112 protein-coding genes and 2 pseudogenes are annotated in these 115,343 nt (G+C 42.3%); 112 read left to right on the forward strand and 2 right to left on the reverse strand.

Annotated features, from left to right (window positions below; translation table 11 throughout):
• The first annotated feature begins 543 nt into the window (after nt 1–543).
• On the forward strand, nt 544–777 hold the full coding sequence (acpP, locus tag N8M93_RS13915) for an acyl carrier protein (protein ID WP_221564206.1): 234 nt from the start codon (nt 544–546) through the stop codon (nt 775–777).
• 82 nt (nt 778–859) lie between these two features.
• Nucleotides 860–1,630 (forward strand): ribonuclease III, encoded by a 771-nt coding sequence (gene rnc / locus N8M93_RS13920; protein WP_396125587.1) that lies wholly within the window; start codon nt 860–862, stop codon nt 1,628–1,630.
• Between the two features lie 151 nt (nt 1,631–1,781).
• Here the strand turns inward: rnc and N8M93_RS13925 are convergent, their stop codons facing one another.
• Nucleotides 1,782–2,006 carry a DUF1128 domain-containing protein gene (locus N8M93_RS13925; RefSeq protein ID WP_261132781.1) on the reverse strand — a complete coding sequence of 75 codons (225 nt, stop codon included), beginning with the start codon at nt 2,004–2,006 and terminating at the stop codon, nt 1,782–1,784.
• A 189-nt stretch (nt 2,007–2,195) separates the two neighbouring features.
• Here N8M93_RS13925 and smc point away from each other — a divergent pair, with 189 nt between their 5' ends.
• The 81 genes from smc (at nt 2,196) to pnp (ending at nt 81,948) form a co-directional block, all read left to right on the forward strand.
• The gene (gene smc / locus N8M93_RS13930) at nt 2,196–5,762 is read left to right on the forward strand and encodes a chromosome segregation protein SMC (protein WP_261132783.1); all 3,567 of its coding nucleotides are present in this window, start codon (nt 2,196–2,198) and stop codon (nt 5,760–5,762) included.
• A gap of 16 nt (nt 5,763–5,778) precedes the next feature.
• Nucleotides 5,779–6,786 carry a signal recognition particle-docking protein FtsY gene (gene ftsY / locus N8M93_RS13935; RefSeq protein ID WP_261132785.1) on the forward strand — a complete coding sequence of 336 codons (1,008 nt, stop codon included), beginning with the start codon at nt 5,779–5,781 and terminating at the stop codon, nt 6,784–6,786.
• A gap of 209 nt (nt 6,787–6,995) precedes the next feature.
• Nucleotides 6,996–7,235: a hypothetical protein gene (locus N8M93_RS13940; protein ID WP_261132786.1), complete on the forward strand. Its 240-nt coding sequence runs from the start codon at nt 6,996–6,998 to the stop codon at nt 7,233–7,235.
• A gap of 80 nt (nt 7,236–7,315) precedes the next feature.
• Entirely contained in the window at nt 7,316–7,645 is a 330-nt protein-coding gene (locus tag N8M93_RS13945; RefSeq protein ID WP_261132787.1) for a putative DNA-binding protein, read from the forward strand.
• A gap of 13 nt (nt 7,646–7,658) precedes the next feature.
• On the forward strand, nt 7,659–9,011 hold the full coding sequence (ffh, locus tag N8M93_RS13950; protein WP_261132788.1) for a signal recognition particle protein: 1,353 nt from the start codon (nt 7,659–7,661) through the stop codon (nt 9,009–9,011).
• A 69-nt stretch (nt 9,012–9,080) separates the two neighbouring features.
• Nucleotides 9,081–9,353 carry a 30S ribosomal protein S16 gene (rpsP, locus tag N8M93_RS13955; protein WP_221564225.1) on the forward strand — a complete coding sequence of 91 codons (273 nt, stop codon included), beginning with the start codon at nt 9,081–9,083 and terminating at the stop codon, nt 9,351–9,353.
• A gap of 16 nt (nt 9,354–9,369) precedes the next feature.
• A complete protein-coding gene (locus N8M93_RS13960) occupies nt 9,370–9,597 on the forward strand; it encodes a KH domain-containing protein (protein ID WP_261132789.1) in 228 nt (75 codons plus the stop codon).
• A gap of 403 nt (nt 9,598–10,000) precedes the next feature.
• Entirely contained in the window at nt 10,001–10,522 is a 522-nt protein-coding gene (gene rimM / locus N8M93_RS13965) for a ribosome maturation factor RimM (RefSeq protein ID WP_261132791.1), read from the forward strand.
• Nucleotides 10,519–11,259 carry a tRNA (guanosine(37)-N1)-methyltransferase TrmD gene (gene trmD, locus N8M93_RS13970; RefSeq protein WP_261132793.1) on the forward strand — a complete coding sequence of 247 codons (741 nt, stop codon included), beginning with the start codon at nt 10,519–10,521 and terminating at the stop codon, nt 11,257–11,259. The genes rimM and trmD overlap by 4 nt, the downstream gene beginning before the upstream one ends.
• A 140-nt stretch (nt 11,260–11,399) precedes the next feature.
• Nucleotides 11,400–11,747, forward strand: coding sequence for a 50S ribosomal protein L19 (gene rplS, locus N8M93_RS13975; RefSeq protein WP_261132794.1), 348 nt, complete (start codon nt 11,400–11,402; stop codon nt 11,745–11,747).
• 211 nt (nt 11,748–11,958) lie between these two features.
• Nucleotides 11,959–12,510, forward strand: a complete 552-nt coding sequence (lepB, locus tag N8M93_RS13980) for a signal peptidase I (RefSeq protein ID WP_261132797.1) — start codon at nt 11,959–11,961, stop codon at nt 12,508–12,510.
• 9 nt (nt 12,511–12,519) lie between these two features.
• A complete protein-coding gene (ylqF, locus tag N8M93_RS13985) occupies nt 12,520–13,374 on the forward strand; it encodes a ribosome biogenesis GTPase YlqF (RefSeq protein WP_261132799.1) in 855 nt (284 codons plus the stop codon).
• A 144-nt stretch (nt 13,375–13,518) separates the two neighbouring features.
• A complete protein-coding gene (locus tag N8M93_RS13990; RefSeq protein WP_261132800.1) occupies nt 13,519–14,301 on the forward strand; it encodes a ribonuclease HII in 783 nt (260 codons plus the stop codon).
• Nucleotides 14,302–14,351: 50 nt separating this feature from the next.
• Complete coding sequence (locus tag N8M93_RS13995) at nt 14,352–15,878, forward strand: hypothetical protein (RefSeq protein ID WP_261132802.1); 1,527 nt, start codon at nt 14,352–14,354, stop codon at nt 15,876–15,878.
• Complete coding sequence (locus N8M93_RS14000) at nt 15,875–16,153, forward strand: EscU/YscU/HrcU family type III secretion system export apparatus switch protein (RefSeq protein WP_261132803.1); 279 nt, start codon at nt 15,875–15,877, stop codon at nt 16,151–16,153. The genes N8M93_RS13995 and N8M93_RS14000 overlap by 4 nt, the downstream gene beginning before the upstream one ends.
• Before the next feature lie 63 nt (nt 16,154–16,216).
• Nucleotides 16,217–16,375 carry an alpha/beta-type small acid-soluble spore protein gene (locus tag N8M93_RS14005; RefSeq protein ID WP_261132805.1) on the forward strand — a complete coding sequence of 53 codons (159 nt, stop codon included), beginning with the start codon at nt 16,217–16,219 and terminating at the stop codon, nt 16,373–16,375.
• A gap of 217 nt (nt 16,376–16,592) precedes the next feature.
• Nucleotides 16,593–17,753, forward strand: coding sequence for an ADP-forming succinate--CoA ligase subunit beta (gene sucC / locus N8M93_RS14010; RefSeq protein ID WP_261132807.1), 1,161 nt, complete (start codon nt 16,593–16,595; stop codon nt 17,751–17,753).
• 18 nt (nt 17,754–17,771) lie between these two features.
• Nucleotides 17,772–18,680: a succinate--CoA ligase subunit alpha gene (gene sucD / locus N8M93_RS14015; RefSeq protein WP_261132809.1), complete on the forward strand. Its 909-nt coding sequence runs from the start codon at nt 17,772–17,774 to the stop codon at nt 18,678–18,680.
• Nucleotides 18,681–19,332: 652 nt separating this feature from the next.
• Nucleotides 19,333–20,145 (forward strand): DNA-processing protein DprA, encoded by an 813-nt coding sequence (dprA, locus tag N8M93_RS14020; protein ID WP_261133060.1) that lies wholly within the window; start codon nt 19,333–19,335, stop codon nt 20,143–20,145.
• Between the two features lie 76 nt (nt 20,146–20,221).
• Complete coding sequence (topA, locus tag N8M93_RS14025) at nt 20,222–22,291, forward strand: type I DNA topoisomerase (RefSeq protein WP_261132810.1); 2,070 nt, start codon at nt 20,222–20,224, stop codon at nt 22,289–22,291.
• Nucleotides 22,292–22,302: 11 nt separating this feature from the next.
• On the forward strand, nt 22,303–23,610 hold the full coding sequence (trmFO, locus tag N8M93_RS14030) for an FADH(2)-oxidizing methylenetetrahydrofolate--tRNA-(uracil(54)-C(5))-methyltransferase TrmFO (RefSeq protein WP_261132811.1): 1,308 nt from the start codon (nt 22,303–22,305) through the stop codon (nt 23,608–23,610).
• A 96-nt stretch (nt 23,611–23,706) separates the two neighbouring features.
• Nucleotides 23,707–24,594, forward strand: coding sequence for a tyrosine recombinase XerC (xerC, locus tag N8M93_RS14035; RefSeq protein WP_261132812.1), 888 nt, complete (start codon nt 23,707–23,709; stop codon nt 24,592–24,594).
• A 40-nt stretch (nt 24,595–24,634) separates the two neighbouring features.
• The gene (gene hslV, locus N8M93_RS14040; protein WP_221564271.1) at nt 24,635–25,177 is read left to right on the forward strand and encodes an ATP-dependent protease subunit HslV; all 543 of its coding nucleotides are present in this window, start codon (nt 24,635–24,637) and stop codon (nt 25,175–25,177) included.
• Nucleotides 25,178–25,196: 19 nt separating this feature from the next.
• Nucleotides 25,197–26,594: an HslU--HslV peptidase ATPase subunit gene (gene hslU / locus N8M93_RS14045; RefSeq protein ID WP_261132815.1), complete on the forward strand. Its 1,398-nt coding sequence runs from the start codon at nt 25,197–25,199 to the stop codon at nt 26,592–26,594.
• 19 nt (nt 26,595–26,613) lie between these two features.
• Complete coding sequence (codY, locus tag N8M93_RS14050) at nt 26,614–27,393, forward strand: GTP-sensing pleiotropic transcriptional regulator CodY (RefSeq protein ID WP_261132816.1); 780 nt, start codon at nt 26,614–26,616, stop codon at nt 27,391–27,393.
• Between the two features lie 661 nt (nt 27,394–28,054).
• The gene (flgB, locus tag N8M93_RS14055) at nt 28,055–28,441 is read left to right on the forward strand and encodes a flagellar basal body rod protein FlgB (RefSeq protein ID WP_261132817.1); all 387 of its coding nucleotides are present in this window, start codon (nt 28,055–28,057) and stop codon (nt 28,439–28,441) included.
• Between the two features lie 4 nt (nt 28,442–28,445).
• Complete coding sequence (flgC, locus tag N8M93_RS14060; protein WP_261132819.1) at nt 28,446–28,892, forward strand: flagellar basal body rod protein FlgC; 447 nt, start codon at nt 28,446–28,448, stop codon at nt 28,890–28,892.
• Between the two features lie 22 nt (nt 28,893–28,914).
• Nucleotides 28,915–29,202: a flagellar hook-basal body complex protein FliE gene (gene fliE / locus N8M93_RS14065; protein WP_261132821.1), complete on the forward strand. Its 288-nt coding sequence runs from the start codon at nt 28,915–28,917 to the stop codon at nt 29,200–29,202.
• A 105-nt stretch (nt 29,203–29,307) separates the two neighbouring features.
• Nucleotides 29,308–30,888, forward strand: a complete 1,581-nt coding sequence (gene fliF, locus N8M93_RS14070) for a flagellar basal-body MS-ring/collar protein FliF (protein WP_261132823.1) — start codon at nt 29,308–29,310, stop codon at nt 30,886–30,888.
• Between the two features lie 11 nt (nt 30,889–30,899).
• A complete protein-coding gene (gene fliG / locus N8M93_RS14075) occupies nt 30,900–31,913 on the forward strand; it encodes a flagellar motor switch protein FliG (RefSeq protein ID WP_221564291.1) in 1,014 nt (337 codons plus the stop codon).
• On the forward strand, nt 31,906–32,688 hold the full coding sequence (fliH, locus tag N8M93_RS14080) for a flagellar assembly protein FliH (protein ID WP_261132825.1): 783 nt from the start codon (nt 31,906–31,908) through the stop codon (nt 32,686–32,688). The genes fliG and fliH overlap by 8 nt, the downstream gene beginning before the upstream one ends.
• The gene (gene fliI / locus N8M93_RS14085) at nt 32,678–33,994 is read left to right on the forward strand and encodes a flagellar protein export ATPase FliI (RefSeq protein ID WP_261132827.1); all 1,317 of its coding nucleotides are present in this window, start codon (nt 32,678–32,680) and stop codon (nt 33,992–33,994) included. The genes fliH and fliI overlap by 11 nt, the downstream gene beginning before the upstream one ends.
• Before the next feature lie 3 nt (nt 33,995–33,997).
• The gene (gene fliJ, locus N8M93_RS14090) at nt 33,998–34,444 is read left to right on the forward strand and encodes a flagellar export protein FliJ (RefSeq protein WP_261132830.1); all 447 of its coding nucleotides are present in this window, start codon (nt 33,998–34,000) and stop codon (nt 34,442–34,444) included.
• Nucleotides 34,445–34,451: 7 nt separating this feature from the next.
• Complete coding sequence (locus tag N8M93_RS14095; RefSeq protein WP_261132831.1) at nt 34,452–35,009, forward strand: MotE family protein; 558 nt, start codon at nt 34,452–34,454, stop codon at nt 35,007–35,009.
• 28 nt (nt 35,010–35,037) lie between these two features.
• On the forward strand, nt 35,038–36,279 hold the full coding sequence (locus N8M93_RS14100) for a flagellar hook-length control protein FliK (protein ID WP_261132832.1): 1,242 nt from the start codon (nt 35,038–35,040) through the stop codon (nt 36,277–36,279).
• 5 nt (nt 36,280–36,284) lie between these two features.
• Entirely contained in the window at nt 36,285–36,725 is a 441-nt protein-coding gene (gene flgD / locus N8M93_RS14105; RefSeq protein ID WP_261132833.1) for a flagellar hook assembly protein FlgD, read from the forward strand.
• 21 nt (nt 36,726–36,746) lie between these two features.
• Nucleotides 36,747–37,121 (forward strand): TIGR02530 family flagellar biosynthesis protein, encoded by a 375-nt coding sequence (locus N8M93_RS14110; protein ID WP_261132835.1) that lies wholly within the window; start codon nt 36,747–36,749, stop codon nt 37,119–37,121.
• 118 nt (nt 37,122–37,239) lie between these two features.
• Complete coding sequence (flgG, locus tag N8M93_RS14115) at nt 37,240–38,043, forward strand: flagellar basal body rod protein FlgG (RefSeq protein ID WP_261132837.1); 804 nt, start codon at nt 37,240–37,242, stop codon at nt 38,041–38,043.
• A gap of 41 nt (nt 38,044–38,084) precedes the next feature.
• On the forward strand, nt 38,085–38,303 hold the full coding sequence (locus tag N8M93_RS14120; protein ID WP_261132839.1) for a flagellar FlbD family protein: 219 nt from the start codon (nt 38,085–38,087) through the stop codon (nt 38,301–38,303).
• Nucleotides 38,300–38,734 carry a flagellar basal body-associated FliL family protein gene (locus N8M93_RS14125; protein ID WP_261132841.1) on the forward strand — a complete coding sequence of 145 codons (435 nt, stop codon included), beginning with the start codon at nt 38,300–38,302 and terminating at the stop codon, nt 38,732–38,734. Before N8M93_RS14120 ends, N8M93_RS14125 begins: the two co-directional genes overlap by 4 nt.
• Nucleotides 38,735–38,770: 36 nt before the next feature.
• Nucleotides 38,771–39,766, forward strand: coding sequence for a flagellar motor switch protein FliM (gene fliM / locus N8M93_RS14130; protein WP_261132843.1), 996 nt, complete (start codon nt 38,771–38,773; stop codon nt 39,764–39,766).
• On the forward strand, nt 39,756–40,907 hold the full coding sequence (fliY, locus tag N8M93_RS14135; RefSeq protein ID WP_261132844.1) for a flagellar motor switch phosphatase FliY: 1,152 nt from the start codon (nt 39,756–39,758) through the stop codon (nt 40,905–40,907). Before fliM ends, fliY begins: the two co-directional genes overlap by 11 nt.
• 23 nt (nt 40,908–40,930) lie before the next feature.
• The gene (locus N8M93_RS14140) at nt 40,931–41,296 is read left to right on the forward strand and encodes a response regulator (protein WP_221564325.1); all 366 of its coding nucleotides are present in this window, start codon (nt 40,931–40,933) and stop codon (nt 41,294–41,296) included.
• Nucleotides 41,297–41,309: 13 nt separating this feature from the next.
• Nucleotides 41,310–41,972 carry a flagellar biosynthetic protein FliO gene (locus N8M93_RS14145; RefSeq protein WP_261132846.1) on the forward strand — a complete coding sequence of 221 codons (663 nt, stop codon included), beginning with the start codon at nt 41,310–41,312 and terminating at the stop codon, nt 41,970–41,972.
• A complete protein-coding gene (gene fliP, locus N8M93_RS14150) occupies nt 41,965–42,639 on the forward strand; it encodes a flagellar type III secretion system pore protein FliP (RefSeq protein WP_261132848.1) in 675 nt (224 codons plus the stop codon). Before N8M93_RS14145 ends, fliP begins: the two co-directional genes overlap by 8 nt.
• A 22-nt stretch (nt 42,640–42,661) precedes the next feature.
• Nucleotides 42,662–42,934: a flagellar biosynthesis protein FliQ gene (gene fliQ / locus N8M93_RS14155; RefSeq protein WP_221564333.1), complete on the forward strand. Its 273-nt coding sequence runs from the start codon at nt 42,662–42,664 to the stop codon at nt 42,932–42,934.
• Nucleotides 42,935–42,937: 3 nt separating this feature from the next.
• On the forward strand, nt 42,938–43,714 hold the full coding sequence (gene fliR, locus N8M93_RS14160) for a flagellar biosynthetic protein FliR (protein WP_261132851.1): 777 nt from the start codon (nt 42,938–42,940) through the stop codon (nt 43,712–43,714).
• Nucleotides 43,714–44,796: a flagellar biosynthesis protein FlhB gene (flhB, locus tag N8M93_RS14165; protein ID WP_261132852.1), complete on the forward strand. Its 1,083-nt coding sequence runs from the start codon at nt 43,714–43,716 to the stop codon at nt 44,794–44,796. The genes fliR and flhB overlap by 1 nt, the downstream gene beginning before the upstream one ends.
• A gap of 435 nt (nt 44,797–45,231) precedes the next feature.
• The gene (gene flhA / locus N8M93_RS14170; protein WP_261132854.1) at nt 45,232–47,268 is read left to right on the forward strand and encodes a flagellar biosynthesis protein FlhA; all 2,037 of its coding nucleotides are present in this window, start codon (nt 45,232–45,234) and stop codon (nt 47,266–47,268) included.
• A complete protein-coding gene (gene flhF / locus N8M93_RS14175; protein WP_261132857.1) occupies nt 47,265–48,401 on the forward strand; it encodes a flagellar biosynthesis protein FlhF in 1,137 nt (378 codons plus the stop codon). Before flhA ends, flhF begins: the two co-directional genes overlap by 4 nt.
• Nucleotides 48,394–49,257: a MinD/ParA family protein gene (locus N8M93_RS14180; protein ID WP_261132859.1), complete on the forward strand. Its 864-nt coding sequence runs from the start codon at nt 48,394–48,396 to the stop codon at nt 49,255–49,257. The genes flhF and N8M93_RS14180 overlap by 8 nt, the downstream gene beginning before the upstream one ends.
• The gene (locus N8M93_RS14185) at nt 49,254–50,306 is read left to right on the forward strand and encodes a chemotaxis response regulator protein-glutamate methylesterase (RefSeq protein ID WP_261132861.1); all 1,053 of its coding nucleotides are present in this window, start codon (nt 49,254–49,256) and stop codon (nt 50,304–50,306) included. The genes N8M93_RS14180 and N8M93_RS14185 overlap by 4 nt, the downstream gene beginning before the upstream one ends.
• Before the next feature lie 15 nt (nt 50,307–50,321).
• On the forward strand, nt 50,322–52,322 hold the full coding sequence (locus N8M93_RS14190) for a chemotaxis protein CheA (RefSeq protein WP_261132863.1): 2,001 nt from the start codon (nt 50,322–50,324) through the stop codon (nt 52,320–52,322).
• A gap of 16 nt (nt 52,323–52,338) precedes the next feature.
• On the forward strand, nt 52,339–52,824 hold the full coding sequence (locus N8M93_RS14195; RefSeq protein ID WP_261132865.1) for a chemotaxis protein CheW: 486 nt from the start codon (nt 52,339–52,341) through the stop codon (nt 52,822–52,824).
• Nucleotides 52,821–53,459, forward strand: coding sequence for a chemotaxis protein CheC (locus N8M93_RS14200; RefSeq protein ID WP_261132866.1), 639 nt, complete (start codon nt 52,821–52,823; stop codon nt 53,457–53,459). Before N8M93_RS14195 ends, N8M93_RS14200 begins: the two co-directional genes overlap by 4 nt.
• On the forward strand, nt 53,452–53,952 hold the full coding sequence (locus tag N8M93_RS14205; RefSeq protein ID WP_261132867.1) for a chemotaxis protein CheD: 501 nt from the start codon (nt 53,452–53,454) through the stop codon (nt 53,950–53,952). Before N8M93_RS14200 ends, N8M93_RS14205 begins: the two co-directional genes overlap by 8 nt.
• A 36-nt stretch (nt 53,953–53,988) precedes the next feature.
• Nucleotides 53,989–54,750 carry a FliA/WhiG family RNA polymerase sigma factor gene (locus N8M93_RS14210; protein WP_261132869.1) on the forward strand — a complete coding sequence of 254 codons (762 nt, stop codon included), beginning with the start codon at nt 53,989–53,991 and terminating at the stop codon, nt 54,748–54,750.
• A gap of 16 nt (nt 54,751–54,766) precedes the next feature.
• On the forward strand, nt 54,767–56,143 hold the full coding sequence (locus N8M93_RS14215) for a DUF342 domain-containing protein (RefSeq protein WP_261132870.1): 1,377 nt from the start codon (nt 54,767–54,769) through the stop codon (nt 56,141–56,143).
• Between the two features lie 12 nt (nt 56,144–56,155).
• The gene (locus tag N8M93_RS14220; protein ID WP_261132872.1) at nt 56,156–56,458 is read left to right on the forward strand and encodes a hypothetical protein; all 303 of its coding nucleotides are present in this window, start codon (nt 56,156–56,158) and stop codon (nt 56,456–56,458) included.
• Between the two features lie 9 nt (nt 56,459–56,467).
• Entirely contained in the window at nt 56,468–56,959 is a 492-nt protein-coding gene (locus N8M93_RS14225) for a DUF6115 domain-containing protein (RefSeq protein ID WP_261132874.1), read from the forward strand.
• 179 nt (nt 56,960–57,138) lie between these two features.
• On the forward strand, nt 57,139–57,873 hold the full coding sequence (gene rpsB / locus N8M93_RS14230) for a 30S ribosomal protein S2 (protein WP_221564369.1): 735 nt from the start codon (nt 57,139–57,141) through the stop codon (nt 57,871–57,873).
• Nucleotides 57,874–58,011: 138 nt separating this feature from the next.
• Nucleotides 58,012–58,896, forward strand: coding sequence for a translation elongation factor Ts (gene tsf / locus N8M93_RS14235; protein WP_261132877.1), 885 nt, complete (start codon nt 58,012–58,014; stop codon nt 58,894–58,896).
• Between the two features lie 123 nt (nt 58,897–59,019).
• The gene (pyrH, locus tag N8M93_RS14240) at nt 59,020–59,742 is read left to right on the forward strand and encodes a UMP kinase (protein WP_261132878.1); all 723 of its coding nucleotides are present in this window, start codon (nt 59,020–59,022) and stop codon (nt 59,740–59,742) included.
• 1 nt (nt 59,743) lies between these two features.
• Nucleotides 59,744–60,301, forward strand: a complete 558-nt coding sequence (frr, locus tag N8M93_RS14245; RefSeq protein WP_261132879.1) for a ribosome recycling factor — start codon at nt 59,744–59,746, stop codon at nt 60,299–60,301.
• Between the two features lie 370 nt (nt 60,302–60,671).
• Nucleotides 60,672–61,439, forward strand: a complete 768-nt coding sequence (locus N8M93_RS14250) for an isoprenyl transferase (protein ID WP_261132881.1) — start codon at nt 60,672–60,674, stop codon at nt 61,437–61,439.
• 15 nt (nt 61,440–61,454) lie between these two features.
• Nucleotides 61,455–62,252: a phosphatidate cytidylyltransferase gene (locus N8M93_RS14255; protein WP_261132883.1), complete on the forward strand. Its 798-nt coding sequence runs from the start codon at nt 61,455–61,457 to the stop codon at nt 62,250–62,252.
• Nucleotides 62,253–62,509: 257 nt separating this feature from the next.
• On the forward strand, nt 62,510–63,658 hold the full coding sequence (locus N8M93_RS14260) for a 1-deoxy-D-xylulose-5-phosphate reductoisomerase (RefSeq protein WP_261132885.1): 1,149 nt from the start codon (nt 62,510–62,512) through the stop codon (nt 63,656–63,658).
• 14 nt (nt 63,659–63,672) lie between these two features.
• Nucleotides 63,673–64,935 (forward strand): RIP metalloprotease RseP, encoded by a 1,263-nt coding sequence (gene rseP, locus N8M93_RS14265; protein WP_261132887.1) that lies wholly within the window; start codon nt 63,673–63,675, stop codon nt 64,933–64,935.
• Between the two features lie 425 nt (nt 64,936–65,360).
• Nucleotides 65,361–67,055, forward strand: a complete 1,695-nt coding sequence (locus tag N8M93_RS14270) for a proline--tRNA ligase (RefSeq protein ID WP_261132888.1) — start codon at nt 65,361–65,363, stop codon at nt 67,053–67,055.
• 265 nt (nt 67,056–67,320) lie between these two features.
• Nucleotides 67,321–71,616, forward strand: a complete 4,296-nt coding sequence (locus N8M93_RS14275; protein ID WP_261132889.1) for a PolC-type DNA polymerase III — start codon at nt 67,321–67,323, stop codon at nt 71,614–71,616.
• Between the two features lie 215 nt (nt 71,617–71,831).
• Nucleotides 71,832–72,302: a ribosome maturation factor RimP gene (gene rimP / locus N8M93_RS14280; RefSeq protein ID WP_261132891.1), complete on the forward strand. Its 471-nt coding sequence runs from the start codon at nt 71,832–71,834 to the stop codon at nt 72,300–72,302.
• Between the two features lie 19 nt (nt 72,303–72,321).
• A complete protein-coding gene (nusA, locus tag N8M93_RS14285; RefSeq protein WP_261132892.1) occupies nt 72,322–73,431 on the forward strand; it encodes a transcription termination factor NusA in 1,110 nt (369 codons plus the stop codon).
• A 15-nt stretch (nt 73,432–73,446) separates the two neighbouring features.
• Nucleotides 73,447–73,719 carry an RNase P modulator RnpM gene (rnpM, locus tag N8M93_RS14290; protein WP_261132894.1) on the forward strand — a complete coding sequence of 91 codons (273 nt, stop codon included), beginning with the start codon at nt 73,447–73,449 and terminating at the stop codon, nt 73,717–73,719.
• On the forward strand, nt 73,720–74,022 hold the full coding sequence (locus tag N8M93_RS14295) for a YlxQ family RNA-binding protein (protein ID WP_261132895.1): 303 nt from the start codon (nt 73,720–73,722) through the stop codon (nt 74,020–74,022). It abuts the gene before it with no gap.
• Nucleotides 74,023–74,038: 16 nt separating this feature from the next.
• Nucleotides 74,039–76,312 carry a translation initiation factor IF-2 gene (gene infB, locus N8M93_RS14300; protein ID WP_261132896.1) on the forward strand — a complete coding sequence of 758 codons (2,274 nt, stop codon included), beginning with the start codon at nt 74,039–74,041 and terminating at the stop codon, nt 76,310–76,312.
• A complete protein-coding gene (locus N8M93_RS14305) occupies nt 76,309–76,587 on the forward strand; it encodes a DUF503 domain-containing protein (RefSeq protein ID WP_261132897.1) in 279 nt (92 codons plus the stop codon). The genes infB and N8M93_RS14305 overlap by 4 nt, the downstream gene beginning before the upstream one ends.
• Nucleotides 76,588–76,625: 38 nt before the next feature.
• Nucleotides 76,626–76,976 (forward strand): 30S ribosome-binding factor RbfA, encoded by a 351-nt coding sequence (gene rbfA / locus N8M93_RS14310; protein ID WP_221564429.1) that lies wholly within the window; start codon nt 76,626–76,628, stop codon nt 76,974–76,976.
• Between the two features lie 365 nt (nt 76,977–77,341).
• Nucleotides 77,342–78,271 carry a tRNA pseudouridine(55) synthase TruB gene (gene truB / locus N8M93_RS14315; protein WP_261132900.1) on the forward strand — a complete coding sequence of 310 codons (930 nt, stop codon included), beginning with the start codon at nt 77,342–77,344 and terminating at the stop codon, nt 78,269–78,271.
• 8 nt (nt 78,272–78,279) lie between these two features.
• On the forward strand, nt 78,280–79,224 hold the full coding sequence (ribF, locus tag N8M93_RS14320; protein ID WP_261132902.1) for a bifunctional riboflavin kinase/FAD synthetase: 945 nt from the start codon (nt 78,280–78,282) through the stop codon (nt 79,222–79,224).
• Nucleotides 79,225–79,360: 136 nt separating this feature from the next.
• Nucleotides 79,361–79,630 (forward strand): 30S ribosomal protein S15, encoded by a 270-nt coding sequence (gene rpsO, locus N8M93_RS14325; protein WP_221564435.1) that lies wholly within the window; start codon nt 79,361–79,363, stop codon nt 79,628–79,630.
• A gap of 212 nt (nt 79,631–79,842) precedes the next feature.
• Nucleotides 79,843–81,948, forward strand: a complete 2,106-nt coding sequence (pnp, locus tag N8M93_RS14330) for a polyribonucleotide nucleotidyltransferase (protein ID WP_261132904.1) — start codon at nt 79,843–79,845, stop codon at nt 81,946–81,948.
• A gap of 90 nt (nt 81,949–82,038) precedes the next feature.
• Here pnp and N8M93_RS14335 read toward each other — a convergent pair whose 3' ends face one another.
• Nucleotides 82,039–82,278: a hypothetical protein gene (locus N8M93_RS14335; RefSeq protein ID WP_261132906.1), complete on the reverse strand. Its 240-nt coding sequence runs from the start codon at nt 82,276–82,278 to the stop codon at nt 82,039–82,041.
• 374 nt (nt 82,279–82,652) lie between these two features.
• Between N8M93_RS14335 and N8M93_RS14340 the strand changes: the two genes are divergently transcribed.
• The 29 genes and pseudogenes from N8M93_RS14340 (at nt 82,653) to spoVS (ending at nt 115,058) form a co-directional block, all read left to right on the forward strand.
• Nucleotides 82,653–83,648: a polysaccharide deacetylase family protein gene (locus N8M93_RS14340; RefSeq protein WP_261132908.1), complete on the forward strand. Its 996-nt coding sequence runs from the start codon at nt 82,653–82,655 to the stop codon at nt 83,646–83,648.
• 101 nt (nt 83,649–83,749) lie between these two features.
• Entirely contained in the window at nt 83,750–84,991 is a 1,242-nt protein-coding gene (locus N8M93_RS14345) for a pitrilysin family protein (RefSeq protein WP_261132910.1), read from the forward strand.
• Between the two features lie 396 nt (nt 84,992–85,387).
• On the forward strand, nt 85,388–85,648 hold the full coding sequence (locus N8M93_RS14350; RefSeq protein ID WP_261132912.1) for a YlmC/YmxH family sporulation protein: 261 nt from the start codon (nt 85,388–85,390) through the stop codon (nt 85,646–85,648).
• Nucleotides 85,649–85,746: 98 nt separating this feature from the next.
• Complete coding sequence (gene dpaA / locus N8M93_RS14355; protein WP_261132931.1) at nt 85,747–86,628, forward strand: dipicolinic acid synthetase subunit A; 882 nt, start codon at nt 85,747–85,749, stop codon at nt 86,626–86,628.
• Between the two features lie 18 nt (nt 86,629–86,646).
• Nucleotides 86,647–87,231, forward strand: a complete 585-nt coding sequence (dpaB, locus tag N8M93_RS14360; RefSeq protein WP_261132933.1) for a dipicolinate synthase subunit B — start codon at nt 86,647–86,649, stop codon at nt 87,229–87,231.
• 320 nt (nt 87,232–87,551) lie between these two features.
• Nucleotides 87,552–88,601: an aspartate-semialdehyde dehydrogenase gene (gene asd / locus N8M93_RS14365; protein WP_261132935.1), complete on the forward strand. Its 1,050-nt coding sequence runs from the start codon at nt 87,552–87,554 to the stop codon at nt 88,599–88,601.
• A 17-nt stretch (nt 88,602–88,618) separates the two neighbouring features.
• Entirely contained in the window at nt 88,619–89,845 is a 1,227-nt protein-coding gene (gene dapG / locus N8M93_RS14370) for an aspartate kinase (protein WP_261132937.1), read from the forward strand.
• Nucleotides 89,846–89,872: 27 nt separating this feature from the next.
• Nucleotides 89,873–90,751: a 4-hydroxy-tetrahydrodipicolinate synthase gene (dapA, locus tag N8M93_RS14375; RefSeq protein ID WP_261132941.1), complete on the forward strand. Its 879-nt coding sequence runs from the start codon at nt 89,873–89,875 to the stop codon at nt 90,749–90,751.
• Nucleotides 90,752–90,981: 230 nt separating this feature from the next.
• A complete protein-coding gene (locus tag N8M93_RS14380; RefSeq protein WP_261132943.1) occupies nt 90,982–91,761 on the forward strand; it encodes a ClpP family protease in 780 nt (259 codons plus the stop codon).
• Complete coding sequence (locus N8M93_RS14385; RefSeq protein WP_261132944.1) at nt 91,758–92,018, forward strand: YlzJ-like family protein; 261 nt, start codon at nt 91,758–91,760, stop codon at nt 92,016–92,018. The genes N8M93_RS14380 and N8M93_RS14385 overlap by 4 nt, the downstream gene beginning before the upstream one ends.
• Nucleotides 92,019–92,196: 178 nt before the next feature.
• The gene (locus N8M93_RS14390) at nt 92,197–94,560 is read left to right on the forward strand and encodes a DNA translocase FtsK (RefSeq protein WP_261132945.1); all 2,364 of its coding nucleotides are present in this window, start codon (nt 92,197–92,199) and stop codon (nt 94,558–94,560) included.
• A gap of 761 nt (nt 94,561–95,321) precedes the next feature.
• Complete coding sequence (locus N8M93_RS14395; RefSeq protein ID WP_261132947.1) at nt 95,322–96,050, forward strand: GntR family transcriptional regulator; 729 nt, start codon at nt 95,322–95,324, stop codon at nt 96,048–96,050.
• Nucleotides 96,051–96,292: 242 nt separating this feature from the next.
• Nucleotides 96,293–97,384, forward strand: coding sequence for a BMP family protein (locus N8M93_RS14400; RefSeq protein ID WP_261132948.1), 1,092 nt, complete (start codon nt 96,293–96,295; stop codon nt 97,382–97,384).
• A gap of 245 nt (nt 97,385–97,629) precedes the next feature.
• A complete protein-coding gene (locus tag N8M93_RS14405) occupies nt 97,630–99,156 on the forward strand; it encodes an ABC transporter ATP-binding protein (RefSeq protein ID WP_261132950.1) in 1,527 nt (508 codons plus the stop codon).
• A 6-nt stretch (nt 99,157–99,162) separates the two neighbouring features.
• The gene (locus N8M93_RS14410; protein WP_261133061.1) at nt 99,163–100,212 is read left to right on the forward strand and encodes an ABC transporter permease; all 1,050 of its coding nucleotides are present in this window, start codon (nt 99,163–99,165) and stop codon (nt 100,210–100,212) included.
• The gene (locus N8M93_RS14415; RefSeq protein ID WP_261132952.1) at nt 100,213–101,175 is read left to right on the forward strand and encodes an ABC transporter permease; all 963 of its coding nucleotides are present in this window, start codon (nt 100,213–100,215) and stop codon (nt 101,173–101,175) included.
• Between the two features lie 618 nt (nt 101,176–101,793).
• The gene (yfmF, locus tag N8M93_RS14420; protein WP_261132953.1) at nt 101,794–103,074 is read left to right on the forward strand and encodes an EF-P 5-aminopentanol modification-associated protein YfmF; all 1,281 of its coding nucleotides are present in this window, start codon (nt 101,794–101,796) and stop codon (nt 103,072–103,074) included.
• Between the two features lie 2 nt (nt 103,075–103,076).
• Nucleotides 103,077–104,366, forward strand: a complete 1,290-nt coding sequence (gene yfmH / locus N8M93_RS14425) for an EF-P 5-aminopentanol modification-associated protein YfmH (RefSeq protein ID WP_261132954.1) — start codon at nt 103,077–103,079, stop codon at nt 104,364–104,366.
• Between the two features lie 101 nt (nt 104,367–104,467).
• A complete protein-coding gene (ymfI, locus tag N8M93_RS14430; protein WP_261132955.1) occupies nt 104,468–105,190 on the forward strand; it encodes an elongation factor P 5-aminopentanone reductase in 723 nt (240 codons plus the stop codon).
• A 168-nt stretch (nt 105,191–105,358) separates the two neighbouring features.
• Nucleotides 105,359–105,610: a DUF3243 domain-containing protein gene (locus tag N8M93_RS14435; RefSeq protein WP_261132956.1), complete on the forward strand. Its 252-nt coding sequence runs from the start codon at nt 105,359–105,361 to the stop codon at nt 105,608–105,610.
• Nucleotides 105,611–105,924: 314 nt separating this feature from the next.
• The gene (locus tag N8M93_RS14440; protein ID WP_261132957.1) at nt 105,925–106,707 is read left to right on the forward strand and encodes a DUF3388 domain-containing protein; all 783 of its coding nucleotides are present in this window, start codon (nt 105,925–105,927) and stop codon (nt 106,705–106,707) included.
• An 18-nt stretch (nt 106,708–106,725) separates the two neighbouring features.
• Entirely contained in the window at nt 106,726–107,649 is a 924-nt protein-coding gene (locus N8M93_RS14445; RefSeq protein ID WP_261132959.1) for a helix-turn-helix domain-containing protein, read from the forward strand.
• A 238-nt stretch (nt 107,650–107,887) separates the two neighbouring features.
• Entirely contained in the window at nt 107,888–108,466 is a 579-nt protein-coding gene (gene pgsA / locus N8M93_RS14450; protein ID WP_261132961.1) for a CDP-diacylglycerol--glycerol-3-phosphate 3-phosphatidyltransferase, read from the forward strand.
• Between the two features lie 106 nt (nt 108,467–108,572).
• Nucleotides 108,573–109,823 carry a competence/damage-inducible protein A gene (locus N8M93_RS14455; RefSeq protein ID WP_261132963.1) on the forward strand — a complete coding sequence of 417 codons (1,251 nt, stop codon included), beginning with the start codon at nt 108,573–108,575 and terminating at the stop codon, nt 109,821–109,823.
• Between the two features lie 85 nt (nt 109,824–109,908).
• Nucleotides 109,909–110,517, forward strand: a pseudogene (gene recA, locus N8M93_RS14460) (recombinase RecA); the annotation flags it as partial.
• Nucleotides 110,518–110,850: 333 nt separating this feature from the next.
• A pseudogene (locus N8M93_RS14465) lies at nt 110,851–111,285 on the forward strand (DNA recombination/repair protein RecA); the annotation flags it as partial.
• Nucleotides 111,286–112,006: 721 nt separating this feature from the next.
• Entirely contained in the window at nt 112,007–113,575 is a 1,569-nt protein-coding gene (gene rny, locus N8M93_RS14470; protein ID WP_221564477.1) for a ribonuclease Y, read from the forward strand.
• Nucleotides 113,576–113,911: 336 nt separating this feature from the next.
• Nucleotides 113,912–114,706, forward strand: coding sequence for a TIGR00282 family metallophosphoesterase (locus N8M93_RS14475; protein WP_261132966.1), 795 nt, complete (start codon nt 113,912–113,914; stop codon nt 114,704–114,706).
• Nucleotides 114,707–114,797: 91 nt separating this feature from the next.
• On the forward strand, nt 114,798–115,058 hold the full coding sequence (gene spoVS, locus N8M93_RS14480; protein ID WP_066446403.1) for a stage V sporulation protein SpoVS: 261 nt from the start codon (nt 114,798–114,800) through the stop codon (nt 115,056–115,058).
• Nucleotides 115,059–115,343 lie beyond the last annotated feature (285 nt).

Raw genomic sequence — 115,343 nt, forward strand, 5'->3', positions numbered from 1 at the left:
TGAACTTCTCGTTTCTAATTCGTCTGCATTTTAAGCTTATATAAAAGGTTCAGAATTCCGGGAAACAGCTCTACGATGACTTTCATTAAGTGAAGGTCGCGACATTCTTACGGAACCTGCGTGCCAGGTGAACCCAAAGGGAGCTATGTTTTCAGTTAACGGACACCAGAGCCGCTATTTGTGACAAAATCGGTGTTTCTGGCTTGTTAACGGACACCAGAGCCGTTATTTGTAAAAAAAAGCAGCTGATCTGCTATGATATTTGCGAAATAACGTCCCTGGTGTCCGTTAGGAATCTAAAACTCTGTTGTTTTGGTGAAATAAGGTCTCCTGTGTCCGCTAACGGGTAAGTGCAGCTTGATTTAAACGAGGAACGAGCGAGGAGGCTTGCATTTCACAAACGATCACCAGCGAAAAGGGCGGGATCTTTGCAGTGATCATTAGTGGAAAAGAACCAGGCTAAGGTTTTTATATCATCTTGTATATCTGAGATTTACTAGATGATATACATCTCGTATAATACTTGAGAGGAGGTGAACGGACATGGCAGACATTCAAGATCGTATTACGAAAATCATCGTTGACCGTTTAGGGGTTGATGAGGAAGAAGTGAAACTTGAATCTTCATTTAAAGAGGACCTGGGAGCGGATTCTTTAGACGTTGTTGAACTTGTTATGGAACTTGAAGATGAGTTCGACATGGAGATTTCTGACGAAGATGCTGAAAAAATTGCTACTGTTGGCGATGTAGTTGATTACATAAACAGCCATCAATAGTATTTTTGTAAGTCCCGCGTCAACACTTGATTGCGGGGCTTTGTTTTATTAAACTTAATTGTGTATAAGCAAGATTAGGATTATGGAGGTCACAATGTCCAACCGTACATCATCAAAGAAATATTCACGATCAAAGCGCAGACCTTTCACTAAGGAAGAGCTTTCTTTACGTTTTAAGCCTTTCCAGGAAAAAATCGATATCCATTTCGAAAATGAAAGATTACTCTTCCAAGCATTCACTCATTCATCGTATGTGAATGAGCATCGTAAACGTCCAAGTGATGATAACGAACGCCTTGAATTTTTAGGAGATGCGGTATTAGAACTGACGATTTCTCAGTATTTGTACAAGAAGTATCACAATATGTCCGAAGGTGAATTGACGAAATTACGTGCAGCAATCGTATGTGAACCATCCTTGGTGACATTTGCACTTCAATTGAATTTCGGAGATCTTGTATTACTAGGTAAAGGTGAAGAAAATACAGGAGGAAGAACACGTCCTGCCTTGTTAGCGGACGTATTCGAAGCTTTCATTGGAGCTCTTTATCTTGATCAAGGATTGGAAGTTGTCGAACAGTTCTTAATCAAATTCGTCTATCCAAAAATTAATGAAGGTGCTTTTTCCCATGTGATGGATTTCAAAAGTCAGCTCCAAGAATTCATCCAAAGAGAAAACCGAGGAACGCTCTTATACAGGATTGTTCAGGAGACTGGACCTGCACATAACAGGGAGTTCACCTCTGAAGTTTATTTAAGCAGTGAACGACTGGGAATCGGACATGGGCGTTCCAAAAAGGAAGCCGAACAGCATGCTGCCAGAGAAGCTCTTCAATATTTGAACAAAAAATAAGAAAAGGGGCTGTCCCATAAGTGTTTGACACTTTTCAGCGGGGACAGCCTCTTTGTGCATTTAAAGAAAGTAAAGCGTAACAATAGGTCAGCCTGCCCCTAAGGCTTGGCTTTACTAAGTTTTCTTTAACACGTTTTCTTTAACGACCTGTTCACTTTTTACGGAGCTCGCTAAGTTCTTGGATGATTCCTTCAGTTTCATTGACACTGAAATGGTTTTTCTTCATTACATAATCATAGAGGTCCTTCAATTCATCGTATTGTTCTACATCAAAGTCTTCCGGGCGCATGACTCCTGTATTCACGACTTGCATTTGTTTTTGCATCTGCTCGATCATATACGCTAGATTTTCTTCGTTTCTGTTATTGAGATTCACCAAATCATCCTTTCCTTCAACCATTCTTCATTGTCATTGTAGCATGAATCCACATTAAATGCGGAATTTTACCGCAGTTCTTCTGCCATAACCATCTTTATGATAAAATAAATAAGTATGTATTCAAGTGTAAAAGTTGAAATTTTTGAGAATGATGAATGAGATGAATTTAGTGAAGGGGGAATCACAATGTTCCTCAAAAGATTAGATGTCGTCGGATTCAAGTCCTTTGCTGAACGGATCGGTATTGAGTTTGTACCCGGTGTTACAGCAGTGGTTGGTCCGAATGGAAGTGGAAAAAGCAACATTTCAGATGCGGTGCGTTGGGTTTTAGGTGAACAGTCTGCCAAATCCTTACGAGGAGCAAAGATGGAGGATATCATTTTTGCAGGTAGTGATACACGTAAACCGTTGAATATGGCTGAAGTGACATTGACATTAGATAACGAAGATCAGCATATACCGATTGAATATAATGAAATCAGCATTACAAGGAGAGTCTACCGTTCTGGTGACAGTGAATATCTGATAAATAGACAGCAATGTCGTTTGAAGGATATCATCGACTTGTTCATGGACTCCGGTCTTGGCAGAGAGGCCTACTCAATCATCGGACAAGGTAAGGTTGAAGAAATCTTAAGCAGTAAACCGGAGGATCGTCGGAGAATCTTTGAAGAAGCGGCCGGTGTCCTGAAATATAAGACGCGAAAAATAAAAGCGGAACAGAAACTACGTGAAACTGAAGAGAATCTGAATCGTGTAGAAGACATCCTCCATGAATTGGAGGGGCAGGTCGAACCTTTGAAAATCCAGGCTTCGATTGCACGTGATTACTTGGACAAGAAAAGCGAGCTTGAAGTGATTGAATCTGCCTTATTGGTTCACGAAATAGAAGACTTACATACAAAGTGGGAAACGAAATCCAAAGAAATCGAACAATTCAGAGTTGAAGAGGTTAAACTGCATGGACAGGTTCAGAATAAAGAACTAGAGATCAGCACAATCAGGGATGAATTGACGGCTTTGGATGAATCGATCGATGAACTTCAAGACGTCCTCTTGAATGTGAGTGAAGAGCTCGAAAAACACGAAGGTAAGCGTGAAGTGATGCGTGAACGAAAGAAAAATTACCATCAGAACAAAGAGCAGCTAACGCAGAAAATCACCCAACAAAAGGAAAAGAAAAAATCTCTTGAAGAAACGTTGCAAATTGAACGAGACCAATTACATGAACACCAAAGCAAACTGAAGAACCTTCAAAACGAGCTTAAAGTACAAGAAGAACAACTTGAGCTAGTTGATAAAAACATCGAAGAAGAACTCGAGCAACTGAAAAGTGAATATTTCGATTGCCTCAATGAGCAGACATCGATTAAAAATGAAATCCGATACTTGAGCGAGCAGCTGGATCAGCAGACTTCTAAATCTTCTAGACTCGATGACCGCCATAAACAATACATTGAAGAGCGTGATCGGATAACGCAACGGAAATCAGAATTGAGTGGAAAACTGGAAAATATCCAGACTGAACTCGAAACGCAAATGGACGCGTTCATGAAGCTGAAAACAACAATCGAAAAGGATGAAAAGACGCTGAATGAGAAAGAATCGAAATTGTATAAAGCGTATCAATTCATCCAACAATTCCGCTCGAAAAAAGAAATGCTTGAGGAAATGCAAGAGGATTATAGCGGATTTTTCCATGGTGTCCGTGAAATATTGAAAGAACGAGGTAAGAAACTTCCAGGTATTGAAGGTGCTGTCGCCGAACTGATCACTGTTTCTAAAAATGAAGAAATGGCTATTGAAACAGCACTCGGAGCTGCTACACAGAATGTTGTCGTCCATACAGAGGAAGATGCTCGTAAAGCGATTGGGTTCTTGAAGCAAAAACGACTTGGACGAGCTACATTTTTACCATTGTCTGTCATGAGGAGCCGGAAGCTGTCGGGACAGGAAGAGGGGAAAGTTTCCAATCATTCTGCTTATATCGGGATTGCTTCCAATCTTGTCAGTTATGAGGAAAAGTATCGTAAAGTCATTGAAAACCTCTTAGGCAATGTTGTGATTGCCAAAAACTTGGAGGGTGCCAATGCATTAGCGAAACTCCTCAATCACCGTTACAGGATCGTGACATTAGAAGGGGACATCGTCAATCCAGGAGGATCGATGTCAGGTGGTAGTCTGAAACAAAAGAATACGTCCTTATTATCCAGGCAGCGCGAATTGGAATCTATTTCAGAAAAGCTTGCCACTATGGAAACGCAGACCGAACAGCTTGAAAAAGATGTTAAGCAAGAGAAGAAAAACTTGCTCAGTCAGAAAGAAAACCTTGAAAACTTGCGTGAAACTGGAGAAAACAAACGCCTGGAAGAACAACAGTTGAAGGGCGAACTTAGAGAAATTGAACTTGAAGCGAAAAACATCAATGAACATTTATCGTTATACGACCGTGAAAAAGGAACGTATGACTCTGAAAAGGACACGATGGAAAAAAGGGTAGCCAGTTTGCAAGAGTCCTTGAAAGCGTCTGTGACAAAGGCATCTGATCTCGAACAAGACGTGGAAAAATTATCGAATCAAAAGAAAAACCAACAAACAACGAAGGATGATTTGAAGGAAGAGATTACTTCATTGAAAGTGAAGCTTGCACAATCAGAAGAACAATTTTCAAACTCGAACAGTACCGTCCAACGATTACAAAATGAATTTGATGAAACATTGAAGATCATGAGTGAGGCAGAAGAAGAATTTTGGTTGCTTGAAGAAGCAGTCAATACGAGTACTTCAGATGAAGAGGCATTGGATGAGAAGATCATCCAGCATCGAAAGGATAAAGATTCGACAGTCCAACTAATCGGCGATCGGCGGAAAGAGCGCAGTCAACGTCAAGAAAAAGTAGAAGAGCAGGAACTGCAGCTTAAAGAATTCAAGCGGCTTCATCAGCAGATTTCCGATGGGATCCATCAAGAAGAACTGCGTCTAAACCGATTAGATGTAGAGCTGGAGAACCGTTTGAACCATCTGAGTGAAGAGTATCAACTTTCCTATGAACGAGCTAAGGAAAAATACAGCCTGGAAATGACGCCAGACGAAGCCCGTACGAAAGTAAAGCTTATCAAACGTGCCATCGATGAACTCGGTACAGTCAACCTGGGAGCGATCGATGAGTACGAGCGGGTGTCAGAACGTTATAATTTCTTGGTCGAGCAGCGTGATGACTTGAATGAAGCAAAATCTACCCTTTATGGAATCATTACAGAAATGGATGAAGAAATGACGAAGAGGTTCAAAGAATCCTTCTTCGGTATCCGTGAACATTTCCGTGAAATTTTTCGAGAGTTGTTCGGCGGTGGAAGAGCTGACCTTGAATTGACAGACCCGGATGATCTATTGAATACAGGGGTCAATATTCTTGCTCAGCCTCCAGGTAAAAAGCTTCAACATCTTGCCCTGTTATCTGGCGGCGAACGAGCATTGACAGCCATTGCTTTATTATTCGGAATTCTGAAAGTAAGGCCGGTTCCATTTTGTATCCTCGATGAGGTTGAAGCCGCACTCGACGAAGCTAATGTAAGCCGTTTTGCAAAATTTTTACGTGCATTCAGTGAACAGACGCAATTCATCGTCGTAACCCACCGGAAGGGTACGATGGAAGAAGCAGACGTCCTTTATGGAGTAACCATGCAGGAATCTGGCGTATCGAACCTTGTATCAGTCAAATTGGAAGAAACAAAAGAACTTGTGACGACATAGTAATGAGGTGGAACATATGAGTTTTTTTAAACGTTTGAAAGATAAGCTGACTACACAAAGTGATACGGTTACTGAAAAGTTCAAGGATGGTTTGGAGAAAACGAGAACGTCCTTTTCAACCCGTGTCAACGATCTTGTGAAGAATTATCGTAAAGTAGATGAAGAGTTTTTTGAAGAACTGGAAGAGATCCTTATTGAAGCGGATGTCGGTGTAGCGACTGTCATGGATCTGATCGACGATTTGAAAGATGTCGCCCGGACTCGGAACATCAAAGAGACTGAAGAACTTCAAGTCGTCATCTCAGAAAAATTGGCTGAACTGCTCGATAAAGGAGAAGAGAGTACGAAGCTTAACATCCAGGATGGTGAATTGACCGTCATCTTATTCGTCGGGGTCAATGGTGTAGGGAAGACGACTTCGATCGGAAAACTTGCACATAAACTTAAACAAGAAGGTAAATCTGTACTGATGGCAGCTGGAGACACGTTCCGTGCAGGAGCAATCGATCAGCTCCAAGTATGGGGTGACCGTGTCGGAGTCGATGTCATCAAACACAGTGAAGGTGCTGATCCTGCGGCAGTTGTCTTTGATGCGGTGAAATCCGCGAAATCACGTGGTGTGGATGTTCTTTTGTGTGACACCGCTGGTCGACTTCAGAATAAGGTCAATCTGATGAACGAACTTGAAAAGATCAAGCGCGTCATCGGAAGAGAGCTACCTGGCGCCCCGCACGAGGTTTTACTCGTCGTCGATGCTACAACTGGCCAGAACGCAATGAATCAGGCAAAGACCTTCAGTCAAGCAACAGATGTCACCGGAATCGTGTTGACGAAGCTTGATGGAACTGCGAAGGGCGGTATCGTACTCGCCATCCGCCATGAACTTGAAATCCCGGTCAAGTTTGTTGGACTTGGAGAAAAAGTGGAAGACCTATATGAATTTGACGCTGATCAATTTGTCTACGGACTGTTTTCCAACATACTGCCAGATGTGACCCAAGACGAATCAGCAGATCGATTTTGACTTTATAAAATAGGTTTTCGAGATCTTGCGGACACCAGTATTTCATTGAAAGCAAGGTCAATCACATTATTTTGTCACATATACCGGCACAGATGCCTGGACAACTTCATACTGGCCCCAACAAACGCTTCTGCCGAAGCGTTTGTTTCATGTAAATCTCCGTGAGCCACCCGTGCTAGCCACGTGCCAGGCACCAAACGAGAAACCTTTTGCCGCAACAGGTCGAAAAAGGTGCCAGGCACCAAACAAGAAGCCTTGTGCCGCAACGGATTGAAAAAGGTACCAGGCACCAAACGAAAAGCCTTGTGCCGCAACGGATTGAAAAAGGTGCCAGGCACCAAACGAGAAGCCTTGTGCCGCAACAGGTCGAAAAAGGTGCCAGGCACCAAACCAAAACCTATGTCCCCCAACGGTTTCAAAATGGTGCCTGGTACAGTAACCCATGTTAAGAAAAAAACTTGACAAAGGTTTCTATGGGGTGTAGTATGATTAATCGTAAAGGCATTTCGCTTAACAAGGAGTGGATTGAGTGCTTGATAAAACGATGCGAGTCAATTTACTGTTTGATTTTTACCATGCTCTTTTAACTCCGAAACAGCGGAATTATATGGCCCTTTATTATCTCGATGATCTTTCCCTTGGAGAGATTGCAGAGCAATATGAAGTGAGCCGCCAAGCAGTTTATGACAATATCAAACGAACAGAATCAATGCTCGAAGAATACGAAGAAAAGCTTGAACTTCTCGGAAAGTATCAGACCAGACAGCAGCTTTTGAGTGAATTACGTCAACAAGTTGCTGAGCAAAAAGATGAAAAAGAGTTGCTCGATACGATCGATCGTGTCGAGAAATTGGATTAGGAGGCGGCATTCTATGGCATTTGAAGGTTTAGCCGACCGACTTCAACAAACACTTCAGAAGGTTCGCGGAAAAGGTAAAGTCACCGAAGCGGACGTTAAAGTCATGATGCGAGAGGTTCGACTGGCGTTATTAGAGGCTGACGTAAACTTCAAGGTTGTTAAGCAATTCGTTGCAAAGGTCAAAGAAAGAGCGATCGGACAAGAAGTCCTTGAAAGTCTTACACCTGGTCAACAAGTCGTCAAAGTAGTCAATGAAGAATTGACAGCGTTGATGGGTGGAGAGCAAAGCAAGCTTGCGGTTGCCAGCAAACCACCGACAGTCGTGATGATGGTGGGACTTCAAGGTGCAGGTAAGACGACGACAACCGGTAAACTGGCTAATCATCTCAGGAAGAAGAATAACCGGAAACCGTTACTTGTCGCGGCCGACGTTTACAGACCGGCGGCAATCAATCAATTGCAGACGCTAGGGAAACAACTCAGTATGCCTGTATTCGATCTTGGTACAGATACAAGCCCCGTGGAAATCGCGAAGCAAGGGATTGCGAAAGCGAAAGAAGAGCATCACGATTATGTGATCATCGATACAGCGGGTCGACTGCATATAGATGAAGATCTGATGGATGAGCTGACTCAAATCAAAGAGCTTGCAAATCCAGATGAAATCCTGTTGGTTGTAGATGCGATGACTGGTCAAGATGCAGTCAATGTCGCTGATAGCTTCAACGACCAGCTCGGTCTCACGGGTGTTGTCCTTACGAAACTAGATGGTGATACACGTGGTGGGGCAGCCTTATCAATCAGATCTGTAACCGAGACACCGATCAAGTTCGTCGGTATGGGTGAAAAGCTGGATGCGCTGGAGCCTTTCCATCCCGAACGTATGGCTTCAAGGATTTTAGGTATGGGAGATGTTCTTTCTCTCATTGAAAAAGCCCAAACGAATGTGGATGAAAAGAAAGCGAAAGAGCTTGAAGAAAAAATGCGGACGATGAGCTTTACATTCGACGATTTTCTTGAACAGCTTACCCAGGTACGAAGTATGGGCCCACTTGATGAACTACTTGGCATGTTACCGGGTTCCGGACAGATGAAGCAGTTGAAGAACGTCAAGGTTGACGAAAAACAGCTCAATCATGTTGAAGCAATCATCCAATCGATGACGAAGGGTGAAAAGCAACAGCCTGAAACAATCAACGCAAGTCGAAAGAAACGTATCGCAAAAGGAAGCGGTCGTTCCGTTCAAGAGGTGAACAGGCTCTTGAAACAGTTCGAGGACATGAAGAAGATGATGAAACAAATGTCCAATATGCAAAAAGGTAAGAAAAAAGGTGGAATGGGCGGTATGAAATTCCCATTCATGTAAAAAGATTTCACCGGTACTCGATACCGTGAAAATAAACATTCATAAAAAATTTTAGGAGGAATTATAGATATGGCAGTAAAAATTCGTTTAAAGCGTATGGGAGCAAAAAAATCTCCATTTTATCGTTTGGTAGTAGCAGATTCTCGTTCACCTCGTGATGGACGTTTCATTGAAGAAATCGGATACTACAACCCAATTGCACAACCAGTTGATGTGAAAATCGACGAAGAGAAAGCTCTTGACTGGATGTTGAAAGGTGCAAAGCCTTCTGACACAGTACGTAACCTTTTCTCTGATGCTGGTCTCATGGAAAAGCTACACAATGCTAAAAACCAAAAATAAGTAGGGTGGGATTGATATGGAAGAGTTAATCGAAACGATTGTTAAGGCTCTTGTCGATCACCCAGAAGATGTGCGCATAGAAGAGGTTGAAACGAGCAGTACAGTCACTTATCAACTCACTGTTCATAGTGAGGACATGGGTAAAGTGATTGGAAAGCAAGGTCGGATTGCCAAGGCGATTCGAACCGTGATCAATGCTGCTGGTACCAATGAGCGTAAAAAGATAAATTTAGAGATTGTTTGATTCAAGTGAGAGGTGGGGGCAGCCCCGCCTCTTCTTTTACACTGTAAAAAAGATGTTAAAATAGAGGACAACTATTCCGTTATCTTTGACATAATGGCTTGTTTTCAAAAAATAGAGGACAACTGTTCCGCTATTTCGGTTAAACACTTTGATTTTTTCGCGTTTCAGGCAGATAAGGTTACTGGTGTCCTCTAATTTTCTAAAGATGGTGAATTTGGAACGTATAAGGTCTCTGGTGTCTACTAATTTGGTCAGTGAAAAATCTTCTTACCCCGGAAGGTGCATAGCCAATGCCATAGGTTTGGCTTTGCCAGGTTGGCTGGAAATTTCACGACCAAGGGGCGAATATATGTTTTTTGATTGAATCATGATAGTAGGAAATAAGTTATTCGGGGGAAAAATGATGAGCGAATGGTTTAATGTAGGGAAAATCGTCAACACACATGGAATCAGGGGTGAGGTGAGAGTCATTACCCGTTCAGATTTTGCAGATGAGCGATATGAGGAGGGTTCGAAGCTCTATCTATTTCAACATGGGAAAACAGAGCCTGTTCCCTTGGTAGTCCGCTCCCATCGTAAGCATAAACAATTCGACCTTGTCTCATTTGAAGGCTATCCATCCATTAATGAAGTCCAACCTTTGCGAGATGGTATATTGAAGGTCCATAAAGAACAACTGGAAGATCTGCCTGAAGGTGAATTCTATTATTATGAAATCATCGGATGCGAGGTTAAGACAAAAACTGGGGATCACATCGGTAAAGTGAAAGACATTCTATCTCCAGGTGCGAACGATGTCTGGGTCGTCTATTCAGATGAAACGAAGAAAGAAGTTTTGATTCCATATATAGATCAAGTTGTAAAAGAAGTGGATGTTGTCGAAAAACAAATTTTGATTGAACCGATGGAAGGGCTATTAGAATGAAAATAGATATTTTAACCCTTTTTCCCGAAATGTTTGATGGAGTCTTGAATAGTTCCATTTTGAAAAAAGCTCAAGAAAAAGAAGCAGTGACCTATTCAGTCATCGATTTCAGGGAGTACACGACGAACAAACACCGAAAAGTCGACGATTACCCGTATGGCGGTGGTGCAGGGATGGTATTGACTCCGCAGCCCTTGTTCGATGCAGTTGACGAGCTTAAAAGTGGAGAGGAAACTGCCCCCAGGGTCATTCTGATGTGTCCACAGGGAGAACGTTTGACGCAGCAAAAGGCGGAAGAACTATCACAAGAAGATCATTTGATTTTCATCTGCGGTCATTATGAAGGATATGATGAGCGTATACGGGAGCATCTAGTCACTGATGAAATTTCGATTGGGGATTATGTTCTTACCGGGGGAGAACTCGCTGCAATGGTAGTGATCGATAGTGTTTCAAGACTTTTACCCGAAGTGCTTGGCAATGAAGAATCTTCTAAGTTGGATTCATACTCTTCCGGACTTCTTGAACATCCCCATTACACTCGGCCTGCAGACTTCCGGGGAATGAAAGTACCTGAAGTTCTTCTTTCTGGAGACCATGCGAAAATCCAAAAGTGGCGGGACCAGGAATCGTTGAAAAGGACGTTCTTAAGGCGTCCTGATTTGATCGATATGATGGATTTGAGTGATGAAGACAGAATCTTATTGGAAAAGATAAAAAAAGAAACAGATTCATAAACAATGTCTCTTCAATATATTGCGTCATCACTACGTTTATGCTAAGATATTCTTTGTGGCTTATGCCGCTTGATTACGATGTTCCGCTGTTATGATGGAAAAGCATAGACAAGAACATTTGTAAGGAAGGAGGAAATACCATGCAACAACTACTTAATGATATTACAAAAGAGCAGTTGAAAACAGATTTGCCAGAATTCCGTGCAGGAGATACTGTCCGTATCGACGTTAAAGTTGTCGAAGGAACACGTGAACGTATCCAGGTATTCGAAGGTGTTGTAATTAAACGCCGTGGATCTGGAATCAGCGAAACATTCACTGTTCGTAAAATTTCTTATGGCGTTGGAGTTGAGCGTGCTTTCCCAGTACACTCACCAAAAATCGCTAAGATTCAAGTTGTACGTCACGGTAAAGTACGTCGTGCTAAGCTTTATTATCTACGTGCACTACGTGGAAAAGCAGCACGTATCAAAGAAATTCGCAGATAATGACGCACACCCGTGCGAAAAGGAGCTTGGAAACAAGCTCCTTTTTACATTCCTTAATATGTTAGGATGAATCACGGTGCGGAAAGCGAGAATATTTCCACGCTATAACAATAGAAACGAATGAATCTTTCACACTGACAGATGATTGTTTTAACCATTTCGAATATAATGAAGTATAGATAAATGGTAAATAGAAAACTGGGGTGGAGAAATGGCAAAGCGCAAAAGTGAATCTTGGGAATGGCTGAAAGCACTTGTTATTGCATTAGTGATTGCAGCAGGTATCCGTTACTTCTTATTTGCACCAATTGTTGTAGATGGAGAGTCAATGATGCCGACACTTCATAATGGAGATCGAATGATCGTCAATAAATTCAGTTATGAGGTAGGGAACCCTCACCGGTTCGATATCGTTGTGTTCCATGCTCCTGAAGGAAAAGACTATATAAAAAGGATAATCGGTCTTCCAGGGGATAAAATCGAGTATAAAGATGACACACTATACGTGAATGGCAAAGAAGTTCCTGAGCCATACTTGAATGAATATAAACAAGGTCTTTCAGGAGGCAATCTGACCTATAATTTCGATTTAAGTGATGAAATCGGAACCCAGACTGTTCCGAAAGGACATGTATTCGTACTGGGAGATAACAGACAACATAGTAAAGACAGCCGGAACATCGGCGCAATTCCAATGGATGAGATCATTGGTAAAGCGAATGTGATTTTTTGGCCGGTTGCACATTTTGAAGTGCTAAAGTAGGTGAAATAAATGCAAATCCAATGGTTCCCTGGTCATATGGCCAAAGCAAGACGCGAAATTACAGAAAAGCTGAAGATGATCGATGTCGTATTCGAACTTGTTGATGCACGAATCCCATTGTCTTCGCGGAATCCTATGATTGATGAGATTGTTGAACATAAACCCAGGCTGGTCCTGCTGAATAAGACCGATATGGCGGATCGTGCTATCACCAAAGAATGGGAAAATTATTTTGCCGAACGTAATTTGAAGACTGTCACTGTGAACTCCAAAACAGGCCAGGGATTGGAAAAGATTCCGGGAATTGCTAGAGAGCTGGTAAAGGACAAGCTGGAGAAGATGATTGAAAAGGGCGTGAAGCCTCGGGCAGTCCGAGCCTTAATACTTGGAATACCGAATGTCGGCAAATCGACCCTCATCAACCGACTCGCAAACAAGAAAATTGCGAAAACAGGTGATCGACCTGGAATAACACAAAGACAGCAATGGATCAAAGTTGGAAAAGAACTTGAATTGCTTGATACACCAGGAATATTATGGCCGAAATTCGAAGATCAGACTACGGGTTATCGATTAGCAGTAACTGGGGCTATCAAGGATGACATTCTCGATTTTGGAGACATTGCGTTTTTCGCAGTTCAATATTTGAAGGATTCCTATCCTGAAAAACTGATTGAGCGTTACAAGTTGACCGATACCTCGGCTCCTCCACTTGAAGTCTTTGAAGAGATTGGAAAGAAGAGGGGTTGCCTCCTCAAAGGTGGAGAAGTAGATTTTGAAAAGGCTGCTGAAATCATCTTAAGAGACATCCGTTCTGAGAAGCTTGGACCGATTTCTTTTGAAAGTCCAGCAGACTACGAATAAGACCTGAAACTAGGGGTTGGCTTGATAGGTGCGAAACTATCATGCCACCCCTATCTTTTCATTTAAAGAAAGTTTGAAATACTTCCTTCATATAAGTGCAGCTAATAATATCTACATAAATAATCTTCAAATAAGGAGAAAACGATGGAAAAGAAATCAATTAAGGAGCTTCGGACGTACATCGAACGACATGAGGGAGACCTTGATGAAGTGTTTATTCAACAATTGAAGAATGATTCAAGAAAAGGTGTCCAACAGCTTTATATGAAATTGTGCAAGCGCATGGAACAAGAAAAGGCTCGAATTGATACATATAATCGTATGTCGATGATTGAAAACCATTGTTATTCAAATGGATATCGTTTGATAGCTGGGATTGATGAGGTCGGCCGTGGACCACTTGCTGGGCCAGTCGTCGCGAGTGCGGTCATTTTAGATCCAAAAACACGAATCATTGGACTGAACGACTCGAAAAAACTTTCAGAGCCTGTCCGCGAAGAGTTATATGAAAAAATCATCAGGAATGCTGTGGCAATTGGTGTAGGGGTTGTATCCGCACATGAAATCGACCGGTTGAATATTTATCAAGCTAGTAAAATGGCGATGATGGAGGCGATCGAGGATTTGCCAATTGAACCTGATTACCTATTGATTGATGCAATGGAGCTCCCAATGGATCTTCCACAAGAGAACATCATCAAAGGGGATGCGAAAAGCAACTCAATTGCAGCTGCCTCAATCGTCGCAAAAGTGACGAGGGATAGGTTGATGAAGGAAATGGATCTTAAGTATCCGCAATACTACTTCAAATCGAATGTCGGTTATGGAACGGCGCAACATTTAGAAGCATTAAAAGCATATGGGATCACACCTGAACATCGTAAATCTTTCGCCCCTGTTTCCGAGTTGGAACCAAACAAAAGTTAATGTAATGCCGATATAAAAAAGGAACAGCATACGACGGAGGGTGTTACGTTATGAAGGCAATGCCGATCGAATCTATCATTCGAAATATAGGTCGTTTGAACCCAGTGATAGAATTGAAACCTGGGCAGATTTATTCCGGAAAAGTATTGGCCATGTACCCGAACGATTTAGCCAAGGTACAACTGGCAGGTCAAAAAATGAACGCTCAGCTGTTGACGGGCTTGAGCCGAAACGAAAACTATTGGCTCCAGGTCAAGTCGAGTACAAGTGGCGGATTACCGGTTTTGGAAGTAATAGAGCAAAGCAAGGCGAATCAGTTTCCGGCACAGATTGTCGGTAACCGTAAAATTCAGCCAGCCTTACAAAGGATGATCATCAATCTTTCTGATGAACAACTTCCGATCACGAAGGAATTGATCACTCGTGCTGAAAAATGGTTATCGCAGGTGCCTTCCATAGATAAAGGGATACAAGCTGTTAAAACGATGTTGATCAAAAACTTACCTGTAACAGAAGCTATTTTTAAAGCACTGTACCATGTGCAAGATAGCGGGTCGCTGACCTCGGAACTCCAATCATTACAGCAAAACATAAAAGGGGCAGGGGCATACAGTGGAGTAAGCGCAGTTGAAAAGGCGATTTCCCGTGTTTTGGATGCTACATCACGGAATCCAGCTATAGAGACTTTCAAACAGCTTATACAGTTATACTCTCTGCCGACAACTGCTTCAAGTTCGAAGTTTCAAATTGAAAACATATTCCGGACAATGGATATGAAAATCCCATCAATGATACGAGAATTACATACACAATCAGTTGAAACAAAGATTTCAGATGAAGCATTTTTGAAAGAGTTGAAGATGAATATGTCTGTTCCGAAAAGCGAACTTTATTTACAACAAAAATTAAGTACGATCCCTACGGAACAGTTGAATTGGATACATGAGCAGGTAAATATGAATAAGACACAGAAGCCGTATCTTAATTTAATTGAAATCATCCGTGGACTTGGTTTGACGTTCGAGCATGATTTGATCAATACACAACTTGGACAACTGAAAAATCAGCAACAATTGAAATCTGCACTTCTAGAGTTGTTATCTCAGGATTTACCTGGCAGTATCAAGGATAGGGCTGAAGTGTTGTTACATAGACTTACTGGCCAGCAGCTGCTGTATTCGAGTGAGAACCAATCCATCACCTCTTTATTTTATCAATTTCCTGTTCACTTCAAAGAATGGGAGAGTGATGTAATGATGCGCTGGGATTTGAAAAAAGAATCTTCAGGTGAGGTTGATGAAGATTTCAGCCGTATCCTTTTTTATCTGGATTTAGAATTTCTCAAAGAGACGATCGTTGATATGAATGTACAGAACCGAATCATTTCCGTTAAAATCATCAATGAAAGTGAATTCCTTGAATCTCATATCTCAGAATTGAAACCACAACTGAAAAATGCCATAGAGAAGATTGATTACAAGCTGTCCACAGTGAAAGTCGAGAACCTTTCTGAAGGATCCACGCGATCTTTCCGTTTACAAGATGTGTCCACGCGAGGAGTTGATCTTTTCATATGACGAACCAAGAACGCAAATCAGCTGTAGCCTTGAAATATGATCAATCAGCAAACAATTCACCTAAAGTGGTAGCGAAAGGCAAGGGGGCTACAGCTGAAGAGATTATAGAAACTGCACGGCAGAACCACGTCCCGATTCAAGAAGATATATCCTTAGTCCAATTGCTTTCAAAGCTCGAAATCAACCAGGAAATTCCACCCAACCTCTATCAGGCGGTAGCCGAAGTTTTCGCTTTCGTATATCGGCTGGACCAAGCATCGAAACCTAAAGATTGAACAGGGACTCATAATGAAAGTCAAAACACCACATACTATAGAAAAATAGAGAGGTGGTTGTTTATGAGGAAAAACAAGCTTGAAGTACCAGGATGTGATCAAGCCGTCCAACAATTCCGTGAAGAATTCGCTGAAGAATTCGGAGTTTTTCGACCGGCAGCCGAGCGTGAAAGCATTACGAAGAAAATCGTTGATGAACGGAATAAGAACGAAAACTGTTGAATGAAGCGAATGGCACTTATGTGGATCAGAAATTCACAAAGTGCCTTTTTGTTATTTCTCCTGTGCAAGATCAGTGCTTTTAGCCTTAATTTCGACGTTTCCACCCCAAATTCTTGAAATTCATGAGAAATCAGTCGCAACGGTGGACATGAGAGCGGTTTATTTATACAATAAAAACGGTGTTGCATAGATTAGACACATGATAGGAGGATGGAGAATGAATATCCACGAGTATCAAGGAAAAGAACTCTTGAGAAAGTATGGGGTATCAGTTCCTAATGGAAAGGTTGCATATACGATTAAAGAAGCAGTAGATGCAGCAAAAGAACTCGGTACTGAAATCAATGTAGTTAAAGCTCAGATTCACGCTGGTGGACGTGGGAAAGCCGGCGGTGTTAAAGTTGCTAAAAATCTTGATGAAGTGCGTACATATGCTGAAGAGATTTTAGGCAAAACACTCGTCACCCATCAAACAGGCCCAGAGGGAAAAGAAGTTAAGCGTCTTTTGATTGAAGAGGGCTGTGACATCAAGAAAGAATACTATGTCGGACTTGTATTGGACCGTGCTACTTCCCGTGTCGTCATGATGGCATCTGAAGAAGGCGGTACTGAAATCGAAGAGGTAGCAGAAGAGACACCTGAAAAAATCTTTAAAGAAGTGATCGATCCGGTAGTTGGACTAAGTCCTTACCAGGCTCGCCGCTTAGCTTTCAACATCAATATTCCGAAAGAACTTGTGAATAAAGCAGTCAAGTTCATGATGGGCTTATATACTGTGTTTGTTGAGAAGGATTGCTCAATTGCAGAAATCAATCCTCTCGTTACGACTGGAGATGGAAATGTAATGGCGCTTGATGCGAAATTGAACTTTGATTCAAACGCATTATTCCGTCATAAAGATATTCTTGAATTGCGTGACTTGGATGAAGAAGATCCTAAGGAAATCGAAGCTTCCAAGTATGACCTCAGCTATATCTCCCTGGACGGAAATATCGGTTGCATGGTTAACGGAGCAGGTCTTGCGATGTCAACGATGGATATCATCAAATATTATGGCGGGGACCCTGCGAACTTCCTTGATGTCGGGGGCGGTGCAACAGCAGATAAGGTAACTGAAGCCTTCAAAATCATCTTGTCTGATCAAAATGTAAAAGGAATTTTCGTAAACATTTTCGGTGGAATCATGAAATGTGATGTCATTGCTGAAGGTGTAATCGAAGCTACAAAACAAGTTGGTCTTGAACTTCCTCTAGTCGTACGTCTTGAAGGAACGAACGTAGACCTTGGTAAAAAATTGTTGAATGAATCCGGATTGAATATCACTGCAGCTGAGTCAATGGCTGACGGTGCAGAAAAAATCGTTTCACTAGTGAAGTAGGAAGGTGGGGAAAACTCGATGAGCGTTTATGTTAATAAAGATACGAAAGTAATCGTACAAGGGATCACAGGTTCAACAGCCCTTTTCCATACGAAACAAATGCTTGAATACGGTACCAAAATCGTTGGAGGAGTGACGCCTGGTAAAGGTGGAACAGAAGTTGAAGGAGTTCCTGTATTCAACACAGTTGAAGATGCAGTTAAAGAAACTGGAGCAAATGCTTCTGTCATTTATGTGCCTGCACCATTCGCTGCAGACGCAATCCTTGAAGCGGTAGATGCAGAGCTTGACCTGGCCATCTGTATCACGGAGCACATTCCGGTATTGGACATGGTGAAAGTCAAGCGTTATATGGAAGGGAAGAAGACACGCTTGGTCGGTCCGAACTGTCCTGGTGTCATCACTCCAGATGAGTGTAAAATCGGAATCATGCCTGGCTATATCCACAAAAAAGGCCATGTCGGGGTTGTTTCCCGTTCTGGAACATTGACTTATGAAGCAGTACATCAGCTGTCTCAAGCTGGGGTCGGCCAATCTACAGCAGTAGGTATCGGTGGAGACCCAGTCAATGGTACAGACTTCATCGACGTTCTCAAAGCATTCAATGAGGATGAAGATACTTATGCAGTCATCATGATCGGTGAAATCGGTGGTACTGCTGAAGAAGAAGCTGCAGAGTGGGTTAAAGCGAACATGACGAAGCCTGTTGTTGGATTCATCGGAGGACAAACCGCACCTCCAGGAAAGCGCATGGGACATGCAGGTGCGATCATTTCAGGTGGTAAAGGTACTGCTGAAGAAAAGATCAAGACCATGAATGCATGTGGAATCAAGGTAGCTGAAACACCATCTGTAATGGGAGAAACGTTGATATCTGTATTGAAAGAACAGAATCTATTAGAAGCTTGCACCACACATAGCGAATAATACAACGATGGGGCCGGCCCGAGGAATGGCTTCAGGGATCTTTTGTTAAGAGATGTCTGGGGCTAACGGGACCGGCTCCTGTTTCTTTTTTAACGGGCAAAGAATTCGTCCGCAGTTTTAGATACATAAATGTTGATCCGTTATGATTTACATAAGCGACAGAGTTTGCAAAAACAGCCTTAAAGAAAAACTCGCAACAACCCTGGGGAAAGATAGTCAATCGCAATCAAGATAAGCAGCCCTTTTTTAATTAGCGGACTCCACAGCCGTTATTTGTGAAGTAAGCAGCTGTTTTACTATGATATTTGCGAAATAAGGAGCTTGGTGTCCGTTAGGTTGATAGAAACCAATTGTTCTGTTCAAATAAGGTCTCCTGTGTCCGTTACAGGTAAGTACAACTTGTTTCAGTGAAGAAATTTTCGTAGTTGCAACAACTATGAAATTAACAAAGCAAAAAAATAAAGGTGAATTGCCTATACATATCGAACCAATCGTGAAGAAGATTTTTCCTCAAGTGGATACATTACACAAAAATATAATGATACAAGCCAGTTTATAAAAAGAGGAGATCGTTTCATTGTTAAGTAGAAAGAAAGAACGCCTTTTATTTTTATCTGAGTGCAATGGTTTGGGGAATAAAACATTGTCTAGAATGATTAGGGAAGACAGGACGCTTGAAAAAGTATTTCAAATGAGTAATCATCAATTAAAGACACAGTATCTACTTTCAGAATCGACTGTAATCCAGATAAGAGACAAAACGAAGCAAGAAAAATCTTTGAAGAACTTCCAGAAATACAAGGATGGACACATCGAAGTCATTACCATATTCGATGTGGAGTATCCTTCCTTATTGAAGGAAATTTTCGATCCTCCGCTTGTTCTATATGTGAAAGGGGATACGAGTCTTTTGTATGGAGAAAAAATATTGAGCGTCGTCGGTACAAGAGATGCCTCAATAAACGGTCAGCGCAGCCTCGAGAAAATCATCACTCCCATGATTGAACAAGGCTGGACCATTGTCAGTGGACTGGCGTACGGTATTGATATTTCAGCACATCGTATCACAATGAGATCAAATGGGCGTACGATTGCTGTTCTTGGCAGCGGGTTCAATCATATTTATCCTCGGGACCACACGGATGACGCGCAAAGAATCGCTTCGGAACATCTTTTGATTTCCGAATTCCCACCTGATCGGAAACCGGCAAAGTGGCAGTTTCCGATGAGAAACAGGATTATAAGCGGTCTTTCAAGGGGAACACTGATTGTAGAGGCTCGTGAAAAGAGTGGTTCCTTGATAACAGGTGATCAAGCGCTTCAACAAGGAAGAGAAGTTTTTGCGGTGCCTGGTTCGATATTAGAACCACGCACAATGGGTACACATCACTTGATACAGCAAGGCGCAAAGCTTGCAGCAAGTGCTGAAGATATTATTGAAGAGTTGTCTGACTTTAAATCTTAAGTTTGACAAACCAACATACTATATACAATAATAGGGAAGATTTTAAAATTAGAAAAAGGGGGAGACAGATAGAATTATGGCTGATTACTTAGTAATAGTAGAATCTCCCGCCAAAGCAAAAACGATTGAAAAATATTTAGGAAAAAAATATATCGTAAAAGCTTCAATGGGACATGTACGTGATTTACCGAAAAGCCAAATGGGTGTTGATGTAAATAACGATTTTGAACCTAGATACATTACGATCAGAGGGAAAGGTCCTGTACTGAAAGACCTGAAGTCTGCTGCAAAGAAAGTAAAAAAGATTTTTCTCGCAGCTGACCCCGATCGTGAAGGTGAAGCGATTGCTTGGCATTTGGCCCATAGCCTTGAAATGGACGATACGTCTGATTGTCGGGTTGTGTTCAATGAAATTACGAAACAAGCTATCAAAGACTCATTCAAGAGACCTCGTAAGATCAACATGGATCTTGTGGATGCCCAACAAGCGAGGCGGATTCTAGATCGACTGGTTGGTTATAACATCAGTCCTTTACTATGGAAGAAAGTGAAAAAAGGATTGAGTGCCGGTCGTGTCCAAACTGTTGCATTACGCTTGATCGTCGAACGAGAAAAAGAAATACAGAATTTCAAACCAGAAGAATACTGGAAAATCAAAGCGATATTCGATAAAAATGGTGAACAATTCGAAGCGTCCTTCTTTGAATTGAATGGTGAAAAGGTTGAACTTTCGAATGAAGAAAAAGTGAAGGAAGTCTTGAAACACATCAAAGGGGAATCATTTGATGTCACTTCAGTTCAGAAGAAAGAGCGTAAACGAAATCCAGCCGCTCCATTTACAACTTCTTCATTGCAACAGGAAGCAGCAAGAAAGTTGAATTTCCGTGCAAAAAAAACGATGATGATGGCGCAACAATTATACGAAGGAATCGATATTGGGAAAGAAGGGACAGTAGGTCTCATCACCTATATGAGAACCGATTCCACTCGTGTATCTGATGTAGCCAAAAATGAAGCACGCGATTATATTACAGAACAATATGGATCGAACTTCACGAGTAGCCGATCGACAGGGAAAAAGTCCAATAATGCGCAGGATGCCCACGAAGCTGTACGCCCTACGTCAACTCTACGGGATCCTAAAGCAGTCAAACCGTATTTGAGCCGGGATCAGTATCGTTTATACAAATTGATTTGGGAACGTTTCGTTGCAAGTCAGATGGCACCCGCAATCATGGATACGATGGCGGTCAATCTGGACAATAACGGAGTACGTTTCCGTGCAAACGGTTCAAAAGTGAAATTCCCAGGTTTCATGAAGGTATATGTAGAAGGTAACGATGATAACAAGAAAGATGAAGATAAGATCCTTCCAGACCTTAAAGAGGGTGACTCCGTCAAAACAGAAGAGATTGAACCGAGTCAGCACTTTACACAGCCTCCGCCGAGATATTCAGAGGCAAGATTGGTCAAAACGATGGAGGAACTTGGAATCGGAAGACCATCCACCTACGCACCGACACTCGATACGATTCAACGTCGTGGATATGTGGCTTTAGACGCGAGGAAGTTCGTACCGACTGAACTTGGGGAAATTGTACTGGAGCTGATCCTTGAATTTTTCCCTGAAGTCATTGAGGTCGAGTTCACCGCTGAAATGGAAACGAGTCTCGACCATATCGAGGAAGGTACAGAAGAGTGGAAGAAGATCATTGCCGCCTTTTATAAAGAATTCGAGAAAAAATTGAAGGTTGCAGAGGAAGAAATGAAAGAAGTAGAGATCCAGGACGAACCTGCCGGTGAAAATTGTGAAAAATGCGGCAGCGAGATGGTCTATAAAATGGGTCGATACGGGAAGTTCATGGCTTGCTCGAATTTTCCTGACTGCAGAAACACGAAACCGATCGTCAAAGATATCGGTGTAAAGTGCCCAAAATGTAATGAAGGAAATATCGTTGAGCGAAAGAGTAAAAAGAGGCGTATCTTCTATGGTTGCGATCGATATCCTAAATGTGATTTCGTTTCATGGGATAAGCCGATCAGCAGACCTTGTCCGAAGTGCGAAAGTTTACTTGTCGAAAAGAAAACGAAGAAAAGCAACACGATACAGTGTACGAATTGCGACTACAAAGAGAAACAAAATTAGGGTGATGGAAATTGAAGTTACAAGCAGTTAATGTCGTAGGTGCAGGGCTAGCTGGGAGTGAAGCTGCTTGGCAGTTGGCGAAACGCAGAATTAAAGTCAATCTATATGAAATGAGACCGAAAAGGCAGACACCTGCACATCATACGGATAAATTTGCAGAATTGGTTTGCAGCAACTCACTTCGTTCGAATGCCCTGACTAATGCAGTAGGGGTACTGAAAGAAGAGATGAGACATTTGGATTCTGTCATCATACAAAGTGCAGATGACTGTTCTGTTCCTGCCGGTGGTGCGCTGGCAGTAGATCGCCATGAATTTGCAGCGAAAGTGACAGAACGCGTAAAAGGTCATCCGAATGTGACGGTCTATGAAGAAGAAATCCGCGGAATCCCTGAAGGACCTACGATCATTGCAACAGGTCCATTGACTTCTGAGGATTTATCAAAAGCCTTATTATCACTGACAGGTGAAGAGTATCTTTATTTCTATGATGCTGCAGCACCAATTATTGAAGTGGATAGCATCGATCGTGATAAAGTTTATTTGAAATCCCGATATGACAAAGGGGAAGCCGCATACTTGAATTGTCCGATGACAGAAGAGGAATTCGATCGTTTTTATGAAGCGCTGATTTCAGCCGAAACGGTACCTTTGAAAGAATTTGAAAAGGAAATTTTCTTTGAAGGATGCATGCCAGTTGAGGTGATGGCGAAGCGGGGAAAGAAGACCTTGTTATTCGGGCCAATGAAACCAGTAGGATTAGAAGATCCAAAAACCGGGAAACAACCCTATGCAGTTGTTCAATTACGCCAGGACAACAAGACTGGAACGCTCTATAACATCGTAGGTTTCCAAACCCATATGAAATGGGGTCCGCAGAAGGAAGTCTTAAGACTGATTCCTGGTTTGGAGAATGCGGAAATTGTTCGATATGGTGTCATGCATCGGAATACGTTCATCAATTCGCCAAATTTACTTAAACCGACATACCAGTACAAGGACCGTGATGATTTGTTCTTCGCAGGTCAAATGACAGGTGTGGAAGGTTATGTAGAAAGTGCAGCCTCCGGTTTGATCGCAGGTATCAACGCAGCTCGTTTCGTTCAAGACCAAGAACCAGTTGTTTTCCCACTGGAAACGGCATTGGGCGGGATGGCAGAATATATTACAACTGCCAACCCTGACAACTTCCAGCCGATCAATGCAAATTTCGGATTATTCCCACCGCTTGATAAGAGAATCAAGAATAAGAAGGAACGATACGAAAAGATTGCTGAGAGAGCACTGGGAACAATTCAGAATTTTTTAACAAAAGTGTGAATATATATTGTCAAGGCCTCTAAGTTGTGATACGATTTAGGGGTCTTTATGCTAATTGTTCCACTATTCAGAAAATAATAGGAAGTTGATCGTGTTATGCAAGAAGACATCCGTCTTTTTATCGAATATTTACAAATTGAAAAAAATTGTTCGCAGCATACCGTCACCAATTATCAAGTTGACATCGACGATTTTGTGGAATTCATGAGGCAGCAAGGCTTGGACCAATTTGCTGCTGTTTCTTATGTGCATGTCCGCCACTATCTGACAATATTGCATGAAAAGAAATATGCCAGAAAATCTGTAGCGAGAAAAGTCTCAACATTACGAAGTTTATATCGATTTTTAATCAGAGAAGAACGCTTAGAACAGAATCCTTTTAAAACTGCTAGTCTACCGAGACAAAATAAGCGACTCCCCAAATTCTTTTTCGCAGAAGAACTTGAGGAGTTGTTTAAAGTTTCAGACTTGAACACCCCCTTGGGACAGAGGAATCAAACATTGCTCGAACTTCTTTACGGAACGGGAATTCGAGTCAGTGAATGCTGCGGTCTTACTCTGAAAGACATCGATCTTTCGATTGAAACGATTCTTGTAAGGGGAAAAGGGCGCAAGGAAAGATATGTCCCGATAGGCAGTTATGCAATCGAATCGTTGGACCTTTATTTGAATTCTGGAAGGAAGACATTAATGAAAACGAAAGAGCATGATAAACTCTTCGTGAATTATAAAGGGGATCCTCTGACTGATCGTGGTGTCAGGAAAGTTCTGAAAAAGATGATCGAATCGACATCTTTGACGATGAACATTACACCACACATGCTGCGTCATACGTTTGCGACCCACTTGTTGAATGAAGGTGCTGATTTGAGAGCAGTGCAAGAACTATTGGGCCATTCCCAATTGTCTACCACTCAAATTTATACACATGTTACAAAAGATAGATTGCAGCAGATGTATCGCAATTTTCATCCAAGAGCTTAGCTTAAGCTGGGTTAGGATTCAATATGGGAGGAGGTCTGTTATGAGTACATTCCATGCTACCACCATTTTTGCTGTCCATCATAAAGGTGGCTGTGCAATGGCAGGAGATGGGCAAGTGACGTTTGGAAATGCAGTGGTGATGAAACATACTGCGAAGAAGGTCCGGAAGTTATATGATGGTAAAGTTCTAGCCGGATTTGCAGGTTCAGTCGCTGATGCCTTCACTTTATTCGAAAAATTCGAAGCAAAGCTTGAGGAATTCAACGGTAATTTGCAACGATCTGCAGTAGAACTTGCAAAAGAATGGCGGGGTGACAAGATGCTTCGAAAACTGGAAGCGATGTTGATCGTCATGAACAAAGAAACTCTTTTGCTTGTCTCCGGGACTGGTGAAGTCATCGAACCGGATGATGGAATACTAGCCATCGGATCTGGTGGTAACTATGCTTTGTCGGCAGGAAGGGCGCTGAAAAGGCATGGTGAACATTTATCTGCAACTGATATCGCGAAAAGCGCATTAGAAATCGCTGCCGAGATTTGCGTTTATACGAATGACCAGATAATTGTTGAACAATTAACTTGAAACGGGGGAGTTTGACACGATGAAAATGGATTATACACCAAGACAGATTGTTGAACGACTTGATCAGTTCATTGTTGGTCAGAAAAGTGCGAAGAAAGCGGTAGCTATTGCACTGCGAAACCGGTATCGCAGAAGTTTGATCGACGAATCTATAAGGGATGAAGTCGTACCAAAGAATATATTGATGATCGGTCCAACTGGTGTAGGGAAGACTGAGATCGCTAGAAGATTGGCTAAGATTGTGGGCGCACCTTTTGTAAAAGTGGAAGCGACAAAGTTCACCGAAGTCGGTTATGTCGGCCGTGATGTCGAATCCATGGTCCGTGACCTGGTTGAGACATCAATCCGCATTGTAAAAGAAGAGAAGATGGCCTCGGTTAAAGAACCTGCTGAGCAGAATGCGAATAAACGGTTAGTGGAATTATTGGTACCATCCAAGAAAGCCGAACAGTCTACTTACAAGAACCCTTTGGAAATGTTGTTCGGAAATCAACAACAACAAGATTCGAACGACAATTCCGACACTGAAAAAGATCAAATCGCTTCAAAAAGGAAGCAGATCGCCCATCAACTCGCGCTTGGTGAATTGGAAGATCATTATGTCACCGTAGAGGTTGAGGAACAGAACCAGAATATGATGGATTTGTTCCAGGGCTCAGGAATGGAACAAATGGGGATGAATATGCAGGATATGCTTGGTAATCTGATGCCGAAAAAAAAGAAAAAACGTAAGCTTACCGTAAACGAAGCAAGAAAGGTCCTGACCCATGAAGAAGCACAAAAATTGATCGATATGGACGAAGTTGGTCAAGAAGCTGTTACAAGAGCCGAACAAACGGGTATGATTTTTATAGATGAGATAGATAAGATTGCAGGTAAAGGCAATCAATCAGCAGATGTCTCACGTGAAGGGGTGCAAAGAGATATATTGCCGATCGTAGAAGGATCGACAGTTGTTACGAAGTATGGACCTGTCAAGACGGATCATGTGTTATTCGTAGCAGCAGGCGCATTCCATATTGCAAAGCCCTCTGATCTCATACCTGAGCTTCAAGGAAGGTTTCCTATCCGGGTAGAATTGTCCAGTCTCAACATTGATGATTTCGTATCGATCCTGGTAGACCCTGACAATGCGTTGACAAAACAATATAAAGCACTTTTGCAAACTGAAGGTATAAACATAGAATTTTCTGACGATGCTATTCGTAGAATTGCGACAATCGCAACAGAAGTGAATCAAAATACTGACAATATTGGAGCTAGGAGGCTTCATACGATTTTAGAAAGGTTATTGGAAGATTTATCTTTTGAAGCCCCGGATATTAATCTTGAGACTATTACAATTACTCCTGATTATGTCGATGAAAAACTAGGAGCCATTGCAAAAGATCGAGACTTGAGTCAGTATATCTTATAACAATTAGGAGGAGTTACAAATGAATTTATTAGGAAAAACAAGAAAGATCAATGCGTTATTACAAGAGTCTGGTGGTAAGCCAGTTAACTTTAAAGAAATGGCTGGTACTCTATGTGATGTGATCGAAGCGAATATTTTCGTAGTCAGTCGACGCGGGAAATTACTTGGGTTCTCTCTTGTACAGGAAATTGAGAATGAGAGAATGAAGAAGATGCTCGTTGACAGACAATTCCCGACAGAATATACGAAGAACCTTTTCAACATTACAGAAACCTCTTCAAACCTGGACATCAACAGTGATTATACCGCTTTCCCTGTTGAAAACAAAGATTTATTCGGTAAAGGTCTTACGACAATCGTACCGATCGTTGGTGCAGGGGAACGCCTAGGGACCTTGATTCTTTCACGTTTGAATGAATCGTTCCAGGATGACGATCTGATCCTGGCTGAATATGGTGCGACAGTAGTAGGCACTGAGATTCTTCGTGAAAAATCTGAAGAAATCGAAGAAGAAGCTCGTAATAAAGCAGTGGTCCAAATGGCGATCAGTTCGTTATCTTACAGTGAATTAGAAGCCATCGAGCATATTTTTGAAGAATTAGATGGAAACGAAGGACTATTAGTCGCAAGTAAAATTGCTGACAGAGTCGGGATAACACGTTCAGTGATTGTAAACGCACTTCGTAAGCTAGAAAGTGCAGGCGTAATCGAATCTCGCTCACTAGGAATGAAAGGTACCTATATCAAGGTCTTGAATGATAAATTCTTACATGAGCTTTCTAAATTGAAAGCGATCTAACGAGGACTGGGACAAAAGAATATAATCCAAAGGAAACCCGAACAATGTGTAGACATTCGTTCGGGTTTCCTTTTTTCAGTTATTGCAGCTTCGTCAATTCCCTTCGTTTTCCGCGAGCACGGCCTAAGCCTCCTCCGAAACGCTTTCGACTGGGGTCCGAATAAAAGCATTCATACAAGGACAAACAATGCCATTTTGGCGCCTCAATGGTCGTATGAAGCATTCATACGGACAAACAATCCATTTGGGTGTCTCAATGGACGTATGAACAATAGGTCAACCAATTAAACTCTTTATTAGAACACGTCCTATTTACACGCGGAAAGAGAGTTTAATACACCCACATTTTGATAACGAAAACTTAAAATTGGAAGGACAAATGGAAAAAATAACAGGATTCGGTAACTAATCTCGAATTATGTCGAATATTTATGATTAAAAAGAAGGGTTTTTCTTGTAGTATACGGAAATAAGGTAGTAATTGGGTCGAAATGTGATGATATAAGTCAAAAGACCCATTTAAATATTAGTCCTTTATATCGAAAATAATCGAAATATCGGAAAATACATAGACAGTAGATGGGATTAACTATAAAATACACCTGAAAGCAATTTAGAAATTGTTGGATATTGAGGAAATTTTACTATAAGGAGGTTAGATATGCTAAATTCAAGTACAATCCGCAATCTGGAACAGGCATTGAATTATCGTACAGCAAATCATGATGCGATTGCGAATAATATTTCAAATGTTGATACTCCGAATTATAAAGCTAAATCAGTGGAATTCAGGGAGACTTTGAACCGATCCTTAAAAGCCTATCGGACGGACCAGAAGCATATTCCTTTCTCTACAGAAGCTTCAGCTAACCCATCCTTCTTCACTAAAACCAATACAGACACATCGTATTCCCATAATGGAAACAATGTAGATGTTGATAAAGAAATGACAAAACTAGCAGAAAACCAATTGTATTATCAAGCGCTGATTCAGCGAATGAATGGTAAATTCAGTTCAATGAACACGGTGATCAAAGGGGGAAGATAGATAAATGGGATTATTCAACTCATTGAATATTTCGGGTTCCGCATTAACCGCTCAACGTCTAAGAATGGATGTGGCATCATCGAATATGGCTAATGCAGAAACGACTCGTTCAGAGATGGTGGATGGAGAGTGGCAGCCTTACCGAAGGAAAATGGTCGTACTTGAGCCGGGAGGGACAGATTTCAATTCGATTTTATCGAAAGTACAATCGGGTGATCAGTTGAGGGGTGTCAAGGCAAGTTCGATTGTAGAAGATGAACAACCATTTAAATTGGCATACCAACCAGACCATCCAGATGCAGATGATCAAGGATATGTACGTATGCCGAATGTCGATCCGCTTAAAGAGATAGTGGATTTGATGAGTGCTACCCGATCCTATGAAGCGAATGTGACTGTAATGAATGCAGCAAAAGGGATGTATATGAAAGCGCTGGAAATCGGAAGATAAAGGGATAAAGGGAGTGTCGTGATTGCAACCAGTACAATTGAATGTAACTACATTACCAGCTGTCGAAAAATCCACACCTGGTCAAGCGCGTGATCAGCTGGCTGTATCATTTAAGGATTTACTACATAAAGTCAATGAAGCTCAAATCAAGTCTGATATCGAGACAGAAAAGCTCATTTCAGGCAAGACTGATAACTTACATAATGTGATGATCACAGCTGAGAAGGCAAGTGTCACTTTGAATACAGCTGTGGAAGTACGGAATAAAGCTATTGAAGCTTATCAGGAAATCATGAGAATGCAAGTTTGATAACATTCTTTAGCAATTACATTTACGCACATAGTTTTCGAGGGGCTGGAAAATTTTCTGACCATTGAAAATAAATTTTTTTGCGAATGACGACCGGGGGATAAAATGAACGAAAAGATCTCGTCATATAAAAATCAAATGCAGCAATATTGGCAAGAACGTACAAAGAAACAGAAAACGTTGATCATAGGTTCTTTTATCGGTTTGTTAACCTTTATCATACTGTTGACCATCATCGTTTCTCATAAGAATTATGTTCCGTTATATTCAGGACTCTCCCCAGAGGAGACTGGACAGATAAAAAGCAGCCTTGATGCAAAAGGAATCAGTTATGAAATTGTGAATAGCGGAACAGCGATCAATGTACCAGAAGATAAAGTCGATGCACTTAAGGTAGATCTTGCTTCAGAAGGCTTACCGGAAAGCGGGACCATTGATTATAAATATTTTGTGGAAAACAACGGATTCGGCATGACGGATAAGGAATTCGGTGTTGTTGAACGAGCTGCGATGCAAACGGAACTGCAAAATCTTATTGGTAGTATTGATGGGGTGCAAAATTCGAAAGTGATGATCAATCTGCCTAAAGAGAATGTTTGGGTGACTGATATGGAACAGACGGCTTCGGCATCTGTCGTTTTGGATTTAGAGCCTGGATACACACTGAAACAGCAGCAAATCAATTCTTTATACAACCTTGTTTCAAAAAGTGTACCGTCCTTACCTATAGATAATATCGTCATCATGGACCAATTCTTTAATTATTTTGATTTAAACGACGCAGAGAAGGAATCTACTGCACTATCAGCTTATGAGCAGCAAAAAGCGATCAAGGATGACGTTGAAAAAGATTTGCAGCGAAACCTACAACGTATGTTAGGCACGATGATGGGGCCGGATAAAGTGGTCGTTTCAGTCACTACTGACATCGATTTCACAAAAGAAAAACGGAAAGAAGAACTTGTGGAACCTGTCGATCAGGAGAAAATGGAAGGCATTCAGATGAGTGTCGAAAGGATCCGTGAAACATATACAGGCAATGGAACTCCACCAGGTGGCGTAGCAGGGACCGGAGACACAGACGTCCCTTCTTATCAAGGGGAAGATGGACAGTCGGGTGATTATCAACGTGTAGAAGAAAGAATCAACAATGAAGTGAACCGAATACATAAAGAGGTTGAAGAAGCACCATTTTCAATCCGGGATATCGGAATCCAGGTAATGGTAGAACCGCCGGATCCGGACAATCCCGATTCATTACCGGCAGATCGGATAGATGATATCGAACAAGTGTTGAGCAGTGTAGTGCGAACGACCATTTCAAAAGATCAGACAAATGAAATTACAGAAGAACAAATCGGTCAGAAAATCATCGTATCTGCTCAGCCGCTAAAAGGTAAGGTTGATATGCCGACTGTGGAAAATAAGCTTCCTCTGTGGATTTATATTGTCGGCGGATTGTTACTGATCTTCATCATCATTCTACTCGTCTTATTGTTGAGAAATAGAAAAGAAGAAGTAGAGGAAGACGGATATAGCGGGGTCGACTATCAGGTTGAGGAGGTTCCTGAGTTGAAACCTCAGCAAACAGAAGAAACAACTCGTAAACAACAACTAGAACGATTGGCAAAAGACAAGCCGGATGAATTCGCAAAATTGCTTCGTTCTTGGTTGTCGGATGAATAGGGGTGGTACCAGTGGCTAGAGGACTACAAAAACTTTCCGGCAGAGAAAAGGCAGCTGTTCTATTGATTTCACTGGGGCCGGATGTTTCAGCACAAGTTTATAAGCATCTAAGTGAAGAAGAGATTGAACGCTTGACATTGGAAATCTCGAATGTAAGAAAAGTTGAATCATCGATCAAAGAGGACATCATAGATGAATTCCATCAAATTGCCCTAGCACAGGAATATATCACACAGGGTGGTATAGGGTATGCAAAAACAGTACTCGAAAAAGCTTTAGGGGCAAGTGAAGCATCGAACATCATCAACCGCTTGACATCTACATTGCAAGTCAGACCATTTGATTTTGCAAGGAAAGCGGATCCGGGGCAGATCTTGAATTTCATCCAGAATGAACACCCGCAAACGATTGCATTGATTCTTTCTTATCTGGAATCGGCACAATCAGCCCAAATTTTATCTGAACTGCCCCAAGAAGTGCAGGCAGACGTTGCTAAACGGATCGCTTTGATGGATCGTACATCCCCAGAAGTCATAACCGAAGTCGAGCAGATTCTTGAACAGAAGCTTTCTACAACGGTTACACAAGACTTTACGCAGGCCGGTGGAATCGAGGCTGTCGTGGAAGTGTTGAATGGGGTTGACAGAAGTACAGAACGAACGATCCTTGATGCGTTAGAGGTACAGGATCCTGAACTAGCAGAGGAAATCAAAAAGAGAATGTTTGTGTTTGAAGATATCGTAACGTTGGATAACCGCTCGATTCAAAGAGTCATCCGTGAAATACCGAATGAGGATCTCTTACTTTCATTGAAAGCAGCAAGTGAAGAAGTCAAAGAGATCGTTTATCAGAATATGTCCAAACGGATGGTGGATAATTTTAAAGAAGAAATGGAATATATGGGACCGGTTCGGCTTCGTGATGTAGAAGAAGCACAATCACGTATTGTATCGATCATTCGTAGACTTGAAGAAGCTGGAGAAGTTGTGATCGCTCGTGGTGGAGGAGACGATATCATTGTCTAGAGTCATAAAGTTTTCACCTCTTTCAGATAAGACCGCTAGTGAACCGATCGAAATCAAACGATTGAACACATTTCGGCCTTTAGAGCCTTTACAGGACACCGAAGATTTTACAGAAACAGCACGCTTGAAATCAGAGGAAAAAGCACAGTCGATCATCGAAAGAGCTGAACAGCAAGCAGCAGAGCTCTTGAGGCACGCTGAAACAGAATCTGCGGCCAAGGAAAAAGAGTTAGTAGAAAAAGAGGCAACAATCGATAGACAAATAAAGGAGTCACGAGATCAAGCCTCTTCAGAAGGTTTTGAAGAAGGATATCAAAAAGGGCTTGCACAAGCAGAAGAAGATTATAAATCGAAGTTGGATGAAGCGAACAAGATCCTATCTTCGGCACAATCCGATTACCGGAAAAAAATCATCGAATCAGAGCCTGAAATACTGAGATTGAGTGTAGAAATAGCCGGTAAAATTCTTGCTGCCAAACTTGAATCTGATGAAAACTGGACAAGATTTATCCAAGAAACATTGAAACAGGTGAAAGGTGAAGAGGATATAAAACTATTTATATCTCCAAAGTATTATGAGCTGACGTCCACTTTTACCAAAGAACTTTCGGTTCAATTGAATTCGGAGATTGTCGTTTATCCTGAAGGGTCCATCAAAGACCACACCTGTCTGATTGAGACGAAATACGGCCGTATTGATGCTTCTATCGACAGCCAGTTGGAAGAGATCAAGACAAAACTTATGGAATTCGTGGGTGAGGAACATGGACATTGAACCGATGTTGACTGCAGTTCAAAAGATCGATCCTTTCAAACGCTTTGGTAAAGTGAATCGGGTTATCGGAATCATGATCGAATCAAAAGGCCCGAAAACCTCGATCGGTGATGTGTGCTACATCCACACAGGTGATTCGATCAACAAAAGGATTCCAGCTGAAGTGGTCGGTTTCCGAGAAGAACATGTCCTTCTCATGCCATTTACATCAATACAGGAAATTTCCCCTGGAAGTTTAGTAGAAGCGACAGGTAAACCACTCCAGATCAAAGCTGGGAAAGCCTTGATCGGCAAAGTGTTGGATGGATTGGGTAGAGCGCTGGATGGCGAGGAACTACCCAATGGCCTATCGGCTTGTTTAACGGATGCCACACCACCTAATCCTATGAAGAGGCCCAGGATTACTGAAAATATTAGTTGCGGCGTAAGAGCAATAGATAGTTTCTTGACGGTTGGCAATGGCCAAAGGATTGGAATATTCGCTGGAAGCGGAGTAGGAAAAAGTACATTGATGGGGATGGTAGCGCGACAATCAAGTGCGGATATAAACATCATCGCCCTAATTGGTGAACGTGGCCGTGAAGTTCGAGAATTCGTAGAACACGAACTTGGTGAAGAAGGACTGCGTAAAACGATCGTTGTAGCAGCGACTTCAGACCAGCCTGCACTATTAAGAATAAAGGGAGCACTCACTGCGACTACATTAGCTGAATACTTTCGGGATCAGGGAAAGAGCGTCATGCTGATGATGGATTCTGTGACACGTGTTGCGATGGCACAACGCGAGGTAGGCCTGGCAGTTGGTGAACCTCCCGCCACAAAAGGATATACACCTTCAGTTTTTGCCTTGTTGCCAAAGCTTTTGGAAAGGTCAGGAACCTGTATGGAGGGCAGTATCACAGCATTCTATACCGTATTGGTCGATGGGGATGATATGAATGAACCCATTGCTGATGCTGTCAGAGGGATACTGGACGGGCATATTGTCCTGGATCGTGACCTTGCAAACAAGGGGCACTTCCCTTCTATAAACGTTTTGAAAAGTGTAAGCCGGATCATGAACAATATAGCTGATCCTGAACATATCAAGGCAGCAGCGAAAGCAAGGGAACTTCTTGCATCTTATGCAGAGTCGGAGGATCTGATTTCGATCGGCGCTTATAAAAAAGGGAGTTCGAAAAAAGTGGATGATGCCATTCACTACTTTCCTAAAATCATGGAGTTCCTACGCCAGAAAACCAATGATGATGTAAATGCTTCCCAATCAATTGAAGAGCTTTTAAGACTTTTCCAGGAAGAGAGGTAGACGATGGGGTATCAATTCAGGATGGAACAAGTCCTTGATTATAAGCAACAAGTAAAGGACAAGACCCAAAAGGAATACATAGAAACACAAGAGCGATTCGAGGAGATCGGCTACGAGTTATATGAAGTCTTAAAAAAGAAGGAAACACTCCAGTATCAGCAGTCCCAGCGGATGATCGATGGAGATAAGATCGTAACTTTGCAACATTACAATCAGTATATTGACCAACTGGACTACCAGGTGCAATCGTTACAGCAAAGGTTGCAGCATGCCAGGGAGAATATGCAGATGGCGCACGACAGACTCATGTCTGAGACGATTGATGTGAAAAAATATGAAAAGTTGAAAGAAAGACAATTTAGTCGATATCAATACAATAGTAAGATCGATGAAATGAAAGCAACAGATGAACTGGCTGTATTGAGACATACTTCAGACGAAATCGGGTGAGGCGCTTTTGGAGAAGAAATCGAATAAAGTTTTATGGTTCTTGCTTGTGGTGGTCATCCCATTACTTTTCGCAGCTTCATTATCAGTCATCATTTTTTCATTGATGGGTGTGAACTTGATCGAGAAAGGAAAGAACTACGCAGCAAATGTGCCAGTCGTTTCGAATTGGGTTGAAGTTGAAGAGAATGCAGAAAAGTCTAACGGAGATTTGATCATATCGATGGAAAGTCAGATCAAAACGCTGCAGAAACAAGTGGAAGAGGCAGAAAAAGCAGTGCTGCAAAAGGACGAAGACATCAAAGAGCATCAATCCGATATTGCTCTATTGAAAAATCAATTACAAAAGAAAGAAGAAGACCAATCGCAAGAAAATGAAGCGTTGGCAAAGATATCAGATGTGTATACAACGATGGCGCCTGGGAACGCTGCTAAAATCTTTGAAAGTATGGAGCAGAGTGAAGCGGCGAGAATCATCGCAAGCCTTGATTCGGATACTCAAGCGAACGTGTTAGCTGAAATGAATCCAGAAAAAGCTGCGGAATTGACTAAGCTTTTAACAAATTGATGTTCATCTACTGAAAGGAGGTGAAAAGATGACAGTCGTAGCCAACATGTTGATGAACACACAAATGTTCCCTGGCCCTAAAACAGCACAAACAAACCCGAAAAAGGGAGAAGGAGCATTCGGTAAAGTTGTTGCTGAAGCGCTCGGATTGAATGTACCACAGGAACAGGATGAAATGACGAGTGAACAATTGCTGAATCTGCTAGCACAATTCCAAGATGAGCTGAATGATCAGAATGGAACAGATTTAAGTCTTGAAGAAGTGATCGGGCAATTGCACACTGAGCTATCACATTTTCAACAAATCCCTCAGCCTTTACTGAAAAACCTGGTGAAGACAATGCCTATTCTCGAACCATTGGATGGAAATGGTGAGGAAATCATCAAAGATCTGAAACAAAGCGGAATGGGCAGGCCCATGATTGAAGTTATGCAGCAGATCGACCCTCAACTATTTGAAAGAAACATGAAACCTGAAGGACGTCTGCAAGAGTTCATAAAATTCTTGATGAAAAACGATGCTCTACACGCAATACCTCAACAACACAATTTGAAACAGATGCTGATGGATCTGCAGGGGAAAGCAGCACCACAAAGCACCGGAAATACAACTGCACCAACGAATGATCTGAAGATGACGAGCAAGAATTTCAATCAGTCGATGTTTTTTCATATGAAAAATCAGCCGGCAGCACCAGCTGGGAAAACAGGAAGTCAGGAGATCGGGGTTCAACTTCCGAAGTCTGAAGGGGTAACAGCATCAGGGCTTTTTAGTGTGACAAGCCCTACGAACATGAGCAAAGTTGAACAATTCATATTGCATGCACCACAAGAGCATACACCCTCTAGCCAGTTCGGGAATGACCTTGCCAAGATATTGAATCGCGGTAGGATCATGACACTTCCGAATGGCAGTACTCAGCTCAGCATTAAACTTTTCCCTGAGAATCTAGGATCACTCGATATCCAGATTGTCCAAAGGAATGGAGAGATCGCAGCAAAAATCATCGCTTCAACTGTACAGGCGAAAGAATTGATTGAAACGAACCTGCACCAATTACGACATTCCTTACAAAGTCAGAATATCAACATCGATAAGATTGAAATCAGCAGCCATACGCCTGAATGGATGAGTGATGATCCAGAACACGATAATCAACAGTCTTCAAGTAGAGAACAAACGCATGAAGAAGGACATAAAAACGAAGAAGAAAATCAAGGTTCTTTCGAGCAACTATTGAAGGAAATGGGAATCGATGAGGAGGTGTAATATCGATGGAAGCTAAAATCGACCAAAGTTTAATGCTCCCGGATCGCGCTCAGTTGAGACAGACAGGCAACACGAATCTCGGCAAAGATGATTTTTTGAAAATCCTGATCGCGCAGTTAGCAAACCAGGATCCTTTAAATCCGATGGAGGATCGTGAATTCATCAGCCAAATGGCCTCATTCTCAAGCCTTGAACAGATGGTCAATATGAATGATACGTTACAAAACTGGGTGTCACATCAGAATAATGGACAGCTCCTTCAGTATAGTCAATTGATCGGTAAGGAAATCACCTGGATCGATAAATCCAAAGAAGATGGCCAACCGGTTGAGACGACTTTGACAGGTGAGGTTGCAAAGGTCCATTTCGATAAAGGCGAAACCAAAATCGAATTGACGGATGGAACGAAAGTATCACCAAGTCAGATCATCACATTATCAGCGTAAAAAAAGAAAAGAGGTGATCAGATGCAACGAGTTTATCAACCCCCGATCACTTCATCGATACCGCCAAGGAACAAAGTGATCTATAAGAAGGAACAGATCAGGACCAATTTTCAACACCTTCTCCAAAGCCAGGTACAAGAGTTGAAGGTATCCAAGCACGCTAATGCTAGATTAGCAGAGCGTAACATCAAGATCGAACAACCTACCTGGGAACGAATCAACGAAAAGATAACGGAAGCGAAACATAAAGGGATCAAGGATTCGCTTGTATTGGTTGGAGAAGCGGCACTTGTCGTCAATACGACGAATAATACCGTCATCACCGCGATGAATAGACAAGAAGCTGCGGATCATATTTTCACGAACATAAACGGTGCCATTGTTTTGAATTATTAAGGAGAGTTAACTTTATCTTATTAATGTTATTACTACATAGAGCTGGACCGAAAAGGAAGCTCTGATGCTGCTGACTGACTGAGGCAGCACACCTAAAAATGAGAGGGGATTTTTAAAGATGTTACGTTCAATGTACTCCGGAATCAGTGGAATGAAAAACTTCCAATCGAAGTTAGATGTGTTGGGGAACAATATCGCAAACGTGAATACATACGGATTCAAAAAAGGGAGAACGACCTTCAAAGATCTTGTGTCACAGCAAATTTCAGGTGCGAGTGCTCCGAATGATAACCGGGGTGGGGTCAACCCAAAACAGGTAGGACTGGGTTCACAGCTTTCAACCATCGATACGATCCATACACAAGGAAGCCTGCAAACGACAGGAAGACCTCTTGACCTTGCATTATCTGGAGATGGATTTTTCGTTGTTGGAGATGAGACTAATAACTTCTATACGCGTGCAGGAAATTTTTATTTAGATCAAAACGGGGACTTAGTCAACTCTGATGGATTGAAATTGTTAGACACAGCTGGTCAGGCGATTAATATCCCTGTAGATGCAGAAAGCTTCAGTATCGGTAATGATGGGACGGTTAATTATATTGATGCAACTAGTGGAGAAGTAACAGAAGCAGGACAAATTGGAATAGCTAAATTTGCTAATAACGGAGGACTTGAAAAAGTCGGATCCAACCTTTACCAACAAACTACCAACTCTGGTGAAGTTAATGTAAATGCTTTAGCAACTCCAGGTGAAGATGGAGCAGGTGAAATCGTTGCTGGTGCTCTTGAAATGTCCAATGTGGATCTTTCTGAAGAGTTCACCGAAATGATCGTCGCACAGCGTGGTTTCCAGGCAAATACACGTATCATCACGACATCAGATGAAATCCTTCAAGAGCTCGTCAATTTAAAGCGATAAAGTGAGGTGAAAGGGGCTGGCACTGACTAGCCCCCCTTAACATGATCCAACTCACCAAATTGAATGGACAAACCTTTACATTGAATGCCATTTATATCGAACAGGTACAAGCTTTTCCCGATACGACGATCACCCTTACAAATGGAAGGAAATTCGTTGTGAAAGAGGGGATTCATGAAGTTCAGGAAGCAGTCAACACGTTTTATAAGGAAATCTCGATTCTAGGATTGCCGAAGCAAAAGGAGGATGATCAAACGTGAAAAATAACCTCGTCAAAACCATGCTGGTTATGATTACAGCTATTTCCATCGTTGCTGTTGCAGGTGTAGTGCTTTATATGAATCTATCCTCTAAAGATGAGGTAAAAGCTTCTGATGAACGATCAGCGAATGAATTGAAGGATCTTTCTGTCGATACTGAACAGATCATGACCAATCTGGAAGATACAGGGTTTGCAAAGATGGCGTTCCGAATCCAAGTAGATAACTCGAAAGCGAAGAAAGAATTGGAGACCAGGATGTTCCAGGTGAAGAATTCGATCATCTATCAGCTTTCTGGAACGAAATCCGACGAATTACAGGGCCCTGAAGGTATTGCAAACCTGGAATCCAGCCTGCAAAAGACGATCAATGAGTTTCTTGATAGCGGTAAGGTTGTCCGAGTGTTCACTACTGAAAAAGTTGTCCAATAAGAAGCTGAGAATTACAACAGAAAAGAGGTGAGGCTCTTGGCAGATGTACTCTCCCAAAATGAAATTGACGCACTATTGTCAGCGATATCCACTGGAGAAATGGATGCTGAGGAATTAAAAAAAGAAGAAGCAGAAAAGAAAGTGAAAGTGTATGACTTCAAAAGAGCACTAAGGTTCTCAAAAGATCAAGTAAGGAGCCTGACCCGTATCCATGAAAATTATGCACGTTTATTGACTACATACTTTTCTGCCCAGCTTCGTACATACGTCCAAATAACAGTAGCATCGGTAGACCAGGTTCCATATGAAGAGTTCATTCGATCCGTCCCTAAAATGACCATCTTGAATCTGTTCGAGGCACCGCCTTTGGATGGTCGCCTGCTGATCGAGGTCAACCCGAACATTGCCTATGCGATGCTCGACAGGGTCTTGGGCGGGCAAGGAAAAGGGATGAACAAGGTTGATAGTTTGACAGAAATTGAGACGAGGATCATGAACCAGCTCTTTGACCGGGCTTTGGATTGTTTCGGTGAAGCATGGGGGACGATCATTGATGTGGAACCCGAGATGCTGGATTTTGAAGTAAACCCTCAATTCCTTCAGATGGTTTCACCTAATGAAACAGTTGTTGTCATTTCGTTGACGACAACAATCGGCGAAACAAGCGGGATGATCAATATTTGTCTGCCGCATGTCGTATTAGAACCCATCATTCCAAAGCTGTCTGTTCATCATTGGATGCAGAATAAGCAGCGTGAAAGACTGCCAGAAGAAGTCGAAAAGCTGGAGAGCAGGGTGAAGACAGCTATGCTGCCGCTTACCGCGGAGCTAGGCAGTTGCCAGATCTCTGTCCAGGAATTCCTTTCGTTATCGAATAATGATGTTTTGGAGTTAGATCAGAAAATTTCAGAGCCATTGACGATCAATATACAAGGGAAAAATAAATTTATCGGACAACCCGGTAAGGTGAAAAATCAAATGGCGATCCAAATTATTGATGCTTACGAGAAAGGGGACTTTAATGATGAGTGATGGCATGCTTTCACAAGAAGAAATCGACGCTCTATTGAATGGCGGAAATGAAAGTCCAAAAGAGGAAGCGGATGAAGAACTGTTAACAAACATTGAGAGAGATGCGATCGGAGAGGTCGGGAACATCTCATTCGGAAGTGCAGCGACTGCATTATCCACACTTTTGAATCAGAAGGTCGAGATTACGACACCGAATGTTTCGATTGTGGAACGAAACAAGCTTTCTGATGAATTTCCTAAGCCTCATGTAGCTGTATTGGTAAGCTATACAGAAGGTTTCGATGGATCGAATTTGCTAGTGATCAAGACTTCAGATGCGCAGATCATTGCGGATCTCATGCTTGGTGGTGACGGTACGAATCCTCATGGTGAGTTGGGAGAACTTCACCTAAGTGCAGTGCAAGAAGCGATGAATCAGATGATGGGATCAGCATCCACATCGATGTCGACCGTGTTCAATAAACGAGTTGATATTTCTCCTCCAACCATTGATTTGATGGATGTGAATGCAGATGAAGGGACGGACAATATTCCGAAAGATGATGTTCTTGTAAAAGTCTCATTCACATTAAAAGTAGGGGATTTGATCGATTCGAATATCATGCAACTTGTACCGCTGCATTTCGGAAAAGAACTGGTAGATCAGCTAATGAATCCAAAAAGCGGAAATGATCCGATGAACGAAGAACCTGCTTATGAAGAACCTGTACAATCAGCACCATCAGCAACTATGGCCACAGAGAGCCATCAGACTGCAGGGTTAACACATCAACAACCTGATAGAGAGCAAATTGAACCGACTTATACGAATCAGCGTAACGCAAATGTCCATCCAGCGGCATTTACTGATTTCGCGCCTAATGAATCTGTTTCGGTGGACCAACGAAACCTTAACATGTTGTTGGATATCCCATTACAGGTCACTGTGGAACTTGGTCGCACGAAACGATCCGTCAAAGATATTTTGGAATTGTCACATGGTTCGATCATCGAATTGGATAAGCTGGCTGGGGAGCCGGTCGATATCCTGGTCAATCAGAAATTGATCGCTAAAGGAGAAGTTGTTGTCATTGATGAGAACTTCGGTGTAAGAGTAACAGAGATAATCAGCCAGAGAGATCGATTAGAAAAATTACAATAACACTATTTCAGGGGGAACGAAACATGGCAAACCGTATTTTAATTGTAGATGATGCAGCATTCATGCGAATGATGATCAAAGATATCCTTACAAAGAATGGATTCGATGTAGTAGGTGAAGCAAGTGATGGAGCACAAGCGGTTGAATTGTATAAAGAACATACACCCGATCTTGTGACGATGGATATAACGATGCCGGAAATGGATGGAATCACTGCTTTGAAAGAGATTCGTGCTGTGAATTCTGATGCGAAGGTAATCATGTGTTCTGCAATGGGGCAACAAGCGATGGTCATCGATGCAATTCAAGCTGGGGCGAAAGACTTCATCGTAAAACCGTTTCAAGCGGAGCGTGTCATTGAAGCGATCAAGAAAACGCTTGAAGCCTAAGAAGGTGTCACTTGTGAATTGGAAAACAACCGTATCGGTCCTACTGATAGGATTCCTATTACTCGGGGGACCATCGTACATCTCTGCCAATACCGACAATTCACGTGTAGGATGCGAAGGGAAATCCGTTTCTGAGTGTTATGCAGAGAGTGGGAAAGAGGTTCCGAAAGAGAAAGAAAATACAGTGAGTGCCTCTGAACCAGACTCAGGACCATCTACATTCGGGACGATGATGAAAGTACTTTTTGCACTGGCATCAGTAGTTGGGCTTATGGTACTTGTTTTGAAACTGTTGCATAAACGCACACAAGTAATCCAACAAGGAAAAGGAATTCAGACCCTTGGTGGAACGATGCTTGGAAATCAACGGTCCGTTCAGTTGGTGAAAGTGGGAAACAGGATCCTTGTCGTGGGGGTCGGGGATAACGTCGAATTGATCAAAGAGATTGATGACGAAAGAGAAATCGAAGCATTGATGGCCACTAATGAACCACAGATGACTGGTTCAGAAAAAATGAATGGATTTACCGACTGGATCAGTTCGTTATGGAAAAACCGAAATACATCTGAGAAAACGAACTTCCAAGGAATTTTGAAGAAACAGCTGAATGATACGAAGCAAAATCGTAATGCGTTGATGGAGTCTTTAAAGAAGAAGGGGCACGACCATGATTGAACTACCAGGTATCAGTAATGAACTGTTCAACAATGATCCGGAAAATGTCGCTACTACAGTTCGGCTGTTAGTCCTGTTGACTGTCCTTTCTCTTGCCCCGGCATTTCTCGTATTGATGACTTCGTTTACAAGGATCATCATCGTGCTTTCCTTTGTCCGGAATGGTCTCGCCACACAACAAATGCCGCCTAACCAGGTTCTGATAGGACTAGCTTTATTCCTGACTTTTTTCATTATGGGACCGATCCTATCCGATGTGAACGAACAAGCGATCACGCCGTTCATGGAAGGTGAAATATCTCAAGATGAAGCGATGGATCGAGCAAGTATTCCAATGAAAGGGTTCATGGCAAAACACACGCGACAGAAAGATCTGGCATTATTCATGAATTATACAGGAGAGGAACGACCGGAAAGTGTGGCGGATATCCCTTTGACGACTCTGGTACCAGCTTTCGCAATAAGTGAGTTGAAGACTGCCTTCCAGATGGGATTCATGATCTTCGTACCGTTTCTGGTCATTGATATGGTCGTCGCGAGTGTACTGATGGCAATGGGGATGATGATGCTCCCTCCGGTGATGATTTCATTACCATTTAAGATATTGTTGTTCGTCCTTGTCGATGGTTGGTATTTGATTGTCCAGTCACTGCTGGAGAGTTATTAATAGATGAGAAGGTGTTTGTTCAATGGACTCACAATTCGTTATTTCCCTTGCTGAAAAAGGGGTGTATACTACATTGATCATCAGTGGTCCGCTTCTGATATTGGCGCTAGCGGTCGGACTGTTTGTCAGTATTTTTCAGGCCACTACGCAAATTCAAGAGCAGACTTTGGCTTTCATCCCGAAAATCGTAGCTGTGCTTGTTTCACTGATTTTCTTCGGACCCTGGATGTTGACCCAAATGGTGACTTTCACCCATGAGTTATACAGTAATATCAATAATTACATAGGTTTGTAGAGTATGGTGGAGTTTGTTAATAGCATTCCTGCTTTCTTATTGGTTCTCGTGAGAGTTACTGCTTTTATGGCAACAATACCGATATTCTCTTATCGAAACATTCCTGTAATACATAAGATTGGATTCTCAGCCGTGTTTTCTTTTTTCATTGTAACAACATTGCAGGCGCCATTGGTTGCATTGAATGGTGAGTTCATCCTTCTCGTGATGAAAGAATTGATGATCGGATTGAGCATTGGATTCATCGCATCGATCCTTTTATATGGGTTACAAGTTGCAGGAGGCTTCATCGATTTACAGATGGGATTTGCGATTGCGAATGTATTCGACCCGCAAACGGGTATCCAGACACCTCTTATCGGGAGGTTCTTATACATATTCGCAATATTGTTTTTGCTGACGATTGATGCCCATCATATGTTCCTGAATGGGATCTATCAAAGTTATCAATTTGCACCAATCGACCGATGGGCTTTCATTTTCGGGGACGGGAATGTTGCTAGGTTAGTAGCTGATACTGTGATCAAGATGTTCTATATCGCTTTTCAGATGGCGATTCCTGTGGTTGGATGTCTGTTTCTCGTTGACCTGGCTCTTGGGATCATTTCACGGACAGTACCACAAGTGAATGTATTCATTGTTGGACTGCCCTTGAAAATTTTCGTCAGTTTCGTAGTTTTATTGCTTGTCATTCCAGTCGTTTTCCAGATGGTCAACTCGTTGAATATCGAAATGCTTGAGGCTATGAAGAAAATGATGAGACTGTTAGGTGGTCAATAATGCCATATTTATCGCTTGATCTTCAATATTTTTCACAAGAAAAAACTGAAAAAGCAACACCCAAAAAGCGGGAAGATAGCCGTAAAAAAGGGCAGGTTGCGAAATCGAGCGATGTTAACACCGCTATTATATTATTAATCGTATTTTTATTCCTATGGCTGATCGCACCTTTCATGTTGGATAGGTTATTGGCGATTTACCAGATAAGTTTCAGAGAGTTCATCCACTTTGATACGACAAACGAAAATATCCAGCAAGTAATGGCTGTGATGGCGTTTGAAGCAGCTAAAATCGTCGCGCCAATTCTATTGATTGCGATGATTGCCGGTGTAGCAGCAAACTATATGCAAGTTGGTGTCCTCTTTTCGACAGATCCATTGAAAGCGAAACTGGAGCGCATCAATCCATTGAAGGGATTCAAAAGAATATACTCGCTAAGGGCGATTGTGGAACTGTTGAAATCGATTTTGAAAATATCACTTGTCGGATTTGTAACCTTTGCCGTCTTATGGTTACAGAAGGATGAAATTTTAATGTTGTCACACGGGACGGTCGAACATGCATTACTCGTAATTGGGAAGTTGACCATCCAAATGGGGCTGGCCGCGTCTATTCTTCTCATATTTCTCGCCGTATTGGATTACTTTTATCAGAAGTACGATTTTGAAAAGAGCATCAAGATGAGTAAACAAGACCTCAAAGATGAACATAAGAAGTCAGAAGGGGATCCTCTGATCAAATCCAAGATCAAAGAAAAACAACGACAAATGGCGATGCAAAGGATGATGCAGGAAGTCCCTAAAGCAGATGTAGTCATCACTAATCCTACCCATTACGCCATCGCATTGAAATACGATGAAAGCCTACACGATGCGCCAGTCGTCATTGCAAAAGGTGTAGATTTTGTAGCACTGAAAATCCGGGAAGTCGCAAGACATAACGAAATTGAAATCGTCGAAAACCGACCACTCGCCAGAAGCCTTTACGACCAGACGGAAATCGGCGACCAAGTCCCAGAAGCCCTGTTCAAAGCTGTGGCTGAGGTGTTGGCTTATGTGTACCGTTTGAAAAAGCTCATTTGATAGGAAAGTTTAAAATAGCCGAATGATAAACTGCGAATTTCCGACGTACAGGATGTGCTAGTACTGTCGTTGTCATAGGACGTGACGTTTTTAGGCAGTGAGCGTTACTTGGTTTTAGCGGTCCAAGAAATCGAGCATATGTACCTGCGTCTACAAGTGCTACCGTTGAAGTCAGCTTCCTCGGTACAACTCGCAGTATCTATGCAAGAATTGCTCGTCGCTCCGGTCCTTAAAACCTACGTGCCTTGAACTTTCGACGCACAGGAAGTGCTAGTACCGGCGTCGTCACAGGACGTGACGGTTTTTAGCCGGTGTTGTTTCTAATTCGTCAATTTTAAACTGATTGATTAAAGATAGAAAAATACTGATTGATTAAAGATAGGAAAGTTTAAAATAGCCGAAGCAGCAGTTAACGAACCAAAGGAGAGTACAGCGATGAAGCCAAGAGATCTGACAGTCCTACTAAGTGTAATATTGATCATCACGATGTTGATCATCCCGCTACCGACTTGGATGCTGGACTTCTTGATCATTACAAATATATCACTAGGACTTCTCATAATCCTGATAGCGATGAATACGAAAGAACCCCTACAATTTTCCATCTTTCCGTCGCTCTTATTACTAGTCACGCTATTCCGTTTAGGCTTGAATGTATCGACAACTCGTTCAATCTTAAGCCAGGCGAAAGCCGGAAACGTCATTGATACATTCGGTTCCTTCGTAGTGGCAGGTAATGTTCTTGTCGGTTTCGTCGTGTTTGTGATTTTGATCATCATACAATTTGTCGTCATCACTAAGGGTTCAGAGAGGGTTTCTGAGGTTGCAGCTCGTTTCACGTTAGATGCCATGCCTGGTAAACAGATGAGTATCGATGCCGATTTGAACGCTGGTTTGATTTCTGAACGGGAAGCACGGGAAAGAAGACAAAAAATCGAACAAGAGGCAGATTTTTATGGTGCGATGGACGGGGCCAGTAAATTCGTAAAAGGGGACGCGATTGCTGGAATCATCATTGTCATCATCAATATGATTTTCGGTATCATCATTGGCATGGTTCAACAAGGAATGCCGCTTGCTGAAGCCTCCGAAACTTATACTCTATTAACAGTAGGGGACGGACTAGTAAGCCAGATCCCTGCATTGATCATATCGACTGCAACAGGAATCATCGTCACTAGAGCTGCATCAGATGGGAATCTGGGTCAAGACATCACAAAACAATTGCTCGCCTATCCAGCCATGTTATATGTGGCTGCTGCAACGATTGCCCTGTTAGGTTTTTTCACTCCTATACAGAATATCTTCACATTACCGATTGCACTTTTACTTGCTTATGGCGGCTATCATCTCAGCCGTATAGAGCAACAACGACAGGTTTCCGAAGAAGAAGTGGAAGAAGAGATCCAAACAGAAGAATTGAAAAGTCCAGAAAGTGTCGTGAATCTTTTACAGGTCGACCCCATTGAGTTTGAGTTTGGATATAGCTTGATCCCTCTAGCAGATACTAGTCAAGGTGGGGACTTACTTGATCGTATCGTCATGATCCGGAGACAGCTCGCTTTGGAATTAGGTGTTGTCGTACCGGTGGTGAGAATCAGGGACAACATCCAACTGCAGCCGAATGAGTACCGCATCAAGATCAAAGGAAACGAGATTGCTAGAGGTGAGCTCCTTCTCGATCATTTTTTGGCAATGTCTCCGGGCGTAGATGATGAAGAAATCGAGGGTGTAGAAACAGTAGAACCTGCCTTTGGACTCCCTGCCCTATGGATTTCGGAGGACCTGAAGGAGCGAGCAGAGCTTTCGGGGTACACTGTTGTGGATCCGCCTTCGGTTGTATCGACGCATATTACAGAAATCATCAAGAAACACTCACACGAGTTATTAGGTAGACAGGAAGTCAAACAACTTGTCGAGCATTTGAAGGAATCCCATGCAGCACTGGTGGAAGATGTCACACCGGATCCATTGACGATCGGTGATATCCAAAAAGTACTTACCAAGCTCTTGAAAGAAAACTTATCGATCCGGAACTTACCCATCATTTTTGAAACATTAGCCGATTACGGGCAGATGACGAAGGATACGGATCTTCTCACTGAATATGTGCGTCAGTCTTTATCAAGACAGATTTCCAAGCAATATAGTGACGAGCAATCTTCCTTGAAAGTCATCACCTTATCTGGTGGCGTGGAAAAACGGATTGCTGAATCCATCCAACAAACGGAACATGGAAATTATCTCGCAATGGATCCGAACGAGTCACAAACCATTTTTGATTCTATAATGAATGAAATCAAGAAAGTCAGTGAAGTAAGCCCGATAACTGTTCTTTTGTGCTCACCAGCTGTAAGAATGTATGTCCGCCAATTAATCGAGCGATATTTACCGGATGTAGTCGTCCTTTCGTATAACGAACTTGAACCTAATCTGGAAGTACAGAGCATAGGGGTGGTGAATGTATCATGAAAATAAAAAAATATATCGCACCGACCATGCCAGAGGCGATGAAAAAGATCAGGAACGATCTCGGCAAGGATGCAGTCATCCTCAATTCCAAAGAAATCCGTACTGGAGGGTTCCTCGGTTTTTTCACAAAACCATCTCTTGAAGTATTGGCGGCTTTGGATCCTGATCCCATACCAAGAGAACAAAAGGATGCATACTATAGTCCGCAGTACAATATGGAAAAGGTGACAAATACTACTACGGAATTGAATGAGATTGCACAAAAATCCGATACATCTAACAAACCGTCCATGAAAATGGTGGAGGCTAGGTCATCATCTGATGCAATCCAATTCCCTGAAAAAATCACAAAAATCATCAATGACCTTGAAGATCAAGGAGTTGAAAATGAGGTGATGGCAAGCCTCTCCAAGCGATTATTAAAGAGATGGTATCGGGAAGAATCTGAATTAGTAGCTGACGAGTCGATCAACAAGTGGATGAAGGAAGAGATATGCGGATTATTAACAAACGTTGATTTCGGTGGCTTCGAATATGATAAGAAATTCCTCAATCTGATAGGGCCCACTGGTGTCGGTAAGACGACTACCATTGCAAAGATCGCAGCGGATGCGGTCCTGAACAAAAAGAAGAAGGTAGCGCTGATAACCACTGACACTTATCGAATCGCTGCAATCGATCAATTGAAAACCTATGCTGAAATACTCAACGTACCGTTAGAGGTCGCCTATAACCGTGATGATTTCCAAAGTGCCCAGGAAAAATTCCAGGATTACGATGTCATATTCGTGGATTCAGCTGGACGTAATTACAAAAAGACTCATTATGTCACTGACCTGGAAGAGGTCTACCAATTCAATGAGGATATGGAGAACTATCTAGTACTCTCTCTTACCTCCAAATACAGTGATATGAAGCGGATTGTAGCTCAGTTCAATAATATTCCGATAAACAAATTCATTTTTACAAAAAAGGATGAAACAGAGTCCTTCGGTGATGTATTGAATCTAATCGAGGAGACGGGATTTGGTGTGGCATATATGACGACAGGGCAAAACGTTCCTGACGATATCTGTGAAGTAACAACAGAAAGTATTGCAGACCTTCTATTAGGAGATGGTCAACTTGCATGATCAAGCTGAAATCCTTCGTCAAAGATTCCGATCAGTTCCCTCCTCTGCGAGGGTTTGTGCGGTGGTCAGTGGAAAAGGAGGGGTTGGTAAATCAAACCTGACCATCAACCTTGCAATCTCCCTTGCCAAAACAGGATCAAAAGTTTTGGTTCTTGATCTCGATATCGGGATGGCGAACTTGGATATCTTGATGGGAGTATATTCCCGATACAATATCGTAGACCTAGTTGAACAGCAGCTGCCGATCCTGGACTTGATAGAATCGGGTCCGGACCAGGTCGATTACCTTGCCGGCGGAAATGGATTAAATAAACTATTTGAGTTGACGAGTGAACAATTCAATCACTTTTGTCAACAAATGAAGGTAATTCAAGAGCGGTATGATCACATTTTTCTGGATATGGCTGCAGGAGCCTCCAGAGATAGTCTGCAATTCATCACAGCAGCAGATGAGGTGCTGCTGATCACAACTCCAGAACCAACAGCGATAACAGATGCCTACGCCATGTTGAAGCATATCCATCATCAAGGATCCTCTGTCACAATTTCTGTTATCGTGAACCGTGTTGAGAATAAGCGTGAAGGGGATGATGTGGCAATGAGGATCCAAAAGGCAGCTCGACAGTTCCTCCAAAAGGACATCAAACTACTTGGAATGCTGCCAGAAGATCGGGCGGTCTTTAAAGCTGTCAAAGAACAAAAGCCATATCGTATTCATGCGCCATACTCCAATGTGGCAAAATCTGTTCAAAAGTTAGCTGATATCTATCAAGGCAGCTCTGACGATTCCCGTAAAAATGAGGGTTTCATCCAACGATTCACCCGCTACTTTTCAAGAAAGCAGGGGACCTCATGAGCAGTATAAGGGTGATGGTTGTTGACGACTCTGCATTCATGCGTAAAGTCATTTCAGATCTATTATCAAGCGATCCTGCAATCGTAGTTGCTGGAACAGCTCGTAATGGAGAAGACGCATTGAGGAAAATTCCACAACTTTCACCTGATGTCATTACACTGGATGTGGACATGCCGGTCATGGATGGTTTGACCACCTTGAAGAAAATCATCGGACAATATGCGATTCCTGTGATCATGTTAAGCAGTGTGACAAAGGCGGGAGCTGCCCAGACGATCGAATCAATGCAGGTAGGAGCTGTAGACTTCATCTCAAAACCTTCAGGTGCGATTTCTCTGGACATCCATAAAGTGCAAGAAGAGTTATTGAACAAAGTGAAGGTGGCAAGTGTGGCTAAGGTCGCAGGGACCACCGAGCGTGAAAAAGGACGGATAACATCTTTTACGAAAGAACCATTGGATAAAGGTTTGACGAAAAAGAAGAAACTTATCGCGATCGGTACTTCTACAGGTGGTCCGAAGGCGTTGGTTGAAGTCATCTCCAAGCTTCCGGACTCCATTGATGCCCCAGTCCTGATCGTTCAGCATATGCCAACTGGATTCACGAAATCTTTGGCAGAACGGTTGAATAAGCTGTCAGCACTAGTTGTAAAAGAAGCAGAATCAGGTGAAATATTGAGAAACAACACGGTCTATATTGCACCCGGTGGATACCACCTAAGAGTTATACATAAGCAAAATGAAATCATCATCGAACTGGATAATCAAACTCCGCCGGTCAGAGGACATCGCCCCTCTGTCGATGAAATGTTCACCAGTCTATCTATGCTTCAGAACTACCAAAAGATTGCAGTGATCATGACCGGGATGGGTACGGATGGCACAAGAGGGCTGTTAGCTTTAAAGGAGGAAGAAGACACAATTGCAATTGCAGAATCTGAAGAGTCCTGTGTTGTATATGGGATGCCTCGCTCGGCGATTGCAACTGAAAAAGTGGATGAAGTCGTTCATGTCACTGAAATACCCGAACGAATCGTCCGCTATTTATAGTAGGGGGTTGTATACATGGATATGAATCAATATTTAGATGTGTTTGTCGATGAAAGCAGGGAACACCTACAAGCGATTAATGAACATATGCTCAAACTTGAGAATGATCCAGCGGATGTTGCGATTGTAAATGATATTTTCCGATCCGCCCATACCCTTAAAGGGATGTCAGCTACAATGGGGTTTGAAGATTTGGCAAGCCTCACGCATCAAATGGAAAATGTCCTGGATGCCATCCGACAAAGTAAGGTGAAAGTAACGGATGAGGTAGTGGATGCACTTTTTGAATCAGTGGATCATTTAGAAGCAATGGTTGAATCCATCATTGCTGGCGGAGATGGGAAACACGATGTTGACGGAATCGTCAGAAAGCTTAATGTGATTGAAACAGGGGAAAAACCAGCCGCTGTATCCAATGAGCAAGATCAGTCTAACCCTGGTGATGGACTTGACGAATTTCAACGTTCGATTTTAGCACAATCTTTTGAACAAGGCCTACATCCATACACTGTCAAAGTAACTTTGGAGAAAACCTGCATTCTTAAGGCTGCACGTGTTTATATGGTCTTTGATGTCATTGAGCAACTGTCTGAAGTGATTCATTCAGACCCCTCGGTCAGCGAACTGGAAGAAGAAAAATTTGATTATGCATTTTCAGTCACATTGGTATCTGAGAAGAATGCAGAAGAGATCAGAGAAAAGATAAGCAAAGTATCTGAAGTTGAAGAGGTCCACGTACAAAACTATGAAATCGATTCATTTTCATCAGAAGCAGAAGAGCCAGCAGCTGCAATCGAACTGGAAGAACCGGATGTGAAGAAAGCAGATGTGGGAGGTAAAACTGGAACACCTCCCAAAAATGCTCAGAACAATAAAACCATGCGTGTCAATATCAACCGATTGGACCAATTGATGAACTTATTTGAAGAACTTGTCATTGACCGCGGTCGTTTGGAAGCGTTAGCGAAACAATTGAACAACAGTGAGTTGACGGACACGGTCGAACACATGACAAGACTTACAAGTGATCTGCAGGATGCACTACTGACGATGAGGATGGTACCGATCGATCAAGTGTTCAACCGATTCCCCCGGATGATCCGAAGTTTAGCGAAAGATCTTGGGAAGAAAATCAATTTGGAAATCAGCGGCGGAGAAACCGAGCTGGACCGAACGGTAATCGATGAGATTGGTGACCCTCTCGTCCACTTGTTACGAAATTCTGTCGACCACGGCATCGAGCTGCCTGAGAAACGAACCAAAACTGGGAAACCAGAAGAAGGAACGATTTCACTAATCTCCTATCATAGTGGAAATCATATCTTCATTGAAATTGAGGATGACGGTGGCGGTATCAATCGGCAAAGGGTATTGGATAAAGCGATTGAAAACCACATTATCGATCCAAGTTATGCAGAGACGATGAAAGATCATGAGGTCTACCAGTTACTGTTCGCCTCTGGATTCAGTACCGCCGATACTGTTTCAGATATATCCGGTAGAGGTGTCGGGTTAGATGTTGTGAAAAGCAAAATCGAATCCCTCGGTGGTCAGATCATGGTTACATCTGAGCCTGGTAAAGGTACGAAATTCGCCATTGAACTGCCCTTGACCCTATCGATTTTATCAGCAATGTTGATAACGATCGGACCTGAAACATATGCAATCCCATTATCTAATATTGTTGAAAGTATCGTGATTCCGAAGCAAGAAGTAATGAAAGCGCATAACCAGCTGGTTGTTGATTTCAGAGGAAAAGTGGTTCCGCTTTTGTCACTCAGGGATGTTTTAGAGGTAGAAGGTATTCAAGAAGAGAAAAACTCCTATTCCGTCGTAGTTGTCCGTAAAGGTGATCAGATGGCTGCCTTGATCGTCGACCGATTCATTGGTCAGCAAGAAATCGTCCTGAAGCCTTTAGGGGAATACCTTTCAAATATTTTTGCGATATCTGGGGCAACGATACTTGGAGATGGAAAAGTTTCTTTAATACTAGATTGTAATGATTTGATCAAATAAGGGAGGAAGATTAGAAATGTCTGAAATGAAAACCGAAGAAACTGAAATGAAAGCGATTGTGTTTCAACTATTGGATGAAGAATATGGAGTCGATGTCCATCAGGTACGATCGATAGAACGAATCCAGGAGATTACCAGAGTACCACGGACGCCTTCCTTCGTTAAAGGAGTCATCAATCTTCGAGGTATCGTCACGCCAATCATTGATTTACGTAGCCGATTTGATTTGGAAGAGACTTCTTATACAGAGGATACCCGGATCATCATTGTCAATGCCAATGATTTAGAGGTTGGTATGATCGTGGATTCGGCAAATGATGTGATCGATGTCCCAGCTGATACAGTAGAGCCGGCACCGAAAGTAGTCGGTGGTATCGAAGCGGAATACCTTGATGGTGTTGCAAAACTTGAGAAGCGATTGTTGATACTACTTAATCTGGAAAAGGTGTTGAATCCAGAAGAGATCATTGCGCTTCGCCAATTCAAGGAGACCAATGAATGATCACACCCGAACAGTTGACAGAGTATCATAGGGATATTCTGAAAGAAATCGGTAACATCGGCGCTGGTAATGCTGCCACCGCATTATCTGAACTGATGCAGAAATCTATCGATATGGCACTTCCTACTGTGAACCTCGTCCCCTTTCATGAAGTCGTTCAGATGGTTGGTGGGGAAGAAACTGTTGTAGCGGCAACATTTTTCAGAGTGACAGGTGATGCCCCTGGAAATATGTTTCTGATTTTCACAGTAGATGAAGCGACCACAATTTTAAGAGAATTGACGGGTGACCCGGAATTGGATGAAGAAAGCATCCTTACATCCGAAATGGTCTGGTCAGCTCTTCAAGAAACAGCGAATATACTTGCAGGTTCATATCTTTCATCCTTTTCAGATTTCACAGGTTTGAATTTGTCGCCTTCTGTGCCATTTTTGACAATCGATATGGCTGCGGCTGTATTGTCTTTTGGGTTGATGGAAATGTCACAGGTCAGTGACTATGCAATCATCATCGACACACAGCTTAAAAATGGGAGTAGTGAACAATCAGGTGTAGACAGTCATTTTCTACTTCTACCCGACCCGGATTCGTTTCAAAAGATCTTTCAATCACTCGGAGTTCCGTTAAATGAATAAAACCATACAAACTATCAATGTGAAGATCTCAGATTATCAAATTACGAAAGCACCGAACCGTTTGAAAACGACTGGTCTTGGGTCTTGTGTCGGTATCGTTATTTTTGAGCCTTTGGCCCAGGTTGCTGGTATGGCCCATGTCATGCTACCTAGTTCTGAACTATCGAGAGATATGACGTTCAATTTAGCTAAATATGCTGATACAGCCCTTCCCGCAATGGTTACAGAACTCGTCCAACATTTTGGTATCCAACAAAATCGATTGAAAGCCAAAATCGCAGGCGGCGCTCAGATGTTCCAATTCACAGGGAAGAGTGAAGCGTTATGTGTTGGACCGAGGAACATTAAAGCAGTCAAGGACATTTTACAGACCTTAAGCATTCCCGTTCTTGCTGAGGATGTAGGTGGACAAAACGGGAGAACAATTGAATTTGACATCGAAAACAGTAAATTGACGATCCGGACGATACATAAAGGAATGACAACCATTTAAGGTCACCAAGATTATAAGATTACGAGGAGGGATTGGATGCGAAGCGGGGCAGAAGCGAGTGTACATTGGGACAATTGGTCGAAATTTCGGGATAAAGACTCCTGTGAAGCCTTATTAGAAATGCATTTACCCTTGGTCCAATATCATGTTCAACGTATTGCTGTAGGTTTGCCAAGAAACGTTAATAAAGATGAATTGAGGAGCCATGGACTTTTAGGACTATATGATGCTTTAAAAAAATTCGACCCTACGAGAGATCTCAAATTCGATACATATGCATCTTTTCGGATCAGAGGTGCAATCCTTGATGGTTTGCGTCGTGAAGATTGGCTCCCTCGCTCCTTGCGGGAAAAAACAAAAAAAATCGACTCGACCATCGAAAGGATGGAACAAGAACAGATGCGTTCTGTGACAGCATCAGAAGTCGCTGCTGAAGTAGGAATGACGGAAGATGATGTATTGACGATCATGTCAGAAAGCTTTTTAGCAAATGTATTATCCATTGATGAAGAGAATAAAGACAGCGATTCGAATGAAAAAGTAGGATACACGATTGAAGATAAGAAGGTTGAGACCCCTGAAACGCTGATGTTGACGAACGAACTTCACGAACACTTATCCAACATCATCGAGGATCTTAATGAAAAAGAACAGCTGGTGGTCAGCCTCTTCTATTATGAAGAACTTACACTGACTGAAATCGGTCATGTATTGAACTTGTCTACTTCTCGTATCTCTCAAATCCATTCGAAAGCACTTTACAAGCTCAGAAACGTACTGGCGAAATATACAAATTGAGTCAGGAGGAGCATTCGTGGCCATTGAATTATCAAAATATGTAAAACTGAAGCTTGGCAAGAAAAATATGATAGCTGAACTTGTTCCTTTGCAATCATTCGAAGATCAGGCTACTGTGGAAGACTTTTTGATCTTTCTTGAAGAATCAGGGATTGTCCACGGTGTGTTGAGAGCAGTGCTTGAAAATATCGTAGAGGATATCGAACACTGGACTCAGCCTGTCATTGTAGCGGAAGGGAAAGAACCAGAAGCAGGAGAAGATGGATTTATCAAACCCCTGATTATAAATGGAGGAACTTTTTTCGATAATCAAGCTGATTTTATCGACCTACGTTCGTTCACTGATATCCCATCAGTCCAAAAAGGCGAACGGATTGCTGAAATCATCCCTCATACGGACGGCATTCCAGGTCTTGATGTAAAAGGGGAGACTGTCCCGGCTAAATCAGGGAGACCAATCAAACTTAAAAAGTGCAAAAATACAATCACCGATCTTCCTTCTAAAAGCATTTATGCTTCAGCTGATGGACAAGTCAGTTATCAAAAACGTGCAGTCCATGTCTTTCCGGTTTATGAAGTGAAAGGTGATTTGGATTTGAAGACAGGAAACCTTTCATTTGTAGGGAATATTCATATACATGGCGATGTTCCTTCTGGTTACACAATTACAGCTGATGGCGACATCAGGATTTCTGGAATCGTAGAAGCCTCTGACTTGAAAGCTGGTGGATCTGTTTTCATCCGAAACGGAATTGCGGGACATGGAAAATCATATATCGAAGCGGGCTGTGACTTGCATACGGGATACATCAATCAAGGTAATTTGAAAGTCGGAGGGGATTTATATGTAAGGCTTATCAATTACAGTGATGTACTCGTAGATGGCAACATCTTTTGTCAAAAAGGAAAAGGAACCATCTTCGGGGGTCGTGTCAGCGCTGGCGGGGATATCTTCGTCAACCAAACAGGGACTGATGTTATGACGAAAACCCTACTTTATCTCGGAACTCCGGCTCATATCCTTGACAAGTCTACTCATCTGTCAAGTCGGATAGCATTAGAAGAGGATAATCTGAAAAAGCTGGGAAAATTGAAGACATCCTTAGAATCGAAAGATCTTGCTAAGCTGACGGACTCAGAAAGACTCCTCCTGCTGAAGGTGCGGAATACATATCAGCAAACTGAATGTTTATTAGATGGAATGAAAAAGGAATTAGAAGAAGTAAAGGAAGACATCAAACCGCTTCATGACCAGACACTTGTAGTCAACGGTGTGTTGCATCCAGGTGTAGAAGTGACTTTCGGAAAATACAAGAGAGTACTTCCGCACGAATATAAAGCAGTTGAATTTAAACTTGTATCGAGCGAAATCGTTATCCAATCATTGAAATGAGGAGATTGAGGGATGAGTTTGAAGTTGATTGAACTACAAGTTGCCATACCGAGAACCCAGGATGCAGGGAAAGTTCAAGAGAAACTCCAACAGCAATCACAGATCAATCAATCCCATGCAGCTGCCATTGAAAAAGAACGCTCACAACGGAATCGGACATCAATTGAAAAGCAAGAACGTACAGATAAACAACACTTCGATGACCGTAATCGTTCGAATGCTCACCATCATCAACAAAATCGACAGGCACATGACCAGGAAAAAGAAGATGTAAAACATCCATATAAAGGACAACGGATCGATTTTTCTGGTTAGGAGGAAGAAATGACAGCATTTTTACTTGGAATAAGCTTTATCATACACGTCATCACACTATTATCCCTAATCATTATTTGGAAACGTTCAGGTGCAGCAGACCACCAGGACTTGAAAGCCGCAAAGAAGGAAATGGAAGATATACTTCTGGCCTATACGACTGAGATGAAAGAAGAGAACGAGGCATTTCTGAAGGAACTTGCATCCCTGGACGACAGAAGAAAAACTGATCGTAACCAAAGAGATATAAATGGAGATGAAATTCCAAGAGAGAAACGTCCAATGAACCAAAAAGCCAGTGATGAAATCATTCAGGATGAAGAAGATAAAATATATTCACCACCTATCAATGAAGAAAAAGAAACGTTCGGTGTTTCTCTCGGTTCACAAATCATTTCTTTGCATAACAATGGTTATTCTTTAGATGAAATCGCCAAGAAAGTAAATAAAGGTAAAGGTGAAGTCGAACTTATGATAAAATTTCATCGAGATGGGCAATAGGTACTTGCTAGTTCCATTCAATTTATGTTATAGTTATCCTCGGTGTTTATGATATAAAAAAATATTTATAACACATCACACACGTTCGTGGATTCAATCATGGGTGCTGTAATATTGAATGATTACAGTTGTGATTGATCGGAAGCGGGCGGAGGAAAAAACCACAGGAGGTGCCATTCATGGCAGTAATTTCAATGAAACAATTGTTAGAAGCTGGTGTTCACTTCGGTCACCAAACACGCCGTTGGAACCCAAAGATGGCACGTTACATCTTCACAGAACGTAACGGCATCTACATCATCGACCTTCAAAAGACAGTCAAGAAGGTAGAAGAAGCGTATAATTACGTACGTGACATCGCTGCTGACGGAGGAAAGATCCTTTTTGTCGGTACGAAAAAACAAGCACAAGAGTCTGTTAAAGATGAAGCTCAACGTGCTGGTCAATACTACATCAACCAACGTTGGTTGGGTGGTACATTGACAAACTTCGATACGATCCGTAAGCGTATCAAGCGTTTGAAAGACCTTGAAAAAATGCAAGAAGATGGAACGTTCGATGTACTTCCTAAGAAAGAAGTTATCCTCCTTAAAAAGGAAATGGATCGACTTGAGAAATTCCTAGGCGGAATCAAGGACATGAACAGTCTTCCAGACGTTCTTTTCGTCATCGATCCTCGTAAAGAGCGCATTGCGATTGCAGAAGCTCGTAAGCTTAACATTCCGATTGTTGCTATCGTCGACACAAACTGTGATCCAGACGAAGTGGATGTTGTCATCCCAGGTAACGACGACGCAATCCGTGCTGTGAAACTTCTTACTTCTAAAATGGCAGATGCTGTTGTAGAAGCTAACCAGGGAAGCGCAGAAGAAGCTGCTTCTACTGAAGAAGAAGAGGCAGAAGTCAAAGCGTAAATGAATGCTCATTTAAGGGTGATAGAGGGGAACTGACCCTTTATCACCTTTTTTAAAGAAATGAAGTTCAAAAAGTCATCAAATATGGTTACCAAAATATTGTTTAAAAGCTACATATTTCAAGGGAGGAATAGATTTATGGCAGTAACTGCACAAATGGTAAAAGAACTGCGTGAAAAAACTGGCGCAGGAATGATGGATTGTAAAAAAGCTCTAACAGAGAATGATGGAGATATGGATAAAGCGATTGATTGGCTACGTGAGAAAGGCATTTCGAAAGCAGCTAAGAAAGCAGACCGTATCGCTGCTGAAGGCTTGACTCATATTGCTACGAAAGGAAACGAAGCTGCAATCGTGGAAGTCAACTCAGAAACGGACTTCGTTGCTAAAAACGATTCATTCAAGAACTTGATCCAAGAAATCGCTGATCACTTGCTTGAAGCAAAACCTTCTTCTGTTGAAGATGCTCTTAAACAAACTATGACTGGTCAAAGCATTCCCGTTGAAGAGTACATCAACAACGCAATTGCAAAGATCGGAGAGAAGATTTCCCTTCGTCGTTTTGCAATCCTTCAAAAGGAAGAAAATGATGCATTTGGCGCATACCTCCACATGGGTGGCCGTATCGGGGTCCTATCTGTAGTTGGCGGAACGACTGACGAAGATCTTGCAAAAGATATTTCGATGCACGTTGCAGCAGTAAACCCTCGCTATGTGAACCGTGAGCAAGTTTCTGAAGAAGAAGTTGCTCGTGAGAAAGAAGTTCTTACTCAACAAGCACTTAACGAAGGAAAGCCAGAAAAGATCGTTGAGAAAATGGTAGCTGGGCGAATCAATAAATTCTTCGAAGAAATTTGCCTTGTTGATCAAGGATTCGTTAAAGATCCAGATCAAAAAGTCGGTAAGTACGTAGAAAGCAAAGGCGGTACTGTCAAAGGATTTGTACGTTACGAAGTAGGCGAAGGTATGGAAAAGCGCGAAGAAAACTTCGCTGACGAAGTAATGTCACAAGTAAAGAAATAAATTACTGCTGCACGATTCAGTAATTATTTCACAAACATCCACAGAAAAAGGGGACACAGGTGTGTTCCCTCTTTTTCAAGCAACCCCATATAATAATGCAGGAAACGTTGATGGAGGGAAAAAATGAGTACGCCTAAATACAACAGAGTAGTCTTAAAATTAAGCGGAGAAGCTTTATCAGGTCAGGTCGGTTATGGAATCGATCCGCATATCATCAATTCGATCGCAAAACAAGTGAAAGAACTTGTTGAAATGAATGTTGAAGTTGCTGTTGTGGTAGGCGGCGGTAACATCTGGAGAGGTAAAGCTGGCAGTCAAATGGGCATGGATCGTGCTACTGCAGATTACATGGGTATGTTAGCGACCGTCATGAATTCACTGGCACTACAGGACAGCCTTGAAAGCATAGAAGTAGAAACAAGAGTTCAAACGTCAATCGAAATGCGCCAGGTTGCGGAACCGTATATTCGGAGAAAAGCGATTCGTCATCTTGAGAAAAAACGTGTTGTCATCTTTGCTGCAGGAACTGGTAATCCATACTTCTCGACTGATACAACTGCCGCACTACGTGCAGCTGAGATTGAAGCTGAAGTCATCTTGATGGCGAAAAACAATGTTGATGGAGTTTACACAGCAGATCCGAAAACAGATGAAACAGCGACGAAATATAAGAGTCTCTCTTATTTGGAAGTTTTAAAAGAAGGTTTATCAGTAATGGATTCCACTGCCTCATCTTTATGTATGGACAACGATATCCCGCTAATTGTTTTCTCCATTATGGAAGAAGGAAACATCAAGCGTGTTATCGAAGGAGAAAATATAGGAACAGTTGTAAGGGGGAAATGACATGTCAAATACAATCATCAAACAAGCAGATGAAAAAATGCAAAAAGCAGTAGCCGCTTTTCGTCGTGAACTTGCTACTTTACGTGCAGGACGAGCAAATCCATCACTTTTAGACCGTGTTTCTGTGGATTATTACGGAGCATTGACACCTCTGAATCAAATGGCGAACATTTCTGTACCAGAAGCTCGACTACTTGTAATCCAACCATATGATAAATCGATCATCGGGGAAATTGAAAAGGCCATCCAAAAAGCCGAGCTCGGACTATCTCCTTCTAATGACGGAGATGTCATCCGGATCGCAATTCCAGCATTGACTGAAGAGCGTCGTAAGGAACTGGTCAAACTCGTCAAAAAGTATTCTGAAGAAGGTAAAGTGGCAGTCCGGAACATCCGTCGTGATGCTAATGATGAGCTTAAGAAGCTTCAAAAAGATGGCGAAATGACAGAAGATGATCTTCGTCATTACAGCGATGAAGTACAAAAGGTCACAGACCGATTTGTATCAGAAATCGATTCTATTGCGGAAAATAAAGAAAAAGAAATCATGGAAGTTTAACATAATTCAAGTTAAAATAAGATAAGAAAAAAGGGCTGTCCCCATAAGTGTCTGACTTACATCGTAACGAACAACATTTTGAAATGAATCATGGATTTGAGACAAAATGTTGACGTGGCGGTGTCCGGCACTATTGTTCTGGGACAGCCTCTTTGATACATATGGCCGGTTTTCATTATAATAGTAATGTCTATGTTAAAGGACTTTGTTGATTGAAGCGAAAATTCGCTACACTCCTACGGTTCACCCACCGAAAGGGAGTGAACTTCGTAGATCACAACAATTTAAACTAATAGAGCCATAGCAATAAGGCCATGAAGGTGAACGATCCCTTTTTGTGGTTTGATTTATTCTCTCTGGGGGAGACTATATGTTAAATAAACTTACGAACTTGACGAAAACTAAAAAAGAAACGACAGAAAACCTCGAACTCGATTTATCACGTGTACCAAACCACATTGCCATCATCATGGATGGGAATGGACGTTGGGCGAAGAAGAGAGGTCTACCACGAATAGCGGGGCATCGTGAAGGAATGAAAGTCGTCCGTAAGGTAGTAAAGCGTGCAAATGAATTAGGTGTGAAAGCTTTGACCATGTATGCTTTTTCTACAGAAAATTGGAAACGACCAAAACCTGAAGTGGAATTCATTATGAAACTTCCTGAACAATTTCTTTTGACGTACTTGCCTGAATTGATTGAAGAAAATGTACGAGTCCGGATCATGGGTGAAAAGGAAGGGATCCCTTCTTATACTCAAAAAGCTGTAAATGAAGCAGTCGAGAGGACGAAGGACAACGATGGACTGGTATTGAATTTTGCTTTGAATTATGGAAGCCGTTATGAAATAACTTCTGCTGTTAAACAACTTGCAAAAGAAGTTGAAGATGGAACCATTAAGCCTGAAGATGTAAGTGAAGAGATGATTGGTTCTTATATGATGTCCAATGAAGTAGGAGACCCAGAATTGTTGATTCGAACGAGCGGTGAAATCCGCTTAAGCAACTTCATGTTATGGCAAATGGCCTATACAGAGCTTTGGTTTACTGATGTGTATTGGCCCGACTTTTCTGCAGCGGATTTAGACAAGGCGATTTATGACTATCAAAATCGAGGCAGAAGGTTTGGTGGGGTTTAACCCTAGGAGGATTTTATGAAAGAACGTATTATTACAGGAGTTATCGCAGCACTTGTATTTCTGCCTATCGTATTTATCGGCGGAGTCTGGTTCTATAGTGTAATGGCTCTGTTAGCTGCGGTAGGGATAAGGGAATTATTAAGAATGAAAGGGATCAAGTTAGTTCATGTCCCTGGTATGATTTCTTTATTGATGGTCATACTTCTCGTCATCCCTAAGAAATTTTGGGATTTTAATTATGATCTCGATACAGTGAAAATGTACACGATCATAATCGGGTTGTTTTCACTGTTGACGTGGACGGTAATTACAAAAAACCGTTTTACTTTTGAAGATGCTAGTTTCGTCATTATGTCTACGTTATATGTAGGAATCGGATTTCTTTATTTTAACGAGACAAGAGCATTAAATGATGGAATAGGTGCGATTTTCTTTGTATTGTTCATTGTGTGGGCGACGGACTCGGGGGCTTACTTTTTCGGGAAATCCATGGGAAAACGCAAGCTTTGGCCGGTAATCAGCCCGAATAAGACGATAGAAGGGTCATTAGGCGGTTTATTATGTGCAGTCATTGTAGCTGTCATTTTCCAAATGATCCTGCCGATTTACTCAACGGTTCTACTTGCTGTTGTAGCTGCAATGGTCATCGGTGTATTCGGACAAATCGGTGACTTGGTCGAATCAGCTTTTAAGAGGCATTATGAAGTGAAGGATTCAGGAACGTTATTACCTGGGCACGGTGGAATATTAGATCGATTCGACAGCATCTTGTTCGTCCTGCCGATTTTACATATCGTTCAATTATTGCCATAGACTGCTTTGTAAGGAAGAACAACCTTCCTTGCGTACATCTATTACCCGGTCAGCAAGGCTCTGATTGCAACTATTAATAGGCAAGTTTTTTCATGCTTAAAGAAAGTCATCATACTTTCTTCATGATCAGTGCTCAAGCTGGCAGCTTCGGAAGCAATAACCGTACGAAGGAAAAGTAATTGCTTTTTCGAGGAACTATTGGCTGGGTCTACGCCTTAGGCTTGACTTTGCCAAGTTTTCTTAAAATGGAGGAATGTATGAAATATATCAGCATACTAGGTGCTACTGGATCGATCGGGACCCAGACAGTCGAAGTCGTCCGGGCGCATCCAGAACAATTTAGAATCACATCATTTTCTTTTGGTACGAACCTTGAAATCGGGGCGAAATTGGTTGATGAATTCCGCCCTGGACGTGTTTCTGTCGCTACTAAAGAATTGGCAGAAGAATTAAAAAGGACTATCGACCATCCTTGTCTCGTATACTATGGTGAGAATGGCCTGTTAGAGATTGCGACAGATCCTGCCTCGGATACACTTATGAACGCCGTTATGGGGAGTGTGGGACTTGAACCGACACTGGCAGCTATTGATGAAGGGAAGACCATCGCACTTGCAAATAAAGAGACTTTAGTCACGGCTGGTCACATCGTGATGACCCGTGCGAAGGAAAACAGTGTAGACATCCTTCCAGTTGATAGTGAGCATTCTGCAATCTATCAATGTCTCAATGGAGAAAAGAAAAGTGAGATGTCCAAGCTGATTTTGACTGCTTCTGGGGGGAGTTTCCGTGACCGGACTCGTATTGATTTGCAAGGGGTCACTGTTGAAGAAGCACTCAATCATCCGAATTGGTCGATGGGATCCAAAATCACCATCGATTCTGCGACGATGATGAATAAAGGTCTGGAAGTCATCGAAGCGCACTGGTTATTTGATACGAACTACGAAGATATCGAAGTCGTCATGCATCGTGAAAGTGTCATCCATTCTATGGTAGAGTTTATAGACGGCAGTGTAATTGCACACCTGGGCACTCCTGATATGAAGGTACCGATTCAATATGCTCTTACGCATCCCGGAAGGCTTGATTTACCAAGTGGAAAAAGGTTAAACTTAGTAGATATTGGAACCTTGCATTTTGAAAAAATGGATTTAGAAAGGTTTCCATGTTTACGATATGCTTTTGAAGCAGGAAATGCTGGCGGGACGATGCCGACAGTGTTGAACGCAGCCAATGAAACTGCAGTGGAAGCATTTCTAAATGGCCGTATCGAATTTTTGGAGATCGAGACCTTGATAGAAAAAGCACTAGATAATCATGAATCTGTCGAGGCTCCTTCGTTAGAAGAAATTCGTGAGGCTGATGCTGCTTCACGGCAATTTGTACAATCCCTTATAGTGTAAAGGTGGTCACGTAAATGAATACATTTATTTCGATTGTAATTATCTTTGGTGCACTCGTATTCTTCCATGAATTAGGGCATCTGTTGCTGGCAAAGAGAGCTGGTATCCTATGTCGTGAGTTTGCAATCGGTTTTGGTCCGAAGATTTTCTCCTCAAAAAAAGGTGAGACGTTATACACGATCCGGCTGCTCCCACTCGGCGGGTTTGTCCGTATGGCAGGGGAAGATCCTGAGGGAATCGAAATCAAACCAGGAACACAAGTTGGACTCATCTTCGATTCAGAAGGAAAGGTGAAGCAGATTGTAGCAAATCAGCTCGCCCGTTATCCTGATGCGAAAGTTATTACCGTTGAGAAGGCTGACATAGAACATGACCTTGTTCTTAGAGGACATGTCAATGACGAACTGACAGAATCATATCCTGTACATCCAGAGGCAGAGTTTGTCCAGGATGGTATGCCGATGCAAATCGCCCCATACAATCGCCAATTCGGTTCTAAATCATTGGTAGATCGTTTCCTTGCGATATTTGCCGGTCCATTGATGAACTTCTTGCTCGCGTTTGTACTATTGGCTGTTTATGCTATGACTCAAGGTATTCCAGTTGATGAAGCGCAATTAGGAAAGTTGGATAAAGACGGTGCTGCATATGAAGCAGGGCTTCAAGAGGGGGACCGCGTCCTCTCGATTGACGGAGAAGCGGTCAACACATGGGAGGAGCTTGTCAAGACCATTCAGCAAAACCCGAATGAAGAGTTACAATTCACCATTCAAAGAGATGGGGAAACCAATAAGGTGACAGTGACTCCTAACGAGCGGGAATCGCAAGATGGAAAATCCTCAGAAGGTTATATCGGAGTATACATGCCGACTGAAGTATCCTTTTTCGGGTCTCTACAATACGGAGTGGAGAAGACAGGTGAACTGACTGTCTTGATCATTCAAGCATTAGGACAGCTTGTCACTGGTCAGATTTCATTTGACAATCTTTCAGGTCCCGTTGGTATTTATAAATACACGGACCAGGCTTCTGAAGGAGGCGTTTTTGTCTTATTGCAATGGGCAGCTTTCTTGAGTGTCAACCTTGGGATATTCAACCTCTTGCCGCTTCCTGCCCTTGATGGTGGAAGACTGACTTTCCTGGCAATCGAGGCTGTCCGTGGAAAGCCATTGGATCCACAAAAAGAAGGATTGGTTCACTTTATCGGTTTCGCCTTATTGATGTTGTTGATGATCGTCGTCACATGGAATGACATCCATAAATTCTTCATCAACTAGATTCTGTGATTCATACCGGCTCATCTATCTTATTGATGGGTCGGTTTTTCTTCTGTTTAGGCTTTAGTGTGGAATTTTAGAGATGCGTATGCAATATAGGAAATTAGAGGACACAGGAGACCTTATCTGTATGAAATCGATATGTTTTTTAAAATTAGAGGACACCAGAGACCTTATTGGCTTGAATTCAACGAGAAACCTGATGATTTTAACCCAATAACGGAATAGTTGTCCTCTAAATTTTTGAAACACCTCATTTGTTCGGAACAGATGTCCTCTGAATTTTTCCTTCGACCTCATATCACAAACAACAGACTTTATAACCGGGAACTTAACTTAAAATGGTTGATTTTTCGAGTCGCTACCTTTTAAATTAGAGTAGATATGTTTGTTTAAGAGACTTAAAAAATAAAGAAGGTGCTGTAATGAGACAAAGTAATTTATATATCCCCACGTTAAGGGAAGTTCCCTCAGATGCAGAAGCGATCAGCCACCAGTTGCTGGTCCGTGCTGGTTTTATCCGCCAAAGTGTGTCTGGAGTCTATTCATTTCTTCCGCTAGGACGAAAAGTCCTTAGGAAAGTTGAAACGATCATACGTGAAGAAATGGATAACATCGGTTCCCAGGAAGTCCTGATGCCTGCCCTGCAACCATCTGAGCTTTGGGAAGAATCAGGCAGGTGGCATACATATGGTCCTGAATTGATGCGTTTGAATGACCGCCATAACCGCACGTTCGCACTTGGTGCTACACATGAAGAATTAATCACAAGCTTACTTCGTGATGAAGTGAAATCCTATAAACGTTTACCTATGGTGCTTTATCAGATACAAGCGAAATTCCGTGATGAGAAAAGACCACGTTTCGGACTTCTCCGCGGTCGGGAGTTCATCATGAAAGATGCTTATTCTTTCGATGTCGCCCCTGAAGGATTGGACCGTAATTATGATGCCATCTATGGAGCGTACATGAACGTTTTCAATCGATGCGGGTTGAACTTCAGAGCAGTCATCGCTGATTCAGGTGCAATGGGTGGTAAAGATACGCATGAATTCATGGTTCTCGCTGATATTGGTGAGGACACGATTGCCTATTCTGATGAATCTGATTTTGCAGCTAACGTAGAGATGGCACCTGTTAATGTTCAATACAAAAAAGAGGATGTGCCCGTAAAAGAACGTATGAAAGTCGAAACAGATAACAAGCGGACGATCCTGGAAGTTGCTGAGTACTTGAATGTAACACCGCAAAATTGTATCAAATCACTTTTATGGATGGTCGATGAAAAGCCAGTTCTTGTGCTTTCTCGCGGAGACCATGAACTCAATGATGTCAAAATCAAAAATGTACTTGATGCAGAAGTTGTCGAGTTGGCAACTGAGGAACATACGAAAGAAATCATCGGTTGTGAAGTAGGATATATCGGACCGGTTGATGTACCTGATGAGGTAAAAGTGATTGCTGATCATGCTGTAGAATATATCGTAAATGGTGTTTGTGGAGCGAATGAACCACATATGCATTATCAAAACGTCAACCCTGGAACAGATTTTGAAGTTGATTTTTATGATGACCTCCGCTTCATCGAAGAAGGGGATCCTTCTCCAGATGGAAGAGGCACAATCGTTTTCGCAAGAGGCATCGAGGTTGGTCATGTTTTCAAATTAGGCACAAGATACAGTGAAGCGATGAATGCCACTATACTCGATGAGAACGGGAAATCAAAACCAATTACGATGGGCTCATACGGGATCGGAGTGTCAAGAATAATGGCAGCCGTCGTTGAACAAATGCATGATGAGAATGGGATCGTCTGGCCAGAATCCTTATCACCGTTTGATGTCCATCTCATTTGCGTCAATCCTAAAAGTGATACCCAGGCTGAACTTGGAGAACAACTCTATGCTCAATTGAAGAGGAATCGTTTGGATGTATTGTATGATGATCGTAAAGAACGTGCCGGTGTAAAATTCACTGATGCTGATTTGATCGGTATTCCGTTCCAGGTCATTGTCGGGAAGCGGGCTGAAGAAGGAATCGTCGAATTGAAGAATCGACAAACCGGCGAAAAAGCAGAAAAACATATAACTGAAATCGAAGCGTATATTGCACAAGCTTAAAGATGTTCGAAGGCCACAAGAGGACTGACGAGTAGATCATAGTCAGTCCTCTCCCTTTTCAATATTAAGTACATACTTGTAAATCGGGTATTGGTACAATGGAATAGTACCACTCGTTATTAGTTTAAGGCTCTGTTAAAGTATTTTGTTGATTCAAGAAAGATTTGCGGCATTCCTGCGACAATAGATCGCGAAAAGCGAAGGTGAATCGTAGAAATCAGCAATAAATACTAACATAGCCTAGTTTGAAAGGAGTCAAGACGAAATGGAAGACCTCGAAATTCGGAAACAACGATTGTCCTTGTTGCTTGAGCAAATCGGTTTTCCTCAAGAGAAACTTTCTTTCTTTGAAGATGGATATTTGAAGAAACTCTCCATACAAAAGGAACAGAAAAAATGGACATTCCATATATTCATAACCACGCCTTTACCATATGATGCCTATCAACTACTTGAAACCTTAATCCAAAAAGCATTCCACACGATTGCAAAAGCAAGTTGTGTCATACACTGCGATCAAAAAGAAATCTCACGTGAATTATTTGAGGGCTATTGGAGTCCATGCATCGAACAATTACAATCTCAGAACATGCCTGTCTTGGATATGCTTTCAGGGAAGATTCCTAACCTTGAAGGAAATAAAGTCACAGTGAAAGTATCCAATGACGCTCAAGCTATGCTTTTTCAAAGGAAACTTGGTCCATCTCTCGGTACTGCCTTTAAGAAATATGGCTTCCCTGCATTGAACTTCGAGACGAAGGTAGAACAGAATCAGGAAGATTATCAAAGGTTCGTTGAGCAACGGGAGAAGGAAGATAAGACCAAAGTGATGGCTGCTATGATGGAAAAGGAAAAAGCCGGAAAGAAACTTGAAAACGGAATTCGTAATGAAAAATTGAAGATCGGATACGGAATAAAGGATGAGCCGGTGCAGATTCAATCAATCGTCGATGAAGAGAGGAAAATCACCGTCCAGGGTTACGTCTTCGATGCTGAGACGAGGGAATTGAGAAGTGGCCGCGTATTATTGACATTCAAAATAACGGATTATACGGATTCATTGCTTATTAAAATGTTCTCACGTGATAAGGAAGATATCCCAAGACTTCAATCCTTGAAAAAAGGGATGTGGGTGAAGGCACGTGGAGGAATCCAGAACGATACATTCGTAAGGGATCTCGTCATGATTGCGAATGATATCGAAGAGCTGCCGCCAGTAGTCAGGAAGGACGAAGCACCTGAGGATGAAAAACGGGTTGAACTTCACCTTCATACACCGATGAGCCAGATGGATGCTATAAGCTCTACGTCATCTCTCGTCGAACAGGCTGCGAAATGGGGACACCCAGCAGTAGCAATAACGGATCATGCAGTCGTCCAATCCTATCCGGAAGCCTATTCAGCCGGTAAAAAACATGGAATTAAAATTTTGTATGGACTTGAGGCGAATCTCGTCGATGATGGCGTACCGATCGCTTATAACGATCAGCACAGACTATTACAGGACGAAACGTATGTCATATTTGATGTAGAAACGACTGGTCTATCTGCTGTTTATAATAAAATCATTGAGCTTGCAGCGGTGAAAATCAAAAATGGGGAAATCGTCGACCGGTTTGAATCGTTCGCAAATCCACACCATCCTCTTTCCGCTACGACCATTGATTTGACCGGGATTACTGATGATATGGTGAACTCTGCACCTGAGATCGAAGATGTGCTGAAAGATTTCCATACTTTCATCGAAGATTCGATTTTAGTGGCTCATAATGCTAGTTTCGATATGGGATTCTTGAATGTCGGTTTTCGGAAGGTCGGGATCGGTGATGCACCAAATCCGGTAATCGATACACTTGAACTCGGTAGATTCCTATATCCAGAGTTCAAGAACCATAGATTGAATACGTTGTGTAAGAAGTTCGATATCGAATTGACGCAGCATCACAGAGCGATATACGATGCTGAAGCAACCGGTTATCTTTTATTGAAAATGATCAAGGACAGTATTGAAAAAGGAATCACTTATCACGATGAATTCAATGATCACATGGGGGAGACCGGATTTGAACGGACGCGTCCATCCCATTGTATACTTCTAGCTAAAAACCAGGAAGGTCTGAAAAACATCTATAAACTAGTGACAGAATCCCATCTCAACTATTTTTATCGTACACCGCGAATACCTAGATCTAAATTGAAGAAAAATCGAGACGGGATTTTGATAGGATCAGGCTGTGATAAAGGTGAAGTTTTCGAGGGTATGATGCAGAAGTCGCCCGAAGAAGTGGAAGAGATCGCTAAATTCTATGATTATCTTGAAGTGCAGCCAATAGGGAACTATGAACACCTCATAGAGAAAGAGCTAGTCCAGAATGAGCTCTCATTGAAAGAAATCATCAAGAATATCGTCAAACTTGGCGAAAAGCTCGATAAACCTGTCGTTGCTACCGGGAATGTTCATTACCTTGATGAAACCGATAAGATATACCGGAAGATCCTGATTGGCAGTCAAGGAAATGCGAATCCTCTTAACAGGCAGAAGCTGCCAGATGTACATTTCCGTACCACTGTTGAAATGCTTGAAGAATTCGATTTTCTTGGCGAAGATATAGCAAGAAAGATTGTTGTAGAAGCAACACAAGCAATTGCAGAGCAAATTGAAGAAGTGAAGCCGATTCCGGATGATCTTTATACACCAAAGATTGAAGGTGCGGATGATGAAATACGTAACATGAGTTATGGCCGTGCACGAAGCATCTATGGAGAAGATCTTCCGAAACTGGTTGAAGAACGGCTGGAAAAAGAGCTTAAGAGTATCATCGGCCATGGATTTGCAGTCATCTATTTGATTTCTCAAAAACTCGTAAAGAAATCATTGAATGATGGTTATCTAGTCGGTTCTCGTGGATCCGTCGGCTCGTCCTTCGTAGCGACGATGACGGAAATTACCGAGGTGAACCCGCTCCCGCCTCATTATGTATGCCCATCCTGTAAACACTCTGTATTTTTTGATGATGGATCGGTAGGATCAGGGTTCGACCTTCCTGATAAACAATGTGAAGAGTGTGGCACTGAATATACGAAAGATGGTCACGACATTCCCTTTGAAACGTTCTTAGGGTTCAAAGGGGACAAAGTGCCTGATATCGATCTGAACTTCTCAGGTGAATATCAACCACGTGCACATAACTATACGAAAGAACTGTTTGGGGAGGATTATGTATACCGTGCAGGGACGATCGGTACTGTAGCTGAGAAGACGGCGTATGGGTACGTCAAAGGGTATGCGTCTGATTACAATATCCATTACCGCTCAGCAGAAATCGACCGGCTTGTCAGTGGGTGTACCGGGGTGAAAAGGACCACAGGGCAGCATCCAGGCGGTATCATCGTGGTACCTGATTATATGGATATTTTCGACTTTTGCCCGATTCAATTTCCTGCAGATGACAAGAATTCTGAATGGAAGACGACCCACTTTGACTTCCACTCCATCCATGACAACCTGTTGAAGCTGGATATTCTCGGGCACGATGATCCGACTGTCATAAGGATGCTTCAAGATCTGAGTGGTATCGATCCGAAAACGATTCCGACTGATGATGCAGAGGTCATGAAATTGTTCAGTGGGACCGAGGCTTTGGGCGTAACAGAGGAACAGATCATGTGTAAGACTGGAACTTACGGGATCCCAGAGTTCGGAACACGGTTCGTCCGGCAGATGCTTGAGGAGACGAAGCCAAGCACATTTTCCGAATTGGTGCAGATCTCAGGTCTTTCCCATGGTACAGACGTATGGTTGAACAATGCCAATGAGTTGATCGCAAATGGAACATGTGAACTTAAAGATGTCATCGGTTGTCGTGACGATATCATGGTCTATCTGATATACAAAGGTCTCGAGCCATCACTGGCATTCAAGATCATGGAATTCGTCCGTAAAGGGAAAGGTTTGCAGGATGAATGGATTGAAGAAATGAAAAAGAACGATGTCCCGGATTGGTACATTGAATCTTGTAAAAAGATCAAGTACATGTTCCCGAAAGCCCATGCTGCTGCGTATGTATTGATGGCAGTGAGGATCGCCTATTTCAAAGTCCACCATCCGATCCTCTTCTATGCTGCATATTTCACGGTTCGTGCAGATGATTTCGATTTAGAAGTGATGGTGAGAGGATCTTCAGCAATCCGGCACCGCATTGAAGAAATCAACCAAAAAGGACTGGATGCCTCACCTAAGGAGAAGAGTTTGCTGACCGTTCTTGAATTGGCTCTTGAGATGTGTGAACGTGGGTACGGTTTCAATAAGGTAGATCTCTACCGTTCTTCTGCATCGGAATTCATTGTCGATGGAGATACGCTAATTCCACCGTTCAATGCGATTCCAGGCCTCGGTACGAATGCGGCGATCAATATCGTCAAAGCGAGAGAGGATGGCGAGTTCCTTTCGAAAGAAGATCTTCAGCAAAGAAGTAAGATTTCAAAAACTGTGATTCAATACTTAGAAGATCAAGGCTGTCTAGAAGGACTGCCGGATGCGAACCAGCTCTCGTTGTTCTAAGTTGCAATCCCGAACACGTTTATGGTATATTGAAATTGGAAATACTAGTGAATAGGTCGTCGGAAGGAGTGGGTGCCAACCCACTCTTTCCTTTATGTTTGATATCTTTTTTCTAATAGCCCTGTTGAAAGACTTTGATTCAGGGCAATTCTACCAAGTATTCGAACAGCAAGAATTGAAGCAGAAAATGTCCCAGTGATAAAGGAGGACCACAAATGAGTAAAAAGGTGACTGAGATAACGGAAGAACTCGTAACACCGATCTTAGAATCCATGGACCTTGAACTAGTAGACGTCGAGTTTGTCAAAGAGGGAAAGAACTGGTTTCTAAGAGTATACATCGATAGCGAAGATGGTGTAGATATTGAAGAATGTGGAAAAGTAAGTGAACAATTGAGTGAAAGATTGGATGAAGTCGATCCGATCTCCCAGGCTTATTTCCTTGAGGTCTCCTCACCAGGTGTAGAACGCCCATTGAAAAAGGATTCAGACTTTCAAAAAGCAGTCGGAAAGCACGTACATGTGAAAACATATGAACAAATCGATGGCCAAAAAGAATTCGAAGGAACGCTCATATCATTTGATGGTGAAGAGCTCACTGTCGAAATTCGCGTGAAGACAAGGACGAAGGAAATCAAGGTACCGTACGAAAAAGTTGCTAATGCGCGTTTAGCGGTATCATTCTAATCATAAGGGGGAGAGTCCGATGAGCGATTTAATGGATGCGTTGACAGTACTTGAGAAGGAAAAGGGAATCAGTAAAGACGTTATTGTAGAAGCAATTGAGGCTGCACTGATTTCAGCTTACAAACGAAATTTTCATCAAGCACAGAATGTCCGCGTTGATTTTAATCAAGATACGGGCAGTGTAAAAGTATTTGCAAGAAAAAATGTAGTGGAAGAAGTGGAAGACAGCCGTCTGGAGATGTCAGTCGATCAAGCGAAGGAAATCAGTCCTCAATATGAAGAAGGGGATGTCGTAGAGCTTGAAGTGACACCGAAGGATTTCGGCCGTATTGCAGCACAAACTGCTAAACAAGTCGTTACTCAAAGAGTACGTGAAGCAGAACGTGGAATCATTTTTTCAGAATTCATCGATCGTGAAGAAGATATCATCACGGGTGTAGTGCAGCGTCAGGATCACCGTTTCATGTATGTCGATCTTGGTCGAGTCGAAGCGTTGTTGCCGACTACTGAACAAATCCAATCTGAATCTTATAAGACGAATGATCGGATCAAAGTATTCATCACAAAGGTCGAGAAGACGACAAAAGGACCACAGATCATGGTTTCAAGGACTCATCCAGGGTTATTGAAGAGATTATTTGAACTGGAAGTACCCGAAATTTATGATGGTACAGTTGAAATCAAATCAATTTCACGAGAAGCTGGTGATCGCTCTAAAATTTCCGTCCATGCGGAAGACCCGGAAGTAGATCCGGTCGGATCTTGTGTCGGACCAAGAGGCCAGCGGGTACAAACGATCGTCAATGAGCTTCACGGAGAAAAAATTGATATTGTAAGATGGTCGAACGATCCTGTGGAATATGTCGCAAATGCTTTGAGCCCTTCAAAAGTGCTTGAAGTCCAAGTGAATGAAGAGGAAAAGATGACCCGTGTCATCGTCCCGGACTATCAGCTTTCACTTGCAATTGGGAAACGTGGTCAGAATGCTAGATTAGCTGCCAAATTGACTGGCTGGAAGATCGATATCAAGAGTGAGTCAGAAGCAGTTGAACAAGGTTTGTATGACCCGGATAAACAACCTGAAGAGCCGGATTATGATGATGTATATGACGAAGAACTGGAAGATTAAAAGGAGAGGGAAACGATGAAAAAGCGGAAAATACCGATGCGAAAGTGTATAGCTTGTCAAGAAAACAAGCCGAAGAAAGAATTGATTCGCATTGTCCGTACTCCTGAAGGAGAAGTTTCGATCGATCTTACCGGTAAAAAGTCAGGCAGAGGAGCTTATATTTGCAACGAGATCTCCTGTTTTGAATTGGCACAAAAGAAGAAAGCATTCCAGAACCAACTATCTGTCCAAGTTACTGATACAGTATACGAAGAACTGAAAAGCCAAGTCAGTCAATCGAGGGAATAGATGAAATCATCATGGGAGTCCCTATTAGGCTTAGCGAATAGAGCAGGAAAATGTGTCTCTGGTGAAGAGTTGGTTGTCAAAGAAATACGTCAGCAACGTGCCAAAATGATCTTGCTTGCAGAAGATGCATCCGCCAATACAAGGAAAAAGCTGATAGATAAGTGTACTTACTATCAAGTTCCTTATTATATAGTGCCGAACCGATATGAGTTGGGTAACGCAATTGGGAAAGAACAACGGGTGACCGTTGCTGTGATCGATAATGGATTTGCACAAAAGTTGAAGAAATTGATCGATCAATAATTTTGGGGGTGACCAAATGAGTAAGATGCGCGTTTATGAATATGCAAAGAAACATAACGTTCAAAGTAAAGATGTAATTCAAAAATTAAAGACTATGAATATAGAAGTTACAAATCATATGTCAACGATAGAAGATACCACTGTTACTAAATTGGATCAAGCATTCAGTCCTGATAAAGGTCAAAAGAAAGACCAGAAACCGAATAAACCATCCAACAAACCTATGAATCAATCCGAGAACAAACCAAAAGGGAAAGCGACAGACAACAATCGGAATCAACAAAAGTCTGGTGATCGACCGAATAATCGCGGTGGAAATAACCCTAATGCCAACCGTGGCCAGAACCGTCCTGGAGGGCAAAACCGTCCAGGCGGCCAGAACCGACCAGGAGGACAGAACCGACCAGGGGGACAGAACCGTCCTGGCGGCCAGAATCGTCCAGGAGGACAGAACCGTCCAAAAGGAAAAGGACGTAACAATCGTCCAGCTGCGAATCAACAACAGCAGCCGAAGAGAGAACAGCCAAAACCAAAAATGCCTGAAAAGATCACTTTTGAAGGATCTTTGACTGTCGGTGAACTCGCGAAGAAACTTCATATCGAAACATCTGATATCATCAAAAAGCTGATGGGCTTAGGTGTAATGGCGACGATCAACCAAGAGCTTGATAAAGAAACCATCGAGCTGGTCGCCGCTGACTTCAATGTTGAAGTTGAAGAAGAAATAATTATTGACGAAACGAACTTTGAGGAAAATGAAATTGAAGAAGATGAAAGTAAACTGTCGATCCGTCCACCAGTCGTGACGATCATGGGACACGTCGATCACGGAAAAACGACGTTGCTTGATTCAATCCGTAAAACGAAGGTAGCTGCAGGAGAAGCTGGTGGGATCACACAGCATATCGGTGCCTATCAGATCGAAGAAAATGGAAAACCGATTACATTCCTGGACACACCAGGACACGCAGCATTCACAACGATGCGTGCTCGTGGTGCACAAGTTACGGATATCACCATCCTGGTCGTAGCAGCTGATGATGGCGTCATGCCTCAAACAATTGAGGCGATCAACCATGCAAAGGCAGCAGAAGTCCCAATCATCGTGGCGGTGAACAAGATGGATAAAGAAGGGGCAAACCCAGATCGCGTCATGCAGGAATTGACTGAACATGAATTGATTCCTGAGGATTGGGGCGGCGATACGATTTTCGTCAAACTTTCCGCGATCAGTGGGGAAGGAATCGATGAGCTTCTTGAAATGGTTCTTCTCGTAGCAGAAGTGGAGGAGCATAAATCGAATCCAGACCGTTTTGCCAATGGTACAGTAATTGAAGCACAACTGGATAAAGGACGCGGTCCAGTCGCTACACTTCTTGTGCAAGGCGGAACACTCGAAGTCGGTGATCCAATCGTCGTCGGAAATACGTTTGGCCGTGTACGTGCAATGGTCAATGATCTTGGACGCCGCGTCAAAAAAGCTGGTCCATCGACCCCTGTTGAAATCACTGGTTTGAACGATGTCCCGAATGCAGGAGATCAATTCCGAGTGTTCAAGGACGAGAAAAAAGCACGTGCAATTGGTGAAGCTCGTGCAAAAAGACAAATTGAGCAACAGCGAAAAGAAAGCTCGAAGCTCAATCTGGATGATCTATTCGAGCAGATCAAGGAAGGCGACATCAAGGAAATCAACGTCATCCTCAAAGCAGATGTTCAAGGTTCTGTCGAGGCTCTCGCAGGTTCATTGAGAAAGATCGATGTGGAAGGTGTCAAGGTTAAAATCATTCATACGGGTGTAGGTGCGATTGCAGAATCCGACATCATCCTTGCATCTGCGTCAAATGCGATCATCATCGGATTCAATGTACGTCCAGATAACAACGCGAAACGTACAGCAGAAGCTGAAAAAGTGGATATCCGATTGCATAGGATCATCTATAATGTGATTGATGAAATCGAATCTGCAATGAAGGGTATGCTTGATCCGGTCTATCAAGAGAAAGTGATCGGGCAAGTTGAAGTTCGTACGACTTTCAAAGTTTCCAAAGTAGGAACAATTGCCGGATGTTACGTGACTGATGGTAAGATTACCCGTGATTCTGGTGTGCGTCTAGTCCGCGACGGCGTAGTCGTATTTGAAGGGGAAGTTGATACGCTGAAGCGTTTCAAAGACGATGCCAAAGAGGTCGCAGCTGGTTACGAATGTGGTATAACATTGGAGAAATTCAACGATATTAAAGAGGGCGACGTTATCGAAGCTTATGTGATGGAAGAGGTTAAACCGAAATGATCGGAAGTTTGAAGTGTGAGTGTCATATACATGATGCTCACTCTTTGAAAGAAAAACGTTCGGTAGTCAAAAAAGTGATCCAGCGGTTGAAACAGCAGTTCAATGTTGCTGTAGCAGAGACGGATTTTCATGAGCTGTGGCAACGATTCGAAATTGGGATCGTAACCATATCCAAAGATAAACAAATGGTCGAAAAAGAATTGCAGCAAGTAATGAAATATCTGGACCGCTTTGATGAGTTTGAAATCACAAATTATGAAACCGAAATATTATAAGAAACCTTCGCCTTTAACGGCGGAATGAGGTGTTTTTTATGAGCAATGTACGTGCAAACCGCGTAGCAGAGCAGATGAAAAAAGAACTTGGCGAAATTATCGGCCAGAAGATCAAGGACCCTAGAGTAGGATTTGTAACGGTCACGGCTGTTGAAGTGACAGGAGATCTTCAACAAGCGACCATCTTCATCTCAGTTTTCGGAGACGAAGAAGAGAAAGCGAATACACTTGCCGGACTTGCAAAAGCGACAGGGTTCATCCGTTCAGAAATCGGTAAACGGATCCGTTTAAGAAAAACGCCAGAAATTCTCTTCGAATTTGACCATTCGATTGAATATGGCAACCGGATTGAGACGCTTCTGGATGAAATCAATGATAACAGAGATTAAAAGTATGAGGGATTGCCCTGGGTTTGGAGTCCGAATTCCGAAGAACACGAGCAGCTAATAATATATGTTCGTATCATAGGATGGATTAGACTGCCGGGACAGTCCCGTTTTTCTTCTCCGACGCTAGAGAACAGCATTTAGAGGACACCGCAGACCTTATTTACGACAAATCACAAGTTTTTACAAAAATAGAGGACACCGGAGACCTTATTTAGTGAAAATCACGTACAAATGATCGATTTATACAGCCATAACGGAACAGATGTCCTCAAATTTTTAAAATCAACGCTTTTTGTCACACATAGCGGAACAGTTGTCCTCTAATTTTTCACAACCCAATGCTACTCTGATAAGGAAGTGCGTGTATGAAGATTACAAGAGATGGAATTATCCCTTTACATAAACAGGCAGGAATGACTTCTCACGATTGTGTCGTAAAGCTTCGCAAAATCCTGCAGACAAAACGCGTTGGTCATACAGGTACCCTTGACCCATCCGTTTCAGGTGTACTCCCGATTTGTATAAACCGTGCTACAAAAGTGGCTGAATATATGAGTGCATATGATAAGACATACGAAGCAACAGTCGCTGTGGGTACAGCAACCACAACTGAAGATCAAACCGGAGAAATCATAGAGTCTTCCAGACCAGAACTGTTCAGTGAAGATAAGGTGCAAGCAGTATTGCAATCATTTGAAGGCGAAATCGAACAAATTCCCCCGATGTATTCAGCTGTCAAAATCAAAGGGAAAAAATTGTATGAGTACGCAAGAGAAGGCATTACCATCGAAAGGCCTTCTCGAACGATACGGATCGTACAATTGAAACTTTTGAGCCCACCAGAACGAAATGAAGATGACGGTAATGTGGAATTCAAAATCAGAGTGACCTGCAGCAAAGGTACATATATCCGTACATTGGCAGTGGATATTGGAAAAGCATTAGGATATCCGGCACATATGTCATCTTTAGTACGGACCCAGTCTGGACCGTTTTCTATACAAGATGCAGTAACACTTGAGGAGCTCGGGCATGTTGTTGAGGCGGGAAATCTTTCTGACGTTTTATTGCCGATTGAAAAAGCATTATCGATCTTTCCATCTATAGAAGTATCTGGTGCAGTGGAACAAAAAATCCTTAATGGTTCATTGCTTGAAGAGACGAAAGAACTTTCCAATCCCAGGACAGCCGTTTATAATGGACAAGGAGAGTGCCTCGCGATCTATATCCCACATCCTGATCGCCAGGGATGGGTTAAACCTGAGAAAGTACTTAAAATCCAGAACAGAACTTAGGTGGTAATTTGAAAACGTATAAGATTGACCACACCCAATTGGACCAATTGAAAGGGACGCCGCAGTCCGCAATGGCTATCGGATATTTTGATGGTATTCATTTAGGCCATCAAAAAGTCATCATGGCTGCAAAGCACATTGCATGTGAAGCAGGATTGGATTCGGCGGTCATGACATTCGACCCTCATCCATCTGTTGTCTTAGGCAGGGGGCAGGCGGAAAAAGCACATATTACACCAATTGAAGATAAACGGTCCTTGATTGAAGCCATGGGTATCGACCGATTATATATTGTGAATTTCAGCAAAGCATTTGCATCACTCACACCACAACAATTTGTAGATGATTTCATTATCGGTCTGAATGTAAAACATGTCATTGCTGGATTCGACTTTTCATTCGGCAAAAAAGGTGAAGGGACGATGGAAACACTACCGTTCCACTCAAGGGAGCAATTCAAACACACCGTTGTCGATAAGGTATCTGTCGAAGACGAAAAAGTTAGCTCCACGTTGATCCGGACATTGATACGGAGCGGTGAAGTCGAAAAGATCCCTAAGTACTTGGGCCGACAATATACCATTAAGGGTACTGTCATTCACGGTGATCATCGCGGTCATACGATCGGTTTTCCTACAGCCAATATTGACCCAGCCGATTCTTATATTTTACCAGAAATCGGGGTTTATGCTGTCCGGATGGAAGTGAATGGGGAATGGTATGAGGGTGTATGTAATATCGGCTATAAACCGACTTTCAATGATGAAAAACCAGAAAACCCAAGTGTAGAAGTTCATTTGTTTTCATTTGATTCTTCCATTTATGGAGAAGTTGTTGAAGTTGAATGGCACCACAACATTCGTAAAGAAAAGAAGTTCTCTTCAATCGATGAATTGAAAGAACAGATTTCAATGGATATTGAAGCGGCAACACAAATTTTTCACAAATCGTGAATGTTCATGACTTGCATTTACATTAGAAAAAAGGTATTCTTGTAGTTGTACAATTTGTACAGAACCACTTCTTGGCACAGCGATTCACCGACGCTTGCTAGGAGGATGGGGATCAATAGAAAAGGAGGTGAAAAGGATGGCTATTTCACAAGAACGTAAAAACGACTTGATTGCAGAGTACAAGACTCATGATAATGATACTGGTTCACCAGAAGTACAGATTGCTATCCTGACTGAGCAAATTAACGAATTGAACGATCATTTACGTACACACAAAAAAGATCACCACTCTCGTCGTGGTCTGCTGAAAATGGTTGGTAAACGACGTAATTTGTTGACGTATTTACGTAAGAAGGATGTAACACGTTACCGTACTCTTATTAACAAACTTGGTTTACGTCGATAGTTCACAAAAAAGCGGGTGTTATACCCGCTTTTTTATTAGCTTTAAAAAGGGACAGTGCCACACATGAAGTCTCAGACACCTCATTCATTCCATTATGTTATAAAGTAAGTGTCCGAGTTAGCTTTATTAGCTTTTTGAATATATATTTTTGGGTTATACTAGAAGAAGACAACCAATAATTTTATGTAAGTTTGAGAGGAGTTCTCTGAGAAATGGAGCAAAACAAGCATGTTTATTCCATCGATTGGGCTGGGCGGAAGCTTACCCTTGAAATTGGAAACTTAGCTAAACAGGCTAACGGCGCAGTTATGGTCCGCTATGGCGACACAGCGGTTCTTTCAACAGCCACAGCCTCCAAAGAACCGAAAAATCTTAGCTTTTTCCCGCTGACTGTCAATTATGAAGAAAGATTATATGCTGTCGGTAAGATTCCGGGTGGTTTTATCAAGCGTGAGGGAAGACCAAGTGAAAAAGCAACGTTAGCTTCCCGTCTTATCGATCGTCCGATCCGACCGTTATTCGCTGATGGCTTCAGAAATGAAGTTCAAGTCGTCAGTACCGTCATGAGTGTCGATCAGGATTGTTCGTCCGAGATGGCCGCTATGTTCGGTTCCTCGCTCGCTTTGACGATTTCGGATATTCCTTTCGAAGGACCGATTGCAGGTGTCACAGTAGGAAGAATTGACGGTGAATTCGTCATCAACCCGACTGTGGAGCAAAAAGAAGAGAGCGACATCAACCTTGTGGTAGCAGGTACGAAATATGCAATCAACATGGTAGAAGCAGGTGCTGACGAAGTTCCTGAAGAAGTGATGCTTGAAGGAATCATGTTCGGTCATGAAGAAATCAAACGCCTGATCGCCTTCCAGGAGAAGATTGCCGAAGAAATCGGTAAAGAAAAAATGGAAGTGAAATTGCACCAGCTTGATGCAGATCTTACTGCAGAAGTAAGTGCGCAATTCCTGGATGGAATAAAAGAAGCAGTAAAAGTTATTGAAAAACATGCGCGCCAAGACGCATTAGATGCGATCACTGAAAAAGTCCTTGTAGAATATGAAGACGATGAAGAAAAAGCTGCTGAAGCAAAAGAAATCTTACATACGCTCATCAAACAAGAGGTACGTCGCCTCATTTTGAAGGACAAGATGCGTCCTGATGGTCGTAAGATTGATGAGATCCGTCCTCTTTCTTCTGAGGTTGGTCTGTTGCCAAGAACACACGGCTCCGGCTTGTTCACACGTGGTCAGACACAAGCGCTCAGCATCTGTACACTTGGGGCGTTAGGAGATGTACAGGTACTTGATGGACTTGATATGGAAGAATCAAAGCGGTTCATGCACCATTATAATTTCCCCCCATTCAGTGTAGGGGAAACTGGATTCATGCGCGGACCAGGTCGTCGTGAAATCGGTCATGGAGCCTTAGGTGAGCGTGCACTCGAAGTTGTTATCCCATCAGAAGAAGAATTTCCTTACACGATCCGTCTCGTTAGTGAAGTGTTAGAATCCAACGGGTCTACATCACAAGCAAGTATTTGTGCAAGTACACTAGCGATGATGGATGCTGGAATCCCGCTTAAGGCACCAGTCGCAGGAATCGCAATGGGACTGATAAGTGATGGAGAAGATGTTACCGTGCTTACTGACATCCAGGGCATGGAAGACCACCTGGGTGATATGGATTTCAAGGTTGCCGGAACAAAACAAGGTGTCACTGCACTTCAAATGGATATCAAGATTTCCGGAATCAACCGTGAAATTTTACAAGAAGCATTATTCCAGGCTAAAGAGGGCAGGATGAAGATATTAGATTCGATGCTAAGTACATTAGCTGAACCAAGAACAGAACTTTCTTCATACGCCCCTAAGATCTTGACGATGAAGATCAAGTCAGACAAAATCCGTGACGTCATCGGGCCGAGCGGTAAGATCATCAACAAGATCATTGAGGAGACCGGTGTCAAAATCGATATCGAGCAGGATGGAACGATCTTCATTGCTTCAACCGATGAAGCGATGAACAGAAAAGCAAAAGAAACGATTGAAGATATTGTACGTGAGGTCGAGGTAGGAGAAATCTACCTTGGAAAAGTAAAACGCATTGAAAAGTTCGGTGCTTTTGTTGAACTCTTCAGTGGAAAAGATGGACTTGTCCATATTTCTGAACTTGCAATGGAACGGATTCCTAAGGTGGAAGATGTTGTAAAGCTTGGTGATGAAATACTTGTAAAAGTAACAGAAATCGATAACCAGGGACGAGTGAACCTTTCACGTAAAGCTGTCTTGAAAGAACAAAAGAAAGAACAAGAACAAAAGTAAGAGACGGATTCATCATCCGCCTCTTTTTTTTTATGCTTTTTGCTTAAATGATGATTTTGCAAGGTTACTCCCTTTACGCAAGCGAGCTGATTAGCACGTAACGTAGGTCACTGGAAAATTGACGAGGAGGCTCAGACCAAGTAAGACCCGGTTCTGCTTGCGCTTCTTCATATAGATATAAATCAATGTGTAGACCTCATATGAAAAGCTCCATACGACCATTCTGAGAGCAACATCCGGTTTGTTTATCCGTATGAAAGCTCCATACGACCATTCAAAGAGTAAAATCCGGTCTGTTTGTCCGTATGAAAGCTCCATACGACCATTCAAGGAGTAAAATCCGGTTTGTTTGTCCGTATGAAAGCTCCATATGACCATTCAAAGAGTAAAATCGGATATGTTTGCCTGCTAGGTACCAAGTGATTGGTCACTGAGCTAGACATCACGCCCCAACTGTGCGACTCTTCGCTTGTTCCTTACTGAGGGGTCTCGACTGGATCGCTGTTCCTGAAGGTATGTCGCAAATTTTGCTACTTGAATGTTTTTCAAATCTTATTCCTAAAAGAAAATCATGTATGATTTAGTTCTGATGCTCTCCCTTTATATCTAATCCACTCGGGAATGACTACAATATTTACATCCCCTATACGTTCTACCCTGTCCTATCCTATCATACGTTAACTATTGAAAGGGGTGGATCGTAGGTGAAGGGATACAAGACGTTTATTACAATATCCATTTTATTATTGATTTCCTTAATAAGTGTTTATAACCCACCTTCGCATCGTTATATTTCGACGCTAAAAGAATCAGCTTTCACCACATCTACATTACATATGTCCGATGCAGGACCGTTATTGGATCAGATCAAACTTTTTGCTAGCCAACATGATATCAAACCGGTGAATGCGCGGATCGACCCTGTCTGGAAGGCGATTCCGGGTTATAATGGCCTTTCTGTGGATATAGACGCCTCATTCGACCGGATGAAAAAGAAAAAAGAATTCAATGAATCGATGATCGTATACAAACAGACGAAACCTAAAGTGTCACTAGAAGATCTTCCGCCTTCACCAATCTACAAAGGGAACCCGAACAAACCGATGGTCACTTTCTTGATCAATGTGGCTTGGGGAAATGAATTCCTTCCACAAATGCTGGAGACGCTGAGAGAACATAAAATTCATACAACCTTCTTTTTAGATGGATCATGGGTGAAGAAAAACCAGGATTTAGCGAAAGTCATCTACGAGGAAGGACATGAAATCGGTAATCATGCCTATACACATCCTGATATGAAATCTTTAACCAATAACCGCATCCAAGAGGAAATTCATAAAACAAATGAAATCATCCAAAGTACGTTGGAGGTCACTCCAAAATGGTTTGCTCCTCCAAGTGGTAGTTATCGGATGGATGTTGTTGAAATCGCATCCACAATGGATATGCATACGATTTTGTGGTCAGTGGATACAGTAGATTGGAGAAAGCCGGATCCAGATGAAATGGCAAACCGGGTTGTAAACAAAATCCATCCAGGTGCACTGGTTCTGATGCATCCCACTTCATCAACGGCAAAAGGCCTAGAACAAATGATACAAGGAATACGTGCTAAGGGGTACTCGATCGGTACGGTATCACAGATGATGAGCGAAAAAAGACTTGTTAAAGCAAATCAGATTGGTGAAACTGACAAATAATTGTCGAATATAGGCTTAAATGGTATAGTGGTTTTATAATAAGTATAAGTACCAAAATACCTACATAATTTGCCTGTTTGACAATTTAGGAGGAAAAAAGTTTGATAACAAAACATACGTGTAAGAATGGCGTACGAATCGTAACAGAAAACATTCCTAGCGTAAGATCGGTTGCAATCGGTATATGGATCGGCACGGGCTCTCGTTTTGAAACCAAAGATAATAATGGGATCTCCCACTTCTTAGAGCATATGTTCTTTAAAGGTACGCAAACGAGGAATGCAAGAGAAATAGCAGAATCATTCGATAGCATCGGTGGTCAAGTGAACGCATTTACATCAAAAGAATATACATGCTACTATGCAAAAGTTCTGGACAATCATGCATCCCATGCGTTGGAAACGCTATCGGATATGTTCTTCAATTCCACATTTGATGAAGATGAACTTTTAAAAGAAAAGAATGTCGTACTGGAAGAAATCAAAATGTATGAAGATACACCTGATGACATCGTCCATGATCTTTTGAGCCAGGCGACCTACAGCCATCACCCACTGGCTTATCCAATCCTTGGGACGGAAGATACATTGAATACGTTCAATGGGGATGCATTACGGACCTATATGAACGAATTTTACACGCCTGATAATGTCGTGATTTCAATTGCGGGGAATGTAGATGATTCATTTGTTGAAGAAGTAGAAAAATATTTCGGAAGTTTTACGGCCACCAACAATAAACCACAAGCACAGAAACCAGCATTCTGTACAGAAAAGAAAGCACGCAAAAAAGAGACAGAACAAGCACATTTGTGTATTGGTTATGAAGGCTTGCCAGTAGGCGATAAGAGTATATTCGACTTGATCGTCATCAACAACATCTTCGGTGGGAGCATGAGCAGCAGGTTGTTCCAGGAAGTAAGGGAACAGCGTGGTTTAGCATATTCAGTGTTTTCATATCACTCAGCTCACTTGGATACCGGCGTTTTTAACATTTATGCTGGAACAGCGCCAGGGCAGTTGGATGAAGTGTATGATACGATTTCAAACATCATCGGCACGTTGAAGGAAACGGGTGTTACTGAAAAAGAAGTAGCTAACAGCAAGGAGCAGATCAAAGGAAGCTTGATGCTCAGTCTTGAAAGTACGAATAGCCGGATGAGCAGGAATGGGAAACATGAATTGCTTTTGAGGAAGCATCGGTCTCTTGATGAAATTTTACAAAGTATTGATGATGTTACGAAAGAGAATGTCGATACGCTAATCCGAAAAATTTTCACAGAGGACTTTTCAAGCTCTCTCATCAGTCCGAGCGGGCAATTTCCTAAAAATTTTCCTAATTAAAATGAATGGGGGGACTCCAGGGTCGCCTCATTTTTTCTATTGTTTAATTATCCTTTCCAGTATCTTACAAATCAGCAGAAAGGTTTAGGGACTAAGTATCAGTGCAACAAAACAAGGCTGATTCGGGACATGAGCATCAGAAAAAAGCGAGAAGCTGTCCCAAAACGAGACGTTAAGGGACATGAGCATGAGAAAAAAACGAGAAGCTGTCCCAAAACGAGGCGATAAGGGACAGCAAGAAGTCCGAAAAGCGACAACCTGTCCTAAAACAGGTTTTATTTGCCCTACCCTGAACAAACACCTGAAGTTTCCTTCTTTTCTTCGTTTATTTGTGGTTTGACTTTTTATCCCTACATATAAATAGAATGATAAGCGAAAATAGGAGGGGATCCAAAAATGAGGTTAAGTGAAATTTTAGGAAAAGAAATCATCGATTATACAAAGGGCGAGAAACTTGGAATATTGACCTATGCTGAGTTCATCATAGATGAGAATGCGGGGTATATACATACGCTGGAAATTCCATTGACGGAATGGAACGGGTTGCGAAAAAGAAAATCAATCATACAATTTAAGTGGAATAAGATTTACCGAGTGGGTGAAGAAACAATTCTAGTGGACCCCTCAGATGCGGATGTCCAAACCGAATATAAATAATCACCATGAAAGTATTTTCTTCATATGATGTTGAAGAATCAGCACTCAAGTAGTATTATTCCTCCGTTATTAATGACGAATGAGAAAGGGGAGGAAGGATGTTAACAGGAATTAAAGCGGCGATCATTGGCGGCGATGCAAGACAGCTTGAAGTAATCAGAAAACTGACTGCATTGAACGCCAGTCTGTATTTAGTAGGATTCGATCAATTGGACCATGGATTCACTGGAGCAACAAAAATGGATTTGGATGACTTGCCTTTAGGAGAATTGGATGCATTGATCCTACCCGTCAACGGCAGTGGCCCGGATGGAGAGATTGATACGATTTTTTCGAATAAAAAAATTAAATTCACAGAGGAAATCTTACAAAAGACAAAACAATCATGTACCGTTTTTTCTGGTATAACCAATCCTTATTTGACGAAATGCACATCGAATGCGAACAAAAAACATATCAAGTTATTTGAACGTGACGATGTCGCTATCTATAATGCCATCCCTACTGTAGAAGGAACGATCATGATGGTCATCCAGCACACTGATTTTACGATCCATCAATCAGATATCATGGTATTGGGCTTTGGTCGAGTAGGATTCTCAGTAGCGCGGACATTTGCTAATCTTGGTGCCAATGTATCTGTCGGTGCACGAAGATCTGAACATATCGCTCGAATCACTGAAATGGGCTTCAAGCCATTTTATCTCGATCAATTGGAAAATGAAGTAGAGTCGATCGATGTTTGCATCAATACAATCCCTGCACCAATCATCACTTCCAATGTCATTTCAAAAATGCCATCTCATACTTTGATCATCGACCTTGCTTCCAAGCCTGGAGGTACGGATTTTCGTTTTGCTGAAAAGAGAGGGATCAAAGCATTGCTAGCTCCTGGATTACCGGGTATCGTCGCTCCGAAGACAGCCGGTAAGATCATTGCGAACGTATTGACACAACTACTTATGGATGAAAGCAATTGAGGGGAAGGGGCAAGGAGAATGAAACTGGAAGGTAAACATATCGGATTTGGTTTGACAGGTTCGCACTGTACCTATGATGCAGTCGTTCCTCAAATCCAAAAGCTTGTTGACTCAGGCGCCAATGTCACACCTTTTGTTACGTTTACAGTTCAGAACACGACAACTAGATTCGGAGAGGGAGAAGATTGGATCAAGAAGATTGAAGAAATCACAGGTAATGAAGCAGTTGACTCGATTGTGAAAGCTGAACCATTCGGTCCTAAAACGCCTCTCGACTGTATGGTCATCGCGCCATTGACAGGAAATTCGATCAGTAAATTTGCAAATGCCATGACAGATTCACCTGTGTTGATGGCTGCAAAAGCTACCATGAGGAATTTGAACCCTGTAGTATTAGGTATATCAACTAATGATGGACTCGGTCTCAATGGTGTGAATATCATGAGGTTGATGGCTGCAAAGAACATCTATTTCATTCCATATGGCCAGGACTCACCACAAAATAAACCGAATTCATTGGTAGCACATATGGAGTTATTGCCTGAAACTATAGTGGCTGCATTGGATGGTCGACAATTACAACCCGTTTTACGAATATATTAACGAATCGCCACGACTGAAAGTGATGCTGGAAATTACTACAAAAGTACACATTTTTGGTGAAGAATGCTTACCTCTACAATCAATGATATGGTAAAATAAATGACAATATGACCAGAGATACAGGAGAAACCATGTTGTTTCTCCTTCTATCTTTTTTAAATAACTATGTCGCTTAGCTTTATTTCGCTGTTCATGTTATGTTTTTACTGTATACACGCATTAAAGACGTTTTTGATTAGTGGACGGTAACAAATCTTTGGACATAGTTTACAAAATACAATAGGTAATGAGAAAGAGAAATTATGAGGAGGGACATACCAATGAAATCTAACAATGGTTATCACATTGCAGTTGTTGGGGCTACGGGAGCAGTAGGTCAGCAAATGCTCAAAACATTAGAAAAAAGAAACTTCCCGATCGCTTCTCTGAAATTATTGGCTAGTAAGCGTTCTGCAGGAAAGAAGCTCGATTTCAAAGGTGAAGAGTTCACAATTGAAGAAGCGACTCCAGATGCGTTTGAAGGTGTACAGATCGCTCTATTTTCTGCTGGTGGCTCGATATCGAAAGAACTGGCGCCTGAAGCAGCGAAACGAGGGGCTATAGTCGTTGATAACACAAGTGCTTTCCGGATGGATCCAAATACTCCGTTGGTCGTACCTGAAGTGAATGAAAATGCACTTAACAACCATAACGGAATCATTGCGAACCCGAACTGTTCAACGATCCAGATGGTCGTCGCCCTTGAACCGATCCGTAAGAAATATGGATTGAATAAAGTGATTGTCTCCACTTATCAGGCTGTTTCTGGTGCTGGTGCACAAGCAATCAATGAACTGAATGAACAAACACGCGCAATCATCGATGACGAAGAATTCACACCAGAAGTTTTGCCGGTTGCAGGGGATGAAAAGCATTACCAAATCGCATTCAATGCGGTTCCGCAAATTGACAAATTCCAGGAAAACGGGTTTACTTTTGAAGAAATGAAAATGATCAATGAAACGAAGAAAATCATGAGTATGCAGGAGCTGGAAGTTGCAGCTACATGCGTTCGTCTACCGGTAGAAACAGGACACTCAGAGTCTGTCTATCTTGAAATTGACGACGACAACGTAACTGTAGATGAATTGAAAGCATTATTAGCTGAAGCACCGGGGATTTTGCTTCAGGATGATCCTTCACAGCAACTTTATCCGATGCCGGCGGATTGCGTAGGAAAAGATGATGTGTTCGTGGGGCGTATCCGTAAGGATCTTGATCGTCCAAACGGCTTCCATATGTGGGTCGTTTCTGATAATCTCTTAAAGGGTGCAGCATTGAATTCCGTACAAATTGCTGAAAGTCTCGTAAAGCTGAATTTGTTGAAATGAACGAGAGAGGTGCATCAATGAATATCGTCGTGCAAAAATTCGGCGGAACATCTCTAAAATCAGATGATGGACGTAATCACGCCGTTCAACATGTATGCAATGCTGTTAATGAGGGAAAAAAAGTCGTAGTCGTCGTTTCAGCCATGGGACGTAAAGGCGATCCTTATGCGACAGACACGCTATTAAGCTTGATAACCGGAAATCCTACTTCAATCAGTCCAAAGGAAACTGACCTTCTCATGTCATGTGGAGAGGTCATTTCATCTGTCGTCTTCTCCAACCTACTGAAGCAGAAGCACCTTCGTTCATTGGCTTTTACTGGTGCAAAAGCAGGTTTTAAAACGAATACTGAGCATACTAATGCGAAGATCGTGGAGATGGATTGTAAGAATATTATCCATGCACTTGAAGAAATGGATGTCGTGGTAGTAGCCGGGTTTCAGGGTCAGTCGAGTGATGGAGAGGTGACGACGCTTGGAAGAGGTGGCAGTGACACCTCTGCAGCAGCCCTGGGCGCTGCTTTGAATGCTGAATTCATCGATATTTTCACTGACGTTGAAGGGGTTATGACTGCAGACCCTCGTATCGTAGAGGATGCACGCCCACTTAATGTTGTAACATATAATGAAATATGTAACATGGCTTATCAAGGAGCAAAAGTCATTCACCCTCGAGCAGTAGAAATCGCGATGCAAGCAAAAGTGCCGATCAGGATCCGTTCCACATATTCCGATCATGAAGGCACACTGGTTACATCAGCAGCTGGCGGTGGAGCTGGAAGGGATATCGAGGACCGCTTGATCACCGGGATCGCCCATGTATCAAACGTTACTCAAATCAAGGTCCTTGCTCCTGATGGAGATTACGATTTCCAATCAAAGATATTCAAAGCTATGGCTGAGGAACAAATCAGTGTTGACTTCATCAATATAAGTCCACGTGGAGTGATCTATACGATCAACTCGGCTTTAACGGATGCAGCGGTGAAAATTTTGAATAAGTTGGGCTATGAAGCAGATATCCAACGGAATTGTGCAAAAGTATCTGCTGTAGGTGCAGGAATCGCAGGTGTGCCTGGGGTAACGGCGAAAATAGTCGGAGCTCTCTCAGAACAAGGTATCAATATCCTGCAATCGGCTGACTCCCATACGACGATTTGGGTGCTTGTACGGGAAGAGGATATGATCAACGCTGTCAATGCGCTCCATCGAGTGTTCAAGCTTGAGAGAGGCGATCATATCTGAGGCAGTATTAAGGAGGAGTATAGTAAGATGGACTTTGGAAAAGTATTGACCGCTATGGTCACGCCATTCGACCATAAAGGAAACATCGATTTTACACGAACTACCAAATTGGTCGAATATTTAATTAAAAACGGATCGGATGGACTGGTGATTGCCGGGACGACGGGAGAATCCCCTACCTTGACAAAAGAAGAGAAGGTAGCTCTTTTCAAGCATGTAGTAAAAGTCGTCGGAAAACGTGTGCCTGTCATCGCCGGGACTGGAAGCAACAACACACACGCTTCGATCGAACTTACAAAACAGGCTGAAGAAGTCGGTGTTGACGGGATCATGCTAGTAGCACCATACTACAATAAACCGAACCAACAAGGACTTTACTTACATTTTAAAACAATTGCAGAAGCCACATCGCTGCCAATCATGCTATATAACATTCCAGGCAGATCTGTCATCAACATGTCAGTGGATACCATCGTAAGGTTGTCTGAAATCGAAAACATCGTATGTGTGAAGGAAGCCAGTGGGGACCTGGATCAGATGACAGAAATCATTTCAAAAACAAGTGATGATTTCGCATTATATAGTGGTGATGACGGCCTTACGTTACCTGTAATGGCTATTGGTGGAAATGGCATCGTTTCTGTAGCTTCTCATGTAGTAGGAAACGATATGCAAAAAATGATCGCTGCTTTCCAGTCTGGAAACAATAAAGAAGCTGCTGGTCTACATGGTAAACTTTTGCCGATCATGAAAGAAATGTTCGCTGCTCCAAGCCCGACACCTGTCAAGACGGCATTGCAAATTTCCGGAGTTGATGTTGGGGGCGTAAGACTTCCTTTGGTTCCATTGTCGGAACAGGAGCGAGTCCGATTGACATCTTTATTGAACAATTATCATACCGTATGAAACTTATAGAAAAAGGTTGGCCCTAGTGGTCAGCTTTTTTTATTGGTGCATACTTCAAAATTGGCGGTGCAAATTTCATATTTAACGATGCAAATATGTCATTTATCGGTGATTTGTCCATAATGAACTTTAATAATCGTATGGTCAGAAGTTCTCGTTTCATGATGGATAGAATGATTCCGAATTAGACAATACTAAAGGGAAAGTAATTGTTGTGAAAGGAGTCCGTCATGAACGAGCAGCAGAATGCGAACAACGATGAAGTCACACCAACTCAACCAACACAACCTCAAAAACCGAATAAACAAGATCAGGACAAAGAAAACTCATCGTCGCTGATCAATAAAATCCAGCAGATGGGACAGACGAATGTACCACAGATGGAGCAATCCAATATCCATTGTATGACGATTGTCGGGCAAATCGAGGGCCATGTCCAGCTTCCGCCCAATAATAAGACAACAAAGTATGAGCACATGATCCCTCAAATTGTGGCAATAGAACAGAACCCCAAAATCGAAGGTCTATTAGTAATCCTCAATACAGTGGGAGGAGATGTTGAAGCAGGTTTAGCGATTGCAGAAATGATTGCCTCTTTATCAAAACCGAAAGTTTGTCTTGTCCTTGGTGGTGGTCACTCAATTGGTGTTCCAATCGCGGTGGCAGGGGATTATTCTTTCATTGCCGAAACTGCTACGATGACGATCCATCCTGTCCGACTGACTGGATTAGTGATCGGTGTCCCCCAAACATTCGAGTATCTGGATAAAATGCAGGAAAGGGTAATCAGTTTTGTTCTGAGACACTCGAACATTGCAGAGGAGAAGTTCAAAGAATTGATGTTATCGAAAGGAAATCTTACCCGTGATATCGGAACGAATGTAGTAGGGGACGATGCTGTAGCATATGGATTGATTGATGAAGTTGGTGGCCTTGGAAAAGCAATGAAGAAATTGAATGAGCTTATTACAGCTGAAAAACCTGAAGAAGAACAGGATCTGGTCCAATGATTTTATATACCTCAATGCCTAATGAACTTGTTTTCAATACAGCCAATGAAGATTATGAAAAACATGCGATGATCGAAATGAATGGAGTTTCGATGATGGTTGAGCATCTAGATGGGAATCAATGCAGGATTGTCAATCTTTTAAGCACCGATCCTAATCATTATCTTAATCCAAATTTCCAGCCGGGCACGATTTTAAAGAAGAGCTACAACTATGATCAAAGTACATCTAGTTCACAGAATTCCAGTATGATATAATAACACTACTTATAGTGGGTTGACCCTTAAGTGTCCGACTCGTTTAACACGGTATCCAGTCATTGAAGTGTTAACACAGTCCCGCTTTAACAGGGTCAGCCCTTTTGCAATACATAAGTAAATGTGTATCACCAAATACATACATCCAGACAGAGTAAATCGCATGAGAGGTGAAAAAATGGCAAAAAGGAAAAAAAAGAATAAAAAGTCGTCAGGTTGGAAATCGCAGCTGTCTTTTGAAGTTTTCGGCCTACTATTACTTGCAATGACGTTGATTGCAGCGGCGGAATTCGGCAGGGTGGGGAATATATTTGCTGGATTGTTCCGTTTATCAGGCGGGGAATGGTATGGGATCTTGCTTTTAGGAGTTTTTGTCCTCTCCATTTATATCATTTGGAAGCGGGCATGGCCAAACTTTTTTACTCGCCGGTTAAGCGGTGTTTACTTGTTCGTTCTCGGTTTATTATTGCAAAGCCATGTTAAGCTTTTCGACCTTTTATCTCGAAATGGCGAATGGGAAAATCCTTCTGTCATCCAGAATACTTGGGAATTGTTTTTGCGATACCAGGGATCTGATCCAGGAACCTACGATTTAGGGGGCGGAATGATCGGAGCTTTTGGTTTCGCGTTCACTTATGTCTTGTTTGCACCTGAAGGGACCCAGGTCATCATCTTCTTCATGTGGATCATCTCGATCTTGCTAATCACAGGATTGTCCATGAATGACATTCTTGCTAAAGTCTTGGTACCATTAAAGAACTTCATCATGAATACATATAGTGAGTGGAAGGATCATTTTCAGAGCAAGCGGGATCAGAAGCAAGAAGCACGTAAGAAGGAACGGAAGACGAGGGGCAAACGGACAACCAAGGATAAAAAAGAAGCCGATGATCAGAAAGAGTTTGAAGAGGAAAACTACTCTGAACCGATAATTGAAGATTTCACTGAAAACAGTTATCAGGAAGCATTCGAGTTCGAAGAGTTGAAACAAAAGGAATTGCAAAAGGATCATGCTGAAAAGGGAAACAAAAAACCATCCCAACCTGCTAGCAACTCCAGTATGGATTCTGGCGAAGTCACTTCTGGATTTTCCGTTGCAGAAGTGGAAAATGAATCCTATGAGCTCCCTTCTTATGATTTGCTGAGCAGACCAGTTAAATCCGGCCAACATCGGGAAAGACAACACGTATCGGAGAACACGAGAAAGCTGGAACGAACGTTTGAAAGCTTCGGGGTAAAAGCGAAGGTAGTCAAAGTCCATTTGGGTCCTGCTGTAACAAAATATGAAGTTCAGCCGGCCATTGGTGTGAAGGTAAGTAAAATCGTTAATTTGACAGACGACCTAGCATTGGCGCTTGCAGCAAAAGATTTGCGGATTGAAGCACCGATTCCAGGAAGATCGGCAATCGGAATCGAAGTGCCGAATCAGGAAGTGGCGATGGTCTCATTAAGAGAAGTCGTGGATACAAAACGCAACGATCTAAATGCAAAGCTTAGTATCGGTTTAGGGCGTGATATTTCTGGAGAACCGATCCTCGCTGACCTGAGCAAAATGCCTCACTTGTTGATTGCGGGGGCGACAGGCAGCGGTAAAAGTGTATGTGTGAATGGAATCATAACAAGTATTTTGTTGAAAGCGAAACCGCATGAAGTGAAAATGATGATGATCGATCCGAAAATGGTCGAATTGAATGTCTATAATGGCATTCCTCATCTGCTTGCTCCAGTTGTGACTGAACCGAAAAAAGCTGCACAAGCATTGAAGCGGGTCGTCAATGAAATGGAACGTCGATATGAATTGTTTTCACATAGCGGGACAAGGAACATTGAAGGCTATAACAATGTGATCAAAAAACAAAATGAGGAATCTGATGCTAAACAGGCTTTACTGCCATATATCGTCGTCATCGTAGATGAACTCGCTGATCTGATGATGGTCGCTTCGGGTGACGTTGAAGATGCGATTACCAGGCTTGCCCAAATGGCACGTGCTGCCGGAATACACTTGATCATCGCTACTCAAAGGCCTTCAGTTGATGTCATCACGGGTGTCATCAAAGCGAACATTCCATCAAGGATCGCATTCAGCGTTTCATCCTCAACAGATTCCCGAACCATCCTCGACATGGGAGGGGCTGAAAAACTTCTTGGGAAAGGTGATATGCTTTATTTCCCGATCGGCTCGAACAAACCGACACGTGTACAAGGTGCATTTTTATCTGATGAAGAAGTGCAACAAGTAGTCGATTTCGTCATTGGACAGCAAAAAGCGAAGTATCAGGAAGAAATGATCCCGACCGATGAACCTGATCAGAAGGTAGAAGAAGTTGAAGATGAACTTTTTGATGATGCAGTGAATTTGATCGTCGATATGCAAACTGCATCAGTTTCCATGCTCCAAAGGCGGTTCCGGATTGGATACACAAGAGCTGCAAGACTGATTGATGCAATGGAGGCAAGAGGTATTGTCGGTCCCTATGAAGGAAGTAAACCGAGGGAGGTCCTCATTTCAAGTATAGATCAGGATGCCTCATCCAGTTAAAGAACATGAGCAATGATAAGTGTCTGACGCTCTGTATTCCGGTGTGTCAGGCACTTTTCTTTATGTTTTTTACTGGCCGTATGATTTGAATCCAGCTCAAAGAAATTAATGTAAATGTCATTTTGTTGATGCTTTGATTATGGCTCTTTTCTAAAAGAGTGTTGTTTTTGTGTCATTTTAAAAAAACACTTTGTGCAAGTTGATTGAAGAGCAAGGTGCGAGACTCTCGAAAATGAAAATCGCATTTTCTTCGTGCGATGTAACGCTGCCGAAGCTTTCCTTGTCCTGCGGGATCAGCGTGCCTACTACCTGAATAATCTCCTCGCAAGGGATGCGACGAGGAAGCTCGCTTCGACAGGACTTTCTTGTAGACGCAGGAGCACAAATGCTTCCTTGAAAAGGAGACTCCTGAGGTCGCAAGGCGACGAGTGGGCTCACCGCACGCCCCGTGGAAAGCGAGCATCCTGGAGCGTAAATCAACGACTTTTAAAGAAAACTTGGCGAGACCAAGCCTTTTGTAGGTCGAGCCTTAGTTGCCCTTATACTGAAGAAAGTATTTATACTTTCTTTAAGTGCAAGAGCAACAAAGTTTGTGAATACAGCCTTTATTAACAATTAGCATGTCAGATTTGAAATATTGTCGTAACATTTTTATATATAATGTAAAAATAGTATTTATTTATTGATGTAAAAATGATATAGTATTGTCGAATATTGTTAAATAAACAGAATAGAATGCAATACACTTGGGGTGAAGACGTGTGACCATTAAAACGGACCATCGTCTATTATATTTACAAGTAATAGATCGATTGAAGAAAGATATTGAAGCAGGGGTTTATCAGGAAGGGGAAAGACTTCCGAGCGAGTTTGAATTATCCAAGCTGTTAGGTATCAGCCGCGCAACACTTAGAGAAGCGCTGCGAATCCTAGAAGATGAGAATATCGTCGTCAGAAGGCATGGTGTAGGGACTTTTGTACGGACTCGACCCGTTTTCTCATCTGGTATTGAAGAGCTCTTCAGTCTTACTGAGATGATTGAACGAGGTGAACAGAAACCAGGCACAATATTCCTGTCATCAGATACGAGAGAAGCGATGGACGAGGAAGTTCAGAGGTTCAACCTTGAAGCTACTGATGAACTTGTAATTGTGGAACGTGTTCGGACAGCGGATGGACAACCTGTCATTTATTGTCTTGATCAGGTCCCTGCGAAATTGATGCCATCCAATTATAAATCGATGGAAGAAGAATCACTGTTCAACTTGCTAGAAAAAGAGTCTAATAGCCGAGTATTGTATGCGGTTACTCATATCGAACCTTTAGGATATCACGAAAAAGTTTCGGACGTACTGGAATGCCCACCCGAATCATCCCTGCTCGTATTGAAGCAAATGCATTACGATCAGAATGATGTTCCAGTGTTGTATTCGGTGAATTATTTTAGGGCGGATAAGTTTGATTTCCACGTTGTCAGACGTCGGGTGTGATAGGAAGTCCAAGATGGCACCGGATGATAAACTGCGAATTTCCGACGCATTTAGTAAAACCTGTACCTGCGTCTATAAGTGTATCTGTCGAATTCAGATTCCCGGCACTTATTCTGACTTACAGGACATAGTTCCAGTGTTCTCATAGCTTTTAAGGAGGTGGTCAAGGGGGTTGTTTGAAAGCGCTTAGCTTTTCGAAATTTATGAAACTTTGATAATACACTAAGGGGGAAATGTACGGAATGAAAAAGCGTTATGGGTTATTGATGTCTATGGTTTTAGCGGCTGGAACATTACTTTCGGCTTGCGGCAGTGATGAAGCTGCCTCAGGGGATAAGAAAGATGACGGCTTTAAAGTCGCAATGGTAACAGACACTGGCGGAGTAGACGATAAGTCGTTCAACCAATCTGCTTGGGAAGGCCTTGAAGCATTTGGTGATGAAAACGACCTGGAAGAGAAAAAAGGATACAAATACTTGCAATCAGAAAAACAAAGTGACTACCGTCCGAACTTGAACAACTTGGTCCGTCAAAATTATGATTTGATTTACGGAATCGGCTTCTTGATGCAAGAAGACATTCAAAAAGTCGCACAACAACAAAAGGATGCACAATTTGCACTTGTCGATAGCGTAGCTGTTGATGAAGATGGAAATCCGCTTGAAAATGTAGCAAGTATCACGTTTAAAGAGCATCAAGGATCCTTCCTCGTTGGATTGGTAGCTGGATTGCAAACGAAAACGAATAAAGTCGGGTTCATCGGCGGTGTAGAAAGTGAACTTATTTCTAAATTTGAGAATGGTTTCCTTGCGGGCGTTTTGACTGCAAATCCGAATGCTGAAGTACTCACTCAATATGCTGGGGATTTCAACGACGCTGCTAAAGGTGCCACGATTGCTTCAGCTTTATATGGTAAAGATGTAGACGTTATTTATCATGCAGCAGGAGGAACTGGTGCAGGGGTGTTCACCGAAGCAATCAACCGTAAGAAGAACGGTGAAGATGTATGGGTGATCGGAGTCGACCGTGACCAATTCGAAGAAGGAATCTATGACAAAGCGAACAACAAAAGTGTAACCCTTACTTCCATGGTAAAACGTGTAGACACAGCTGTATTTGAAGTTTCTTCTCAAACGAAAGATGGAAACTTCCCGGGTGGGAAAATCGTCGAATTCGGTCTTGAAGAAAATGGAGTAGGTATCGCTCCAACAGAAGATAACGTTACAGAAGAGTCACTGAATATGGTTAAAGAATATAAAGAGAAAATCGTTGCAGGTGAAATTGAAGTACCTAAGACAGAGGAAGAATACGAAGCATTCAAAAGCGAAAAGTAATCTATAGCTCTATACAGAGGGGTTGACCCATCATTCTTTGAGTCAACCCCTTTATTTATGCAATTGAACAGTTTGCCATTCTTTTGATGATCGACTCATCCAGAATACCCTTGTGTTCTTGAGTGTACCAAAGGTATGTCAGATACTTACCAGACTCCCTTGTTACACTTAAGAGCCTTTTGAGGATATAAGAAAGATGCTGTTCAGCCTTTGCAAACGCAACAACATAGTAGGAGTGATGACAGTTGGAATACGTCATTGAAATGCGGGACATCCGCAAAGAGTTTCCTGGCATAGTAGCCAATGACAACATAACATTACAGGTTCAAAAGGGTGAAATCCATGCATTGTTAGGAGAAAACGGTGCAGGGAAATCAACATTGATGAACGTACTGTTCGGCCTGTATCAGCCCGAAAAAGGTGAAATACGTGTACGCGGTGAAAAGGTGGAGATCACAGATCCGAACATCGCAAACAATTTGGGGATCGGTATGGTCCATCAGCATTTTATGCTCGTAGAAAACTTTACTGTTACTGAGAATATCGTCCTTGGACAAGAACCGAAACGGCGCGCACAGGTCGATATCAAATCAGCAGCAAAGAAGGTAGAAGAAATATCCAGACAATATGGATTACGAGTAGATCCATATGCCAAAATCGAGGATATTTCCGTAGGGATGCAACAGCGTGTGGAGATTTTAAAAACGTTATACCGTGGTGCGGAAATTCTGATCTTTGATGAACCGACAGCTGTGTTGACACCTCAGGAAATAAAAGAGTTGACCCAAATCATGAAACGTCTGATTGCTGAAGGGAAATCAATCATTCTGATCACCCATAAGTTGAAGGAGATTATGGAAGTTTGTGATCGTTGTACGGTCATCCGCCGGGGTAAAGGAATCGGTACTGTGAATGTAGCAGATACGAATCGTGAAGAATTAGCTTCGATGATGGTTGGACGCAATGTATCGTTCACCACGAAGAAAGAAAAAGGAAATCCTCAACACGACGTTCTTGAGATAAAAAGCCTTGTAGTGAAAGATACTCGAGGAGTACCAGCTGTCAACGGTTTGGATTTGACCATTCGCGCAGGGGAAATCATTGGAATTGCTGGTGTAGATGGCAACGGTCAAACGGAATTGATTGAAGCGATTACAGGCTTGCGTAAAGCAGACAGTGGAGAGATTCGGTTGAATGGTAAAGAAATAACCAATCTCAAACCACGTAAGGTCACTGAATCAGGGATTGGCCATATACCTCAGGACCGTCACAAACACGGTCTGGTTCTTGATTTTTCTATCGGTGAAAATATCGTGTTGCAAACCTACTATCAAAAACCATATTCCAAATACAAACAACTGAAAGCAACAGAAATTTTCAAAAAAGCAGAACAGTTGATTGAGCAGTTCGATGTACGGACGCCGAGTGTATATACCCAGGCGAGGGCTTTATCCGGTGGAAATCAACAAAAAGCGATCATCGCTCGTGAAGTGGATCGTAGCCCTGATCTCCTTATTGCCGCACAGCCGACACGGGGACTGGACGTTGGAGCGATTGAATTCATCCATTCCAAGCTTATTGAAGAAAGAGATGCCAATAAAGCTGTATTGCTCATTTCATTTGAACTTGAAGAAATCAGGAATGTTAGTGATCGGATCGCTGTCATATATGAAGGGAAAATCATAGCCATCGTCGATCCGGAAGAGGTCACAGAACAAGATTTAGGATTACTTATGGCTGGATCGACACAGACAGTGAAGGAGGAGAAGTAAGTGAAACTGCAAAAAATACTATTCAAACTCAGTGTTCCTATCATTGCAGTTGCACTGGGTCTTCTCGTCGGTGGAATCATCATGGTTACAAGTGGATTTGATCCACTGCTGGCATACTCCTCTCTGTTCAGTGTCATTTTCACAGATCCATATTATATCGGAGAAACAGTCAGACAGATGTCACCGTTGATTTTATCAGGAATTGCTGTCGCATTCGCTTTCAGAACCGGCTTGTTTAACATCGGTGTAGAAGGTCAGCTATTAGTAGGATGGCTCGCTTCCGTTTATGTTGGAATCGCAGTTGAAGGGGTACCTGCATTCATCCATATTCCGCTCGCTATCATTGCGGCAGCAGTTGCTGGGGCGTTATGGGGACTTGTACCTGGGTTTTTGAAAGCAAGATTCAGAGTTCATGAAGTCATCACCACGATCATGATGAACTATGTAGCTTTACATGTCACTAACGCAATCATTCGAACTCATTTGTTAGCGCCAGGAGAACGGACTGAAGATATCCAATCTTCAGCTTCATTATCATCACTGTTCTTACAAGAAATAACGGATTTTTCGAGGTTACACTATGGAATCATCGTGGCCATATTGGCTGCGATATTGATGTGGTACTTGTTATGGAAGACGACGACTGGATACGAACTGCGTGCAGTCGGATTCAACCAGCATGCTTCTGACTATGCAGGAATCAATGTTTCGAAGAACATCATCTTATCCATGTGCATTTCAGGTGGATTTGCTGGTGTTGCAGGTGCCATGGAAGGTCTTGGTACGTATCAATATATGACAATTAATGCTGCCTTTACTGGTGTCGGGTTTGATGGAATCGCTGTAGCGCTTCTTGGAGCAAATAGTGCGATTGGAATCATCCTTGCCGCGGCTCTTTTCGGAGGATTGAAAATCGGAGCATTGAATATGCAGGCGATGGCGCAAGTCCCTCCTGAATTGATCACAATTGTCATTTCACTGATCATCTTTTTCGTAGCTTCAAGCTATCTTGTCTACTGGCTGCGGAACCGGATTAACAGAAGGGGGAAAATCTAGATGGATCTCATGCAGATATTACAAATCATCATACCCACAGCCATCTTTGCTGCCGCCCCTTTGATTCTGACTGCACTTGGTGGAGTTTTCAGTGAACGATCCGGAGTTGTCAATATCGGTTTGGAAGGGCTCATGATGATGGGAGCGTTTGTCGGAGCCGTTTTCACGTTCTATGGAGAGACATGGGGGTTTGGTAGTGCGTCACCTTGGTTCTCTTTCCTGGTCGCAATCGTAATTGGAGCGATTTTCTCACTGTTGCACGCAGTTGCAAGCATTTCGTTCCGTGCTGACCAGGTCGTCAGCGGCGTAGCTTTGAATTTTTTAGCAGCTGGTTTGACGCTTTTCCTAGTAAAGAAAATCTTTGATGCTGGTCAAACACCATATTTGAACGAACGGATTTTCAAGTCGGATATTCCGATACTTTCTGATATCCCTTTTATCGGTCCATTACTTTTCGGGGATGCTTATATAACCTCATTCTTAGCTGTGGCACTGGCTTTCGTTGTCTGGTTCGTCGTGTTTAAAACACCATTCGGCCTTCGTCTACGTGCGGTCGGCGAACATCCGATGGCTGCAGATACAATGGGAATCAATGTAACGAAAATGCGTTACATTGCAGTTATGCTGAGTGGTGCTTTCGCAGGGCTTGGTGGTGCGGTTTACGCAACCTCCATTAGTGGGAACTTCACACACTCTACGATCGCAGGGCAAGGATTCATGGCCCTTGCAGCTATGATCTTTGGAAAGTGGCACCCGCTTGGCGCATTAGGTGCAGCATTGTTCTTCGGGTTTGCCCAATCATTGAGCATTACCGGGCAACAAATACCATTGCTGAAAGAAATACCACACGTCATTTTGCTCATTTCACCATATGTGCTGACAATACTTGCGCTAGCAGGTTTCGTTGGCCGTGCAGACGCACCTAAAGCAATCGGAAAACCATACGAAAAAGGAAAACGATAACGAATAGAGAACTTCTCATAGTATGAGGAGTTCTTTTTTAGGATTGCAATGAAATATTTTTGATTTTGGCTCTTTTCTATAAGTTTGTTGCTTTTGAGTCATTTTTAAAAATTACTTTGTGCAAGTTGGTTGGAGAGCAAGGTGCGGGACTCCTCGAAAATGAAATCGCATTTTCTTCGTGCGATGTAACGCTGTCGAAGCTTTCCTTGTCCTGCGGGCTCACCGCACGCCCCGCGGAAAGCGAGCATCCTGGAGCGGAAATCAACGACTTTTAAAGAAAACTTGGCGAGACCAAGCCTTTTGTAGGTCGAGCCTTAGTTGCCCTTATACTGAAGAAAGTATTTTATACTTTCTTTAAGTGCAAGAGCAACAAAACTAGCGAAAACATCCTTTAATATTAATGGCTGAAATTTTCTTTAAGGCGAAATGCACGTCACTTCAGCGGGAACAGCGAGACGAGTCCTCCTAACAAAAAAGTATATGTATAGCGATTACAATTAGCTTGCCTTCCGTTATGAAATTCTCATGAAAGAGTATTATAATGATGAGTGTTTCATGTTTCGTGGAAAAATGGGGTAAGCTATCAACAGAAAACCTGGCAAAGGAGAGGTTGAAGATATGACAAGGATAACAGAACCTCGAGTGGTATCTAATGAAGGGTATACACTGCATCTGATTGAAACAGAAAAATATAAGACAACGACGATTTCCATCCAGATAAAACGTAAGATTGAAGAAGAGAACGTAACAAAAAGAGCATTGTTAGCGCAAGTCTTGAAAGCTGGCACGAAATCCTATCCATCATCTTTACATATCCATCGCCTATTGGAAGATATGTACGGTGCGGGTTTTGTAACTTCTGTCGCAAAAAAAGGGGATTATCAGATCATCACGATCCGTATGGATGTTTCGAATGAAAAGTTTTTGCTGGACAATACACAACTTCTGGATCAGTCCCTTGAGTTCTTATCTGAAGTGATGTTGCAGCCATTGAGCGATGGTACGAAATTCGATGAGAATAATGTGAGAAAAGAAAAACGAGTCTTGAAACAGAAAATCCAATCGATCTATGATGATAAAATGCGTTTTGCGAATAAACGCCTTGTTGAAGAAATGTTCAAAGGCCGCCCGTATGCACAACATGCCTATGGGAAAGAAGAAGAGGTCGATGCCATTACTGCAGAAGAACTTTTCAACTATTATAAGGATGTAATGAATAAAGATGAAATCGATATCTATATCGTCGGCGACATCGATGGAGTGGAAGTGGAGCGTAAAGTTCTCTCAAGACTCGAACTGAGTGAACGAGTCAATGCGGATGAATCACCTTCCTCAGAAATCGATAACAGGACACAGGAAAATGTTGTTTTTGATGAACAGGACATTAAACAAGGAAAGCTCCATATCGGATATCGGACATCAATTACCTTTTCCGACCCAGCGTATTATGCCATTCAGGTCTTCAATGGAATATTCGGTGGATTTTCACATTCAAAATTGTTTATCAATGTCCGTGAAAAGGCGAGTCTAGCCTACTATGCAGTTTCAAGGATTGAAAGCCATGTAGGTGCTTTGTTCGTCATGTCAGGAATCGAATTCAAAAATTATGAAAAAGCGGTTTCGATCATAAAGGAACAAATGGACAAGATGAAGAATGGTGATATTTCAGAAGCTGAATTTTCACAGACCAAGGAGATGCTGCGGAATCAACTGCTCGAGTCTGTCGATAACCCGAACAGTTGGGTGGATCTGTTATATCATTCGAGAGTAGCCGGCATTGAGCGTTCTATCGATGAGTGGATAGAGGGGATTCAGGCGGTAACGATGGACGATGTCCAGAAAGCTGCCGAAACTGTAACGCTTGATACGATCTATTTCCTTAAAGGGGAGGGTCAATAACCATGAAAGAAACGTATTTTGATCAACTGCAAGAAACCCTTTATTCCGAAACATTAGACAATGGACTCCAGGTATATGTTTTACCGAAAAAAGGCTTTAATAAGACGTATGCAACCTTTACGACCAAATATGGTTCAGTCGATAACCATTTCACACCGATGGGTTCGGATGAGCCTGTCAAAGTTCCTGATGGCATCGCTCATTTTCTCGAACATAAATTGTTTGAAAAAGAGCACGGGGATGTTTTCCAGGATTTTAGTAAACAAGGCGCATCCGCTAATGCTTTCACATCTTTTACAAGAACGGCATATCTTTTCTCCAGTACATCAAATGTGAAGGAAAATTTGAAGACATTGATCGATTTTGTGCAAGCCCCTTATTTCACTGAAAAGACGGTAGAGAAAGAAAAAGGGATCATCGGACAGGAAATCGAGATGTATGATGATAATCCCGATTGGCGTGTATACTTCGGGGTGATCGAAAACATGTTCCATCATCATCCCGTAAAAATTGATATTGCGGGTACCGTTCCTTCCATAGCAAAGATTACAAAAGATTCACTTTACACATGCTACGAAACTTTTTACCATCCAAGCAACATGCTCTTATTTGTCGTCGGCAATATCGATGTCAAAGAAATCATGGGTCTCGTAAAAGAGAATCAGGACGGTAAAGATTTTGCTGCACCTGAAAAAATCGAGCGTTTTTTTGAAGATGAACCCCCTGAAGTCGCAAAAAAGAAATCAGTCATTAAAATGACTGTACAAACACCGAAGTGTATGGTTGGGTTCAAAGCGGCGACCCCTAAACGTTCAGGTGATGAACGCCTTAAATATGAACTAAGCATGAACCTTCTGCTCGATTATTTGTTCGGCCAAAGTTCGGATAATTATGAGGAATTATACGATGAAGGCTTGATCGATCAATCATTCTCGTTCGATTATACAGAGGAATCCGATTTCGGTTTCTCACTCATAGGGGGAGAAACAAGCGATCCGGATCGTTTGACAGAACGTATTTTTGAAATGATCGAGATGACCAAATCAAAAGGGATCGATGCAGACTCAATCGAACGTTTGAAGAAAAAGAAAATGGGCAGTTTCCTGAGATCGATGAATTCTCCAGAATATATCGCCAATCAATTCACCCGTTTCCAATTCGGAGATATGAATCTTTTCAATGTCATTGAGATGTATGCGAAGATCACACCTGATGATCTCCAAACGATAATGAATGATCACTTTAGGGAAAAAGCTTTTACAAGCTGTCAGGTACGACCAAAAAGCAGTTGAAAATAAAAACGGGAGAAGTGAGGCTGACTGGTAAAGTCAGTCTCTGCTTTATGTCTCCCGGAATTGAAATATTCAACACAATCTCAGTTGGGAGGGGTTCTATGAAATCCTATGCCTTAGTCACTGGCGCAAGTGGGGAAATCGGACAAGCAATTGCCCGGGAATTGGCTTCTCAAGGGTACAACTTGTATCTGCATTATTATCAGAATAAAGAAGCTGTTGAAAAACTACAGATGGAACTGGCGTCATCGATCGAATGTAAATTGCTCAATGCGAATTTAGCTGTACCGGAAGGACCAGGAATCTTAACCGAACAAATCAAAACTCCTGTCGATGTACTCGTTTATAATTGCGGTAGTTCGCATACCGGCCTGATAACGGATGTTTCTCAAAAGGAACTTGATGGGATGGTGCAGCTTCAATTAAAAAGCCCGTTCCAGCTCATACAACAACTTCTACCTTTGATGATCGAAAGGAAAAAAGGTTCGATCGTCATGATCACTTCGATATGGGGACAGACAGGTGCATCCTGTGAAGTTCTCTATTCAATGGTGAAAGGAGGTATGAACACGATGGTAAAAGCACTATCCAAAGAATTGGCACCGAGTGGGATCCGAGTCAATGCTGTCGCTCCTGGAATCATCGCAACGAAAATGAATGAACATCTTTCTGATGAAGAGATGGAAGCGATCTCAGAGGAAATACCGATTGGACGCTTTGGATTTCCGGCAGAAGTTTCGGATGCGGTAGGTTATTTGGTTTCCAAAAAATCATCCTATGTGACAGGTCATATCCTCCCGGTCAACGGTGCCTGGTATTGTTAAATACTGTTTTCTGAAAGTTGGCACGCTGACCGCACGGATTGAATTTCGTATAAATCAATAATATAAACGACATTACTAAAACCCTAGTTGAAAAAACGATGTATACTTTCCACTTTTTGAGACATGATAATGCTTGAACGATTTTATTTTTTCTAGGAGGGACTAGACATGTCTGTTCTTGATAACTGGAATGAGTGGAAAGGCTTCCTCAGTGAACGTTTACAACAAGCAGAGGAAAAAGGTATGAAGGATGGAGCGATTACAGAAATCGCTACTGAAATCGGAGGATACCTTGCTGATCAAGTTGAACCAAAAAATGCAGAAGAAAAAGTACTTGCAGACCTTTGGCATGTTGCAAATGAAGAAGAGCGTCATTCAATCGCAAGCATGATGGTCAAGCTTGTACAAGAAAGACGATAGGTGGAAAACTGGCTGATTCCAATTAGAGGATCAGCCTTTTTTCGTATAATCAAGGTAATACTATCATTTTGCTTCATACCTCTTACGAAGCAAAAGCAAAGCTTTCTCGAGGAACTAAGGCAATTCTTTGCACTAGGTTTAAGACTTGCCAAGTTTTCTTTACACCTCATGGCATAAGTGCAACTAAGGCAATTCTTTGCACTAGGTTTAAGACTTGCCAAGTTTTCTTTAATTTTACTTTTCTTAATGTAGAAAATCATTTATCATTAGAGAAAAGGATGTCGGATATTGGTGAACAGCGAAGGAGATGACTAATGGAACAACAGGAATGGTATTTAGAATATGAAATACATAAAAACCGTCCCGGGCTTCTAGGTGATATTTCTTCTTTGCTCGGTATGTTAGGGATAAATATTATTACAATCAACGGCGTTGACAATATGAGGCGCGGAATGTTGTTGTTGGTTCATAATTCTGAACAAGTCGAACGTCTGAAGACTATCCTTGAGACGATGGACAACATTACGATTACGAAAATGAGGAAACCGAAGCTCCGGGATATTTTAGCGGTCAGGCACGGGCGTTACATACAAAGAGATGCTGATGATAAAAAGACATTTCGGTTTGTCAGGGATGAACTTGGCTTGCTTGTTGATTTTATGGCTGAATTGTTCAAGGTTGACGGGCATAAACTCATCGGGATTCGCGGGATGCCCCGGGTCGGGAAAACTGAATCGATCGTAGCAGCAAGTGTATGTGCGAACAAGCGATGGATTTTCGTTTCTTCAACTCTTCTGAAACAAACGATACGCAGCCAATTGGCAGACGATGAATACAGCAATGATCATGTGTTTTTAGTTGATGGGATCGTTTCTTTAAAGCGGTCATCAGAAAAACACTGGCAGCTGATCCGTGAAGTCATGAGACTACCAGCAACCAAAATCGTTGAACACCCGGATATTTTTGTGAGGGATTCAGAGTACACGCTTGATGATTTTGATTATATTATTGAACTCCGAAGTAACCCTGAGGAAGAAATTACTTATGATGTCGTTGATGATACAAACCCTACATCCTTTGGTTTTGACTTTGAATAGTGGCAGGTGGTAGCAAGTATGACAGAGCTTGGTCAGCGCTTGAAAGAAGCGCGGTTGGAAAAACAATTATCATACGATGAGTTACAAGACAAGACGAAGATTCAGAAGAGGTACCTTCAAGCGATCGAAGAGGGGCATTATTCCGTCCTTCCAGGAGCATTTTACGCCCGAGCATTCATTAAAAATTATGCTGAAGCAGTAGGCCTTGATCCCGATATGCTTTTTGAAGAATATGCGAGTGAAGTGCCCGCTTCAAAAGAAGAGCCTACTGAATTCACGCCAAGATCCTCGAAATCCAAAGCAAATGTGCCGAAAGATAATAAATTGGCTAAGGTCATCCCATTATTATTAACAGCAGTTTTATTAATCGCACTTTTAATCGGATTTTACTGGGTAGTACAGAATTACAGTGGTAACAGCAGTTCTGAACCGAACAAAGATAATGTCGACAATTATGAAAGTGCTGAAGGTGAGAAACCACCGGAAGAATCATCAGATTCAACCGAAGGTACAGAAGGCAATAATGAAGAAGGCAATGAAGACTCAGAAGCTGATGGAACGGATGAAAGTGAAACCCAATCTGAAGAAGAAACCCCGGAACAGAAGCTGGAGGAACTATCTTCAGAAGGAAGTATCAAAACCTATTCCTTATCGGGGACAGACGAGTTCAACGTAGAGCTGAAAATAAACGGGGAAGCGTATATTGACGTGAAAGACGAATCAGGTAAAAACATTCAACCTGGCGGAAAAATATTCAAAAAAGAGGATGGTACGGTTTCGTACGATTTGGCGGACCACACTCAAGTTACCTTTAACATCGGTGCGACTCAGCATGTAGAGGTGACTGTCAATGGTGAATCTGTCACATACGCAGTTGAACCATCCAAGAGACCTCATCAGAAAATCGTTGTCCAGTACCAAAAAGGAACAGAAGAGCAATAATCAGAAGGATTGACTCAACCAGTAACTCTTACATGTTGAGTCGGTCCTTTTTTATACCGGCTCTGTCAATGCATAATGTTGCTTCGTGTAGAGGTTGATTGAGTATGAATCGTGACTCACATGAGGGATAATTTGATTGATCCTTTTCAATTTGACCATTCATTAGGATTCATTGTTTTCATTTCAGCCGTTTGTGGTAAAATATACATGCTTGAGCGATAACCGACAGGAGGCAGTTATGAACTTACCAAATAAAATAACAGTATCAAGAGTAATGTTGATTCCTATTTTCATGGTTTTCCTACTCGTTCCATTCGGCTGGGGGACCCTTGAAGTCATGAACGGGGAGATACCGACACATCATTTTATCGCTGCACTCATCTTCATTATTGCATCATGTACAGATTGGATTGACGGTTATTATGCAAGGAAATTGAACCTGGTCACGAACCTTGGGAAATTTCTTGACCCTCTGGCAGATAAGCTGTTGATTACAGCAGCTTTGATCGGACTTGTTGAACTGCAGCTTGCACCAGCCTGGATGGTCATTTTGATTTTAAGCCGTGAATTTGCGGTCACCGGACTACGGTTGATTGCAGCAGGTGATGGGGATGTCATTGCGGCAAGTCAGATGGGTAAATTGAAGACATGGATCCAAATCATTGCAATTGCAGCATTGTTACTTCATAATGTCCCGTTCACGATTGTTGGATTTCCTTTTGCTGACATAGCACTATGGGCAGCAACAATCATAACGGTCTACTCTGGATGGGATTATTTTATGAAAAACAAGCACATTATGCTAAAGTCGAAATAACGACAAAGAAAGGCTGACTCAACAAATAATGTGAAGTCAGCCTTATTCATTTAAACAATGGTTCTTTTTATGGAACCGCTACAAATTCAAAAGAGGTGCAGAATCTATGAATGCAGAAATCATTGCCATCGGCTCCGAGCTTTTATTGGGGCAAATCGCCAATACGAACGGCCAATTCATTTCTAAACAGTTAGCTGATCTAGGCATCAATGTTTTCCACCATTCTGTCGTCGGGGATAACAAACAACGGTTGATTTCTACGATTAAAACCGCTGAAGAACGTTCTGACTTGTTGGTTTTCACCGGTGGCTTAGGACCAACAAAGGATGACCTCACGAAAGAAACGATTGCAGAACATCTTAGACTTCCTTTGATTGAAAATAAGGAAGCGATGGACTTTATTGAAGGTTATTATGAGAAAATCCAACAACCGATGTCTGAGAATAATCGTAGACAAGCCCTCGTGTTCGATGGTGCTGCAGTATTACCGAATAATAACGGCATGGCCCCTGGAATTGCCTTGCAACAGGAAAACAAGACTTACATACTCCTGCCTGGTCCACCGAAGGAAATGAGACCGATGTTCACTGATTTTGCAATTCCGTACATTCAACAGGTGAGAGGTGAAGATGTAGAACGCATCCTTTCACGTGTCCTGCGGTTCTATGGGATTGGTGAATCGGCACTCGAGACGAAATTGATGGACCTTATTGAAAGCCAGACGAATCCTACAATCGCACCTCTGGCCGGTAATTTCGAGGTGACCTTGAGACTGACCGCCAAATGTGAAACCCAAGATCAGGGTGAAGCGATGATCGATGAACTCGAAAGGCAGATTTTAGATCGGGTCGGCAACTTCTTTTATGGTTATGATGATACCACGCTTTCCTACGAAACCTTCGATACATTGCAAGACAAAGAACTGACTGTTTCTTGTGCGGAGAGTCTAACGGGTGGATTATTCGGGCATGCATTGACGAAACAGCCTGGAGCGGGACAAGTTTTGCAGGGCGGAATCATTTGCTATCAGAACGAGATCAAGAAGAACCAACTGAAGATTCCCGAAAAAGTGTTGGATGACGATGGTGCCGTGAGTGAAACGTGTGCGAAATTGATGGCTGAAAATGTGCGTGAATTATTCAATAGTGATTATGGCATCAGTTTTACCGGAGTAGCCGGACCGAATGAAATGGAGGGTAAACCTCCTGGAACCGTTTATATCGGAATAGCATCTTCCCGTGGGACCAACATATATCCCCTTCGTTTAGCTGGTGATCGGAATGCGGTCAGGACCCGGACAGTCAATTATGGATTGTTTTATTTATTGAAGGAACTTGTTGGAAAGTCTATTTCGTAAAAGGCGAATAAATGTTCGTAAAAAGTATTGGCAAACGAGATGAAAAAAGGTATGATGAAGTTAGTTAATTTTAAGGAGTGATTGCATGAGTGATCGTAAAGCTGCATTAGATATGGCATTAAGACAAATAGAGAAGCAATTCGGTAAAGGATCTGTCATGAAGTTGGGAGAACAAACAGAAAATCGTGTTTCTACAACTTCAAGCGGATCGCTCGCAGTGGATATCGCACTTGGCGTGGGCGGTTATCCTCGTGGCAGGATCATCGAAGTTTATGGACCTGAGTCTTCCGGTAAAACAACTGTAGCCCTGCACGCCATTGCTGAAGCACAACGGAACGGCGGACAGGCAGCATTCATCGATGCTGAGCATGCCCTTGACCCGGTTTACGCTGAAAAGCTCGGTGTGGATATCAATGAATTGTTGCTTTCACAGCCAGACACTGGGGAGCAGGCGTTAGAGATCGCAGAAGCACTCGTACGAAGCGGAGCGGTCGATATCCTGATCATCGACTCTGTAGCTGCACTGGTTCCGAAAGCAGAGATCGAAGGGGAAATGGGTGACTCGCACGTAGGACTTCAAGCTCGTTTGATGTCACAAGCCCTTCGTAAATTGTCCGGTGCGATCAGCAAATCAAAAACGACAGCGATCTTCATCAACCAGATCCGTGAGAAGGTCGGCGTCATGTTTGGAAATCAACGATTAGTCGCTTAATCTGTGATGGATTAAGGAGTTTACTATGGGTTTCCCATGCTAGTGATAGCATGTTTAAAAAACCTTGTGAACCTTATTGCCTAAGGGTGTGGCATGTTGAATGCTGCTAACGGTGAAGCCCTCCGCAAGATGGGTAATACCGTGCCAAGCCTTTTACAGGAAGGTGTAGAGACTACCGAAAAGGACTCTCTGAAGAGTCAACCTAGTAGGGTACGGCAGAAGATAGGCTCCTGCTGGAAGTGCAAGGCTCTCAGTCATAATTACTGAGATGAAGAGATAGTCCACACTATAGAGATGGAAAATCTATAGATCATGCCAGAAACGACTCCTGGGGGACGCGCCCTCAAATTCTACTCATCTGTACGTCTGGAAGTACGAAGAGCAGAAACGTTGAAGCAAGGTAACGACATGGTCGGAAACAAGACACGGATCAAGGTCGTCAAGAACAAAGTCGCACCTCCGTTCAAAACAGCGGAAGTGGATATCATGTATGGAGAAGGAATCTCAAGACAAGGAGAAATCCTTGATATCGGATCTGAAATTGATGTTGTCCAAAAGAGTGGTGCTTGGTACTCGTTCAATGGCGACCGTCTAGGCCAGGGGCGTGAGAATGCAAAGCAGTTCTTGAAGGAAAACGAAGCGATCCAAAACGAAATCTATCAGCAAGTCCGGGCATACTACCAATTGAACACAGAAACTGCGGCTGCAAAAGAAGATTCAGACACAGAAGAACAAGATTCATTAGTATGATTATTTAACGAAAGATGACTCGAAATCCCCCGGTAAAGTCGGGAAGGATCCCCGGGTCATCTTTTTATTTATTTTTAGGATCGGCTGTTTTCGGATAGATTGTTTTGGAAGGCTCTTTTCTAAAACATTGTTGCTTTTGAGTCATTTTAAAAAATCACCGTGTGCATGTTTGATTGGAGAGCAAGGTGGGAGACTCCTCGAAAATAAAATTCGCATTTTCTTTGTGCGATGTAACGCTGCCGAAGCTTTCCTTGTCCTGCAGGAACAATTGGACAGGTGAAACCATTCAATATCGCAAGGCGACGAGCGAGCTCACCGCACGCCCCGCGGAAAGCGAGCATCCTGGAGTGGACATCAACGACTTTTAATGGAAACTTGGCGAGATCAAGCCTTTTGTAGGTCGAGCCTTTTTTGCCCTTATACTGAAGAAAGTAATTTTTACTTTCTTTATGTGCAAGAGCAACAAAGTTTGCGAAAACAGCCGTTTGGAAAGTAAGTGAATTTCTGGAGATCAGACTCATTCCAATCGCTTTTCATTGCCAACTAAACTCTCTATTGACAGCTCTTGACATTAAAAATAGACAACTATACAATTAGTGTATATTGTTTGATTACTTTTACAATTGTTAAACAATGAAACCGCTGTATGTGAATAGCTAGCTTGATCGAAAACTATTCAAATTTACACCCAACAATTAGATAGCAAGAGGAGGTGAATGGTATGTATATTGACATAATCGTCCTCATCTCCATTTTGCTTGTCTCTGCAATCGTGTTTGCAGTTGTTGGATATCTTGTTCGTAAATCAATTGCTGAAGCGAAAATTTCTAGTGCCGAGCATGCGGCGAAACAGATTATCGAAGATGGAAAACGAGAAGCTGAAGCTAGCAAAAAAGAAGCTTTGCTCGAAGCGAAAGATGAAATGCATAAGCAACGGGTAGAAGCTGAAAGTGAAATTCGCGAACGCAGATCAGAACTTCAAAAACAAGAACATCGATTGGTACAAAAAGAAGAGGTCCTTGACCGCAAAAGTGAAACCTTAGATAAAAAAGAGGAATCATTAGAAAAAAGGGAGGATACTCTCACCAAAAAACAACAACAAATTGAAGAGATGGAAAGCAAAGTGGAGCAGGTGTTGCAGCAACAGCAACTGGAACTCGAACGTCTATCTGGAGTTTCACGCGATGAAGCGAAGCAGATGATCATGGAACAAGCCCAGTCGGAAATCGATCATGAGCTTGCAGCTATGATTAAGGAACGTGAAATACGCGCGAAAGAAGAAGCAGATAAGAAGGCGAAAGAGATTTTATCTCTTGCCATCCAGCGTTGTGCTGCCGACCACGTAGCGGAAACAACTGTTTCCGTTGTCAATCTGCCGAACGATGAGATGAAAGGTAGGATCATCGGTCGTGAAGGACGTAATATACGTACTCTTGAAACATTGACGGGAATCGATCTGATAATCGATGATACACCTGAAGCGGTCATTCTTTCCGGATTTGATCCAATCAGGAGAGAGATTGCAAGAATTGCACTTGATAAACTTGTTTCCGATGGACGGATTCATCCTGCACGAATTGAAGAAATGGTGGATAAGTCTAGAAGAGAAGTTGACGAGTATATCCGGGAAATCGGTGAACAGACTACCTTTGAGATTGGTGTACATGGCTTGCACCCTGACCTGATCAAGGTCCTGGGACGCTTGAAGTACCGTACAAGTTACGGTCAAAACGTACTCAAACATTCAATGGAAGTCGCTCACTTGACTGGATTGATGGCTGCAGAGCTTGGAGAAGATGTAAACGTAGCTCGCCGGGCTGGATTGCTCCATGATATCGGAAAAGCAATCGACCATGAGGTGGAAGGAAGTCACGTTGAAATCGGTGTAGAACTTGCTCAGAAATATAAGGAACACCCGATCGTCATCAATAGTATTGCTTCCCACCACGGAGATACTGAACCAACGTCAATCATCGCGGTTTTGGTTGCTGCTGCAGATGCATTATCTGCCGCAAGACCTGGAGCTCGTAGAGAGACGCTTGAAACATACATCAAGCGACTTGAAAAGCTTGAAGAGATTTCTGAATCCTTCGATGGTGTCGAGAAATCATTTGCAATCCAAGCTGGACGTGAAATCCGGATCATGGTACGCCCTGACATGGTGGATGACATTGCATCCCACCGATTGGCACGGGACATCACCAAGAAGATTGAAGATGAACTCGATTATCCTGGACATATCAAAGTTACAGTCATTCGGGAAACAAGAGCAGTTGAATATGCGAAATAAAGCGGCGGAAACGCCGCTTTATTTATTTGTCCAGGTTCTTCTAGAATTAGAAATCATTCAAGAGTTATAGAGATATTTCCCGAGTTGTAGAGGTAATTCAAAAGTTGTAGAGATCATTCGTGTATTTTTTGGTGTATGTGCGACTTGGACTCGAGACGAAAGATGAGTAGACCGTAAACGTGTAATAAATCAACGTAAATTCACTCAAAATGACATAGTTTTATTATCATACTCGTGAATATTCCCTATTATTAATTGGACACCATCCATACAACATGGCATATTAGAAGAAACAATGCTCAAGAAGTTATTTTGCAATAGAAAGGGTAATAATCAATGAGAATTTTATTTATTGGTGACATTGTCGGTTCACCTGGCCGAGCAATGGTTGAAACATATCTTCCAAAATTGAAAACCAAGTATCAACCTACACTAACCATCATTAACGGGGAAAACGCCGCTCATGGCCGTGGCATAACTGAAAAGATCACAAAAAACTTGAAGCAATGGGGTGCTCAAGCAATAACAATGGGGAACCACACCTGGGACAATAAAGAGATCTTCAACTTCATTGATGATGTTCCACAAATGGTCCGTCCAGCTAACTTCCCAGAAGGAACACCTGGACAAGGATATACCTTCGTGAAAATCAACGACATCGAAGTAGCTGTCGTCAATCTTCAAGGCCGGACCTTCATGCCTCCCCTTGATTGTCCCTTCCGTAAAGCAGATGAAATCATCAATGAGGTGAAAACACGTACTCCTTACATATTTGTTGACTTCCATGCTGAAGCGACAAGTGAAAAACAAGCGCTTGCCTGGTACTTGGATGGGCAAGTATCAGCTGTTGTAGGGACGCATACACACGTGCAGACCTCCGATAATCGTGTCCTGCCAGGAGGTACTGCTTACATTTCAGATGTTGGAATGACTGGCCCTTATGATGGAATCCTCGGAATGAGCAAAGATGCTGTTCTTAAAAAATTCCTAACAAATCTACCAGTTAGGTTTGAAGTCGAAAATGGGCGGGAACAGTTAAGTGGAGTCTTAATCGATCTTGAACGGGAGACTGGGAGAGCCAAATCGATTAGAAGGATCCAAATCAACGATGATCATCCTTTCACAGAATAGTCTTGGAAGAGCTTTTGAACTTTTAAAGGAATACAAGCTCACATCGTGAATATAGTAGAAGTGGTAGGATATCAATAAGGAGGTACAAATCATGGAAATATTAAAAGTTTCAGCAAAGTCCAATCCAAATTCTGTAGCTGGCGCATTAGCCGGAGTCCTCCGTGAAAGAGGGGCAGCCGAAATCCAGGCAATCGGTGCTGGCGCCTTGAATCAGGCTGTGAAAGCAGTAGCTATCGCTCGAGGATTTGTAGCACCCAGTGGAGTTGACCTCATTTGTATCCCTGCATTTACAGATATCTTGATTGAGGGTGAAGAAAGAACCGCAATCAAGTTGATCGTTGAACCAAGATGATGATGTGTGAGGCCTGTTTGTTCTAATGGACAAACAGGCTTTTTGCATATGTTGCATTGCAATATTGGTGAAGTGACCACCAATTCGCACACCACTGCATCAATTCTTTTGTTACAGCCTCTTTGTCAGTCTTCCAGTGATTAAACAGTTAGCTTCCTCTTTTCGTTTACCCGAAAAGGGTGGGGAAACTTAATGATATTTAAGGAAAGAAAGGTTTTCAATCTAGCATGTTTGCATATATCATTGTATGTATAGTAGGATTCTTGTCCAAAATGGAATACTGGA

Origin of the sequence: Bacillus sp. Marseille-Q3570 (assembly GCF_946151055.1) — a bacterium.
In the GTDB taxonomy this organism is placed as follows: Bacteria; Bacillota; Bacilli; order Bacillales; family Fictibacillaceae; genus Pseudalkalibacillus.

Bases quoted from the DNA above. Each gene is read 5' to 3' on its own strand.
- acpP (WP_221564206.1), top strand. From the start codon at position 544: ATGGCAGACATTCAAGATCGTATTACGAAAATCATCGTTGACCGTTTA.
- rnc (WP_396125587.1), top strand. From the start codon at position 860: ATGGAGGTCACAATGTCCAACCGTACATCATCAAAGAAATATTCACGA.
- smc (WP_261132783.1), top strand. From the start codon at position 2,196: ATGTTCCTCAAAAGATTAGATGTCGTCGGATTCAAGTCCTTTGCTGAA.
- ftsY (WP_261132785.1), top strand. From the start codon at position 5,779: ATGAGTTTTTTTAAACGTTTGAAAGATAAGCTGACTACACAAAGTGAT.
- ffh (WP_261132788.1), top strand. From the start codon at position 7,659: ATGGCATTTGAAGGTTTAGCCGACCGACTTCAACAAACACTTCAGAAG.
- rpsP (WP_221564225.1), top strand. From the start codon at position 9,081: ATGGCAGTAAAAATTCGTTTAAAGCGTATGGGAGCAAAAAAATCTCCA.
- N8M93_RS13960 (WP_261132789.1), top strand. From the start codon at position 9,370: ATGGAAGAGTTAATCGAAACGATTGTTAAGGCTCTTGTCGATCACCCA.
- rimM (WP_261132791.1), top strand. From the start codon at position 10,001: ATGAGCGAATGGTTTAATGTAGGGAAAATCGTCAACACACATGGAATC.
- trmD (WP_261132793.1), top strand. From the start codon at position 10,519: ATGAAAATAGATATTTTAACCCTTTTTCCCGAAATGTTTGATGGAGTC.
- rplS (WP_261132794.1), top strand. From the start codon at position 11,400: ATGCAACAACTACTTAATGATATTACAAAAGAGCAGTTGAAAACAGAT.
- lepB (WP_261132797.1), top strand. From the start codon at position 11,959: ATGGCAAAGCGCAAAAGTGAATCTTGGGAATGGCTGAAAGCACTTGTT.
- ylqF (WP_261132799.1), top strand. From the start codon at position 12,520: ATGCAAATCCAATGGTTCCCTGGTCATATGGCCAAAGCAAGACGCGAA.
- N8M93_RS13990 (WP_261132800.1), top strand. From the start codon at position 13,519: ATGGAAAAGAAATCAATTAAGGAGCTTCGGACGTACATCGAACGACAT.
- N8M93_RS13995 (WP_261132802.1), top strand. From the start codon at position 14,352: ATGAAGGCAATGCCGATCGAATCTATCATTCGAAATATAGGTCGTTTG.
- N8M93_RS14000 (WP_261132803.1), top strand. From the start codon at position 15,875: ATGACGAACCAAGAACGCAAATCAGCTGTAGCCTTGAAATATGATCAA.
- N8M93_RS14005 (WP_261132805.1), top strand. From the start codon at position 16,217: ATGAGGAAAAACAAGCTTGAAGTACCAGGATGTGATCAAGCCGTCCAA.
- sucC (WP_261132807.1), top strand. From the start codon at position 16,593: ATGAATATCCACGAGTATCAAGGAAAAGAACTCTTGAGAAAGTATGGG.
- sucD (WP_261132809.1), top strand. From the start codon at position 17,772: ATGAGCGTTTATGTTAATAAAGATACGAAAGTAATCGTACAAGGGATC.
- dprA (WP_261133060.1), top strand. From the start codon at position 19,333: ATGATTAGGGAAGACAGGACGCTTGAAAAAGTATTTCAAATGAGTAAT.
- topA (WP_261132810.1), top strand. From the start codon at position 20,222: ATGGCTGATTACTTAGTAATAGTAGAATCTCCCGCCAAAGCAAAAACG.
- xerC (WP_261132812.1), top strand. From the start codon at position 23,707: ATGCAAGAAGACATCCGTCTTTTTATCGAATATTTACAAATTGAAAAA.
- hslV (WP_221564271.1), top strand. From the start codon at position 24,635: ATGAGTACATTCCATGCTACCACCATTTTTGCTGTCCATCATAAAGGT.
- hslU (WP_261132815.1), top strand. From the start codon at position 25,197: ATGAAAATGGATTATACACCAAGACAGATTGTTGAACGACTTGATCAG.
- codY (WP_261132816.1), top strand. From the start codon at position 26,614: ATGAATTTATTAGGAAAAACAAGAAAGATCAATGCGTTATTACAAGAG.
- flgB (WP_261132817.1), top strand. From the start codon at position 28,055: ATGCTAAATTCAAGTACAATCCGCAATCTGGAACAGGCATTGAATTAT.
- flgC (WP_261132819.1), top strand. From the start codon at position 28,446: ATGGGATTATTCAACTCATTGAATATTTCGGGTTCCGCATTAACCGCT.
- fliF (WP_261132823.1), top strand. From the start codon at position 29,308: ATGAACGAAAAGATCTCGTCATATAAAAATCAAATGCAGCAATATTGG.
- fliI (WP_261132827.1), top strand. From the start codon at position 32,678: ATGGACATTGAACCGATGTTGACTGCAGTTCAAAAGATCGATCCTTTC.
- fliJ (WP_261132830.1), top strand. From the start codon at position 33,998: ATGGGGTATCAATTCAGGATGGAACAAGTCCTTGATTATAAGCAACAA.
- N8M93_RS14100 (WP_261132832.1), top strand. From the start codon at position 35,038: ATGACAGTCGTAGCCAACATGTTGATGAACACACAAATGTTCCCTGGC.
- flgD (WP_261132833.1), top strand. From the start codon at position 36,285: ATGGAAGCTAAAATCGACCAAAGTTTAATGCTCCCGGATCGCGCTCAG.
- N8M93_RS14110 (WP_261132835.1), top strand. From the start codon at position 36,747: ATGCAACGAGTTTATCAACCCCCGATCACTTCATCGATACCGCCAAGG.
- flgG (WP_261132837.1), top strand. From the start codon at position 37,240: ATGTTACGTTCAATGTACTCCGGAATCAGTGGAATGAAAAACTTCCAA.
- N8M93_RS14120 (WP_261132839.1), top strand. From the start codon at position 38,085: ATGATCCAACTCACCAAATTGAATGGACAAACCTTTACATTGAATGCC.
- fliY (WP_261132844.1), top strand. From the start codon at position 39,756: ATGATGAGTGATGGCATGCTTTCACAAGAAGAAATCGACGCTCTATTG.
- N8M93_RS14140 (WP_221564325.1), top strand. From the start codon at position 40,931: ATGGCAAACCGTATTTTAATTGTAGATGATGCAGCATTCATGCGAATG.
- fliP (WP_261132848.1), top strand. From the start codon at position 41,965: ATGATTGAACTACCAGGTATCAGTAATGAACTGTTCAACAATGATCCG.
- fliQ (WP_221564333.1), top strand. From the start codon at position 42,662: ATGGACTCACAATTCGTTATTTCCCTTGCTGAAAAAGGGGTGTATACT.
- fliR (WP_261132851.1), top strand. From the start codon at position 42,938: ATGGTGGAGTTTGTTAATAGCATTCCTGCTTTCTTATTGGTTCTCGTG.
- flhB (WP_261132852.1), top strand. From the start codon at position 43,714: ATGCCATATTTATCGCTTGATCTTCAATATTTTTCACAAGAAAAAACT.
- flhA (WP_261132854.1), top strand. From the start codon at position 45,232: ATGAAGCCAAGAGATCTGACAGTCCTACTAAGTGTAATATTGATCATC.
- flhF (WP_261132857.1), top strand. From the start codon at position 47,265: ATGAAAATAAAAAAATATATCGCACCGACCATGCCAGAGGCGATGAAA.
- N8M93_RS14185 (WP_261132861.1), top strand. From the start codon at position 49,254: ATGAGCAGTATAAGGGTGATGGTTGTTGACGACTCTGCATTCATGCGT.
- N8M93_RS14190 (WP_261132863.1), top strand. From the start codon at position 50,322: ATGGATATGAATCAATATTTAGATGTGTTTGTCGATGAAAGCAGGGAA.
- N8M93_RS14195 (WP_261132865.1), top strand. From the start codon at position 52,339: ATGTCTGAAATGAAAACCGAAGAAACTGAAATGAAAGCGATTGTGTTT.
- N8M93_RS14200 (WP_261132866.1), top strand. From the start codon at position 52,821: ATGATCACACCCGAACAGTTGACAGAGTATCATAGGGATATTCTGAAA.
- N8M93_RS14205 (WP_261132867.1), top strand. From the start codon at position 53,452: ATGAATAAAACCATACAAACTATCAATGTGAAGATCTCAGATTATCAA.
- N8M93_RS14210 (WP_261132869.1), top strand. From the start codon at position 53,989: ATGCGAAGCGGGGCAGAAGCGAGTGTACATTGGGACAATTGGTCGAAA.
- N8M93_RS14220 (WP_261132872.1), top strand. From the start codon at position 56,156: ATGAGTTTGAAGTTGATTGAACTACAAGTTGCCATACCGAGAACCCAG.
- N8M93_RS14225 (WP_261132874.1), top strand. From the start codon at position 56,468: ATGACAGCATTTTTACTTGGAATAAGCTTTATCATACACGTCATCACA.
- rpsB (WP_221564369.1), top strand. From the start codon at position 57,139: ATGGCAGTAATTTCAATGAAACAATTGTTAGAAGCTGGTGTTCACTTC.
- tsf (WP_261132877.1), top strand. From the start codon at position 58,012: ATGGCAGTAACTGCACAAATGGTAAAAGAACTGCGTGAAAAAACTGGC.
- pyrH (WP_261132878.1), top strand. From the start codon at position 59,020: ATGAGTACGCCTAAATACAACAGAGTAGTCTTAAAATTAAGCGGAGAA.
- frr (WP_261132879.1), top strand. From the start codon at position 59,744: ATGTCAAATACAATCATCAAACAAGCAGATGAAAAAATGCAAAAAGCA.
- N8M93_RS14250 (WP_261132881.1), top strand. From the start codon at position 60,672: ATGTTAAATAAACTTACGAACTTGACGAAAACTAAAAAAGAAACGACA.
- N8M93_RS14255 (WP_261132883.1), top strand. From the start codon at position 61,455: ATGAAAGAACGTATTATTACAGGAGTTATCGCAGCACTTGTATTTCTG.
- N8M93_RS14260 (WP_261132885.1), top strand. From the start codon at position 62,510: ATGAAATATATCAGCATACTAGGTGCTACTGGATCGATCGGGACCCAG.
- rseP (WP_261132887.1), top strand. From the start codon at position 63,673: ATGAATACATTTATTTCGATTGTAATTATCTTTGGTGCACTCGTATTC.
- N8M93_RS14270 (WP_261132888.1), top strand. From the start codon at position 65,361: ATGAGACAAAGTAATTTATATATCCCCACGTTAAGGGAAGTTCCCTCA.
- N8M93_RS14275 (WP_261132889.1), top strand. From the start codon at position 67,321: ATGGAAGACCTCGAAATTCGGAAACAACGATTGTCCTTGTTGCTTGAG.
- rimP (WP_261132891.1), top strand. From the start codon at position 71,832: ATGAGTAAAAAGGTGACTGAGATAACGGAAGAACTCGTAACACCGATC.
- nusA (WP_261132892.1), top strand. From the start codon at position 72,322: ATGAGCGATTTAATGGATGCGTTGACAGTACTTGAGAAGGAAAAGGGA.
- rnpM (WP_261132894.1), top strand. From the start codon at position 73,447: ATGAAAAAGCGGAAAATACCGATGCGAAAGTGTATAGCTTGTCAAGAA.
- N8M93_RS14295 (WP_261132895.1), top strand. From the start codon at position 73,720: ATGAAATCATCATGGGAGTCCCTATTAGGCTTAGCGAATAGAGCAGGA.
- infB (WP_261132896.1), top strand. From the start codon at position 74,039: ATGAGTAAGATGCGCGTTTATGAATATGCAAAGAAACATAACGTTCAA.
- N8M93_RS14305 (WP_261132897.1), top strand. From the start codon at position 76,309: ATGATCGGAAGTTTGAAGTGTGAGTGTCATATACATGATGCTCACTCT.
- rbfA (WP_221564429.1), top strand. From the start codon at position 76,626: ATGAGCAATGTACGTGCAAACCGCGTAGCAGAGCAGATGAAAAAAGAA.
- truB (WP_261132900.1), top strand. From the start codon at position 77,342: ATGAAGATTACAAGAGATGGAATTATCCCTTTACATAAACAGGCAGGA.
- rpsO (WP_221564435.1), top strand. From the start codon at position 79,361: ATGGCTATTTCACAAGAACGTAAAAACGACTTGATTGCAGAGTACAAG.
- pnp (WP_261132904.1), top strand. From the start codon at position 79,843: ATGGAGCAAAACAAGCATGTTTATTCCATCGATTGGGCTGGGCGGAAG.
- N8M93_RS14350 (WP_261132912.1), top strand. From the start codon at position 85,388: ATGAGGTTAAGTGAAATTTTAGGAAAAGAAATCATCGATTATACAAAG.
- dpaA (WP_261132931.1), top strand. From the start codon at position 85,747: ATGTTAACAGGAATTAAAGCGGCGATCATTGGCGGCGATGCAAGACAG.
- dpaB (WP_261132933.1), top strand. From the start codon at position 86,647: ATGAAACTGGAAGGTAAACATATCGGATTTGGTTTGACAGGTTCGCAC.
- asd (WP_261132935.1), top strand. From the start codon at position 87,552: ATGAAATCTAACAATGGTTATCACATTGCAGTTGTTGGGGCTACGGGA.
- dapG (WP_261132937.1), top strand. From the start codon at position 88,619: ATGAATATCGTCGTGCAAAAATTCGGCGGAACATCTCTAAAATCAGAT.
- dapA (WP_261132941.1), top strand. From the start codon at position 89,873: ATGGACTTTGGAAAAGTATTGACCGCTATGGTCACGCCATTCGACCAT.
- N8M93_RS14380 (WP_261132943.1), top strand. From the start codon at position 90,982: ATGAACGAGCAGCAGAATGCGAACAACGATGAAGTCACACCAACTCAA.
- N8M93_RS14385 (WP_261132944.1), top strand. From the start codon at position 91,758: ATGATTTTATATACCTCAATGCCTAATGAACTTGTTTTCAATACAGCC.
- N8M93_RS14390 (WP_261132945.1), top strand. From the start codon at position 92,197: ATGGCAAAAAGGAAAAAAAAGAATAAAAAGTCGTCAGGTTGGAAATCG.
- N8M93_RS14400 (WP_261132948.1), top strand. From the start codon at position 96,293: ATGAAAAAGCGTTATGGGTTATTGATGTCTATGGTTTTAGCGGCTGGA.
- N8M93_RS14415 (WP_261132952.1), top strand. From the start codon at position 100,213: ATGGATCTCATGCAGATATTACAAATCATCATACCCACAGCCATCTTT.
- yfmF (WP_261132953.1), top strand. From the start codon at position 101,794: ATGACAAGGATAACAGAACCTCGAGTGGTATCTAATGAAGGGTATACA.
- yfmH (WP_261132954.1), top strand. From the start codon at position 103,077: ATGAAAGAAACGTATTTTGATCAACTGCAAGAAACCCTTTATTCCGAA.
- ymfI (WP_261132955.1), top strand. From the start codon at position 104,468: ATGAAATCCTATGCCTTAGTCACTGGCGCAAGTGGGGAAATCGGACAA.
- N8M93_RS14435 (WP_261132956.1), top strand. From the start codon at position 105,359: ATGTCTGTTCTTGATAACTGGAATGAGTGGAAAGGCTTCCTCAGTGAA.
- N8M93_RS14440 (WP_261132957.1), top strand. From the start codon at position 105,925: ATGGAACAACAGGAATGGTATTTAGAATATGAAATACATAAAAACCGT.
- N8M93_RS14445 (WP_261132959.1), top strand. From the start codon at position 106,726: ATGACAGAGCTTGGTCAGCGCTTGAAAGAAGCGCGGTTGGAAAAACAA.
- pgsA (WP_261132961.1), top strand. From the start codon at position 107,888: ATGAACTTACCAAATAAAATAACAGTATCAAGAGTAATGTTGATTCCT.
- N8M93_RS14455 (WP_261132963.1), top strand. From the start codon at position 108,573: ATGAATGCAGAAATCATTGCCATCGGCTCCGAGCTTTTATTGGGGCAA.
- rny (WP_221564477.1), top strand. From the start codon at position 112,007: ATGTATATTGACATAATCGTCCTCATCTCCATTTTGCTTGTCTCTGCA.
- N8M93_RS14475 (WP_261132966.1), top strand. From the start codon at position 113,912: ATGAGAATTTTATTTATTGGTGACATTGTCGGTTCACCTGGCCGAGCA.
- spoVS (WP_066446403.1), top strand. From the start codon at position 114,798: ATGGAAATATTAAAAGTTTCAGCAAAGTCCAATCCAAATTCTGTAGCT.